Here is a 106,920-nt window from a genome sequence, read left to right on the forward strand (position 1 = left end):
ACCTTCTGCCAAGAGCTCACTGCCAGTATCTGAACGTCTACAGCATTGCCGTCGTCCTCGAGCACTGGCAACCCGAAAGGTGGAGTGCTTGCCGAGTCCAGATAGTGAATCCGCAGAACCGTCTTGCCGGCGTCATCCAGCAGGTCAATCATCCACGCCAGCACCTGGCCTTGCTTCCAGCCCAATGCCGTAGATGGCAACTCAGTGAGGTCGGGGTCATCGTCATAACTGCCACTGGCCAAGGTATACCCGGCAAAATGCGGCGCATGCATGCTCTGAATCGGCATCGCGCGAAAATGTTTTCTGCTGGACTCGATCCAGGCGCCCTTATCCGCCGGTTGGTCCGCATTTACCTTGGCCATCGTACTCTGGGCATCGACCACGCGTTCTGGCGTGATGACCGCCCGCAAGATGCGCCCAACCGTTACCGAACCATAGGCGATCGCGTTTGGCGCACGGTGCTGCATTATCCAGGGCACATCAAGCAGATGATCATAATGGCCATGACCGATCAGCAGCATGGTGACATCGTCGGCCGCCGGCATCTTGCGAGAAAGTTTCTCCTCGTCCGGCTTCATTGAAAGCGTGAAGGGTGAGGGATGGCTGAACAGCGGCGCTATCAGCAGGGCCTCGCCACGCCAGCGAATCAGATAGCCGCCTATTCCCAGGAACTGGAAGGTCGGCGTCGATGCGGTGTCCGATGGCTCGGCGACTGCGAATGCAACGCGAGGATCGAAGACCAGAAGCAGTAGCGTCAATATCCAGTAACGGACCATGCGCGTCCCCCAAGGCTGTCGCTCCAGGATGCTGCCCAACGTGAACGCCGAGTACTGAACAACTGTTATTTTCGGGGCAAACGCATCCACGGCCAACTCAGCGTCAGTTCGGCAACTTTCAACAGGTTTCCCTTTTTATACAGCGCTCAAACTTCTGACTCATACACTAGCACCGCCTAGGGAAACTGGCCGTACACGCAAAGATCCATTTGTAATTTAACGGCTGGTCCGACCAACGTGTGTGCGCTCACGATCGGACAGCGACTACCCTGAGTGGCAGGCATGCCACGCAGCCTGCGACACAAGGAGGCAAACTTCATGGGCGAGAAATGGGGCACCGTACTGTTCACCTTCGAGACCCCGTCGCTACGTGACGGCCTGTCGGCTGTCGAGCGCACAGGCGACTCGCTGTGGCTGGCGAATGACGAGACCACGAGCCTGGAGCGCTTGCAGATCGGCAAGGCAACGGACACGGGAACGATCACCTGCAACGAGCACCGAGTCTTCCCGTTACGGGAGTTTCTGAACCTACCCGTGAAGCAGGATGACGCCGAGATCGATATCGAAGGGCTGGCCTACGACGCCCAAGAGGGATATCTGTGGCTGACAGGCTCCCATAGCCTGAAACGAAAAAAGGCCGACGCCGACAAACCCGCACACAAGAACATCAAGCGCTTGGCTACGGTGGAGGCCGATGGCAATCGTTACCTGCTAGCCCGCATCCCTGTGGTGGTAGAGGACGACCGCCATGCACTGGCCAACAAGGTCGACAGCGACGGGCGAAGCGCGGCGCAGCTGCGCGGCGACGACACCGGCAACGAGCTGACTGCGGCAATCGCCGAAGACGAGCATCTGCGCGACTTCCTGCGCATCCCAGGCAAGGACAACGGATTCGACATCGAGGGGCTGGCGGTCAATGGCCCACGACTGTTGCTGGGGCTGCGCGGGCCCGTATTACGCGGCTGGGCCGTGGTGCTGGAGATTGAACCCGAACAGGACGACAACTCGCCCGGGACCCTGCGGCTCAAGCCGATCGGCCCGGATGGGCGACCCTACCGCAAACACTTCTTCGACCTCGAAGGCCTGGGCGTGCGGGACCTGTGCTGGCAGGGCGACGACCTGCTGGTCCTGGCCGGTCCGACCCAAGACCTCGATGGCCCGGTCACGGTGTTTCGCTGGCGTAGCGCCTTGGCCTCTGAAGAGGAAAGCGTGGTGTTCCCGGATCAGTTGGAGAAAGTACTCGAGGTGCCATTCGGAAAAGGCGACGACCACGCCGAGGGGCTGTGCCTGTACGAGCCGGGCGATGGAACGGGCGCAGTGCTGCTGGTGGTCTACGACGCCGCGGCCGAACAGCGTAAACAGGGTGCGACGGGGGTAGAAGGCGATCTGTTCGTCGTCAATTAGCGCGCCGGGTCTGGCCAGGCGCTCGGAGTCTGCCCCTCGAGCTGCTGGCTAGTGTGTACGCGAGATCGCCCATGGAGAACATCTAGGCCCGGTCAGGCGGCGCCCTTGGCCTGCTGTTCCAGGTGCACCTGCAATGACGGATCGATTCCCAGTGCGCTGGCCAGTTCGTCAAGGTAGGCCCGCTCCGCGTCCTGCTGGTCATCCACCAGCATCACACTGGCCAGGTACATTTCCGCAGCCATACCCGGGTCCTGGGCCGACTGCGCCACTTCGGCGGCATCGAGTGGCTTGCTGACTTCCTCATCCAGCCACTGCTGCAGTTGCGGGTCGCTGGTGTGACGTTTGATTTCGGCGTAGATCAACTGTTCTTCCTGCGGGTCGATGCGACCGTCAGCTTTGGCTGCCGCAATCAGCGCACGCAAGATCGCATGGCTGTGATCCTCGGCCTCGGGACCGGACAATTGATCCACGGTACGCACGGCCTGTTGCGGGGCTGCCGCCTGGCTGCGCTGCCAACTTTGATAGGCCTGGAATGCCATCATGCCCAACGACGCCAGAGCCGCGTAATTGACGCCACCCGCAGAGCGTCCCTGAGCAGAAGCGCCGGCGTTGCCACCACCGCCCCCCAGAAGGCCGCCCAGTAAACCACCAAGGCCACCACCGCCCCCTGCTCCACTACCGCCGCCAAGCAGCCCTCCCAACAAACCGCCCAAGCCATCCTGCGCTGACATGCCGCCGCGCCCTTGTTGCGCTTGCGAGCCCTGCCCGGCACGCAGTAGCTGTTCCAGTAGATCACTCGTATTCATGGCACCGCCCTCGGTCGGTAGTCGTCGCCCAGACAAGCAACGATAGCCCCCGCAAGGCGAACCGCCATTACCGTCTGGCCGACGGGTTACCCGAGGCTTACCGACAGCATGCATGCTTCTATGGCTTGGCAGCGCTCTGGAAACGGCACCTTTCGCCCCATTGCAGCCGTTCGGCTTGGTAAATTTTACGGGGCCACGATCCTTGAAAGTGACAGCAGATTGGGTCTGGTTTGCAGTGTACTGATGGCGAACAAGAATCACCGTTATCGTCTACAACTTGAGTAGATGAGACTTCGCTACCGACTCGGATTGTGCTCGGTTCCGCATTGGGTTGTCCCCCAACCCATGAACCCACCCATTCCGGCCAACTGACACAACCAGCAACATGGAGTTCACCATGACCAAACGCCTTGTCGTTTGCTGCGATGGGACCTGGAACAATCCACAACAAGAAGACAACGGGCTGCCCGCCCCTTCAAACGTCTTCAAGATTCACAACGCCATTGCCCTCCCCGATAACGACAAATACTACCACCCCGGTGTCGGCGGCGAGGGGGGTATCATCCGGCCTGTCGTTGGTGGGGCCGTTGGCGCCGGCATCTCCAGACATATTTGCAGCGCTTACCATTGGCTGGCGAACAACTATGTAGAGGGCGCCGATATTTACCTCTACGGTTTCAGTCGCGGCGCATTCACCGCTCGCAGCCTTGGCGCCTTTCTCGGTCGTGGCTTGTTGGACCTGGCTGGCGTCAAGCCAGCTGAAGCCTGGTTGCGCGTTCACAAGGCCTACGAGGAAGGTTATCGAGCCGAACGCTCGGTGAAACAGGTCAATAAAAACTGGAAAATGTTCCATGCCGGCGCTGCTACGCCAGTGCGCTTAATCGGGGTCTGGGATACCGTGGGAGCGCTAGGCGTGCCGGATGACTTCGAATTGCTCAATCTTTTCGATAACCCCGCTGCCTGGCGTTTTCACAATACTGACCTGGGCGATCATGTACAGACCGGCCGACACGCCATGGCGATCGATGAAATGCGCTCAAGCTTCTGTGTCACCCGCTGGACCAATCGCCATACCCATAAAGACGTGTCCGAACTATGGTTCCCGGGTGTGCACTCGGATGTCGGCGGCGGTTACGCCAGCAGTGGACTATCCGATGGTGCCTTGTTGTGGATGATCAGGGAAAGCGAATTGGCCGGCCTGCCCTTCCACTCCCACGTTCAAGCGGCCATTTCTCCCAACCCTTTGGGCGTTTTGCATAACTCATACAAAGGTGCTTTCGCCAAGCTCCGCTCAAGGCCCAGAAACCTGCCGGCGATGCACTCGACGTCCCAGGAGTTTCATGAAAGCGCACTGGCGCGACAAAAGAACTCGCCCCTCGAGTATCCTGCGTACTACCCGACAACCATCCTCGACAATGACGGCGACAGCACCTCGTTCAACGTCTATGCGAATCAGCACTGGAATCGCTCTGACCTCTATCTGGAAGCAGGGATCGAATACACTTTCAATGCAACCGGTGAATGGCAAGACAGCGAGGATGCCTGCGACTGGAAAGGCACTGAAGACACTAAATTGACCATGGGCGACATCATCCGTAGCGTCTCCGGGTTTATGGGCGCCGCGGAGCCTATCTACAGCAAAGTCACCGGAAACCAGGGTGCGGACTTTATATTCACCAAACGCATCGAAGACAAAAACTGGTTCACCTTGATCGGAGCAATCGCTAACGACAACGGTGGTGTTGCAGCTGTCAACAACGACGGAAGTCCCCTTCCGCACCAGTATGTCGAGTTGTATCAGCATCGAAAGAAACCGCTGGTGTTGAAGCATCCGGGCTATCTCTACTGCTTCCCCAACGATGTGTGGGGCTTGTATGGCAACAATTCCGGAAGCTTGCGCTTGACGGTTACTCGGGTGCGTAAGGCGCCTTAGCGTTTGTACGACAAGCCGCCGAGCGGCGATCAGGCAAGGCGAAAACAGCCCAGGAAGCGGAGTTTACGGGTTGTAAATGAGCATTCCGAGGCTGTTTTCAACGCAGCATCACCGAGTATCAAGGCTTTTCGTACAGAGCCTAAGCCATTGACCCCATGGCTCGAGAGTGATCGATCAAGGTTGGCTGTCTTCGCCCCATGAGAGCCCCTCGATGATCGTCGAAATACCCCCAGCAAGAACCTAAGTCACTCTATCGACGGATTGATTTCGCAGCACACCTCACGTACAGATCGCTGACCTTTCTTGTACAAGCCACGAACGCTTCCATCGAGGGATGCGCAGCGGACAGCAAAGTCAAGATTCAAAACCTTATCGATCATCGTTATTTCGTCGACTTCTTCACTTGCGTCCAACGTGTTTCCTCCCGCCCCACCACGAGAGACTCGATAGGCTACCAGTCCGCTACTCCTACTTTTCATCCGCACGGGGAATACTTCGGTGCCATTGTTAAGAACGAAACGAAAAGCGCGTGAAAAACGATCCTGATCATTGGCCATGAATGATGATTCCTTGAAGAGGGGGCTCTGCAAACGGTAGCTTATCTACGCCCTTTCGGGGGAAACAAACACCGACCGGGTCCACTTAGGGTCGATAGCCGCCGGTCGCGAGTAACTACTTTCGCCCCAGTGCGGACACTCGCTTCTCCCACGAGATCCGGCCCTACCCCTCCGTGCACATCAGCTCTATCATCAACACCCTACGACAAGACACCTGACTCAGCCTCAACCCGCGCTTGAATCCACTCAACAAACGCACGCACCTGCGCCCGACGCATATTCTCCCCACGACCAACCAAGTAATAAGCAAATCGCGAAGGCCAGGCCCGGTCCACCGCCACCACCAACCTGCCACTTCTCAGGTCCTCTTCGGCGAGCTGCGCCTGCACCAGGGCAATACCCTGCCCACTGACAGCCGCACGCACCAACAGCAGATCCTCGTCAAAGCTCGGTCCCCGGCGGCTACGGTGATCGGGCTCGACACCATGAGCCTGCAACCAAAGCGTCCAGTCGGCACGCTCTGCGTCCTGCAGGAGTGGGTAGTGCAGGCAGTCCTGCGGCGCCTCCAGGGCCGGCCCGCCAGCAAGCAGGCCGGGGCTGGCTACCGGCAGCAGCACAGGTGCCAGCAGCGGTATCGACTCCAGCCCCGGGTAATCACCCAGGCCATGACGCAGGGCAATATCGACAGGCTCCCGGTGCAAATCGACAAGCTCGGCCGTGGACTGCACCTGCACGTCGATCTCCGGGTGCAGCGCATTGAAGTCCACCAACCGCGGTACCAGCCAACTGGACGCGAATGACGGCTGGGTGGTGATCGTCAAGGTGTTGGCCCGCGTCAGGGCTTGAAGATCGAGCAGCGCGCTTTCAATCTGGCCAAACCCGCGTGACAGCCCCGGATAGAGACTGGCGCCCGCCTCCGTGAGCTGCACGCCATAACGGCTGCGGGTCAGCAAGATGACCCCGAGGCGATCTTCCAGCAGGCGAATCTGTTGACTGATAGCACCCGGGGTCACGCCCATGCGCTCGGCGGCGGCTTTCAGGCTGCCCAGGCGAGTGGTTTCGGAAAAGGCACGCAACGCGAGCAACGGCAAGACAGCACCCATGTAATACCAACCTTAGAAAAACTGATCCGAGCAAGTTGAATGATCGTTCGTAAACCACCTTGATGATAACTAGCATAGCGTTGTGCCAGAGAAATTCGAATCAGTTTTATTAAGGTGAACAACATGCCGGACCCTGCGTTTGAGCTTTACACCGACAGCTCCCCCAACGGTTTCAAGATCACCATTGCACTCGAGGAACTGGGGCTGCCTTATCGCCTGGTCCATGTGAACATCGACCTGGGCGAGCATCGCCACGAAGACTTCCTGGCACTCAACCCGGCAGGCCGCATCCCGGTGCTGGTAGACCGCAAAGCCGGCATCGTGCTGTTCGAATCAGCGGCGATTCTGTTGTACCTGGCGCAACACAGCGGCCAACTGCTCGAACAGGCCGCACAACCGCGTTGGGCGGCAATCACCTGGCTGATGTACCACAGCGCCAGCATGGGCCCCTTGCTGGGTCAGCGCGTGCACTTCGAGTGCTTCGAGCCCATTCCCAATCCTGCGGCGCAGAAACGCTACCGCGCCCTCACCGAAGATGCCTTCGCACTTCTCGATCAGCAGCTCGCCACCCGTCCATGGCTGGCCGGCGAATCCTATTCGATTGCGGATATCGCCAGCTTCGCCTGGCTGCACATCGCCGAGATCGTTGGCTTCGACTTCAGCTCCTACCGCCATCTGAATCGCTGGTACCGACAAATCGAGCAGCGTCCCGCCGTGCAATGCGGCATTCGTCTCCCGACGCCAGCCACCGGCCCCTGACTCCCCGACCCAGGAATGTCCATGACCCCTATCAGCACCCAAGGCGCGAGCGCCGATGCCTTTGCCTTGCATCCCGGTTACCGTCGTATGTTCGCCCACGATCAGTTGACCCTGGGCATCTTCCTGCCGCTTCGTTTCTATGACGGAGACATAGGCGTGCTGCACGGACAGGCGCAACTGGTCAGCGAGATCGACCGCCTGGGCTTTGCCGCCGCCAGGGTACGTGATGTGCCCTTGTACGACCCTGCCTTCGGTGATGCCGGCCAGGTATTCGATCCGTTCACCTACCTGGCCTATCTGGCGGCGCATACCCGCAGGATCACCCTGGCAACCGGCAGCGCGATTTTCACGCTGCGTCACCCCATCGACCTGGCGAAAGCCGCGACCAGTCTGGATTGCCTGTCTGGTGGACGCCTGGTGCTGGGCATCGCCTCGGGCGACCGACCGGTGGAGTTTCCGGCCTATGGCCTGGCCCATGAAGGCCGAGGGGAGCGCTTCGCGCAGAGCGTGGACTACTTCCGCCAACTGCTGGCCAACCATCCTGCACCGATTCATTCGCCACTGGGACAGCTCGATGGCGCCAAACTGCTGCCCAGCGCCGTCACTGGACGGATCCCGCTGCTGGTGACCGGTTCATCGCGCCAGTCCTTGCAGTGGCTTGGCGAACAGGCCGACGGCTGGATCACCTACCCCGACGCCACCCACAATATCCTTGGGCCTCGGCGCCTGGCCGAGAAAATCAGTGCCTGGCGGGCGCTCATTCCCGGTGGAGGCTTCCGCCCGCATGTCACCAATGAATGGATCGACCTGGATGAGGACCCGACCTTCCCGCGCACGCCGCAACAAGGCGGCTACGTGTTGCGCACCGGTCGAAATGGCCTGATCGATCTGCTGCATGAGTGGCGCGAAGCCGGGGTCAATCATGCGGCACTGGGCATGCAGATGGCGCGGCGCCCGCCGCTGGAAATCATCCAGGAACTGGCCGAAGAAGTGCTGCCGATGTTTCCTGCACTGGCAGGTCCAGAGCCTCATGCACAAGCCTGGTAGCCAAGGCCAGACCATCACGGCCTCACGCAGTGCCGCTCAGCCATATCACCGGTATGGCTGTTTTTCATAAGATGCATCAGAGGTCAGAAACAGGCACTCGATAATCACCCCGAAAAATAACGTTCTCATGTGATGAAAGCCCCCCACTGTCGTACCATCGGCCCATCGACAGAACGGAGGTTGATAGGGTGACGGGGCAGAGCAAACGGATCGTTGTCATTGGCGCAGGCATCATGGGCGCATCCCTGGCGTATCACCTGGCGCGTAAAGGCGCGAAGGTCACCGTGGTCGATGCTGAAGGCATAGCGTCGGGCGTGACCAGCCGCTCATTCGCCTGGATCAATACCTCATTCTCCGAATCCGACCCCATCGCACAACTGCGCGGTGCTGCGATCGAGGCGTACCGCCAACTCGAGACTGAGCTGCCGGGCTTGACGGTGCGATGGACTGGCGCCTTGTCCTACAGCGAGATGTCGAATGCAGTGCCGTCAACTGCAAGTAACCCGCCTTTGGCTAACAAGCTCTCTCGATCACAGATTCAAGACCTTGAGCCCAATCTCAAGCGCCCGCCTGAGTCTGCTTCCTATGCACCGGCAGAAGGCGCGCTGGACCCCGTGGCCGCTACGCATGCGTTGATCGCTGGTGCCCAGGCCCTTGGCGCTAGCATGCTCACTCGAACGCCAGTGCTCGGCCTTGCAATCCAGCATGCAAAGGTGACCGGCGTTGAAACAGCAATGGACATCATCGAAGCCGATATTGTCGTCGTGGCTGCCGGGACAGGTATCACGAAGCTCACGGACAAGCTGGAAGTGTCGCTTCCAATAGAGGCCTCGCCTGCCCTGCTCATCCGCTACAAGACACAACCCGACCTGGTGCGCACCCTCATCTCCAGCCCTGCAATGGAAGTGAGGCAAACTGCGCAAGGGACGCTGCTGGCAGCAGAAGATTACCTGGACGACACCCTGGAAAATCAGCCGGCCGCGATAGCGCTGCGCACGGCCAAAGCCATTCAAAACGAGCTCCATGGCGTCACTTCCATAGAGCCGGAATGGGCGGGTGTCGGGCTCAGGCCCATGCCTGCCGATGGTATTCCCATCATCGGTTATCTACCCAAGGTGGGCGGCGTCTATGTGTGTGCAGTGCACCCCGGCGTTACGTTGGCGGCGATAGTGGGGAGACTCGCCAGCGAGGAGATCATCGATGGCGAGGTTTGCAGTACCCTGGGGCCATGTCGGCCAGATCGCTTCTTCCCAAGATAGTGGCACCTGTTGTGATGCCGCTATCGACCCATAGACAGGCAGCTAACGGTCAGACACCGTCAGATTTCAGCGCCGAGAACTGCCTCAGCCAGTTGGCCATCGAAGTGGGTTTGGCTGCCTGGTGAGAGCAATGCAGCGTGTCTGGGCCTCAGTAGGGACTGGGTTTTGGCCAACTGGGGTAAGTGGATCTATCCGGACTGTGAAATCTCGCAAGTCCTTGTGATTGATGGCTATAAACCTGGCTCGCACATGGAGTTGCTTGAGTAATTCTCCGAGCCGCTGAGAGGTTGGTGTCGCGCCAGTTATGCTTGACTGCAACCGAACCCCATATTCGCTCACTGCCTTACCTGTTGGCTGACTGGCAGTTGTACACGAAACGTTGTCCCCACCCCGACCTGGCTCGAAACGGTTATCTCACCACCGTGTTTCTTTACAATACCGTAGGAGAGAGACAGACCTAGCCCGGTGCCTTGTCCTATGGGCTTCGTGGTGAAGAAAGGGTCGAAGATTTTCTGTACGTTCTCCGGTGCTATCCCCGCGCCTGTATCTGTAACTTCGATGTATATCCAGCAGCCGTGTTGGGCGGTACTCAATGTGATGGTGCCACGCTCCGGTCCAATAGCCTGGGCGGCGTTAACCACCAGGTTCAAGATCACCTGGTTGATCTGCGACGGCAGGCATTCGATCTCGGGCAACGGCTGGTACTGTTTTACCACGTCTGCCTTGTATTTAAGCTCACTGGCAACGATGTTTAACGTGGAATCGATGCCCTGCTGCACGTTGGCCCATTGCCACTGCTGAGTGCTGTCAGTCCGCGAGAAGTCTTTCAGGTCCTTGACGATCTGCGCCACGCGACCGATTCCGTCCTTGGACTCCTTAATCAGGATGGGAATGTCTTCCCTGAGGAATTCCAGCTCGGTGTGCTCGCGCAGCCTTTGCAAGGCCATGCTGGTTTCGCTGATGCCCAGTGCCTGCTCTGCCTCGCGATAAGCGTCGAGCATGGTCGCCAGTTGCAGGAAGTACCCTTCTAGAGTACCGAGATTGGAGGACACGAAACCGATCGGATTGTTAATCTCGTGTGCTACGCCAGCTGCCATCTGCCCCAATGAGGCGAGCTTCTCCGACTGCACCAGCTGGCTTTCAAGTTGCTTACGCTCGTCGATCTCCTGCTGTAAGGCGTCGCTGGCTAGCTTCAGTTCATGGGTGCGCAACTCAACCCGCTGTTCGAGCTGGTGCATTTGCAAGGAGGCGCGCTGGGTCATTTCCCATTTGGTCAGCAGGGTGTTGGCCATCTGCTGGACCTCGATGTTGTCGAACGGCTTTTTCAGGATCAGCAGTCGGTCGTGGGCCTGAAGCCGGTCGAGCAGTTCCTCCCAGGAATAGTCCGAGTAGGCGGTGCACACCACTACTTGCAACTGCGGGTCCACCTGCCATAGCTGCTCGATGGTCTTGGCACCGTCCCAACCATCGGGCATGCGCATATCGACGAAGGCCAGCGCGTAGGGTTTCTGGGCGCGAAGCGCCCGTTTCAACAGGTCGAGACCTTCCTCGCCGCCATACGCCGAGTCGAGTTCGACCACCGGCCGTTCCTGCTTGGGCTGGTCACCGAACAGTAACGCCTCCATCTCGTCCAGCTCGGCGGTCTGCGGCCGGATTGGGGTCAGGACTTTGCGAAAGTCCTCATGGATCGATGGCATGTCATCTATCAGCAGGACTCGGCGATTAGATAAGTTACTCATGCAGGCTCCGTCACTGCGGTTAGCGGGATCCGCAGCGTAAAGAGCGCCCCCAGACCAGGGCCGTCGCTGTGAGCTGTGAGCTGGCCATTCATCTCGATCGCGGCCAGGGCGCAACTGTGCAGGCCGAAGCCATGCCCATCCTTGCGGGTGGTGAAGCCGTGGGCAAAAATCTTCTGCAGGTTTTCCGGGGCAATGCCTTCGCCTTCGTCCAGAACGCTCATTTCCAGGAAGCCTCCCTCGATTATCCGCGTCCTTAGGGTCATGGTCCTGTGCTCGTTGCCTTGACCGGACATGGCGTACTTAGCGTTACTGATCAGGTTGATCAGGATCAGCAACATTCGATGCCGATCACCCATCACTTGGGGCAGTTCATCGAAGTCGCGCACCACGTTCACTTGGTGTCGACTCAGCGCCCCGGCATTCATGCGTAGCGCATCTTCTATCAGATCGTTGACCGACAGTGGCTCGGGCAAACTCTTGGCCCCAGCATAGGATTGTTGGGTGGCCACCACTTCCTTGATGTGGTCTACGCTCTTACTCATCCGCTCTAACTCGGCCACAATTTCGCGCTGCTCATGAGTGATTGCCTCGGTCAGTTGGTTGAGGTAACCGGGAAGCAGTCTGCCTTTGGGGTCTTGGGTAAGAAATTGGCCGAGTTCACCTGAATGCTCATTGAACATTTGCATTGCCTTGCCCAAGCCGTGGGTCTTGCTGCTGCGCAGGGTTTGGGCAATCAGATTGGAGGATGTGTTCACGCTGTTGAGCACGTTGCCTACGTTGTGCAGCACGTTGGTGGCGATCTCCGCCATGCCAGCGTGGCGCGCAGCGCTGAACAGTTCGCTTTGGGCATTCTTGAGCTCCCGGGTGCGATCCTCGACCCGTTGCTCTAGAACTTCATTGGAAGCCTGCAACGCGTTGTTGACCCGCCTCACCTCGGAGAAGCTGCGCACCAGCAGGGCAGCTAGCCCCACGACCGAGAGCATCAGTAGGCCGGACAACCACAACGTGTAGAGGTGATACCTACGATCGTTTTTCTCAACCTCCTGCTGGTCCCGATCCAGCAGGCTGGTAATGGTATCCAATCGTTCGGCGACTGGAATCGTCTCGATGTCCTCGAGCAGGCGATTGACGATAGGTTGCTCGCGCAGGATCAATGCCACATGGCTGCTCAATAGGTTGACCGGTGTCTGAAACTCGCTAGGCAGGTTCTGCACGTTGACAGCCAAATCGCCCAGCCCGACCTCGATCTCTGCCGCCTTGTCGGCAGACGTAACCTGTGCGAACTCCAGGGCACTGAGCAAGAGGTCATAAGTGTCGGTGGCGAATACATGGACCTCCTGCCGGCGCGGGTCGGGAACCTTGTTTAGCCGGGTTTGGATACCGTCCTCGGCAGCGGGGAGAAATGCAAGCGAGTTTCGCAGTAACGCGTTGTGCGACTTGAATTGCTCGACAAGCCGAGCTTTTTCCCCAAGCGCAGCGAGAAAGCCATCGTGGGCATCACGCCATTGTGCCGAGTCGTTGCGCCCTTGCTCGGTTTCTTGGCTGTCGAAGCGTGTCCAAAGTCGCTTCATCTCTTTGAGGGGCGTCACGAGTGGATCGTAGTCATGGGATATGGCCACCCGCGCCTTGAGCATTTCGTTTTCCCACACCGCATCCTGCTGCTTGAGCTGACGGATAAGATCCCGAGATTCGTTGTAGGTCTGGGTCTGCTCTGAACCGGAATTCAGGTAAAGGAACAGCAGCATTGACGATAGCGCCAGGACCAAGCCACTGAGTGAAAGCAGGCTTGCGCGTCGGGAAATTGCCCTCATGGCTGCCCCACATTGTCAGAGGTGAGGGTCTTGAGAAACATCACAATCAGTCTACGGTCTTCGTCGCTGGGTATCCGTCCAAGCTGGTACTGAAACATCACGTCAACCGCGCGCTCCAGAGTAGGAGCCGAGGCATCATGGAAATAGGGCGCGGTCATCGCCACGTTTCGTAGACTCGGAACCTTGAAGACGCCTCGATCCGCTTCGTCACCCGTCACGTTGAAACGTCCCTGGTCGGCTTGAGTCGGGCTTCCACGATCAGTCGTATAGTCACCGAATACGCCGAACTTCTGGAACATGTTGCCACCGATGTTCACACCTTGATGGCAAGCAATACAGCCATAGTCCTTGAAGCGCTGGTAGCCGTATTTTTCCTGCAGGGTCAGCGCCTCGGTGTCGCCCTGCAGATAACGATCAAAGCGGGCGCCGGGTGTTAAAAGAGTCCTTTCGTAGGTGGCCAGCGCGTCGAGGATGTTGTCCTTGGTCACGGTATCCTGGTAAGCATCGGCGAAGGCTTGGCGGTAACGGTTTTCGTCGGAGATACGCTGCACTATCACCTGCCAGTCCCCGCCCATCTCATGGGCACTGGTGATGACTGCATTGCCTTGCTCTTCTAGCGACTCAACTCGACCATCCCAGAACTGGCGGAAGTTGAGGCTGGCATTGAAGACCGTCGGAGTATTGAGTGACAGTTGCTGGCCACCTACTCCGATCGAAAAGGCATGGCCATCGGCCCCGTATTTATCGAGACGGTGGCAGCTGGCACAGGATAAAGAGCCGTCGAGTGACAACTGTGGCTCGTTGAACAATTGACGTCCCAGTTCGACGCGCGCAGGCATCAGTGTGGGAATCGGCGGCAGGGGTTTGAGCGGTTCGTCCAGAGGTTCGGCCCCTGTGGCCGAGCACAGAGCCAGCAGGCCCAGCAAGCACAGGCCACTCCACAAGCGCCCCCTGTGACGCACATGAAGATGTAGGCAGGTATCGAGCTCGAACATCCGTGAGAGTCCTTTTCCCATGGCTGACGAATACGAGGGAGTGCGTTGCCATCAGATTAGATGCCTTCGGCACTTTTTGCCTGTCGTCTGCCAATCGGTGTTCCGGTGCCCATGGCAAAAAAATGATCTAGCCTTTGCCCAAGCACGCTTCGCTCAGGAACCCACAACGTGCCGCCATCGACCGACGCGCGAGGCCCCACATGGAAGTGCAATCTACTCCGAACTCGTCCACTCGGCCGACTGTGTTGCTGGTTGATGACGAAGAGCCGATCCTCCACAGTCTGCGCCGATTATTACGGGGGCAACCCTATGACGTGGTGCTTGCGACCAGCGGTGAACAGGCGCTGGCGCTGATGGCAGAGCAGCCAGTAGATCTGGTGATGAGCGATGCACGTATGCCGGGCATGGACGGAGCAACGTTGCTAGCGCAGGTCCACCAATGCTATCCCGCAGTTGTGAGGATCATGCTTACTGGCTATGCAGACCCCGGTGCGATCATCAAAGCTGTCAATGATGGTCGTATTCACCGTTACATCAGCAAGCCATGGAACGACCACGAGATGCTACTGACCTTGCGCCAGGCCCTTGAGCATCAACATTCCGAGCGCGAGCGCCAGCGGCTGGAGGTACTCGCGCGAATGCAGAACGCTCAGTTAAAGCTGCTAAACATGAATCTGGAGAAGCGCGTGGCAGCCCGCACCGCCGAATTGCAGCAGACTGCCGACATGCTCGATCTGGCTTACGAAGAACTGAAACACAGCTACGTCACTGGAACCGAAGTATTCTCGATGCTGGCCAACCTGCGGCTGCCGCCGGCCAAGCAGACCAACCGTCAGATCATCGAGTTAGTTCGCTGTTATTGCAGGGCCTACGCCTTGGGCGAGGCGGCTAGTCGCGATCTAACTATGGCTGCGGCGTTGTACAACATCGGCAAGCTGAGCTGGCCGGACAGCATGATTGTTGCGCCTTCGGACCTGCTTATGCACAGCGACCGCGAGCGCTACCGCGACTATCCACGCCAAAGCGAATCGCTTCTGATGACCCTGGAGCCTATGAAGGATGCGGCGCGTCTGATCCTCCATCACCAGGAGCACTGGGACGGCAGTGGTTTCCCTGACCGCCTCAAAGGTGAAGCCATTCCGTTCGGCGCCCGCCTCCTTAAGCTGGCTGTGGACTTCGTCGAACTGCAGCGTGGACTGATCCTCGAAAGGCAGATGAACAGCGACGAGGCCTTGCTCTACCTGCGCAAGTACAGCGGCCGTCTTTATGAGCCGGCGCTGCTTGAGGATTTCGTCGACGTCTGCGCTACGTTCCTCAGTGATCTCACCCTGGCGGACCCTGAAGTCCGTGTTTGCGCCACCCGCGACCTGGTCTCCGGAATGGTGCTGGCGCGCAATTTGAACGCTGACAACGGCATGTTGCTGCTTAATGCTGGAAAGGTGTTGAGCGCCGCACTGGTGGAAAAGCTGATAGCGTTCGAATCCATGGAGGGGGGTAAATACTGCATTTTTGTCAGGGCCCCATTGGACGAAGATCCAACGCTTGGGGCGTCGGGCTCAGCGCTGTGCTGAAACAATAGCCTTGGCCCTCGGCGCCTGGCCGAGAAGATCAGTGCCTGGCGGGCGCTCATCCCCGGCCCAGGCTTGCGCCCGCCTGTCACCAATGAATGGATCGACCTGGATGAGGACCCGACCTTCCCACGCACACCGCAACAAGGTGGCTACGTGTTGTGTACAAGCCTGGTAGCCGAAGCCAGGCCTAGGAGACGTAACGGCTAAACCCTACTCAATCGACTGAGATACTAACCGGCTTCGTCTGGACAAACCTGCTTGCAAGGCGAACGCAATGACTACAGTCGCTGGCGCAGAAAAGCTGCTCAGCCCAGCACCGGCAAACATCAAGGCCAGCCCCGATGCGGTGGCGCCAAACCAGGCCGTCAAGCCGACAGCATTCCATGCGGGCTCCTCGTCGAGCGCAACCACATCAAGACGTCCCAAAAGAATCTGCGCTAATGCCACACCGACCCAAGCCACTACAAAGATGCCTTGGTAGGCCAACGCCTTGAGCAAGTATGCGAACACATCCGCGAGCATCAGGCCATACACGATCAGCCCAACCGCCAGCGCCCACATCAGGTACGAACCCCGCAGGCCGAAACGGCAAAAGAACGCCTGCATGTTCAAGGTCGCCAGGTAGTAATTGGCCGTGTTGATCCGGGTTTGCGTGGCCCAGACGAACAACAGCCCCCACAGCCCCATCAACTGCAGGATCGCCATGACCACCGACACCTCGTTCAGCGCGCCTTCGTTGGGAATGCTGCTGACCAGATAGATGCCCGCCGCGCCATTGAGCAGGAAAGTCACCATGTAGAACGGCATGCCGAAGTTCCAGCGACCGTGGTACTCGGCGTCTTCAGGTTTGCCGAAACGCGCGTAATCGAAGGTGAACAGCATCAGGATCCAGACACCCATGTAGGCCACGAAGCAGTCCCACCAGCCGAAGGCAGCGGGAGTCGCCGGGCCGAAGTCCAGCCATTGCGGCTGGTAGCCATAACGGCTGATAGACAACCCCACCGCCGCCAGCAGACCGCCAAGGTACACCGGCAGCAGCACACCGTTGAGCTTGTCCAGCCAGTGCTGCACGCTGCCCAGTACCATCGGCACGCTGTACAGCACCACCAGCAATGCGGCCAGCGGATACACCAACTGTGGGTACAGGTGATTGAGCGCCACGGCAATCACCGAGCCCTCGAAAACGGCGTAGTAGATCGCCGTGGAAAAGAAGATCAGCGTCGCCAGGCACGCACCGGTGCTGCCGAACAGCAGCCGCGAAAACAGCGCCACCGACAAGCCGCTGCGCATCGCGAAGCGACTGAGCACGCTGTTGACCAGGCCATAGCTGATCACCGACAACAGCATGCCGATCAACGCATTGCGCGCGCCGTAGGACAGCGCCAGGGAAGCGCCGACCACGATATAGAACATCGCACTGCACACCGCCCACCAGGCCATGGTCAGCGACAGTCGCCCCATGCGCGCATCGCCCGGAACGGGGTGATTGGCCGGGTCCTGTCCGGTTTGACTCGATTGCGATAAAGCAGCCATATGCGTGAACTCCAGAGCCAGTCAGAGGTTGAAGCGCGGGCAGCCGCCCCCGCACCGAGGGGCGGCGTTGGCTTGCCTTTTTGGCTTTGCCCGCGCAGTGCGGCGGGCAGATCAGGAAGGGAACAGCTTGCTCAGACAGCTGAGTTTTTTCTTGTAGGAACGTCGGGCTTGCAGCGCCTCTTCCAGCGTCACCGCGACGAAGCGGGCCTTCTGGTTGGGTTGCATCTGGCCGACCAGGTCGAGGTCGGCGCTGATCACCGTGCCGATCATCGCGTAGCCGCCACCGGACACTGCATCGCGGTGCAGGATGATGGGCTCGAGCCCTGCCGGCACCTGGATCGAGCCGATCGGGTAGCAGCTGTCGACGATGTTCGAAGGGTCGGAGCCTGCGCCGAATGGCTGCTCGCGAGGCTGGAAGCTCAGCGGGCTGCCACCCTTGAAGCGATAGCCGATGCGATCTGCCTCCGAGCCGACGGTCCAGGCTTCGGCGAAAAAGCTGTCCGCCGCCGCCAGGGTCAGGCGCTCGTAGTACAGCCCCGGCACCACCCGCAGGGTGATCTCCCCTCCCAGCGACTGACGCAACGCCATGGGCAGGCTCGCCCCGGCACGCCCCATGCCGCTGGCGTTACCTACCGGCAGTTCATCACCAATCACCAGCCTGCGCCCCTGATAACCACCCAGCGCCCCCAGCGCGTAGGTGGAACGACTGCCGAGCACCACCGGCACATCGATACCGCCGGCCACCGCCAGATAAGCCCGCGCCCCAGCCTTGGGAAAATCGAAACGCAGCACTTGGCCGGCCTTCACTTCGAAGGCGGTGTCCAAGTGCATGTCCACGCCATCGACCTTCGGCGTCATCTGCGCGCCACATACCGCCACCAGGGCGTCCTGCTGAAATTCCAGCTCCGGCCCCAGCAAGGTGCACTCCAGCGCTGCCGAATTGGCCGGATTGCCCACCAACTGGTTGGCCGCGCTCAGGGCGTACTGGTCCAGTGCCCCGGAAGGTGGGATACCCAGATGGTAGTAGCCTTCGCGGCCGAGGTCCTGCACCGAGGTGGCCAGACCGGGTTTGAGCACCTTGATCATGCCAGCACCTCCTGCAGCGACTTGGGATAGCCGATCGGGTCGGCGAGGAACGCATCGAGCGAGAACTCCACCGGCCGGATGCGCAGATCGAAGCGCCCGGCTTCGACCTCGGCCACGGCGTGGTCATAGGCATCGCGGTCCATCGGTTTGAACTGCACGATGTCGCCGGGACGGAAGAACACCATGTGTTCCTTCAGGTACGCCAGGTTCTGCTGCGGGTCGTAGATCGGTGCCGGGGTGACGCCAAACATCTGGTAGCCACCGGCGCCACGTACCGAGTAAATGCAACCGAAGCAGCCGCCATGGCCCAGGGTCAATTTCGGCGTGTCGGTACGCGGTCGCAGGTACTTGGGCACCTGCAACTGGCGTTCACGCTCGACCATCTGGAACATGAACGGCAGGCCCGCCACGAAGCCCACCATCGAAACGAACCACGGCGCGCCACTGTGGGCGGCGATGAACGCCTCGACGTCGGCCAAGCCGTTGATGCGCGCGGCGTACTCCAGGTCCGTGGCATTCGGGTCCTGGTGGCGGTCGCGAAAGCGCATCAGGGTTTCGTGGGTCCAGGGATCGTTGTAGAGCACCGGGATCTCGATGATCCGGGTGTGCAGGGTGTGCTCGGCCACGGCCTCGGTCTCGGCCCCCTTCACCGCTTCCAGCAGATCGGCCGGCGCGATGCGATCCGGGTCAAAGCGGATCTGGAACGAGGCGTTGGCCAAGCACACGTCGAGCACGCCATCGAGGGCCAGACGCTCCACCGCGCGGGTGACCGCCATGCCCTTGAAGAAGGCTTCAAGGGACATGCTGTCGCTGACTTCGGCAAACAGATGTTCGTCGGCGCCAAAGCTGTAGCGAATCGGACTGCTCATGCTGCACCTCCGCTGCGGCGCTCGGCCAGCCAGGTTTCCAAAGTGCCGGTATGGAAATCGGCGGTGTGCAACCAGGGTTGCTCCAGCAGTTCGCCGTGCAACGACAAGGTGCTGGCCATGCCGCTGAGCGTGGTCTGCTCGACCGCCAGTCGCGCGCGAGCCAGGGCTTCGGTGCGATCACGGCCATGAACAATCAGCTTGGCCAGCAGCGAGTCATAGTATGGCGGTACCCGGTAGCCTTCATACAGATGGCTGTCGACCCGCACGCCCTCGCCTTGTGGCCAGTTCAGCGCTTGCACAAGCCCTGGGCTTGGGAAGAAGTCCCGTGCCGGGTCTTCGGCGTTCAGGCGCATCTGCAGGGCTGCGCCGTTGATCTCGATATCGCTTTGCCTGAGCCCCAGTGGCTCGCCACCGGCAATGCGCAACATGGCTTGGACCAGATCGATACCGGTGATCAGCTCGCTGACCGGATGTTCCACCTGGATCCGTGTGTTCATCTCGATGAAGAAAAACTCGCCGGTGGCGTCGTCGTACAGGTATTCAAGGGTGCCGGCGCCCTTGTATCCCAGCGCCTCGGTCAGGCGCACGGCGCTCGCGGACAGGGCCTCGCGCTGCTGCGCATCGAGGACCGGCGACGGCGCTTCCTCGAAGATCTTCTGGCGACGGCGTTGCAGCGAACATTCGCGCTCGAACAGGTGCACCGCCTGCTTGCCGTCGCCCAGCACCTGCACTTCGATATGCCGGGCCTTGCCGATGAAGCGCTCCAGATACACCGCGCCATTGCCAAAGGCAGCCAGGGCTTCGCGCTGGGAACGGGGGAACTCTTCGCGCAACTGTTGCTGGTTTTCCGCCAGGCGAATGCCGCGTCCGCCGCCTCCGGCCGAGGCCTTGATCAGCAGCGGGAAACCGACGGATTTGGCGGCCTCGACCGCCGATTCCACATCGAACAGTTCATCGGCAGAACCGGGCACCACCGGCACGCCCGCCGCTTGCGCGGTCCGCCGGGCCTCGGCCTTGTCACCCATGCGGCGGATGGTCTCGGGGCATGGGCCGACGAAAATCGCCCCGGCCGCGAGTACCGCTTCGGCGAATTCGGCGTTTTCCGAAAGAAAACCGTAACCGGGGTGTACCGCATTGGCCCCGGTGGCCTTCAGGGCACCGAGCAAGGCCTCGACATTGAGGTAGCTCTTGTCAGCGCGGGCCGGGCCGAGGATGTGCACTTCGTCGGCCATGCGCGCGGCCTGGGAATCGACGTCTGCTTCGCTGCACGCCGCCACGGTTGGAATCCCGAGCGCCTTCGCGGCACGGATGATCCGCACGGCGATCTCGCCACGGTTGGCGACCAGCAGTTTACCAATGCCTTGGGTCATGGTCGTGCCCTCACGCGTCTTCGAGTGTCGCGATGACCTGACCCGGCTCCACCGGATCACCGTCTTCGACCAGAAACGCGTCCAGGCGCCCTGCCGTACCCGCGGTCAGTTCGGAAAACTGCTTCATGACCTCGATCAGGCCAATCACCGTGTCGGCACTGACGTTGGCACCGGCCTCGACGTAGTTCGGCGATTCCGGGGTGGCTTTGCGGTAGAAAGTCCCCGGCAACGGGGTGATGACTGTGTGCTGCGCCATGTCTGTTCCTCTTGGAATAGTTGTAGAAAGGCAGGCAAAAAATCTGTGTGTCGAGCAAACCCTGGCGTCTGTGCGCCAGGTGTCTTCGGTGGCGTTATCGCGGTGCGCGCACCTCGATCCCCGCGCCATCGAGCGCTTTGCGGGTGGCCTCGACCAGTGCCAGGGCACCGGGTGTATCGCTGTGCAAGCAGATAGAGTCGAATTCGATCGCCAGGTCTTCACCTTCCACCGTGCGCACCACGCCTTGCTGACAGGCACGCAGTACCCGCGCAGCTACCTGCGCGGGGTCGTAGGCACGCACATTGCGGGTGAAGACGATGGAGCCGCTGATGTCGTATTCGCGGTCGGCGTAGAACTCGCGGATCACCGGTTGGCCGAGCTCCGTGGCGATACGCCAGATCGTCGAGTCGGGCATGCAATACAGCAGCAATTCAGGCTCCAGGCGCTGCAGGTTTTCTATCAGCAAACGCGCCGCTTCTTCGTCCCGGGCCAGGTGCATGTACAGCGCACCGTGAGGTTTGATGTGTTGCAGGGCCACGCCTTGAACTCGGGCGAGCTCACGCAGGGCGCCCAGCTGATACAGCATGTCGTCCACCAGCTCCTGGGCCGATGCATGGATGTGGCGGCGGCCGAACCCGACCAGGTCGCGAAAGCCCGGATGGGCACCGACGGCCACGCCCAGGCGCTTGGCCTGCTCGACCGTACGACGCATGGTGCCGGGGTCGCCGGCATGGAAACCGGTGGCGATGTTGGCCGAGCTGATGAAGCCCATCAGTTCGTTGTCGACCCCGTCGCCGATCGTCCACGGACCGAAGCCTTCGCCCATGTCCGAATTGAAATCTACTGCCTGCATGACACGTGCTCCTGACGCTTGTGACTTCATGCAGAGCACGTTAAGTTCCAGCCACCCCCTTGGGAAGATCAATTATCCGAGGGGATATCTTCTGAAAAACAGATACCTCATCAAGCGGAGTGTTCATGTCTCTGACCCTGCGCCAGGTTCGCTACTTCGTCGCCACGGCCGAGATCGGGCAAATCTCCCAAGCTGCGATTCATCTGAATATTTCCCAGTCGGCCGTAACCACTGCGATCAAGGAACTGGAGGGCATGCTCGGCACGCTACTGTTCCAGCGCTCGGCCCAGGGCATGAGCCTGACCGATGCCGGACGGCACTTTCTCAATCGGGCCTACGTGATCTTGCGCAGTGTCGACGACGCCCTTAACAGCCCACTGCCGGACGTTCGCGCCACCGGCCTGTTGCGGGTGGCGGCCAGTTACACGGTGATCGGCTACTTCCTGCCGCATCACCTGCAACGCCTGGAACACTGGCACCCGGACGTGGCCATCGAAGTGCACGAACGGGAGCGCCAGGCCATCGAGCAAGGCCTGCTGGAAGGCGAATTCGACATGGCGGTGGTGCTGACCTCGAACCTGACCCACCCGGACATCGTCTCGAAAACCCTGTTCAATTCCGAGCGCCGGCTGTGGCTGCCCAGCCATCACCCGCTGTGCGAACGCTCGGCGGTGAGCCTTGCCGACGTCACACAGGAGCCCTTCATCCTGCTTACCGTCGACGAAGCCGAACAAAGCGCCATGCGCTACTGGGAACATGCCCACCAGCAGCCCAACGTGCGAATCCGCACCAGCTCTGTGGAAGCAGTGCGCAGCATGGTGGCCAACGGCAGCGGCGTGGCGATTCTCTCCGACCTGGTACACCGCCCCTGGTCGCTGGAGGGTAAACGCATCGAGACAGTGACCATCACCGACAAGGTCACCCCCATGAGCGTCGGCCTGGCCTGGCATCGCGAGCGGGAATTCAGCCCGGCGATGCACGCGTTCCACAATTACTTCCACGACGCCTTCCTGGCGCCGCAACAACTTTCCGCACGGCGCTGAAAGCTACGAAAGCCTATTCGAGTAATGGGCAGACGTGACGTTGCAAACGACCACTTCGGTGGCTGTGAAATGGCGATTAAGACAGGCTGAGGAATGCGTACATACTGGTGCCCTGTTGTGATGCCGCTATCGCCCCATAGCCGGGCAGCTAACGGTCAGACACCGTCAGTTTTCAGCGCCGAAACTGCCTCAAGCAGTTGGCCATCGAAGTACTCCGTACCATCGCGGGGCTCTGAATCCAACCGCCGCATGGCCTCGACCAACAGTTGAGGAACTGCGACTCGCTGGCTCAGAAAAGTAGCGACCATGAGATCTGAAAGCGCTTCAAAAGGCGTGTCCCAGGCATCTCGACAACGCTGTAGCAACGTTGTCGACGCCGCACCTTTCCAAGGACCGATGAGGCTGGATACTGTCGTCATTCAATCCATCGCTCCGATAGTAATTGCGCAATTTCTGGCCCCGAACGGTTGTGTGAGGACTGTTTTCTCAAAGAAATGAGCGTACTCGCTGCCATTCCTTCCAGCACTCTTCTGGGACGATGTCCTCGTAACCCCGCTCTTTTTCCAACGCGACGGCGACACTGAAGGGTATTGCTGTCGCGGTTGCATTATCGCGAATCTCAAGCACCTCATCCTCGTTGAGCTGGGAGCCTTTGCGATCCTCCGCCGCCTTGAGCAGGGATACAAGCGCCGGAACAAAAACGAGACACAGCGGATCGGTGGACAAAGGTTTGCCTCTTGCGAAGTTGATTGGGACTAGGGATGCAGCTTATAGACCCAGGCAAGCACACGCAAAGCCCAACCCCACCTTGGCTGCTTTGCCAGGCAGCCACGGCGATTCGCTATGGGTCGATAGGGCTCACTCGAGCATGGCCGCTTTCGGCCCATTGCTGCCGCTCGCGAGAACCACGAATATCTGCATTCGCGTGATGAGGTGACGCATGGCGACCATAGAAATATCAGAACTTGCCGACTGGAAACTGTTCGAGACCGTGGCTCAGAAGCTTGAGCACGGAATAGGCGGTTACTGGAATGAAAAAGCCGACGGACTTGATCAGCGCTACTGGAGCCTGACCGCTGGCGAACACACGCTTACCCTACACCTTGAGCACTACCTAGGCATTTCAGTATTTGTATCTGATGATTCCGACGAGATAGTTCAACGAGTGCGTGCATTGTTTGAGTAGGCACGGCGCGTAATGGGCAGCGGCTGACGACAGGCAGACGTCGGTCAATACGGTCACTACCATTCAAAACACGCCAGTGAGTATTCGGGAGAAGTAGATGAGCGGGGATTTCACCTATGTATGGTTACTGCCGCTGCTGGAAAAGCCATTAGGGGAAGGTACGCAAGAGTTGCCCCGTACGATAAAGGCCCTTGGCGAAAAATGCACACTTCCTGGCGACATAGCGTTGCAACCGCTGGTCGTTACAGCGCTGACGTCACATTCTGACTATTGGTCGGGATTAGCGCTCAAATGGTTGGAGGATGGTTTCCCCATGGATCCCGAGCTGACAACGCTCTTGATTCAGAGCTCCGAAGATCGAACGCTGTCTCAGTCTCGACGCCACAGGGCACGTAAGCTTGCCTGTCGACAACGGTCAGGAAGCTGAACCCATAGCAGCCTCCAAGGGCGAAGCACACCGAAATGTATCTGCACTCGCCCATACTGCGTTGAACGGGGCTCGGAATGCTCATGTACTCCAGTACACTCCGCTTCCTCCTCCGTTTTGCCTCGTCTGACCTTCGCGCAGACACATTTCATACAGACCCTAGCCCATATAAATCCTTGGTATGATCAGTTTCTCGAGCTACACATGGAGTGTGCAATGCTTCCCAACAAGGCTTGCCCGGTGGTGCTGTCGTCTTCGCTACCGATCAGGCTTCTCCTGTTTCGGCATCCCCTGGCGGGCACCCAACTGGTTAAAGGCACTATCGAGAACGCAGAGCTACCCAGCGAAGCTGCCTTGCGTGAGCTGACTGAGGAGTCCGGTATCACTGGCGCTACGGTTGAGACAGACCTGGGGTGCTGGGACGCTGAACATCGAGATCAGATATGGTCGTTTCACCTTTGTCGATCAGGTCGACACCTGCCTGAGCGCTGGGCTCATCAGACACTGGATGACCACGGCCACGTGTTCGAGTTTTTCTGGGCTCCGCTAGATGATCTTCCCTACACCGATTGCCACCCGGTGTTCCAGAGAGCGCTGGCGTTTTTATTTCAAAGACTCAAGGAGTGGTCGTTAACAGCGATGAGCGACTGACCGCTTCCGACTCATAGCAGAGCCTAAGGCCAAGGTGCTGGCAATTACCTCAATCACCCGGTGGTAGCGAGGCCTGCAGCGTCTTCAGGTCAGAGGTCGGGAGTACAAGGCTTTCCAAGGCCAGCATGCTGCCGTTGGAGAGTTGCCAGTTGTAGAAGTCTGAAAAGTCATTCCTGGCCAGCGCCCGGATAGTCTTCGCAACAAAACCGTGTGCTACAAGAAGAACACGCTTCGACGGATATCTCGACTCCAGATCTACCAATCCGCCTCTGACCCGCTTCACAACATCAGCTATCGACTCTCCTCCGGTGGGCCCTACCCCCCATTGGCGCGTAATGTTTCGCGACCAAAGCTGCGGATATCGTTCCCTTGCGTCCGCCTGGGTCAACCCCTCGAAAACCCCAACATCACGCTCTCGAAAGCAGTCCATTGTCTGGGCCGGGAGCTTGAGCTTCTCGTTAAGAATACTGGCGGTTTCCATTGCTCGTAGACGAGGAGATACGACAAGCGTGTCCAGCTCATGGGGCAAACTCGCCCTTAGTTCTTGAGCTTGCTCACGCCCCCGCTCCGTGAGCGATGGGTCGAGCGATCCCAGGTAACGATGTTCGGCATTCGCCCAGGTTTCACCATGCCGTACGATATACAGGTCCATGAAATCCATCTCATCAGTGTAGAAGCGGCGGATTGTATCAACCTTGAAGTAGCTGGCGCGGATGATCTCGAACGTCCGCTATGGGTCGAAAGCAGTGGGCCTCGAACAATCGAAAAGCCCTACGGGAGACCATCACTACAGCCTGATACCGCCCTCGAGCAGCGCCGCAAGGATAAACGGCCCCTTCTTCTCCAGATACTCAGCCATCCCACCGGTATTGGTGGCCTCAAGCTCAATCTTGAGGTCTTGATACCGCTGCCTGAGGGAGGCGTCGTTCCTGAGCAGATCCCTGAACTTCAGCATCTGGATGACTGAAAGGTGTCCACGCCTGCAGATGTGGATCTTATGGGTGCGCACCTCGCCAACATTGCGGCGGTAGAAATGGTGTCCTTCCGACAGATCACTGCCGCGGACATACCCCAGGCTAAGCAACACCTCGTCTCGCGCGGCCTCATTACGATGCTCTGAAACCTCGATCAGCACATCGATCTCGGGCTTGGCTGCAAGTTGCGGGACAGCCGTACTGCCTACATGGTGCATCGCCAGAAGCTCATCACCGAATGCCGAGACAAGCAGCGTTTTGTCCGCCTCGTACCGTTGCGGCCATTCAGGGGTGTAGGTCGTGATCTTGCTGGTCAGTGCCATGGGCCATCCTTGGACAGGTTAAACGTTCTGATGCGCCGTCACGGCAGGCGCCTGCCGCCAATCAAGCACAATCGAGTCTCTAGTGGCCTTGCGCAGCCTGATCAGGCTGCGCGCCCAGACTCGCCAGAAAAACCTCGGCATCCCGATTCGACCGCAAGTAGACCACGCGACACCCCGACGGCGCCGTCGCCACGAATCGCTTCATCGCCTCCCGAGACGAGGTTTTCGTTCGCCACATGAACCTGAAAAACTCCGGCAGGTTGGCCAGCAGTTCCGGGCAGTCGTCCGGCAGGTCGGGCCGAGAGCGACCGCGGTTCAGGGCCGTTCTGAGGAGCACGCGCCAGATTCGAAGCGGCGCCGAGCGATCGATCCATATCAGCATGTCAGCGCGGGCCAGCCGGTTGTTCCATGTGGTCGAGTGCCCGCCTTCGAAGATCCAGCGCTCACGGGCCTCGACCTCATGGCAAAGACGCGTCTTCTCGTCACGGCTGCGTTCGACCCACCCCGGCTGCCAGTGAATCGTGTCGATATGCACGACCGGCAGCCCAGTGCGCTCGCCAAGCTTGCGCGCCAGGGTGCTTTTCCCGGACCCTGGCTGACCAATGATCATCACCCGTTGCATTGAAGCTCCCTGCCTGCTGAATTTTGGGCGCGCGATTCTACGGCAATCGCCGACATGGTCAACTGCAAGCACACACTCGAAGCAGTTTGGGCGCAGGTCCCGTATCCTGTTCCCTGCCACTCTCACGGATGACATGATGGTTCTCAACGCCCTCACGCCGCTGCTGGACTACGTACTGATTCTCTCTCCTGTCCTTTGCTTGTTCGCCGCCTGGTTCTGGATCACGCCTAGCTCACTGATGGGCTTGCGTTTGGCAATTCTCTTGACCGCATTCATGTTCACACGGGACCTGATGACACCCTGCGGATTGTGGATGGTAGGCGGTAAACCAGCACTCCAGTTTCATGCCAATGTGTGGATTCTCGCGTTGCTGGGTTTGGCCTCAATACTGCTGATTACTTGCCTCGCGAGGCTGGCCCCAGCGCTCTGGCGACTGGTAACAGGGTTCAAAGGCAACCGCGCTTGTGGTCTTGCCATAGGAATGGCAGCAGGTTGTGTCATTGGTATACCGATAAGACTTTATCAAGGTATCGAATCGCCCCCTCTCCCCTGGATGCTGGGCTTTGTCTTTTTTGCTTTTGCTGGGAACGCGCTTGAGGAGGTACTGTTTCGAGGCATGCTGCAAGGACTGCTTGAGCGGGTGACATCAGCACAGCGAGCCGCACTGGGCAGTGCGATTGCGTTCAGCGCGTGTCACGCCTATCTGGCGTTTATCCTCACCCAAGTGGGATGGCCAATCATGCTGTTCACCCTGGTCGAGGGTCTGGTGTGCGCGCAGGTCCGATTGTGGTGGGGAACGGTTCCGGCCGTGGTCACCCATGGGACGGCGATAGCATTACTCGGTGCCCCGATGGGCTGAGCTCCAGCCACTCAAGGACGGCGCATCCACAATAGACCGTTTTCAACCACCGCCACCCCATCCGCTGCGGTTTTACCAGCCGCACAGTCCAGCGGCGTTTACCCGGGAATCACGAATCTCATCAGTGCCAACGAGCGGCTGACCCTACAGGCCCGGATACATCAAGCCCATCGCCACAGCGAGGATTGTCTTTTTCCATGCCGGCTACACGCCTCAGCGCATCTCTCCACCCGGCAGTAGGCCCGAATCGTCAAAGCGTGGATGATGTTTTTACGCCCGTATTGGCGGCTCAAACCCGCTCCTGCGGCGCTCGCATTTAGATCGAAGCCAGCAATTCGCTTCGTAGCTTATGGCAGACGTTTAAGCCCGCACTGATACCTGGCACCTGCAAGGCTTGCTTCAAACGCTTCGAGCCCTGCGTATATATGCTGCAGCCCAGTGATTTTCCCCAGCACTTCGCGTTTCTTGTCGGCAATGGCCTTGCCCGCCAACTCCCACGGCAAATCAGCACCCTGCTGCCTCAGCAGAATGGCCTGCAGTTCTTTCAGCTTGAAACCCAACTGCTGCGCACATTTGATGAACGTCAGCAACTCGACACTCTGCTGAGTGTAGACGCGGTACTGCCCCTGGCGCTCGGGCGGTGGCAGCAGGCCAATCGCTTCATAGTGGCGGATGGTCTTGACCGTGGTGCCCGACAGTTGGGCGGCTTTGCCGATATACATGAATGTCCTTTTCAAAAGGGTGCGGGGCATCATTGCATGGCGCCAGCGGTTCGGGAACCACATAGCCGCAGGTCAGCTGGCGAGGCCTCGTGCCAGTTCGAGCCAAGCTCCACGCCGCCGCGCGCTGGAGCCGAGCAGCGGCCCGAACATCAGGGTGCGCAGCGTTCTGATACCGCAGAACTGCAACGTGGTCTTGCGCACTTGGTGAAGGCCAGGCATGCGATACACCCAGCGGTAGTACCACGGCGGTGTATCCATCGTCACCAGCAGATGCGCTGTTCGACCCTTGAGCAGTTGCTCGGGGAAAGCTTTGCCTGCCCTATACTGAAACGCGAAACCGGGCAGGAACACGCGGTCGAAAAAGCCTTTCATCAATGCAGGGATACCGCCCCACCAAATGGGGTAGATAAAGGCTAGGTGCTCGGCCCAGGTGATGTCGGCCTGGGCCCTGAGCAGATCGGGTTCCAGTGGCTGCGCTTGCCGGTAGCCGCTGCGTAGTACCGGGTCAAAGCTCAAAGCATCAAGCCGTAATACCCTTACATCATGGCCGGCACTTCTGGCCGCCTCAACATAGCTCTCGGTCAGCGCTGCGCAGAAACTCTCGCTTGACGGGTGCCCCAGCACCACCAGTACTCGTTTGCTCATCATCACTTCATCCTGAACATGAAGCGTGCAGGGTAAAGCCTGACCATAACGGGAGAGTCAACTGCTCAGGCTGCTCTGGGGCCGTTACAGTGCGCGACGTCCAGCGGCCAAAGCTAGAGATCCTCACCCATCGATCATGAAAAAACGGTTGGCCCAGTTGCGAAAAGATTTTGACTTTTCAGCGCTAACGTCTCCTTGTAGAAGAGAGACAGCTCTTGGCCGGCTCCTGCCCTTGGTGAATGGCAGCTATGGGTCGAAACCGGTCATCCACGACCGGCAGCTATCGGCCAATATGCAGTCATCCGTATAGGACTGAGAATGGCCAAAGCCGGGCAGCGGAAAAGATGACGGCAAAGCAGTGGCGTTAGGACTCTGGGACAAGTGCACACATTTGTGGTATTCCGGCCGGGCTCTGTAAAGACGCTGTAGGCCCTAGCCTGCTTTGAAGTCCGAAGGCGCATGTCATTTTTGATTCACAGCGAGGGAGCGCAATTGATCGACAGTACGCAACAGCACGCCGTTTCAGAGTCGTCGCCTACTCTCACTCGGCGCCATCTACTCCAGGCCGGGATGACCGGGATTGCCGTCAGTGTGCTTTCACCGTGGTCGTCATGGGCGGCACCATCGGGCGTCTTGGTGAACGATGTGACGATGCTCAATCCGATTTGGGTCAATCGTTTGCTCGCACCTCGCACTACGGGCGAAATACAGCGGGCGCTCGCGATGTCGTCAGGCCCAGTCAGCATCGGTGGTGGCCGCTATAGTATGGGGGGGCAGATTGCTACCGAAAACAGCCTGCACCTCGACATGCGTCAGTTTAATCAGGTGATCCGATATTCGCCTGAGAGCAGAGTCATGCGCGTGCAAACAGGGATGCGTTGGCGTGACCTGCAGTCGGTCATAGACCCGGACGACCTCTCGATAAAAATCATGCAGAGTTATGCCAACTTCACCGTCGGCGGATCGCTGTCAGTCAATGCTCATGGACGCTATGTCGGCGCAGGTCCGGTCATCAACTCGGTGCGTTCTCTGCAGCTGGTGCTAGCGGACGGTTCGGTAGTAGAAGCGTCCCGCAGCGCAAATTCCGACCTGTTCTACGCTGCTATCGGTGGCTATGGTGCAATGGGGGTGATCACTGAGGTCGAGCTGGACCTTGCGTCCAACATCACAATGGAACGTCAGGTACGCCGCATGCCAGTTGCTGATTACCCGCGTTTTTTCAATGAGCAAGTCCGCGAGAACGAACAGGCTGTCCTGCATAATGCCGATTTGGCCCCCCCTTATTTCGACGTGGCTACTTCCGTCACTTGGCGTGCCTCGGACAAAGCGTTGACCGTCGAGGAAAGACTGGTGGCGCCGGGGCAGTCGTACAAGATCAACCAGACCGTCATGTGGAGTGTGACCAAGCTTCCCGGTGGCCCAATGATTCGCAAGGATGTGGTCGATCCACTGCGTTATCTCAATCAACCGGTCGTACGGCGCAACTACGAGGCCAGTGCGGATGTCGCTTCGCTTGGCCCCATTGCAACCCGAAACAGTACCTATGCGTTGCAAGAATATTTTGTGCCAGTGACACAGTTCAATGCGTTCGTAACGCAAATGGCCGCCATCCTTCAGGCGCACAGGGTTGACGCCGTCAATATCTCCATCCGACACGCTCCGGCCGCCCCCGACTCGTTGCTGTCCTGGGCACGCGAAGAAGTGTTTTCATTCGTGCTCTATTATTGGCAGCGCGTCGGGGTGGATGATCGCGAGGCCGTTGGCGTGTGGACACGCGAACTCATCAACGCTGCGCTGTTGTTTGGCGGTACCTACTATCTTCCCTACCAACTGCATGCAACGCAGGAGCAGTTCTCAAGCGCCTACCCAAACGCGCGCCGTCTGTTAGCACTTAAAGCACAAGTCGATCCAGGAGGGCGATTCCGGAACAAGCTCTGGGACAAGTACCAAACGGGATAACCCTTGGCGACTGATGGTTTCGACCTTATCCATTCAACTGTCTAGAGTAAATTCAGTCTCGGCGTCAAACCTTACCTTGTGGAGACGCTACCCCCATGGACTGGAGAAAAGACATGCCGGCTTGTCCCATACCGACTGACGAAACGTTGCGCCAGCGGACCCTCGATGAAATGAATGTACTGGATACACCGGCTGAGCATTACCTCGATACGCTGGTGCGGCTCACTCAAGAAGTGGCGCACGTGGATACTGTGCTGATCAGCCTGATTGATCACGATCGGCAATGGTTCAAGGCCAGGATTGGGCTAGACGTAAACGAGACTCCGCGCAATGTGTCCTTCTGCGGCTACGCCATTCTGGGTGACGACACCCTGCTGGTGGCAAACGCCGAGTGCGATTCGCGATTCGCCGACAATCCGCTGGTACTTGGCGCCCCCTACATCCGCTTCTACGCCGGTCACCCCTTGCGTGCCGGAAACGGCAAAGCGATCGGAACGCTATGTATGTTCGACCCTCGCCCACGCCTGCTAAGTGAGGCCCAGCAGGCCAACTTCAGAGACTTGGCCACGCTCGCAGAGGGTTATCTGCAACTACGCAGCTTGATACAGACCAACCACGACTTACGGCTTGAAATGGACCGTGAGCAACGCAAGGCTTTGCTTGATCCGCTAACACAGCTATGGAACCGCGGCGCGTTGGCCGCCTTCCAGGATCGTGAACGCCGTTTGGCAAAAGAGAAAGGTCTGCAGTTGGGTACTCTGTATGCGGACCTTGACCACTTCAAGTCTGTAAACGACAAGTACGGTCATGCTGACGGTGACCAGGTGCTTTGCGAGTGTGCCCGTCGTCTGCGAGCTGCCCTTCGTCCGGAGGATTTGCTGGTACGCCAGGGCGGTGAGGAATTCGTCGCATTGCTGCGGGTAAAGGATGGTGACGAGCTGGTGCGGATCGCGGAGCGCGTGCGCCTGCTCGTTGGCAGCAGACCGATGCAACTCTCCAGCGGTTCGCTGAGGGTGAGTCTCAGTGTGGGATGTACTTTAGTCGCCGATAGCGAGCAGATCGATGATGCACTACGGCGCGCCGACAGCGCACTGTACGCAGCCAAACAGGGAGGGCGCGACCAAGTTGTCTATGTACCGCTGATCTTGTGAGAATCCAAGCTGGGCGCAAGCATCCGCTCATCCGCGGACCACGCGGGAAGCTCGCCATACTCAGCGAGGCCCGCCTCGTGACGCAGAAGCTGACGCAAGGTGTACGTGGTTTCAGGAAGCGAAGCATCCAGGGCGAGTCGTCGGTCGCGCACCAGAGTCAGGGCGGTCGCGGCCAACACCGTCTTGGTAAAGCTCCACCATGGCACACAGGGTTCGGCCTGGAGCGATTGCGTTATGAATCGACCGTTGGAAAGTGTGGAAATCAGCATCGAATACTCAAGCAGTCATGACAGGCCAGTAAGCAAGCGCAGAGGCAACAACATACCCCATTCCGGCGATGCAAGCCGTCAGTCGGCCTCGGGACAATAACGGGATGGCGTATACCAGGGCACCGCAGCATCGATGTAAACGTGCTTTTGCTTGCGTGGCTGGAACGCTGTATCAAGTGTACCCAGCGCGATAGAGATCCAGTCGGCGAACTCACCTTCGGATCGTGACCAGAACAACGTCGAGCCACACGCCCCGCAGAACTCGCGTAGCACTGTCTGCGAAGAGGCGTAGGCCTTGATGCTGTCGGCCCCGCGAAGTATTCGAAGTGCGCTGCGTGGCACACTGGCGTATGACGCGAACGCAGCCCCGTGGCCTTTGCGGCACTGGCTGCAGTGACAATGACTCACGGCCTTGGGTGGCGTGAGCAGCTCGTAACTGATCGCTGCGCACAGGCAGCTTCCTTGATATGCCTCTGTCATATGTCCTTCTGTGCAGGTGGAAAATTGTGATGCCTTTCAGTCAGCGTCACTGGGGCTGCTTTGCAGCCCTTTCGCGGCACGAGGCCGCTCCTACAGGGATCGCGTACCCCCTGTAGGAGCGGCCTTGCCGAGGCGTCGGACCGGCCGGAAAGGGTCGCAAAGCGACCCCGGCAATCTTGAATTGAGCAGTCATATCCCAACAATCGCAAAACCTTGAGAGGGATGGCAAACGCTCTACCCCAAGCCACCCATCGATCCCACTGATGATTACTATCAAGCCGCCTGCCTGTCGAGCTGCAAAATCCACCCCCTATAATCGCCTCCCCGTTTTCCCCTCGCTGCAGCGCCTGTCCCAGGCGACAGTCCCCTATGGAAGCCCGCACCATGCCAAGCCCCAACCCGTCCCCCCACAGCCCACCCGAACACAGCCAGCAGAGCGTCCGTCAGCAGTGGCTGGCGATTCTATCGGTCGCCGTGGGTGCCTTCGCCCTGGTGACCAGCGAGTTCCTGCCGGTGGGCGTGCTCAACGATGTCGCCGCCGACCTCGGCATCAGCGCAGGCCAGGCCGGCCTGATGGTGACCCTGCCCGGCATCATGGCGGCCCTGGCCGCGCCCTTGCTGTCGGTGGGCATCGGTGCCCTCGACCGACGCTACCTGCTGATCGCCCTGACCCTGATCATGATCGTCGCCAACGCCGTGGTGGCCTACGCCACCGACTTCGGCCTGCTGCTGTTCGGCCGGGTACTGCTGGGCATCAGTATCGGTGGCTTCTGGGCGACCGCGATCGCCCTGAGCGGCCGCCTGGCGCCCAAGGGCGTGGGCGTGGCCCAGGCCACCTCGATCATCATGGTGGGCGTGACCTTGGCCACCGTGCTCGGCGTGCCCGTGGGTACCTGGCTGAGCGGGCTCATGGGCTGGCGCATGACCTTCCTGGTCACCGCGCTGGTCGGCGTGCCGGTGCTGCTGGCGCAGGTCCTGCTGCTGCCGCGGCTCAACCCGGAGAAGGCCATCCGCATCAGCGACTTGCCAGCGCTGTTCATCAACCCACAGGCACGGGTCGGCCTGATCGCGGTGTTGCTGATCGGCCTGGCGCACTTTGCCGCGTACACCTACGTCGCGCCGTTCTTCAAGCACAACGCCGGCTTCGACGGGCCGATGATCGGCTCGCTGTTGCTGCTCTACGGCGTGGCCGGGGTGCTGGGCAATGTCTTCGCCGGTTTCGCCGCCAACCAGAGCGTGCGCTACACCCTGATGCTGGTTGCCTTGATGATCGGCGTCGGCACCGCGCTGTTCCCCTACTTCGCCACCAACCTCACCGGCGCGGCGATGCTGATCGCGCTGTGGGGCTTCGCCTTCGGCGCCTTCCCGGCCTGCGCCAGCATCTGGATGTTCGTCGTGGCGCCCAAGGATGTGGAGCGCGGGATGCCGCTGTTCGTCGCCATGTTCCAGGTGATCATCGCCCTGGGTTCGTTCTTCGGTGGGCGAATCGTCGACCAGATGGGCAGCGCGGTGCTGTTCAGCCTGGCCACAGCGCTGGTGGGCTGCGGCTTTGTCACGGTGCTGGTGCTGGGGCGCAGCGTCAGCAATCGCCTGGCGACCCAACCGTCCTGACAGATTTTGTGGGAGCGGTGGCGGGCCGATTGTGCCCGCCACGCTTTATCAACTCTTTACGCCGACGAACAGCAAACCGACAGCAACTTGATACGCAACTCAATACCCTTTGCCAGGTCTTCGGAGTATCGAGAGTGCAACATGACGCTGTACGTGAATCCCCTGCTTCGCGCCATCCAGGCAAGTATTGCAACACTGTTCGTCACCACCCCCGTGCTGGCCGAGCCGCTGGCCTCCCCTTCGATCGCCAGCACCCTGCCCTCCAATCCCAACCCGTACGCGCTAGACGCCGGCCCCCTTGGCAAGGTGCACGTCAGCGGACAACTGACTGGCCTCGGGATCTGGCAGAACCACGTGGTGGACGCCCCCGGCAACGGCAACGAGACCTCACGCGCCGACTTGAGTAACGCCCAGGTCGAGCTGCAGACCACCGAGGGGCCGCTGCAGTTCTATCTGCAGGCCGGCGCCTACGCGTTGCCGTCACTGGGCAGTGCCTACATGAAATCAAGCAAGGCCGCCGACGAACTCTACGGCAACCTGCCGGTGGCCTACCTCAAGGCGCCCCTGGGCGAGCGCTTCTCGATCATGGCCGGGGCCTTGCCCACGCTGATCGGCGCGGAGTCGACCTTCACCTTCCAGAACATCAACATCCAGCGCGGCCTGCTGTGGAACCAGGAACCGGCGATCAGCCGCGGCCTGCAGCTCAACTATGCCCATGAGCAGGTCAGCGCCAGCGTCTCGGTCAACGATGGTTTCTATTCCGGCAAGTACAACTGGGTCAGCGGCTCGCTCGCCTACGTGCTGGATGCCGAAAATACCCTGACCGTCATCGGCGCGGGCAACTTCTCCAGCAACGACAAGTCCACGGTGGCCACGCCCACCGCGCAGAACAACAGCCAGGTCTACAACCTGATCTACACCCACAGCGACGGCGACTTCAGCCTCAGCCCCTACCTGCAATACACCCGCATCGAGCGCCAGCGCGACATCGGAATCGACGCCGCCGCCGAGAGCTATGGCGCCGCCGTGCTGGGCAAGTACAGCTTCGACGAGCACTGGGCCCTGGGCCTGCGCGCCGAGTACATCGACAGCCAGGGCGGCACCTGCACGCAGGACGACTGCGCGCCGACCAACCTGCTCTACGGGCCAGGGTCCGGCGCCTGGTCGCTGACCGCCACGCCCACCTACCGCAGCGGCGCGTTCTTCGCCCGCGGTGAGCTGGCCTACGTCAAGACGCTCGGTGGCGACGACGGCGCCGCGTTCGGTGGTCGCGGCGAGCAACAGGATCAGGTCCGTGCCCTGGTCGAGACCGGCGTGATGTTCTAAGTGGCGAGCCAGCCCGGCGCTCATGTGCGGGCTGGCCTTCAGGATGAAACCATGTCCCCTTCCGAGGTTGGTATGAACACCCCCGCCGAACAACTGGTGCAACGGCTCAGGCAACAGGGCATCTGCGAGGTCGAATGCGTGATCAGCGACTTTTCCGGCATCGTCCGCGGCAAGGTTGCCTCCCTCGACCGTTTCCTCGACGAAGGCGGCATGCGCCTGCCGGAGAGCGTGCTGCTGCAGACGGTGACCGGCGACTTCGTCGACGACGAGGTCTTCTACGCGCTGCTGGACGAGGCCGGCATCGACATGCACTGCCGACCCGCTGCCCATGCCGTCTACCGCCTACCGTGGCTGGCGGAACCGACCGCCATGGTCATCCACGACAGCTTCGACCGGCACGGCCAGCCCATCGGGCTGTCGCCGCGCAATGTGCTCAAGCGCGTGCTGGCCCTGTACAGCGACAGTGGCTGGCAACCGGTGGTGGCGCCGGAGCTGGAGTTCTACCTGACCAAGCGCAGCCATGACCCGGACCTGCCGCTGGAAGCCCCCGAGGGCCGTTCGGGTCGGGCGGAGAGCGGCCGGCAGAGTTTCTCCATCGAGGCCACCCATGAATTCGCCCGGCTGTTCGAGGACGTCTACCACTGGTGCGCCGTCCAGGGCCTGGACCTGGACACGCTGGTCCACGAAAGCGGTCCTGCGCAGATGGAAGTCAACTTCCACCATGGCGACCCGCTGCGCCTGGCCGACCAGTTGATCGTGTTCAAGCGCACCTTGCGCGAAGCAGCGCTGCAGCACGGCATCAGCGCGACCTTCATGGCCAAACCGATCGCCCATGAACCCGGCAGCTCGATGCACATCCACCAGAGCGTGCTGGACAGGGCCACCGGCGCCAACCTTTTCGCCAGCGCCCACGGCACTCCGAGCGATCGGTTGCTGCACTACATCGGCGGCTTGCAGAAGTACCTGCCCCAGGCACTGGCGCTGCTCGCCCCGAACGTGAATTCCTACCGCCGTTTCCTGCCCGACGCCTGTGCCCCGGTCAATGTCGAATGGGGCGAAGAAAACCGCACCGTGGGCCTGCGCGTGCCTACCGCGACAGCGGCCGCCCTGCGCGTGGAGAACCGCTTGCCCGGCGCCGATGCCAATCCCTACCTGGCCATGGCCGCCAGCCTGCTATGCGGCTATCTCGGCCTGCTCGAACAGGTGGCGCCCAGCGCACCCGTGCAGGGGCGCTCCTACGACCGTGGCGGCTTGCGCCTGCCGGCCACACTGGACGAGGCGCTGACGCGGCTTGAGGGTTGCGAGCTGCTCGGGGAGTACCTGGGCGAGCGCTTCGTGCGCGGGTATGTGGCGGTCAAGCGCACCGAGCTGCACAACTACCGGCAGGTGATCAGCGCCTGGGAGCGCGAGCACCTGCTGCTGAGGGTCTGATGCACCTACAGCTGCGCCAGCCAATAGGCCACGTCCACCTCGTCGATCTGCTCGGGGCGCAGGAACTGATCGGCATACTGACGATACACGCCGGTGCTGAGGAACAACCGCAGCAACTGCCCGTCGACATGGTTGTCCCGCGCCATTGACACCAGGATCTTCACCGACTCGGACAGGGTCTTCGGCGCCTTGTAGGGCCTGTCCGCCGCGGTCAGCGCCTCGAAGATGTCGGCGATCGCCATCACCCGCTCGGGGATGCCCAACGCATCCTTGCCGAGCCTGCGCGGATAGCCGCTGCCGTCCATCTTCTCGTGGTGGTTGCCGGCAATCGCCGGCACCCGCCGCAGCTGACGCGGAAACGGCAAGGCGCTGAGCATGATGATGGTCTGCACGATGTGCTCGTTGATCTTGAAACGCTCTTCGTCGTTGAGCGTGCCACGGCGGATCGACAGGTTGTACAGCTCGCCGTGGTTGCTGGCATGGGCCGGCAGGCGCATGTCGAAACCCCAGTGATTGCGCGGGTCGTCCTTGGCCACCGGTGGCTTGCGCGGTCCCCAGGGCACCTGGTGCTCGTCGCGGTCGGCAAGCAGCGGCTCCTCCACCGGCAAGGGCGCCGGTGGCGTGTCGGCGAAGCGCGCGGCCTCGTCGCGGGAGATGCCCAGACGGTTGTCGAAGTGCCGCAGCCAGCGGCGCTGGCCAATGCGGCGCAGGCGCTCGATGTCGGCCTCCTGCATGAACTCGCCGCCGATATTGGCGTGGGCGACGAAGGCAAATTCGTCCTGCAACTCGGCCCGGCACTGCTCCAGTGCCTGGCGCAACAACGGCTCGTCATCACCGTTGGCCACGCCTTGCCAGTAGGCGATCTCGGCGTCGCGCCAGAGCACCTCGAAGCGCATCCGTACCTCGTGGACACGGTTGTACAGGGTCTCGAGCTTGGTCGCCTTGTCCACCACGTATTCGGGGCTGGTGATCTTGCCGCAGTCGTGCAGCCAGGCGGCCACGCGAAACTCGTAGCGCTCGGCCTCGTTCATGCTGAAGCCGGCATAGGGGCCGCTGTCGGCCAGCACGGCCTGGTCCAGGAGCATCTGCGCCAGCTCCGGCACCCGTTCGCAATGGCCGCCGGTATAGGGGCTCTTGGCATCGATGGCATCGGCCAGCAGCTTGATCATGGCATCCAGCAGGCGCTGCTGGGCCTCGGCCAGCTGGCGGGTCTCGATGGCCACGGCGGCGGCGCCGGACAGCTCCTCGACGAAGCGCCGGAACGCCTGCCCGGCGTGTTCGTCTTCCAGTTGCAGCACCAGGATGCCGAGGAGCGACTGGCCGCGGTCGTTGAGCACCACCGCCAGGCTGCGCCCTTGCAGCGACAGGGCCTGGGTCACGGTGCTGGCCAGGTCCTGGTGGTCGCCTTCGCCGACCGCCAGCTCGGCCGGATAGTCCTGGGCCCGGCAGGCCGCGGCCAGGCGCAGGCGCGCGTTGTCGGCGTCATACAGGTACACCGCGCCGGCACTGGCGCTGGCGGCGGCCACCAAGTGGTTGAGCACGCCGTCGAGCATGCGCTCGAGCTGGGTCTCGCGGCTGAGCGTGAGGGTGATCGCCTGGAAGTTGCGAATGGTGCCGGACATGCGGCTAAGCACCCGGCTCAGTTCACGCACCTCCGACACCCGTGAGAGCACCCCCACCTCGCGGCTGAAATCGAAACCGGCCAGACCCTGCACCTGTTCCGTGAGTCGCCGCAGCGGAAGGCCGATGCGCCGGCCAAGCAAGCCGCCGAGCAACAGCAACACCGCCGCCAGCGCGGCGGCCCAGAGCAGTTGCTCAAACAACACCTGGCGCGCGCCGGCCAGCAGTTCATGGGCCGGCACGGCGATCAGCACCTGCAGGTCCTGCCCGGCCACGGTGGTCAACGGCACGCGCATGCCGTACCAGGTCTTCCCCTCGACCTGGTAGGGCTGTGGCCGGGTACCCTGGAGGGCATCGGCATGGATCCGCGCGAGGCTGGCAATGCCCAGTTCATCGATGCGCGACAGGCGCACCGCCTCGCCCTCGCGGACGATCACCCGCTGCAGGTCCGGGTAGGCCACCACGCTGCCCTGATCATCGACCACGGCGATCTCGGTGCCGGCCGTCATGCGCAGGTCACGGCTCTCGCTGGCCAGGTCGGTCACCGAGACGTCCATCCCGATCACCGCTGCGCCGTCGACGCTGCGCTGGGCCATGGTCAGGCCGATCTCGCGGGTGGTGAAGAACACATAAGGGCGGGTAAGCACGGTGGTGGATTGCGCAGAGGCTTCGACGAACCAGGGCCGCTGGCGCGGATCATAACGGTAGTCCGGTTTGGACTGTTGCAATAGCAGGGTCATCGCCCGGTCGTAGAAACGCCACTCACCGTGCAACGCGCCGTCTTCGCCCAGGCTGACGGTCTGCACCAGGAACGCCGTGCCTGCCGGTGCCGCGAAGCGCTGCAGCAACTGCGGGTCGCGCAGCCGGCGGACCAGCAGGAACTCGCCATTGGGGTAGCCAAGGTAGGCAGCGCTGAGCATGCGGTTGGCACGCAAGCTCTCGACCAGCTGTGGCAGCCGCTCCAGGTGCTGCGCCATGGCGCCCGCAGAGGCATCGAAGGCCAGCAGGCGGATACTGCTCTGCACCGGGTCGACCAGGCGCCGGGCACGCTCGTCGATGGTCCGGCCGACCTGCTGGGCGGCATCGCCGGCGGCGGCCACCAGCGTCTGGCGCACGCCCAGGTAGCCCTGCCAGGCCAAGGCCGCGCCGAGCGCCAGCATGCCGAGCATGATCGCCAGCGCCACCAGCCATTGCAGGGAGATACTCCGGCCACGGTTGTTCATGAACGCCTGCTCCGTGCAGACGCAAGCCCCGCCGCATGCCCCATCAACGCGCAGCCCATCCCAGGTACTCCCCGTGTGGCGATTTCCACAGTGTAATCAGCCATTACGATCGTGCCGGCCTGAGACAACTGCTGGCAGTGAAACAGTTGCATAGTGGCTTATTAATGGCAACTGCGCCGCGCATCATTTCAGGGGGCTTGGCGGCAAGCGGAGCACACAGCAGTTGCGTTATTGCACGGCCTCGAACGGCAACCCCACGTAGTTCTCGGCGATGTTGGCCAGCCCGGCCGGCGAACCGAGGTAATACTCGCGGTCGGCCTCCTGCATCTTGCGGTCCCAGTCGTCCTGGTGCTCGCCGAAATCATGCAGCAGCCGGGTCATGAACCAGCTGAAACGCTCGCCCTTCCACACCCGTCGCAAGGCCATCGGCGAGTACTCGGCCAGCAGGTCGGTGCGACCCTCGCGGTACACCTTGACCAGGATCCGGTACAGGTAGTTGACGTCCGACGCCGCCAGGTTCAGGCCCTTCGCGCCGGTGGGCGGGACAATATGGGCGGCGTCACCGACCAGGAACAGTCGGCCATGCTGCATGGGCTCGAGCACATGGCTGCGCAGCGGCGCGATGCTCTTCTCCAGCGCGGGTCCCGTGACCAACTGCGCGGCCACCTCAGCCGGCAGGCGCGCCTTGAGTTCATCCCAGAAGCGCGCGTCGGACCAGTCCTCCACCCGCTCCTGCAAGGGCACCTGCAGGTAATAGCGGCTGCGGGTCTGAGAGCGCTGGCTGCACAGGACGAAGCCGCGTTCATGGTGGGCATAGATCAGCTCGTGGTTGACCGGTGGGGTGTCGGCCAACAGCCCCAGCCAGCCGAACGGGTAGACCCGCTCGTACACCTTCAGCACGTCGGCCGGGATGCTCTGGCGTGCCACACCGTGGAAGCCGTCGCAGCCGGCGATGTAGTCGCAGTCGACCCGGTGCTGCCGACCGTCCTTGTCGAAGGTCAGGTAGGGCCGCTCGCTGTCGATGGCATGGGGCCGGACATTGTCCGCCGAATAGATGATCGGCGCCCCGCTGGCCTGGCGCGCCTGCATCAGGTCACGGGTAACCTCGGTCTGGCCGTACACCATCACTGTCTTGCCGCCGGTCAGCGCCTTCAGGTCGAGGCGCTGGCGACGGCCATTGACCAGCAGTTCGACACCTTCATGCACCAGCCCTTCACGGTCCATGCGCTCGGCCACCCCGGCTTCGCGCAGCAGGTCGACCGTGCCTTGCTCGAGCACGCCGGCGCGGATGCGCCCCAACACATAGTCCGGGGTCTGGCGTTCGACGATCAGCGTGTCGATGCCCGCACGGTGCAGCAGTTGGCCCAGCAGCAGGCCGGAGGGGCCGGCGCCGATGATTGCAACCTGAGTCTTCATTGTTGTTGTCTCGCGATGACGATGCCGGCCGGTACTGGCAGTGGCCGCACATCTGCTGTTAGGGTTTGCACCTGTATTTTTACTGGCGAACCTGGCGCGAAACGTGTGATATCCGTGACAAGAACTGCACTTTTAAAAAAATCGTTCGATTAACGGACAGCCTCTCATGCACACCCCTCTCCCCGGTATCCCGCTATTCCAACTGTACGGCGAACATCACGCCTGGCCGGACACCGACCTGCTGCACTGCGAGTCGATCCCGGCGCGCAGCCGCCTGCACCATTGGGAAATCAAGCCGCATCGGCATGCCGAACTGTTCCAGCTTCTTTATGTGCAACGGGGCGAGGCCCAGGTGGAGATCGAGGGCGAGCGCCGGGTGATTCGCGAGGCGGCGATCCAGGTGGTGCCGCCGCTCACCGTGCACGGTTTTCGCTTCAGCGCCGATATCCAGGGGCATGTGCTGACCTTCGGCACGGCCCTTGTCGTCGACCTGGAACAGCGCCTCGGCGCGCCCTTGAGCGTACTGACGGCCGCCCGCTGTTACCCGCTGGGCCAGGACCGCCTGCGCCTGCACGGGCTGATCGACACGCTGCAACAGGAGTACCAGGGCAACGCGCCGGCACGAGGGCCCATGCTGCAGGCGCTGGTCACCGCGCTGATGGTCTGGATCCACCGCCAGCAGCAGGCCTTGCCCGCGCGTAACCAGGACGAACGGGACCAGCAACTGCTGGGGCGTTACCTGCGCCTGATCGAAGCGCATTACCGCGAGCACCTTGCCGTGGACGCCTTCGCCAGCCGGCTGGGCATCACCAGCCTGCAGCTGAACCAACTGTGCCGTGCGCTGGCCGGGCAATCGGCGTTGCAGGTGATCCACCAGCGCCTGCTGCTCGAGGCGCGGCGCAACCTGGCGTATACCCGCATGAGCATCGGCCAGTTGTCCGACAGCCTGGGGTTCAGCGATCCGACCTACTTTGCGCGGTTTTTCAAGCGGCTCGACGGTCAGACGCCCAAGGAATACCGCAGGTCTCTCCATCCCTGAACTTGCGCAGTCCCTGTAGGAGCGGCCTTGTGCCGCGATAGGGCCGCAGAGCGGCCCCGGCGATTGATGCGTCAATGCTGAAACCCTGGGGCCGCTGCGCGGCCCTTTCGCGGCACAAGGCCGCTCCTATAGAGGGACAAATCCCTTGGCAGCCTGCTTGACGTAAACGTCAACCTGGCATTAGGTTACTCGCATTCCCTCCCCCGAGCCCAAGCATGAGCAGCCAGACCTACAGCATCTCCGACCTGTCCCGCGAGCTGGACATCACCACCCGTGCCATCCGTTTCTACGAGGAACAGGGCCTGCTCAGCCCCGAGCGCCGTGGCCTGGAGCGCATCTATTCGGCACGCGACAAGGTCACCCTCAAGCTGATCCTGCGGGGCAAGCGCATCGGTTTCTCGCTGGCCGAGTGCCGCGAACTGATCGAACTCTACGACCCCACCAGCGGCAACCAGAAGCAGCTCACCAGCATGCTGGCCAAGATCGCCGAGCGCCGCGCCCAGCTTGAACAGCAGATGCTCGACATCCAACAGATGCACCTGGAGCTGGACACCGCCCAGGAGCGCTGCGAGCAGGCCCTGGCCGCCACCCTGAATCCGTCGCACCCCCACCGTTGATCCGCCACAGGAAGCCCGCCATGTCATTGCCCAAGAATGTCCGCCTGGTCGAAGTCGGCCCGCGCGACGGCCTGCAGAACGAAGCCCAGCCCATCAGCGTCGCCGACAAGGTGCGATTGGTGGACGACCTCACCGACGCCGGGCTCGGCTACATCGAAGTGGGCAGTTTCGTCTCGCCCAAGTGGGTGCCGCAGATGGCCGGCTCCGCCGAGGTCTTCGCCGGCATCCGCCAGCGCGAAGGGGTCACCTACGCGGCCCTGGCGCCCAACCTGCGCGGTTTCGAGGATGCCCTGGCCGCCGGGGTGAAGGAAGTGGCGGTGTTCGCGGCGGCCTCGGAAGCCTTCTCGCAGCGCAACATCAACTGCTCGATCAGCGACAGCCTCAAGCGCTTCGAACCGATCATGGAGGCCGCCCGCAGCCAGGGTGTACGGGTGCGCGGTTATGTCTCCTGCGTCCTCGGCTGCCCCTACGAGGGGCGCATCAGCGCCGAGCAGGTCGCGCCGGTGGCCCGCGCCCTGCACGACATGGGCTGCTATGAGGTATCGCTGGGCGACACCATCGGCACCGGTACCGCCGGTGACACCCGCCGCCTGTTCGAGGTGGTCGCGGCCCAGGTACCCCGCGAGCAGCTGGCCGGACACTTCCACGACACCTATGGCCAGGCCCTGGCCAACGTCTATGCCAGCCTGCTGGAAGGCATCAGCGTGTTCGACAGCTCGGTGGCGGGCCTTGGCGGTTGCCCGTACGCCAAGGGAGCCACCGGCAACGTCGCCAGCGAGGACGTGGTGTACCTGATGCAGGGGCTGGGCATCGAGACCGGGATCGACCTGGACAAGCTGATCGCCGCTGGCCTGCGCATCAGCGAAGTGCTCGGACGCGCCACCGGTTCGCGGGTGGCGCGGGCACGTGGCGTGCGCTAAGTCATACGCGTGTCACACAGGTGTGGGCGGAGTGTTACCGCCTACACGCTTTGCAGAAAAAAATCGGGTAACAGGGAAACAATTCGACAGAATTTCACGTGCCAGGTTTCTCCTGAAAATCACCATATTATTGATTTTAAATGGTTTTCAAAAGTTGGCACGCCACCTGCTATATCTTTTGGCATAACAAGAACAAAAAACGCGATACCCAATAAAAACAACAGTAAACGGCTCTGACATAACAAGAACAACACGGCAGAGGCGTAGCAAGCAGATTTTTTTGGAGTCGACGTGCTTTCCAGGGGTTCCGACCCCGCAGCCTGACACAGAACAATAAAACTACCTCCAAGGTAGCGGCAGTCAAGGTTGGATCACGTTGGATGAACGCAGGTCAGCGCTCAAAAAAATACGTTTGCTCTTGGCCCCGGTTGGGGGCCCCGCAATGCAGAGACTACCGCCGACAAAAACAACAACAGGCCCGTCTCCAATAATAAGAAAAGAGCAAGCAACAACGCTTATGAGGGGAGCTTCGGCTCCCCTCAGTGCTTCCTGCCCTCCTCGTCCTCCCCGTCCTTCTTCTCCCGCGCCTCGCCCTCGACCTTGTCCACCAGCAGCGGCATGCTGGCCAGCACCAGCAGTGCCAGTACGGTGCTCACCAGTGCAGTGGCTTCGCGCCCCATGCCTGCGGCGGTGCCGATGGCGGCGGTCATCCACAGCCCGGCGGCGGTGGTCAGGCCCTTGACGTGACTGGTGTCCTGACCGTTGCCCTTGAGAATCGTGCCCGCCCCAAGAAAACCGATGCCGGCGACGATGCCCTGGATTACCCGGCTCAGCGCCTGCTCGTCGGCACCGGCCATGCTCGGCGCCAGCACGAACAACGCCGCCCCCATCGACACCAGCATGTGCGTGCGTACCCCGGCCGCCTTGCCCTTGCTCTCGCGCTCGAAGCCCAGCACCGCCCCCAGCAGTGCCGCCATCAGCAGGCGAATCAAGATACGGGCGACCTCGCGTTCGTCGGTGACATCGGCGAACTCGGTTTGCAAGGCCTCGAGCATGGCATGCCAGAATGCGTCCATCGGTTGCCTCCCGGTGTCTTCTACAGAGGACCGCGGCACACGCACCACGTGCCTTTCGCTGTGCCAAACGGAACTGCGCACACGGTAACAGAGGTGCGGTGGATAGCCGCAGGCATCTGCAACCAAGCGCTCAAGGCTACGAAATTCGAGGCCTGAGCAAATCAACCAAGCATCTGATATGGTTTTTATCTCAATACCTGGGCCTGTGCTGAAAACAGATCGAGGGCCATAGTGCCCTGGCCTGATCGAGGCCTGATGAGCGATGAACCATGAGCGATAGAATCCCCTTCCGAGTCATCGAGGTTGCCCCCGCCGCCAACAAGAGCAAAAGCCAGGCGGCCGATGGCATCCACACCCGCAGCTTCACCGGCTTCTACCGCAACCTGCGGATCGCCTTTGCCGGGTTGCTGTTCGTACTGTTCTTCGGCACCGCCTGGTTGCAGTGGGGCGACCGCCAGGCCGTGCTGTGGGACCTGGCCGAAAGCAAATTCCATATCTTCGGCGCGACCTTCTGGCCACAGGACTTCATTCTGCTGTCGGCGCTGCTGATCATCTGCGCCTTCGGCCTGTTCGCCATCACCGTGTTCGCCGGACGCGTCTGGTGCGGCTACAGCTGCCCGCAGAGCACCTGGACCTGGCTGTTCATGTGGTGCGAGAAGATCGCCGAGGGCGACCGCAACCAGCGCATCAAGCTGGCCGCCGCGCCCTGGGGCGTCGAGAAAATCGCCCGACGCGGCCTCAAGCATGGCCTGTGGCTGGCCATCGGCCTGCTCACCGGCCTGACCTTCGTCGGCTACTTCACTCCAATCCGCCCGCTGGCTGCCGAACTGTTCAGCTTCGAGCTGGATGGCGTGGCGCTGTTCTGGATCCTGTTCTTCACCGGCGCCACCTACCTCAACGCCGGCTGGCTGCGCGAGGCGGTGTGCATGCACATGTGCCCCTATGCGCGATTCCAGAGCGTGATGTTCGACAAGGACACCCTGGCGGTGGCCTACGACCCCAGCCGTGGCGAATCCCGCGGCCCGCGCAAGAAAGGCAGCGACCCGCGCAGCCAGGGTCTGGGCGACTGCATCGACTGCACCCTGTGCGTGCAGGTCTGCCCTACCGGCATCGATATCCGCGAGGGTCTGCAAATGGCCTGCATCGGTTGCGCCGCCTGCATCGACGCCTGCGACGGGGTGATGGACAAGATGGGCTACGCCCGCGGCCTGATCGGCTACAAGTCCGAGCACAACCTGCAAGGCGGCAAGACCCACTGGCTGCGCCCTCGCCTGCTGGGCTACGCCGCCGCGCTGACGGTGATGATCGGCGCCCTGGTGATCGCCCTGCAGATGCGCCCGATGGTGTCGATGGACGTGATCAAGGACCGTGGCCTATTCCGCGAAAACGCCCTGGGCCAGATCGAGAACATCTACCTGCTGAAGATCATCAACAAGACCCAGGAATCGCAGCACTATCGCCTGCGTCTGGTGGACGCCGACGGCTTCGAGCTGCACGGGCGCACCGAGTTCACCCTCGCCGCCGGCGAGATGAGCGAGCTGCCGGTGTCGGTGGCGATGCTCGCCGACCGCCCGAGCAGCAGTTCCCAGGAGCTGACGTTCGAGATCCAGGACAGCGACCAGCCGGGCATCCGCAGCACCGCGCACAGCCGTTTCGTCGCGCCGATGAATCGCTGATCCCCTACACTGACCACCACCTTGCCTGCCCAGACGATAATGAAACGCTACGAACGATTTGCCGACGACATTGCCGAACTGATCCGCTCCGGGGTGCTTGGCCCCGGCCAGCGGGTGCCTTCGGTACGCTACGCCAGCCAGACCCACGGGGTCAGCCCGTCCACGGTGTTCCAGGCCTACTACCTGCTGGAGCGGCGCGGCCTGATCCGCGCCCGGCCACGCTCGGGCTACTTCGTCAACGCCCATGCGCCGCGCCCGTTCAGCGAGCCGCAGCCCCAGGCGCCGGCCAGCGAATCCACCGATGTCGATGTCAGCGGCCTGGTGTTCTCGATCCTCGACTCGATCAAGGATCCGCACACCGTGCCGTTCGGTTCGGCCTTCCCCAGCCCGACCCTGTTCCCCCTGCAACGCCTGTCACGCTCGCTGGCCAGCGCCAGCCGGGCCATGGACCCACGCATGGTGGTCACCGACCTGTCGCCGGGCAACCCGCAGCTACGCCGGCAGATCGCCCTGCGCTACATGGTTGCCGGACTGATGCTGCCGATGGAAGAACTGCTGATCACCAACGGCGCCCTGGAGGCACTGAACCTGTGCCTGCAAGCCGTGACCCAGCCCGGCGACCTGGTGGCCATCGAGGCACCGGCCTTCTACGCCTGCCTGCAGGTGCTCGAACGGCTCAAGCTCAAGGCGGTGGAGATCCCGGTGCACCCGCGCGAGGGCATGGACCTCGGCGTGCTGGCCCAGACCCTGGAGAAACACCCGGTCAAGGCCGTGTGGTGCATGACCAACTTCCAGAACCCAGTGGGCGCCAGCATGCCGGAGGCCAAGAAGCAGGAACTGGTCGAACTGCTGCGCCGCCACCAGGTGCCGCTGATCGAGGACGACGTCTACGCCGAGCTGTACTACTCGCAGCAGGCACCGAAACCGGCCAAGGCCTTCGACACCGAAGGCCTGGTGATGCACTGCGGCTCGTTCGCCAAGAGCCTGGCCCCCGGCTACCGGATCGGCTGGGTGGCGGCCGGACGCTTCGCGCAGAAGATCGAGCGACTCAAGCTGATGACCTCGCTGTGCGCCTCGATGCCGGCCCAGGCGGCGATCGCCGACTACCTGCAGCACGGCGGCTATGATCGCCACCTGCGCAAACTGCGCTACGCCCTCGAGGGCCAGCAGGCCAACATGCTGGCCGCCATTGCCCGCCACTTCCCGGCACAGACCCGGGTCAGCCAACCCTCCGGGGGGTACTTCCTGTGGCTGGAGCTGCCCGAGCAGATGGACGCCCTGAAGCTGTTCCACATGGCGTTGGCCCAGGGCATCAGCATCGCGCCGGGACCGATCTTCTCGCCGACCCGGCGCTTCGGCAACTGCATCCGCCTGAACTACGGCAGCCCCTGGGGCGATGCCGCCGAGCAGGCCATGGAGACCCTGGGGCGGATCGTGCGGTCGTTCTAGCCGCCGACGGGCAGGCAGGCTACAGTTGGGCCACGCCCAACGCCGGACACCTGCATGCCCGAACGCGAAATCCAGGCATTGCGTCAACGCAATGCCGAACTCGAATCCCGCCTCGCTCAACACCGTGAAATCGACGACAGCGTCTATCGCTTTCTGTTCGACACCATGGACGAGGGTTTTTGCGTCATCGAGTTCTTCGATGGCCCCCACGGCCCGCTCAGTGACTACATCCATGTCGTTGCCAACGCTGCCTACGCTCGCCACGCAGGCATACCCAACGTAGTCGGGCAGAAACTGCGGGAAATGGTGCCCGACGAGGCCGATGGCTGGGTGGCCCGCTACGGCCAGGTATTGCGTACCGGCCAGCCACTGCAGTTCGAACAAGAGCTGGTTGCCACCGGCCGGGTGCTGTCGGTCACCACCTTCCGCATCGAGCCCGCAGAGCGCAATCAGGTCGCCGTGCTATTCCAGGACGTCACCGAACGACGCCGGGCCGAGACCGCGCTGCAACAACTCAACGACCACCTCGAGCAACGGGTCACCGCCGCCCTGGCCGAACGTAGCCTGTTCGCCGAACTGGTCGAACGCAGCGTCGCACGCGTGCAGGTGGTGGATACCTCGTTACGCTTTCTTGCGGTGAATGCCCGGGCGGTCAAGGACTTCGAGTTTCTGTTCGGGCGCACCGTCAAGGCCGGTGACAGACTGGTCGACTGCCTGGCCGGCTTCCCCGAAGAGCTCGAGCGCTCGGTGATGTTCTGGCGGCGGGCACTGGCCGGCGAGAGCTTCATCGAAAGCATCGAGTACGGCCGTGGCAATCGCCTGCGCCATTTCGAACTGCGCTTCAACCCACTACGCGACACCAACGACAGGATTGTCGGCGCCTATCTGTTCGTCTATGACATCAGTCGTCAGGTCAGTGAGCAGCAGCGCCTGCTCGAAGCCGAAGAGGCTTTGCGCCAGGCGCAGAAGATGGAGGCCGTGGGCCAGCTCACCGGCGGCATCGCCCATGACTTCAATAACCTGCTGGGCAGCATCCTGGGCGCCCAGGAGCTGGTGCGCCAACGCCTGCAGCAGGCGCGCCCAGAGGATGTCCCGGCCTTGCTCGACACGGCCAGCGATTCGGCGCGCCGCGCCGCGGCACTGGTGCATCGGCTGTTGGCGTTCTCCCGACGCCAGACCCTGCTGCCACAGGCCACCGCAGTGGGCGCACTGATCCTCGACATGGAGGAACTGATCCGCCGCAGCGTCGGCCCCTCCATCGCTGTCGACGTCACCTGCGCCCAGGGCCTCTGGTCGACCTTCATCGATCCACCGCAGCTGGAAAGCGCCTTGCTCAACCTGTGCATCAATGCCCGCGACGCCCTGCCCAGCGGTGGACGAATCGAGATCCGCTGCGAAAACCAGTCGCTTGACGACAGCAGCGCCGCCGCGCTCGACCTCGCGGCAGGTGATTACCTGCATCTGAGTGTCGAGGACGATGGCCGTGGCATGACGCAAGAAGTGATCGAACGGGCAATCGACCCGTTCTTCACCACCAAGCCACTGGGCCAGGGCACAGGACTGGGACTGTCGATGGCCTTCGGTTTCGTGCGCCAATCCGGCGGGCAGCTGCAAATCCGCTCGACATTGGGCGAAGGTACGCGAATCGAACTCTACCTGCCCCGGCACCTTGAAGCGCCGGTACCAGTGCGGACCGAGCCCGTGCTCGCGCGATTGACACACCCTGAACGTGCCCGGGTCCTGCTGGTGGAGGACCAGGCCGCACTGCGCCTGGTGATCGGCGAGGTACTCGACGAGCTCGGGCATGAGGTGCGAAGTGCCGAGAACGGCCCCGCCGCGCTGGCAATGCTCGAAGGCGGATTCGTACCAGACCTGCTGATCAGCGATATCGGTTTGCCCGGCGGCCTCAATGGCCGCCAGGTCGCGCAAGCAAGCCGCGCCCTGCATCCCGGCCTGCCGGTGCTGTTCATCACCGGTTACGACGAAAGCGCAGCCCTGAGCGATGGGCAACTGCCACCACGCACCACCGTCCTGCGCAAGCCCTTCGAGCTCAACACGATTGCCGACCTGGTGGCGCAGTTGCTCAGCGCCAGGTGATGGGCGTCAGCGCCCGCCGCTCAGGTCGATAAAGGTGCCAGTCGCATAGGACGCCTTGTCCGACAGCAACCACAGTATCGCCTCGGCCACCTCCTCGGGCTGGCCACCGCGCCCCATCGGCAAGCCCGGCTCGAGCTTGCTGACGCGGTCCGGATCGCCACTCAGGGCATGGAAACCGGTATGGATGTAGCCCGGCCGCACACCATTCACCCGCACGCCCTCGCCTGCCACCTCCCTGGCAAGACCCACCGTGAAGGTGTCCAGGGCACCCTTGGAGGCGGCATAGTCGACGTACTCGTTGGGCGAGCCTAGCCGTGCGGCCATCGACGACACGTTGACGATCGCCCCGCCCTGACCGCCATGGCGGCTGCTCATGCGCAGCAAGGCGTGCTTGGCACAGAGGATCGGGCCGACCACGTTGGTCTTCATCACCTTGAGCAGGCGAAACTCTGAGATGTCCTCGACCCGGCTCTGCTGACCGATGGTGCCGGCATTGTTGACCAACGCGGTGACCGGCCCGAGTTCCTGGTCGACGCACTGGAACAGTCGCACCACCTCGTCCTCGACGCTGGCATCGGCGCGCACGGCGATCGCCTCGGCGCCCAGCGCGCGGACCTGCGCCAGCATCGCCTCGGCGGCCTGGTCGTCAGCGTGGTAGTTGATGCAGATGCGGTAACCCTGTTGCGCCGCCAGCAATGCGGTGGCGGCGCCGATGCCCCGGCTGGCGCCGGTGATGACGATGACCTTGTCCATGAGTCTGCCAAGTAGCCAGGAAAAGACCTACAAGATTAGGGGAAATGCCATCATTTGAAAACCTGCGGCGCACGGACAGGGTCATCGGCTCAATGCCCCGCCGAAGCCGGCCCGGCCTTGGCGGTAAAGGGCGGCTTGGCCAGCCACACCAGCAGGATCAAGCCGGCGAACACCCAGGTGAGCAAGGTGAAGTAATCCACCGTCGACATCATGTACGCCTGGCTGTTGAGGATCTGTTCCAGCTTCGCATAACTCTGCGGGCTTGCCCCACCCAACTGCTCCAGGGTCTGCCGTGTGGCAGGATCGAAATTGCTGATGTGCTCGCTCAGATAGGCATGGTGCTGGTCGGCACGACGAATCCAGATCCAGGTGGTCAGCGATGCGGCGAAGCTGCCGCCCAGGGTCCGCAGGAAGGTGGCCAGCCCGGAACCGTCGGCGATCTGGTGCGGCGGCAGGTCCGACAGCAGGATGCCCAGGGTCGGCATGAAGAACAGCGCCACGCCGATCCCCATGAACAGCTGCACCAGGGCGATGTGCAGGAAGTCCACCTCGTTGGTGAAGCCGGCACGCATGTAGCAACTGGTGCCGATCGCCAGGAAGGCGATGCCGGCCAGCACACGCAGGTCGAAGCGATGGGCGTACTGGCCAATGAAGGGCGACATGAGCACCGGCAGCAGGCCGATCGGCGCCACTGCAAGGCCCGCCCAGGTAGCCGTGTAGCCCATCTGGGTCTGCAGCCATTGCGGCAGGATCAGGTTGATGCCGAAGAACCCCGCGTAGCCACCCACCAGCACCAGGGTGCCAATGCGGAAATTGCGGTGCACGAACAATCGCAGATTGACCACCGGGTGGCGGTCGGTCAGCTCCCAGATGACGAACACCGCCAGGAACACCACCGAGATCAAGGTGCCGATGACGATGAACGATGACTCGAACCAGTCCAGGTCGTTACCCTTGTCCAACACCACCTGCAACGCCCCGACGCCGATAATCAGGGTCAGCAGGCCGATGTAGTCCATCGGCTGGCGACTGGTGACTATCGGCCGCGCACGCATCTGCTGGCGCACCACGGCGGCGGCGAACAGGCCGATCGGCACGTTGATGAAAAAGATCCATGGCCAGCTGTAGCTGTCGGTGATCCAGCCGCCGAGGATCGGCCCGGCAATCGGCGCCACCACCGTGACCATCGCCAGCAGCGCCAGGGCCATCCCCCGTTTCGCCGGCGGGTACACGGCGATCAGCAGAGTCTGGGTCATCGGGTACAGCGGACCGGCCACCACGCCCTGGATCACGCGGAACAACACCAACTCGGGCATCGACTGGGCGACGCCGCACAGGAACGAGGCCAGCACGAACAGCAGCGTGGCCCAGATGAACAGCTTCACCTCGCCGAAGCGCCGGCTCAGCCAACCGGTCAACGGCAGGGCGATGGCGTTGCTCACCGCGAACGAGGTGATCACCCAGGTGCCCTGCTCCGAACTCACGCCGAGGTTGCCGGAAATGGTCGGCAACGCCACGTTGGCGATGGTGGTGTCGAGCACCTGCATGAAGGTCGCCAACGACAGGCCGATGGTGGTCAGCAGCAGGCTCGGCGGGGTGAACTGCGCGGGGGCCTGCTGGCTCATCGCTGGGCCGTCTTGCCGGTGGCGCTGTTCTCGTGGATCAGCCGGGCGATCAGGTCGTCGGCCTCGACCAGCTGACGGTCATACACCTGGGTGGTGTAGCTGGCCTGCTGCGGCGGCTGCTGGGCCAGGGCCGGCCCGCTCTGGTCGTGCAGATCGACCTCGGCGACGGTGGACAGGCCGATGCGCAGCGGGTGCGTCTTCAACTGCTCAGGGTCGAGGTGGATACGTACTGGCACGCGCTGGACGATCTTGATCCAGTTGCCGGTGGCGTTCTGCGCCGGCAAGAGGGCGAAGGCGCTGCCGGTGCCCGCGCCGAGGCTGTCGACGGTGCCGGTGTATCTGACTTCGCTGCCGTAGAGGTCGGCGGTGATCTCGACCGGCTGGCCGATGCGCATGTCGCGCAGTTGGGTTTCCTTGAAGTTGGCGTCGATCCACACCTCGTCCAGCGGGATCACCGCCATGGTTGTGGTGCCCGGCTGCAGGCGCTGACCCAGTTGCACGGTGCGCTTGGCGACATAGCCAGTGACCGGCGCCACCAGCGTGGTGCGGGCATGGTCAAGGTAGGCCTGGCGCAGGTCGGCGGCGGCGGCCATCACTTCCGGATGCGAGGACACCACGGTGTCGTCGACCAGCGCGGTGCTGGTGTTGAGTTGCTGGCGGGCACTGTTGACGGCGGCCTGGGCCACGGTCAGGTCATCGCGGGAGTGGGCGACTTCCTCGGCGGCGATGGCGCCGCTGTCGGCCAGCACCTTGCGTCGGTGGTAGTCCTGCTGGGCCTTCTGCAGCTCGGCCTGGCGGGTCTGCAATTGCGCCTTGAGCGAGTCGACGTTGCTGTACAGCCCGCGGACCTGGCGCACGGTGCGCGCCAGCTTGGCCTCGGCGGACTGCAGGGCGACTTCGCTGTCGGACGGGTCGAATTGCAGCAGCACCTGGCCGGCATGGACCAGGTCGCCGTCATCGGCGCCGATGCTGGTGACGGTGCCGGTCACCAGCGGGGTGATCTCCACGACGTTGCCATTGACGTAGGCATCGTCGGTGCTTTCATGCCAGCGACCGACCAGGCTGTACCAAGCCCAGGTGCCTGCGCCGGCGAGGATCAGGACAAGTAACAGGGCGAGCAACCAGACTTTGCGTTTGCCTGTGTTGTCAGGCGCGGCGGCCGGGGTGGAGGTGTCAGCGGGAGTGGCCATGACAATACCTTGGAAGATGCGTGACAGGGTTCAACGATCGCCGAAGCGGCGGATCGTCAGGGGGTCGCCGGCGTTGATCAGGACCTTGGCGAGCAGTTGCTCGAGGGTCTTGAGTTCCTCGGGCTGCAGTACGCCGACCAGTTCGTTCATCGCCGCCGCGCCGACCTGTGGCAGACGATCGGCCAGGCGCTGGCCATCGGCGGTCAGGGCCAGGCGCACCTGGCGGCGGTCGTCGGGGCAGCGATTGCGCAGGATCAGGCCCTTCTGCTCGAGGCGATCGAGCATGCGGGTCATCGAGCCGCTGTCCAGGCCCAGGTAGCGGCACAGTTCGGCCGGGGTGTCGACCTGGTACTGGGTGACGATGATAAGCACCTTGAACTGGGCGGCGGTGACGCCATCGGCCTCGAGGTGCCAGTCGAGGATGCGGTCCTTGAGCAGCGCGGCGCGGCCGAGCAGCATGCCGATGGCGCAGGTCTGGAAGTTTTCCGGGGTGAAATGGGACATCGGGGTCTGCTCGAGGAATTGTGTGAAAATATTACTGCTTAGGCAGTGAATGTCAAAGCTTTGATTAGGTGGCTAAATAAAAATCCTGGTCTTTGCCTCCAGGGCATCACGATCATTGCACCGATGCAAAGACCCGACTGCGTCGTTAAATATTATTGACCAAAGCCTCGCCAAACCCTTGTCACCAAAGGCCCCGACGACCCAGAGCCCCCGAAAACAGGCGCCTGGACACCCCGCCACTCGTTTGACATATCGAACGGCTCTGGCAAGCTATGAGTCAGGCCCCGACCGACATCGCCTGCAAGGCGAGCCGGCAGTGCTCGGGGCTCCAGGCAGCACTCAAGGCCCCGGCCGTGCGCCTGCACAACAACGACAGGCATGACCTGTCTCAAGGTGACATATGTCCAACAGCAACATTGGCAACAAGCAACCTTCCCTGCGCAAACCCATCGTCCTGATGACCATGGGCAGCCAAGAGCGCAAAGGCCATGACTATCAGGTCATGACCCACAAATACATCACCCCGCTGGTCGATTTCGCCGGTTGCGTCCCGGTCCTGGTGCCCACCTGCTGTGGCGTCGAAGACCTCGAGAGCTACCTGGACATGGCCGACGGCGTCTACCTGACCGGTGCCGGCAGCAACATCGACCCGACCCTCTACGGCCAGGAAAACCAAACCCCCGGCAAGGGCCAGGACAAGGACCGCGACCTGTTCGACATGCCGCTGGTCAAGGCCGCGATCAAGCGTGGCCTGCCGATCTTCGGCATCTGCCGCGGCATGCAGGAAATCAACGTGGCCCTGGGCGGTGACATCTACCAGAAGGTCTACGCCGAACCCGGCTTCAACGACCACCGGGAAAACCCGGAAGATCCGGTCGAGGTCCAGTACGCCCCGGTGCACAGCGTGAAGATCAAGCCAGGCAGCTGGCTGCGCGATACCCTGGGCACCGATGAGATCCGCGTCAACTCGCTGCACGGCCAGGGCCTGCGCAACCTGGGAGCCGGCATCGAGCCGATCGCCCATGCCGAAGACGGCCTGGTCGAGGCGATCCACGCCCCGAGCCTCTCGCCCTTCCTGTTCGCGGTGCAGTGGCACCCGGAGTGGCAGGCGGCGAAGAACCCCGACTCGATCAAGATGTTCCAGGCCTTCGGCGACGCCTGCCGCGCCCAGGTCCGCAAGTCCCAGGTCAAGCACCACCAGGCTGCCTGATCCACTGAAGCTTCGTTAGCTTTGATCGCGGGGCGGTGCAATACCGCCCCCGTTTCCCCGGTCACCCTCTGCTGGTCCCAGAACACTTCCCGTGGAAGCGGGCGGCGGGCTTGTGCCTGTCTCCGCGATCTTTTTTCTCCCCGCAAGTCATACGACAACACTCCTCCACCGAATTATCGGGTTTACGCTTCCCCCTGTAGGAGCGGCCTTGTGCCGCGAAAGGGTCACGCAGCGGCCCCAGGCTTCCAGCGTTGAACCACGAACGCCGGGGCCGCTTTGCGGCCCTTTCGCGGCACAAGGCCGCTCCTACAGGGGTTGGCGCTGTCATGGTGGGAAGGATTCAAAATTTCTACCGCAAGGGACTAGTCACGATCTTAGTTGTACGATAACTTACCTCTCACCTTGGTCCCCCCTCCTTCCAAGCGCCACAGGATGCCTACAACAATGACTCCACAAGAACTGCAATCCATCCTCTCCCACGGCCTGCTGTCGTTCCCCGTCACCGACTTCGACGCCCACGGTGACTTCAACCCGGCTGGCTACGTCAAGCGCCTGGAATGGCTCGCCCCCTACGGCGCCAGCGCCCTGTTCGCTGCTGGCGGCACCGGCGAGTTCTTCTCCCTGGCCGCCAGCGAGTACAGCCAGGTGATCAAGACCGCCGTCGACACCTGCGCCACGTCGGTACCGATCCTCGCCGGCGTCGGCGGCTCGACCCGCCAGGCTATCGAATACGCCAAAGAGGCCGAGCGCCTGGGCGCCAAGGGTCTGCTGCTGCTGCCCCACTACCTCACCGAAGCCAGCCAGGACGGCGTCGCCGCCCATGTCGAGGCGGTGTGCAAGGCGGTGAACATCGGCGTGGTGGTGTACAACCGCAACGTCTGCCGGCTGAACGCCGACCTGCTGGAACGCCTGGCCGAGCGCTGCCCGAACCTGATCGGCTACAAGGATGGCCTGGGCGACATCGAGCTGATGGTGTCGATTCGTCGCCGCCTGGGCGATCGCTTCAGCTACCTGGGTGGCCTGCCCACCGCCGAGGTGTATGCTGCGGCTTACAAGGCCCTGGGCGTGCCGGTGTACTCCTCGGCGGTGTTCAACTTCGTGCCGAAGACGGCGATGGACTTCTACCACGCCATCGCCCGCGACGATCACGCCACCGTGGCCAAGCTGATCGACGACTTCTTCCTGCCATACCTGGACATCCGCAACCGCAAAGCCGGCTATGCCGTGAGCATCGTCAAGGCCGGGGCAAAAATCGCCGGCTACGACGCCGGCCCCGTGCGCACGCCGCTGACCGACCTGACCGCGCAGGAGTACGAGATGCTCGCCGCGCTGATGGACAAGATGGGCCCGCAATAAGCGAGCTTCCTGCGGCCTGCCGATGCCGCCGCCGGAGCAAGGCCACCCTGCTCCGGCCCACAACCGATCCCCGTATAAAAATAACGAGTGGGAGTAACCAGCATGCAAGCGACGAAAAAGACGCATGTGCGCTACCTGATCCTGTTGATGCTGTTCCTGGTGACCACCATCAACTACGCCGACCGCGCCACCATCGCCATCGCCGGCTCCAGCCTGCAGCAGGACCTGGGCATCGACGCGGTCACCCTCGGCTACATCTTCTCCGCCTTCGGCTGGGCCTACGTGGCCGGGCAGATCCCCGGCGGCTGGCTGCTCGACCGCTTCGGCTCGAAGAACGTCTACGCCTTCAGCATCTTCACCTGGTCGCTGTTCACCCTGCTGCAGGGCTTCGTCGGCGGCCTGCCAGTGGCCTGGGCGGTCGTCACCCTGTTCACCCTGCGCTTTCTGGTCGGCTTCGCCGAAGCGCCGTCGTTCCCCGGCAACGCCCGGATCGTCGCGGCCTGGTTCCCGACGCAAGAGCGCGGCACCGCCTCGGCGATCTTCAACTCGGCGCAGTACTTCGCCACCGCGCTGTTCGCGCCAATCATGGGCTGGATCGTCTTCACCTTCGGCTGGGAACATGTGTTCGTGGTGATGGGCGCGCTGGGCATCGTGTTCTCGGCGGTGTGGCTCAAGACTATCTATAACCCGCGCCAGCACCCTCGCATCGGTGCCGCCGAGCTCGAGCACATCGAACAGAACGGCGGCCTGGTGGACATGGACCAGAAGCGCGGCAACGACGGCCCGAAATGGGGCTATATCAAGCAGCTGCTGACCAGCCGAATGCTGCTGGGCGTCTACCTGGGCCAGTACTGCATCAACGCCATCACCTACTTCTTCCTCACCTGGTTCCCGGTGTACCTGGTGCAGGAGCGCGGCATGACCATCCTCAAGGCAGGCTTCATCGCCTCGCTGCCGGCGGTATGCGGCTTCATCGGCGGCGTGCTCGGCGGCGTGTTGTCGGATTGGCTGCTGCGCCGCGGCAACTCGCTGACCTTCTCGCGCAAGCTGCCGATCGTCTGCGGCCTGCTGCTGTCGACCACCATGGTCTTCTGCAACTACGTCGAGGCCGAATGGATGGTGGTCGGCTTCATGACCTTGGCGTTCTTCGGCAAGGGCATCGGCGCGCTGGGCTGGGCGGTGGTCGCCGACACCTCGCCCAAGCAGATCGCCGGGCTGTCGGGCGGGCTGTTCAACACCTTCGGCAACATCGCCTCGATCACCACGCCGATCGTCATCGGCTACATCATCAGCGCCACCGGCTCGTTCAAGTGGGCCCTGGTGTATGTGGGCGCCAACGCCCTGGTGGCGGTGTTCAGCTACCTGGTGATCGTCGGTCCGATCAAGCGTATCGAGCTCAAGGACGACCCGAAGCAAGAGGCGGCACCCACCGCTGAACTCGCCACTTCGCGCCATTGAGTGAAACACGCCGGCGCCCAGCCCGGGCGCCGGCAGCCGTACAAGAAGCCTGAAAGAAACGACAAGAAGGGCCTGACCATGCAGTTGATCGAACATTCCGAGTCGCCCCGCTACGTGCGCCTGCACCCCGACGACAATGTCGTGGTGGTGGTCAACGACGGCGGCCTGGGCGAAGGCGCGCGCTTCGCCGACGGCCTGACCCTGGTCGAGGGCGTGCCGCAGAGCCACAAGGTCGCCACCGTGGATATCCGCCGGGGCGAGGCGGTGCGCCGCTACGGCCAGGTCATCGGCCATGCCCTGGAAGACCTGCGCCAGGGCAGTTGGGTCAAGGAAGATCAACTGGCGATGCCGGCCGCCCCCGAGCTCGACAGCCTGCCGCGCTGCGATGCCGTGCCCGCCGCCCAGGCGCCCCTAGAAGGCTTCACCTTCGAGGGTTATCGCAATGCCGACGGCACCGTCGGTACCCGCAACATCCTCGGCATCACCACCACCGTGCAGTGCGTGACCGGCGTGCTCGACCACGCGGTCAAACGCATCCGCAGCGAGCTGCTGCCCAAATACCCCAACGTGGATGATGTGGTCGCCCTCACCCACAGCTACGGCTGTGGCGTGGCGATCAACGCCCGCGATGCCTACATCCCGATCCGCACCGTGCGCAACCTGGCGCGCAACCCCAACCTGGGCGGCGAGGCGCTGGTCATCAGCCTGGGCTGCGAAAAACTCCAGGCCGGCCAGGTGATGCACGAGGACGACCCGTCCGTGGACCTCAGCGAGCCCTGGCTATACCGCTTGCAGGACGCCTCGCTGGGCTTTGTCGAGATGATCGAGCAGATCATGGCCCTGGCCGAAACCCGCCTGAAGAAGCTTGACCAGCGCCGCCGCGAAACCGTGCCGGCCAGCGAGCTGATCCTGGGCATGCAGTGCGGTGGCAGCGATGCCTTTTCCGGCATCACCGCCAACCCCGCCCTGGGCCATGCCGCCGACCTGTTGGTGCGCGCCGGGGCCACGGTGCTGTTCTCGGAAGTCACCGAGGTGCGCGACGCCATCTACATGCTCACCTCCCGCGCCGAAACGCCGGAAGTTGCCGAGGCGCTGGTGCGCGAGATGGACTGGTACGACCGCTACCTGCAACAGGGCGCGGCGGACCGCAGCGCCAACACCACGCCGGGCAACAAGAAAGGCGGCTTGTCCAACATCGTCGAGAAATCCCTCGGCTCGATCGTCAAGTCCGGCAGCGGCGCCATCCAGGGCGTGCTTGGCCCGGGCGAACGGGTCACACGCAAGGGCCTGATCTTCTGCGCCACCCCGGCCAGCGACTTCGTCTGCGGCACCCTGCAGCTGGCTGCCGGGATGAACCTGCACGTGTTCACCACCGGCCGCGGCACGCCCTACGGCCTGGCCATGGCGCCGGTGGTCAAGGTGTGCACCCGCAGCGAACTGGCCCAGCGCTGGCCGGACCTGATCGACATCGACGCCGGGCGCATCGCCAGTGGCCGGGCGAGCATCGAGGAGCTGGGCTGGGAACTGTTCCACTACTACCTCGATGTCGCCAGCGGTCGCAAGCGGACCTGGGCCGAGCAGCATGGCCTGCACAACGACATCACCTTGTTCAATCCGGCACCTATTACCTGATGAATATTGGGGCTGCTACGCAGCCCTTTCGCGGCACAAGGCCGCTCCTACTAGTAGATCGCATCCGCCTTGTAGGAGCGGCCTTGTGCCGCGAAAGGGGCGCAAAGCGCCCCCCAACGTCCCCCGACAGGAGTACCCCATGCCTGAGATCCTCGGCCACAACTTCATAGCCGGCGCACGCAGCGCCGCCGGCACCCAGCGCCTGCAAAGCCTGGACGCCAGCAGCGGCGAAGCCCTGCCCTACAGCTTCGCCCAAGCCACCGAAGCCGAAGTCGACCAGGCCGCCCAAGCCGCCGCCGCCGCCTTCGCCGAGTTCCGCCAACTGCCCCCGGCACGCCGCGCCGAATTCCTCGAGGCGATCGCCGCCGAACTGGATGAGCTGGACGACAGCTTCGTCGCCATCGTCTGCCGCGAAACCGCCCTGCCCGCCGCCCGTATCCAAGGTGAACGCGGCCGCACAAGCGGGCAGATGCGCCTGTTCGCCAAGGTACTGCGCCGTGGCGACTTCCTAGGGGCGCGCATCGACCTGGCACAGCCCGAGCGCCAACCGCTGCCACGGGTGGACATCCGCCAGATGCGTATCGGTGTCGGTCCGGTGGCGGTGTTCGGCGCCAGCAACTTCCCACTGGCCTTCTCCACCGCCGGGGGCGACACCGCCGCAGCCCTGGCCGCCGGCTGCCCGGTGGTGTTCAAGGCCCACAGCGGCCACATGGCCACCGCCGACCTGGTGGCCTGCGCCATCCTGCGTGCCGCCGAACGCACCGGCATGCCCAAGGGCGTGTTCAACATGGTGTTCGGTGGTGGTGTCGGTGAGTGGCTGGTCAAGCACCCGGCCATCCAGGCGGTCGGCTTCACCGGCTCGCTCAAGGGCGGCGACGCCCTGTGCCGCATGGCTGCCGAGCGTGCGCAACCGATCCCGGTATTCGCCGAGATGTCCAGCATCAACCCGGTGATCATCCTGCCGGCCGCGCTGGCCAAGCGTGGCGAGAACATCGCCCGCGAACTGGCCGGCTCCGTGTGCCTGGGCGCCGGGCAGTTCTGCACCAACCCGGGGATGCTGATCGGCCTGCAGTCGCCTGGTTTTAGCCAGTTGCTGAATGATCTGGGCCAGCACCTGGACCAGCAGGCCGGCCAGACCCTGCTCAACGCCGGCGGCCTGCGCAGCTATGTCGCCGGCCTGGAACACTTGCACGCCCATGCCGGCATCCAGCACCTGGCCGGTCAGGCGCAACAAGGCGACCAGGCCCGTGCCCAGCTGTTCAAAGCCGACGTCCGCCTGCTGCTGGAGCCCGACCCGCTGCTGCAGGAAGAAGTGTTCGGCCCGGCTACGGTGGCGGTCGAAGTCAGCGACAGCGAGCAACTGCGCGCCGCCCTGCTCGGTCTGCGCGGCCAGTTGACCGCCACGCTGATCGGCGAGCCGGAAGACCTCGAAGCCTTTGCCTGGCTGGTGCCGCTGCTGGAGGAAAAGGTCGGGCGGATCCTGGTCAATGGCTATCCGACCGGGGTCGAGGTGTGCGACGCCATGGTCCATGGCGGGCCTTACCCGGCGACTTCAGATGCCCGTGGCACTTCGGTCGGCACCTTGGCCATCGATCGCTTCCTGCGCCCGGTGTGCTACCAGAACTACCCGCAGGCGCTGCTGCCGGAGGCGTTGCGCGATGGCAACCCGCTGGGGCTGCGGCGGCTGGTGAATGGGCAGTGGAGTGAAGGGGTGATCTGAATAGCCCTGGGATGCAAGAGCCCTGCGCATGCAGGGCTTTTTTATAGTGCCCGCGAAGGGACCGGTACGGATTAGATGCCTTGCGCCTCGGCCTCTTCATGGGCCTGGCGCAGGCGCTCGCGGCTGTTGCTCAGATGCATGCGCATGGCCATCTTCGCGCCTTCACTGTCGCGCCGGGCGATGGCCTCGTAGATCGCCTCGTGCTCATGCATCAGCCGGCTCATGTAGTGCGCCTGGTCGTCATGGGCCAGGCGCGCCGAATTGAGCCGGGTGCGCGGGATGATGCTGGTGCCCAGGTGATTGATGATGTCGGCGAAGTAGTGATTGCCGCTGGCCTGGGCGATACGCAGGTGGAACTGGAAGTCCGCCGACACCGCATCCGAGGCATGGGCCGCGCCCTCGTTAAGCTCGTCCAGCGCGGCACGCATGCCGGCCAGTTCCTCGTCGCTGCGACGCTGGGCGGCCAGGCCCGCGGCTTCGATCTCCAGGGCGATGCGCAACTCCAGTACCGCCAGCACTTCGCGCAAGGTGACGATGGTCGCCGGGTCAATCCGAAAGCCGCCGGTGCTCGGCGCGTCCAGCACGAAGGTGCCGATGCCGTGGCGGGTCTCGACCTGGCCGGCGGCCTGCAGCCGCGAGATGGCCTCGCGCACCACGGTGCGGCTGACCCCCTCCTCGACCATGATCTGCGACTCGGTGGGCAGCTTGTCGCCGCGCTTGAGTTGGCCGCTGCGAATGCGCTCGGTCAGCACCGTGACCAGTTCCTGGGCCAGACTGCGCGGCTTGCGCCGGGTCCGTGCCTGTACCTGCTGCTCTGTCATGCCCTGTATGTCTGGTTGTGAAAGACAGGCGTGATGATAGCGCAAGCAGTTGTACGATCACATACGTCCAACGGGGTTTTCATATGCCCTGGCGTGCCGTCGACGGCGGCTGGCCCATGACTCGCCGGTACAGGCTGGAAAACGCGCTGGGGCTTTCATAACCCAGGTCCAGGGCGATGGCGGTCACCGCCTCGCCGGTCGCCAGCCGGGTCACCGCGGCCATCAGGCAGGCCTGCTGGCGCCACTGACCGAACGACAGCCCGGTCTGCTCGCGAAAGCGCCGGCTGAAGGTACGCAGGCTCCAGTTAAGCTGCCCTGCCCAGGTTTCGCCACGGGTGTGGATCGATGGCTGCGCCAGGAACGCCTGGCACAGGGCCGCCAGGCGCGGCTCGGCCGGCAGCGGCGCGAACAGCGGCAGACGCTCGGCCTGGCCCAGCTCATGTAGCACCAGACGCAGCAGCAGGCCATCGCGCCCCGTCTCGTCATGCAGGGCCGGCACCTCGGCGCTGGCCAGCAGCAGCTGGTGCAGCAGCGGCCCGACCCGCAGCGCCTCGCACACGCTGCCCGGCCTGGGCAGCGCGGTCGGCTCAATGTACAGGCTGCGGGTACTCACCCCGCGCATGCGTACCTGGTGCGGCTTACCGGGCGGAACCCACACCCCGCTGCCGGGCGGGATGACCCAGGCGCCATCATCGGTCAGCACCTCCATCAACCCGCTCATGCCATACAGGAACTGTGCCCGGCGATGGACATGCCTGGGCAGCAGGGTATCGGGCGGATAGTCGGTGGCGATGGCCAGCACCGCGCGCGGTACGGCATCGACCTGGGACAGGGGGACATTGCGCATGGAAGGAGGCTCTGGCCGAAACACGATGATTATTGGCCAGGTTACGCAAGCCAGCCAAGTGGCAGCCCCCTACCCTGACCACCCCACCCCACCCCAGACCCGAGACCCTCCCCATGCTCTATCCCCTGCTTGGCCTGTTCGGCCTGTGCGCCGGTGTCACCACCCTGCTGTTCGGCTTCGGCGGCGGCTTCTTCGCCGTGCCGCTGTTCTATGCCCTGCTGCTGGCCAGCCATGGCGCGGGGACGGCCGTGGCCCAGCACGCCATGCAGATCGCCGTGGCCACCTCGGCCACGGTGATGATCTTCAGCAGCGCGCTGGCCACCTGGCGCCATCACCGAGCGGGCAGCCTGCGCTGGGACCTGGTGCGACCACTGGCGCCGGCCATCGCCCTCGGCGCGCTGTTCGGGGCCTGGGCGGCGCTGTACCTGGCCAGCGCCTGGTTGCGCTGGCTGTTCATCGCCTACCTGGCGCTGAGCTTGCTGGACGCCTGGCTGCGTCCGGGCTTCGTGCGCGCTGGCGAACATCACCTGGCGCCACTGGGCAGGGCTGGCGCCAGCCTGGTCGGCGTGCCCATCGGCGCACTGGCGGCGCTGCTCGGGGTGGGCGGCAGCGTGATGACCGTGCCGTTGATGCGCCGTCGCGGCGCCAGCATGCGCACCGCCACGGCCATGGCCAACCCGCTGTCGCTGCCCATGGCCCTGGCGGCCACGCTGGTCTATGCGCTGCTGCCGGCCGGCCAGTTCGACCTTGGCCCGGGCGTGCTGGGTTTCATCGACCTGCGCGCGGCCCTGGTGATGACCGTCGGCGCCTGGCTCGGCATGCACCTGGCCGCGCCCCTGCTCGGGCGCATCCCCGACAGCGTGCATGCCCGGGCCTACCTGGCGCTGCTGGCCTGCGTGCTTCTGGTGATGCTGGCCAACGGCCACTGAGACTGGCGAATGGCCACGGCGACGCGGTAGGCTGCGCCCTGCACTCACCAAGGAAGGCACTGCATGAAGACGTTCGATCGCCTGCTGCTCGCCAGCGGCCTGCTCATCCCCCTCTGGCTGCTGCTGGGCGTCACCCTGACGGCCCTGGCCTACCCCGGCTACGACCACTTGCAGCAGGCCATGAGCCAGCTCGGCGCGGCCGGCGCCCCCACCCACGGGCTGTCGCCCTGGATCAACAATTTCCCACTGGCCCTGCTGTTCGCGCTGTTCGCCTGGGGCCTGGCGCGGCGCTGGCGGCGCTCGAAGCTGGCGCGGCTGAGCGCCCTGCTGGTGCTGTTGCATGGCCTGGGCAGTCTGGTGACCGGCGGGTTCGCCTGCGATCAGGGCTGCGCGCCGCTGCAGCCATCGTTCTCGCAGCAGATGCATAACCTCGGCGGCCTGCTGATGTTCCTCTCGCTGACCCTCGCCAGCGTGCTGTGGATCGGCCTGGGCACCCGCCTGGCCCGATCCCCGGGGCTGGCCTGGGGGTCGCTGCTGAGCGCGCTGCTGGCGGTGGTCACCGTGGTGTTGATGGCCAAGGCCGTGCACAGCGGTGAACTGTTCGGTCTGTACCAGCGCCTGAACTACGGCGTCGGCGTGCTGTGGATCGCGGCCCTGGCCCTGCAGTCGCTGCGCACGCGCCAGCACGACGGCCTGCAAATGGCCATCGCCTGACGGCAAACTGCTGGCCCCCAGGCGTCGGAAGCGAAGGCAAACTTTGTTTTCCTTCAGATGCTTAGGACAGCAACATGCGAATGATTCTAGCAACCGTGGCCGGCTGCCTGCTGGCCACCGCCGCCTTCGGCGCCCATGCCCGGGCACTGAGCCAGAACGATCGCCAGGTGTGCGGCTGGGGCGCGCAGATCGCCGCCGAGGCGCAGCAGGCCAAGCTTTCCGGCGTCACCCTGTACGCCACGCGCAAGAAGCTGCAGGCGCGCAAGTTCGCCAAGCCGTGGATGCGCATGACGGCCTTCGGCATCACCGAGCAGACCTACAACAGCCGGTCTCGGCTGAAGCCGGCGGCGATCAAGCAGACGTATTACGAGCAGTGCGTACAGCATGCGGTAGCAAAAAGATAAATCGTTATAAATCAATAATTTATTAAAATAATTGAATGTTAAATATCACTACGGTTTATCGTGATTGCCAGCCCTCCCGGGCTGTGCGATAGCGTTATCACCGGGAGCGAATGGCTCGGTAATCGGGCGGCAGGGTCTACGCTGAAGGGTTCACGACAACGAGATCCCTGCCCATGCCCTTGCGATTCTGCTCATTGGCCCTTGCCCTGGCCTGTGCCACCGCCCAGGCCGCCGACCCGACGCCTCAGGAACTGTTCAGCCAGGCCCAGGCCGAACAGCCCCATTACCTGGAAACCCTCAAGACCCTGGTTGCAGTGGATACTGGCACCGGTACCGAACCCGGCCTGAAACAGGTCGGCAGCGAACTGGTGAAACGCCTAGAGGCCCTCGGCGCCAAGGTCAGCACCCAACCGGCCACGCCCTCGGTGGGCGATAACATCGTCGGCACCCTCAAGGGCAGCGGCGACAAGGACTTCCTGCTGATGGTCCATTACGACACGGTGTTCGGCCCCGGCACCGTGGCCAAGCGCCCGTTCCGGATAGACGGGGAACGCGCCTACGGCCCCGGCGTGGCCGACGCCAAGGGCGGCGTGGCGATGATCCTGCATGCGCTGAAACTGCTGCAGGACCAGCAGTACAAGGGCTACCGCACCCTCACCGTGCTGTTCAACCCAGACGAGGAAATGGGCTCGGCCGGCTCGCGGCAACTGATCGCCGAGCTGGCGCGCAAGCATGATTTCGTCTTCTCCTACGAGCCGCCGGACAAGGACGCGGTCACCGTCGCCACCAACGGCATCAACCGCCTCAAGCTCGAGGTCAAGGGCCGCGCCTCCCACGCTGGCTCCGCCCCGGAAGCCGGGCGCAACGCGCTGGTGGAGCTGGCGCACCAGTTGCTGCAGTTGAACGACCTCGGCGACAAGGGCAAGGGCACCACCGTCAACTGGACCCTGGCCAAGGCCGGGGAAAAGGCCAACATCATTCCCGCCCAGGCCAGCGCCGAGGCCGACATGCGCTACTCCGACCTGAGCGAGACCGAGCGGGTACAGGAAGACGCCCTGCGGATCATCAAGAAACAGCTTGTAGCCGATACCCAGGTCGAGCTGGTCGTGGAACAAGGCCGCCCGCCGCTGGCCAGGAACGACGCCTCCACGGCGCTTGCGCAAACCGCGCGGCAGCTCTACAGCAAGATCGACCGGCAGTTGCAGCCGATCGCCATGCGCTTCGGCACCGACGCCGGCTACGCCTACGTGCCCGACAGCGACAAGCCGGCGGTGCTGGAAACGCTGGGGGTGGTCGGCGCCGGCCTGCATGGCGACGACGAGTACATGGAGATCGCCAGCGTGGCGCCACGCTTGTACCTGACGGTGGCGATGATTCGGCACCTGGCGCAGTAAGTCCTCATGACTATCCTTTACGACGAACGTGTCGATGGACCGTTGCCAGCCGTGGACAAGCCAGCACTGCTGGCCGCCCTGCACGAGGCCCTGCCCGATCTGCAGATCCTGCACCACCGCGAAGACCTCAGGCCCTACGAGTGCGACGGCCTCTCGGCCTACCGCACGCTGCCGCTGCTGGTGGTGTTGCCCGAGCGCATGGAACAGGTGCAAACACTGCTGCGGCTCTGCCACCAGCGCGGCGTACCAGTGGTGGCGCGCGGCGCCGGCACCGGCCTGTCCGGCGGCGCCCTGCCGTTGAACCAGGGCATCCTGCTGGTGATGGCGCGCTTCAAGCGCATCCTCGAAGTCAACCCGCAGGGTCGCTTCGCCCGGGTCCAGCCTGGCGTGCGCAACCTGGCGATCTCCCAGGCGGCGGCGCCCCATGGGCTGTACTACGCGCCCGATCCTTCCTCGCAGATCGCCTGTTCGATCGGCGGCAATGTCGCCGAGAATGCCGGTGGCGTGCATTGCCTGAAATACGGCCTGACCGTGCACAACCTGCTCAAGGTGGAGATCCTCACCATCGAAGGCGAACGCCTGGTACTGGGCAGCGACGCCCTGGACAGCCCCGGTTTCGACCTGCTGGCGTTGTTCACCGGCTCCGAAGGCATGCTCGGCATCGTCACCGAAGTCACCGTCAAGCTGCTGCCCAGGCCGCAGGTGGCGCGGGTGCTGCTGGCCAGCTTCGACAGCGTCGAGGACGCCGGCGGCGCGGTGGCCGAAATCATCGGCGCCGGCATCATCCCTGCCGGACTCGAGATGATGGACAACCTGGCGATCCGCGCCGCCGAGGATTTCATCCATGCCGGCTACCCGCTGGACGCGGCGGCGATCCTGCTGTGCGAGCTCGACGGCGTCGAGGCCGACGTGCAGGACGACTGCGCCCGGGTCGATGCCGTGCTGCGCAAGGCCGGCGCCCGCGAGGTGCGCCTGGCCTGCGACGAAGCCGAACGCGCGCGCTTCTGGGCCGGGCGCAAGAACGCCTTCCCGGCGGTGGGGCGCATTTCCCCGGACTACTACTGCATGGATGGCACCATCCCGCGCCGCGAGCTGCCGCGGGTGCTCAAGGGCATCAGCGCGCTTTCCCGGCAGTACGGCCTGCGGGTGGCCAACGTGTTCCATGCCGGCGACGGCAACCTGCACCCGCTGATCCTGTTCGACGCCAACCTGCCCGGCGAACTGGAGCGCGCCGAGGCCATCGGCGGCCAGATCCTCGAACTGTGCGTGGCCGTCGGCGGCAGCATCACCGGCGAGCACGGCGTGGGCCGGGAGAAGATCAACCAGATGTGCGCGCAGTTCAACAGCGACGAGATCACCCTGTTCCACGCGGTCAAGGCCGCCTTCGACCCACGGGGCCTGCTCAACCCGGGCAAGAACATCCCCACCCTGCAGCGCTGCGCCGAGTTCGGCGCGCTGCATGTGCACCACGGGCAACTGCCCTTCCCCGACCTGGAGCGTTTCTGATGGACAGGGACCTCGGCCAGGACCTGCTGGAGCAGGTCAACCAGGCGCTGAACCGGCGCATTCCGTTGCGCATCCAGGGCGGCAACAGCAAGGCCATGCTCGGTCGTCCGGTGGCCGGGCAGGTCATCGACACCCGCGGCCACCGGGGCATCGTCGGCTACGACCCCACCGAGCTGGTGCTCACCGCCCGCGCCGGCACGCCCCTGCGGGAGGTCGAGGCGACGCTGCACGAGGCTGGGCAGATGCTGGCCTGCGAGCCGCCGCACCTGGGGCCCGAGGCGACGGTGGGCGGCATGGTCGCGGCCGGGCTGTCGGGGCCAAGGCGACCCTGGGCCGGATCGGTGCGTGACTATGTCCTCGGCACCCGGCTGATCACCGGCCACGGCAAGCACCTGCGCTTTGGTGGCGAGGTGATGAAGAATGTCGCCGGTTACGACGTGTCGCGGCTGATGGCGGGCAGCTTCGGTTGCCTGGGACTGCTCACCGAAGTGTCGCTCAAGGTGCTGCCGCAACCGCGCCAATGCCTGGGCCTGCGCCTGGAGATGAGCACGCAGCAGGCACTCGCCGCACTGACCGAATGGGGCCGGCAAGCGCTGCCGATCAGCGCCGCCTGCCATGACGGCGAGGCGCTGCATCTGCGCCTGGAGGGCGGCGAAGGTTCGGTGCGATCGGCCCGTGAGCGCCTGGGTGGCGAAGCCTTCGACACGGGTTTCTGGCAAGACCTGCGCGAGCAGCGCCTGGCGTTCTTCGCCGCACCCGCAACGCTGTGGCGACTGTCCCTGCCCATTGCCTGCGGTGCACTCGAACTACCGGGGCAGCAGTTGATCGACTGGGGTGGCGCCCAGCGCTGGCTCAAGTCCGACGCCCCGGCGTCGGTCATCCGGGCATTGGCGGCCGAGGCCGGCGGTCATGCCACCGCCTACGCGCCCGGCGACGACAGCAGCGCCCCACTCGATCCGCTGACGCTGCGCTATCACCAGGCGCTGAAACACCAACTCGATCCCCAGGGTGTGTTCAACCCTGGTCGCCTGTACGCGCACTTGTGAGGCCACGGCATGCAAACCCACCTGAGCGAATCCGCCCGCCAGCTGCCCCGCGCCGACGAGGCCGAACGCATCCTGCGTTCCTGCGTGCACTGCGGGTTCTGCACCGCCACCTGCCCCACCTACCAACTACTCGGCGATGAACTGGACGGGCCTCGCGGGCGCATCTACCTGATCAAGCAGGTGCTCGAAGGCGAACCGGCGGGCACCAGCACCCAGACGCATCTGGACCGCTGCCTGAGCTGCCGCAACTGCGAGACCACTTGCCCGTCGGGGGTGGAGTACCACAACCTGCTCGACATCGGCCGCGCCGTGATCGACCGGCAAGTCCCCCGACCACCGGGGCAACGCCTGCTGCGCGCGGGCCTGCGTGCCGTGGTGCCGCGGCCGGGCGCATTCAAGGCCCTGGTACGCGCTGGGTTGGCCCTGCGCCCGCTGCTCCCGGCCAGCCTCAAGGACAAGCTGCCGGCGCAGGTTCTCGCCCCGGGCCAACGCCCGATGCCGCGCCACGCCCGCCGCGTGCTGCTGCTCGAAGGCTGCGTGCAGCAGGCCCTTTCACCCAACACCAACGCCGCCGCCACTCGCCTGCTCGACCGGCTCGGCATCAGCGTCGAACCGGCCTGCGCAGCCGGTTGCTGCGGCGCCGTGGACTATCATCTGGATGCCCAGGCACGGGGCCTCGAACGCGCCCGACGCAACATCGACGCCTGGTGGCCGGCCATCGAGGCCGGCGCCGAGGCCATCGTGCAAACCGCCAGCGGCTGCGGCGCCTTCGTCCGCGACTACGGCCAACTGCTGGAACAAGATCCACGTTACGCCGTCAAGGCCGCCACGGTCAGTGCCCTGGCCCGCGACCTGGTACAGGTGCTGCAGGCCGAGCCTCTGGAGCGGCTCGGCATATGCGCCGAGCAGCGCCTGGCATTCCACTGCCCCTGCACCCTGCAGCACGCCCTCAAGCTCAGCGGCGCGGTGGAAGGCCTGCTGCAGCGTCTGGGCTTCCATCTCACCCAGGTACCCGATGGTCACCTGTGCTGCGGCTCGGCCGGCACCTATTCGCTGACCCAGCCGACGCTGGCGCGCCAACTGCGCGACAACCGCCTCAACGCCCTGGAAAGCGGTAACCCGCAGGTCATCGCCAGCGCCAACATCGGCTGCCAGCTGCACCTCGGCGATGCCGGCCGCACGCCAGTGCGGCACTGGGTCGAAATCGTCGAGGCGGCGCTTGAACCCGGCGCTGTCGAGACGACTGGAATTGTGCCCCGCCCCTGACGCGGATCAAGACGATGTTTAACCTGGTGCCTGTAATTTCGGAACCCTCCTACCCAAAGCACGGACGTTTCTCGATTGTTGCCAGACCCTCGGCAAAACATCATCAGGACTGGAGACGTGACCGCCGCCCCGGCGCGGCCAACCCCATCCAGACGAGGCCATGCCATGCCCACAAACGCTCATCGCCCTACCCGCGAACTGCGCCACACCCTGCGTCAACTGCTGGCCCACGAGGTCAGCAACCCCGACGACAACCCGCACCTGTCCGGAGTGCGCTTCTTCTGCGCCACCGACGAGCACACCCGTCAACTGATCGAGCGTGTCGAGCTGCTCGCCAGTGAAGCCTTCTTCGACGCCAAGGGCCGCGCCATTCCCGCGCGCATGCGCGAAGCGGCAGTGGATGGCGTGTGCATCCAACAGAAACGCAAGGCCGGCGAGGACGAGACGGTGATCCGCATCGCACTGCCGGAAAAAGGCTACATCACCATCAGTACCGCCCGCCTGTGAACACTCCGCACGCCTTGGCAGTAATTTCCCAGACCTTTCGGCTGCGTGGGAGCCCACCAGGCGATCGCCAGCAGGAGCCCTTGCAGCTTTGTCGATAAACCCCGAAGCTTTTACACCCCTGCGCTTCGGACACCCTCCCCCCGATGGAACTGCACATCCGCCTCGAAGGCCGCAAAGGCCTGGCCGACCAGCTCTACCAGCAGCTGCGCGCCGGCATCGACAGCGGCCACCTGGCCGCCGGCACCCAGCTGCCACCCACGCGCCTGCTGGCCGAGCAACTGGGGGTTTCGCGCAAGACCGTGGCCGAAGCCTATTCGCGCCTGACCTACGACAACCTGCTCAGCGGCGTGGTCGGCCGCGGCACCTTCATCACCCCACGCCACACGCTGCGCCAGAGCGACAGCGACAGCATCCCGCTGGCCGCCGCCGAGACCCTCGAACGCTGGCGCCAGCGCGCCACGGTGCTGGGTCGCCGGGCGCTGGACGCGCCGTCGCGCTACGACTTCATCGGCGGCGCCTCGAGCAAGGCGCAGTTCCCCTACGACCACTGGCGAAGCTGCATGAACTACGCCCTGCGCCGCAGCCAGCGCCACCCCGACCGGCAGTTTTCCGCCCAGGGCCTGCCCGAGCTGCGCGAGGCCATCGCCCACCAGATCGCCTTCACCCGCGGTATCCAGTGCGAGGCCCGCGATGTGCTGGTGTGCAATGGCGCCCAGCAGGCCCTGGACCTGATCGCCCGGGTGCTGGTCGAGCCCGGCTGCAAGGTGGCCATGGAAGACCCGGGCTACCCACCGGCGCGCCAACTGTTCCTGGCCCTGGGCGCGCGCCTGCAGTCGGTGCCGGTGGACGACCAGGGACTGTGCGTCGAGCAGATCGAGGACGGCACCCGGCTGATCTATGTGACGCCCTCGCACCAGTTCCCGCTGGGCATGCCCATGGCCGAGCCGCGGCGCCAGGCGCTGCTGGCGCGGGCCGCCGAGCTCGGTGCGCTGATCATCGAGGACGACTACGACTGCGAGTTCCGCTACCAGGGGCCGGCCGCCGAAGCACTGCAGCGCCTGGATCGACATGGCCTGGTGGCTTATGTCGGGACCTTCTCCAAGACCCTGCTGCCGGAACTGCGCCTGGGCTACGCGGTGCTGCCGCCGGCCGTGCTGCAGGCCGCCTGCGTGGCCAAGCACCTGAGCGACTGGCACAGCCCGAGCCTGCAGCAATGGGCCCTGGCGCGGTTCATCAGCGAAGGCCACCTGAACAAGCACATCCGCCGTTGCCACGAGGTGTACAGCGCCCGCCGCGAGCGGATCCTGGCGCGCCTGGGCGGCGACCTGGCGCCATGGTTCGACGCGGTGCCGGCCAGCGCCGGCTTTCACCTGAGCGCGCTGGCCAAGCCCGGGGTGGATGTCGAACTGCTGATCAACCTGGCGCGCAAAGTCGAGGTCGGCCTCTACTCCCTGGCCCCGTTCTTCAGCGAGGCGCCGGTCAGGCCGGGGTTGCTGTTCGGCTTCGGGGCCATCGAGCTCCTGGATATCGACCCGGCGCTGGACCGGGTCGGCGACACCCTGCAGCGCCTCAGTTGAGCGCCGCCACAGTCGCTTGCCCCCCACGGGCGATGGCCCGGGCATAGCCCTTCGGGGCAAAGCGCACGGTCACCAGCAGCATCGCCAGCACCGTGCAGGTCAGCAGGGTCCAGGAGGCCTGGAAGTCGCCGCTGACATCACGCAACCAGCCAGTGATGTACGGCACGATACCGGTGACGATAAAACCCACGCCCTGGACGAAAGCCGCCAAGCTGCCGGCCTCGCCGGGCGTGCGCAGGTGCTCCAGGGTCAGCGTCAGGCTCAGGCTGAAGCACGCCCCCAGGCCCAGGCCGATCAGCGCCACCCACAGGCCCATGGCGCTGGCCGGCGCCAGCAGCAGACCAAGGAAGCCCGCGAGCTGGATCAGCAAGGCCAGCCACAGGCCCGGCCGCCGATCGACCAGACGCCGCAGCAGCAACGGCAGGCCCAGGGCACCGCAGACCTGGAAGATGGTCATCAAACCGACCAGCTCGCCGCCGCCCTGGGCCGTGCCGCCGTGCTCGAGGTGATAGGCCGGCAACCAGGCGACCATGCTCGTGTAGCCACCGTTGATCAGCCCGAAGTAGAGCGCCAGCAGCCAGGCCCGACGGTTGCCGAACCAGTGCCCGCCCCCACCACCGGCCAGGGCCGGTGTGTCCTGGCGCGGGCGCAGGACGGTCCACGCCACGATCGCCAGCAGCGCCGGCAGCGCCCACAGGCCAAGGCCGAACTGCCAATGGCCGAAGTACGCGGTGATCGACGGGCCCAACACTGCCGCCAGGCCACCACCGCTCATCAACGCCGCCGAATACAGCCCCATGGTCGACGCCAGGCAGCCGGGGAACCAGCGGTTGACCAACCCCGGCATCATGCCCTGCACCACGGCGACGCCCAGGCCGGCGACCACGGCGCTGGCGATCAGCGCCCAGGCACTGTCCAGTTGCAGGCGCCACAGGCACGCCAGGGCGATGGCCGCCAGCCCCGCCAGCATGCCGCCATGCTCGCTCAGCCAGCGCCGCAGCCAGGGTTGCAGAAGTGGCACCAGGCCCATGCACAGCACCGGCAACGCAGTCAGCAGCGCCGCCTGCTGGTAACCCAGGCCGGTGCTCTGGCGCATGGGTTCGAGCAGCGGGCCGATGCTGGTGAGGATCGGCCTCAGGTTCAACGCCAGCAGCACCACCAGCAACAGGTTCAACGCGCCCCTCATGCTTCGCCAGCCTGCTGCCACTCACGGTACAGGCCACTTTCACCCGCCGGTTTCAGCGGGCGCAGGGGCAGGCTCTGCTGCTGTGGCGGGCGGGCCATCTGCGCATACACCGCGGCGGTGGACAAACCATAGGGCTCGCCCTCGTCGTTGTCGTAGGCAAACCAGGCGCGCTCGATACCGCACAGGTGCATGGCGGCCAGGCACATCGGGCACGGATGGCCGCTGGCGTAGATCTCGGCGCCGTCCAGGCGCGTCCGGCCGAGCACCTGGGCGGCCTGGCGGATGGCCTGCATCTCGGCGTGGCTGGTGGGGTCCTGGGTGCTGTGGATCTCATTGACGGCGCGGGCGATTACCTGCCCCTGGTGGACCAGCACGGCGCCGAAGGGGCGGCCTCCGGCCTGGATATTGGCGCGGGCAAGCTCCAGGGCCTCGCGCATGAATCGATCTGCGGACATGAAACGGTTCTCAGGTGTTGACCCGCCCATTATCCCGCCTCGGCCGCCCTGGCAGAAATGAAGAGATTGGATGCCTGTCAGTGCGCATACGAATGGTGGATTGGCCTCCTGGCAAAGCGCGGGATTGGCTATTCGGCGCGGCCCGACCTGGCGCTAAGGTAGTGCCACTTTCCTCTTGTCGAACTGGAGTCTCACCATGCATGACCGTCTCGAATGGGCCAAACACTCGCCGGAAGCCTACAAGGCCATGATCGGCCTCGAGCAGGCACTGGTCGCCTCGGGCCTGGAGCATTCGCTGCTCGAGCTGATCCGCCTGCGCGCCTCGCAGATCAATGGCTGCGCCTACTGCGTCAACATGCACGCCAACGATGCGCGCAAGGCCGGTGAAACCGAGGCGCGCCTGCAGACCCTGAGCGTCTGGCGCGAGACCCGCTACTTCAGCGAGCGCGAGCGGGCCGCCCTGGCCTGGGTCGAAAGCCTGACCCGCCTGGCCGAGCGCGCCGCGCCGCAGGACGAGTACCAGGCACTGCTGGAACACTTCAGCGCCAAGGAGATCGCCAACCTGACCCTGGCCATCGCCACCATCAATGCCTGGAACCGCTTCGGCGTGGGCTTTGCGATGGTGCCAGCGTAACCCTGGCAGGGGCCGTTCACACCGACGTTGCGCGCCTGGCCCGGTAACTGCCCGGGCTCTGCCCGGTCCACTTCTTGAACGCGCGATGAAACGCACTGGGTTCCTGGAACCCGGTGTGTTCGGCGATCTCGGCAATGCTCAGGCGGCCTTCGCGCAACAGCTCGAAGGCCATCGCCCGGCGCACCTCGTCCTTGATCTGCTGGTACGAGCGCCCTTCCCGCTCCAGCTGGCGGCGAAAGCTGCTGGCGCTGAGCCGCTGCCGCTCGGCCATGGCGTTGAGCGTCGGCCACTGCCCGTAGTGGCGAGCACGCAGATGGCGATAGACCTCGGCCACCAGACCATTCTGGTTGCGAAAGCGAATCACCAGGCCCTGCGGCGCGCTGCGCAAAAAGCCCTTCAAGGCCGTCAGGTCCTGCACCACCGGCAGGCGCAGCCAGGCGCTGTCGAACTCCACCTCGGTGCGTCCGCTGCCCAGGCGCAGGTCCGGCCCCCAGAGCAACGCATCGTCCTCCTGCGCCGGCCGCGCCAGGGCCAGCTCGGTACGGTCGATGGCGATGCGCCGGCCGGCCAGCCAGCACAGCAAGCCGATCACCAGCACCAGATAGGTCTCCTCGGCATAGACCCGAGTCAGCGGATCGGCGATGTTCGATTGCACGCTGATCACCGTGCGCGCGCCGCGCACCGTGACACTGCCGTTCAGGTCGCGCAGGAACAGGGCGAAACTGCCCAGGCACTGGCGCAGCGCCTTGCCCAGGGTCGGCTCCTGGATCAACCCACGGCAGATCAGGGCGAAACTGCCCAGGGGCATGCCGTGGCTGTCGAGGCGGAAGAACTCGTCATGCAGCTCATCGATCAGTGCCAGCCACAGCTGGGCAAAGGCCTTGGCCGGCACCCGCGCCAGAGGCTGGTCCAGCACCTGCGGATCGATGCCCACCGCCCGCAGATGGGCATCGCGCGCCTGTGGCCGCTCACGCAGGGCGTGGACCATGGCATTGAGGAAATACACCGCGACCGTATCGCTATCGCGCATGGCAGAAGTCCGCTGTCTATGCTGAGTGGCAAAAAATGCCAGGTTGACTGAACAGATCCGGCATAGGCCGCCTGAAGGCCTTTGCCTAGACTCGATCCACCCCGGCAGGGTGCGGCCGCCATTCTCGCAGAGCCACCCCCGCCCCGCCACGCCTTCGCAATCGGAGCCCCCCATGAGCAGCACAGAAATCTTCGTCGTCAGCGCGGTACGTTCGGCCATCGGCAGCTTCGGCGGTTCGCTCAAGGACCTGCCCCTGGCCGACCTCGCCACCCAGGTGACCCGCGCCGCCATCGAGCGTTCAGGCGTCGCCGCCGAGCAGATCGGCCATGTGGTGATGGGCAACGTGATCCCCACCGAGCCGCGCGATGCCTACCTGGGCCGGGTCGCGGCGATGAACGCCGGCATCCCCAAGGAAACCCCGGCCTTCAGCGTCAACCGCCTGTGCGGCTCGGGCCTGCAGGCCATCGTCTCGGCCGCCCAAGGCCTGCTGCTGGGCGACAGCGACATCGCCCTGGCCGCCGGCGCCGAGTCCATGAGCCGCGGCCCCTACCTGCTGCCGCAGGCCCGCTGGGGCGCGCGCATGGGTGACCTGCAGGGCATCGACTACATGGTCGGCATCCTCCAGGACCCGTTCGAGCACTTCCACATGGGCATCACCGCCGAGAACGTCGCGGCGGCCCACGGCATCAGCCGCGAGATGCAGGACGAAGTCGCCCTGACCAGCCAGCGCCGCGCCGCCCGCGCCATCGCCGAAGGCCGCTTCGACAGCCAGATCGTGCCGATCGAGATCAAAACCCGCAAAGGCCCCGTGCAGTTCGCCGTGGACGAGAACGTGCGCGGCGACGCCAGCGCCGAGCAACTGGCCGCCATGAAGGCCGTGTTCAAGAAGGACGGTACCGTCACCGCCGGCAACGCCAGCAGCATCAACGACGGCGCCGCCGGCCTGGTTCTGGCCACCGGTGACGCCGTGCGCCGCCAGGGCCTCAAGCCGCTGGCGCGCATCGTCGCCTACGCCCACGCCGGCGTGGAACCGGCACTGATGGGCCTGGGCCCGATCCCGGCCACGCAGAAGGTGCTGGAGAAGGCCGGCCTGAAGGTCGCCGACCTGGACGTGATCGAGTCCAACGAAGCCTTCGCCTCCCAGGCCTGCGCCGTGGCCCGCGCCCTGGGCTTCGACCCGGAGAAGGTCAACCCCAACGGCTCGGGCATTTCCCTCGGCCACCCGGTCGGCGCCACCGGCGCGATCATCGCCACCAAGGCCATCCATGAACTGCACCGCGTCCAGGGCCGCTACGCCCTGGCCACCATGTGCATCGGCGGCGGCCAAGGCATCGCCGTCGTCTTCGAACGCGTCTGAAAGGAGTCAGCAACATGAACATCGAACATATCGCCGTGATCGGCGCCGGCACCATGGGCAACGGCATCGCCCAGGTGTGTGCGCTGGCCGGCTACCAGGTGCTGCTGGTGGACGTCTCCGACGCCGCGCTTGAACGCGGCGTGGCGACCCTGGGCAAGAACCTCGAGCGCCAGGTCGGCAAGGGCACCATCGACGCCGACAAGGCCAGCGCGGCCAAGGCGCGCATCCGCACCAGCACCGACTACGCCCAGCTGGCGGACGCGCAGCTGGTGATCGAGGCGGCCACCGAGAACCTCGCCCTCAAGCAGCGCATCCTGCAGCAGGTGGCCGCCAACGTCGGCGCAGAGTGCCTGATCGCCACCAACACCTCGTCGCTGTCGGTCACCCAGTTGGCGGCCAGCATCGAGCAACCGCAGCGCTTCATCGGCGTGCACTTCTTCAACCCGGTGCCGATGATGGCGCTGGTCGAGATCATCCGTGGCCTGCAAACCAGCGATGCGACCTACGCCCAGGCGCTGCTGGTCACCGAGAAGCTCGGCAAGACCCCGATCACCGCCGGCAACCGCCCGGGCTTCGTGGTCAACCGGATCCTGGTGCCGATGATCAACGAGGCGATCTTCGTGTTCCAGGAAGGCCTGGCCAGTGCCGAGGACATCGACACCGGCATGCGCCTGGGCTGCAACCAGCCGATCGGCCCGCTGGCCCTGGCCGACCTGGTGGGCCTGGACACCTTGCTGGCGATCATGGAGGCCTTCCACGAGGGCTTCAACGACAGCAAGTACCGCCCCGCCCCGCTGCTCAAGGAAATGGTTGCCGCCGGTTACCTGGGCCGCAAGAGCGGCCGTGGCTTCTTCACCTACTAGAGGAGCCGCGCCATGCCCCCGGTCAACGCGGCGCTGCGCTGCGCCAACTTCGAGGAGCGGCGCGACCGGGCCATGGCCCTGTTCGCCGAGAAAGGCTTCGGCCAGGTCAGCATGCGTGAGCTGGCGGCGCACGTGGGCTTGACCGCGGGCTCGCTGTATCACCATTTCCCCAGCAAGCAGGACCTCTTGTACGACCTGATCGAGGAACTGTACGAAGAGTTGCAGGCCACCCTGGAGCTGGGGCGCCGGGCGCGGGCCCAGGGTCGGCCGGTGCTGGCCTGCCTGATTGCCGCGCACTGGCAGTTGCATGGGGAGCGACCGTTGCAGTTTCGCCTGGCCGAGCGGGATTTCTGCTGCTTGACCGCAGAGCAGCAGGCGCGCCTGGCAGGTTTGCGGGAGCGCTATGAAACCGGGCTTTTGCGGTTGGTTGCGCCGCAGGCGCGGTTGGAGACGCAGGTCTCGGCGGCTAGCGGGCATGTGTTGGCGACCTTGTTGAACCAATTGCCGGGGATGTTGCGGGGGAAAGGGTTGGGTGAGGTTGAGGGGGTTGGGTTGATGGAGAGTTTGGTGGTGGGGGCTGTGGAGAGGGCTTTGGGGTAGGATTCTGGTTCCCTGGTTCCCTGGTTCCCTGGTTCCCTGGTTCCCTGGTTCCCTGGTGATTGTTTCAGTTTTTTATGCGCATTCGTAGGTGATGTCGACATCAAGTCACCTTTTCGCCTTTACGGCGACCTACTTTTCTCTAGGGAAAAGTAGGCAAAACCGTTCCGCTCCATTCATCCGGCCCCTGCGCTTCGCTACGGGGTTCCCTCGCTCCGTTCTTGCTCCCGTGGGTACCGCGCTGTACGCCCCATCCTGGGGCGCAGCGCTCGACGGCCATCCATGGCCGTCGCCCCACTCCGCAAGAACTCCGCTCGGCCTCCTGAAGTCGCAATTGGCGGCGCCTGGACTATTGCGCGCTTAGGAGCAAGAGCAGAGCAAGAGCAAGAGCAAGAGCAGAGGCAACAGCAAGATCGTTCAAGCCAGCCTTGTGTCCCTCTGTCATGCTGGTCTGCCCTGTTGATTCGTTGTGTTCACATGTCCAGCCCGCCGCTTGCCCGCCACGCCTTTCTTCATGGCGCCATCGCCATCCTGCCGCTGTCCCTGGCTGTCGCGCCCTGGGGGCTGCTCGCGGGGTCCATGGCCATCGAGGCCAACCTCAGTGCCTGGCAAGGCCAGGGCCTGTCGGCCATCGTCTTTGCCGGCGCCGCGCAGTTGGTCGCCATCGGCATGCTCAAAGGCGGCGCCAACCTGCTGTCGATCCTGCTCACCACCCTGCTGCTGACCTCGCAGCACCTGCTCTACGGGCTGTCCATGCGTCCGGTGATGTCCGGCTTGCCGACCCGCTGGCGCCTGGGCCTGGGCTTTCTGCTCACCGACGAGTTCTTCGCCCTGACCAGCCACCATGACCAGCAGCAGTTCAACCGCTGGTACGCCCTGGGGGTTGGCCTGACCTTCTACGTGGCCTGGAACCTGTTTACCCTGGCCGGCATCGTGCTCGGTCAGAACATCCCGCACCTGGACCAGCTGGGCCTGGACTTCTCCATCGTCGCCACCTTCGTCGCGCTGATCGCGCCGTTGGTGCGCAACCTGCCGACCGTGGTGTGCGTGGCGGTGTCGCTGTTCTGCTCTGTGTTGTTCAGCTACTGGCACTGGGAAACCGCCCTGGTGGTGGCGGGCCTGCTGGGCATGGCTGCAGGCTTTGTCTGCCAGAAATTCTCCGGAGGCCGCTCATGATCTGGCTGCTGATCGTCGCCATGGGCGCGGTGGTGTTCCTTAACCGCTACGCCTTCCTCGAACCGCGCCTGCCGCTGCGCCTGAGCTCCAATGCACGGCAATTTCTCGGTTTCGCCGTGCCCGGCATGCTCACCGCGATCTGCGGACCGATCATCTTCCTGCCCGGCCACCAGCTCGAGTTGAGCCCGCTCAACCCTTACCTGCTCGGCTCGCTGGTGGCCATCGCCCTGGTGCTGTTGACCCGCAGCGTGTTGCTAAGCATGCTGGCGAGCATGCTGATCTTCTTCCTCCTGCGCAGCTGGCTGGCATGACCACGCCCCTGCGCGAACAGGCCCACCTGTGGCAGGCGCCCGCCCTCGGCGACGTCGAGATGCTGCACGCCCGCTACATCCAGCAACGCTTCGCCCCGCATGTGCACGAAGGCTACGTGTTCACCGTGATCGAGTCCGGCGCCCAGCGTTTCTGGCACCGTGGCAGCGAGCACCTGGCGCCGGTGGGCAGCATGGTGCTGATCAATCCCGACGAGCTTCACACCGGCGCCACCGCCCACGAGGCTGGCTGGCGCTACCGTGGCTTCTACCCCGAGCACGAGCGGGTCACCGGCGTACTCGACGAGCTGGAACTGGGCCGCCACGGCCTGCCCCGGTTCAAGGACAGCGTGATCCAGGACCCGGCCCTGGCCGCCGCCTTCAGCCAGTTGCACCGGTTGTCCGAGTCCTGCGCCAGCGCCCTGGAGCAGCAGACCGCCTGGCGCCAGGCGGTGCTGGCGCTGGTGCAGCGGCATGGTCACTGCGCCGAGCCCGCCGCCCCCGGCAACGAGCCACTGGCCGTGGCACGTGCCCGCGAGCTGTTGGAGAGCCAACTGGCCGAGCCACCCTCGCTGGAAACCCTGGCGGCGGCAGTCAACCTTTCACCGTTCCATTTCGCCCGGGTGTTCCGCCAGGCCACCGGCCTGCCGCCTCATGCCTGGCTCAAGCAGCGCCGCCTGGCCCGCGCCCGGGAACTGCTGCGCAGCGGCCTGCCTGCGCTGGAAGTCGCCTTTGTCCTGGGCTTCGCTGACCAGAGCCACCTCAGCCGCCAGTTCAAGCAGGCCTATGGCGTCACCCCGGGCGCCTATCGCCAGGCCTGCCTGGGCCTGTAGCCGCGCCACGGTTCCAGGCGCCCGGCGTGGTGCCGGTCATGCCGCGAAAGAAGGCGATAAAGGCGCTGTCGGTGGCGAACCCCAGGTCGTCGGCGATGGCGCCCAGCGGCCGCTGCAACGCCAGCTGTTCCATTGCCCGCAGCAACCGCCACTGCTGGCGCCATTGCTGATAGGACATGCCGGTGTCGCGGCGCAGCAGGCGGCTGATGGTCTTCTCGCTTGCGCCGACCTGCCGTGCCAGCTCAACCAATGCCGGCGGCAGGCGCTCGAGCCGCTCGACCAGCCCAGCCAGGCGGCGATCGCCGGGCAGTGGCAGGAACATCGGCTGGCGCGGAGCCAAGCGCAATTCGCCCAGGCACAGCGCCAGCAGATGCGCCTGGTCACCTTGGTCCCAGGCCGTGTCGAACGGCGCCTGGGCGATACGTTCAAGCAGCTCGCGCAGCAACGGGTTGACGCTGATGATCGTCACTTCCTCCGGCAACCCCTCGCTGAGCGCCGCACTGAAGTACAGCGAGCGATAGTCCACCGTTTCGCGCATGCGCGCCCGGTGCGACAGCCCCGCAGGAATCCACGCCGCCTGGGTCGGCGGCAACAGGCACAGGCGCCCGGGCGTCTGGATGCGCACGCAGCCCTGGCGGGTAAACAGCACCTGGCCGCGGCCATGCCAGTGGTGCCCGGAGTCGTGGTCGCCCAGGGCCGAACAGATGCCCAGTACCGGCGCATCGAAAGCATCGGGGTCGAAGTGGGCGTCGGGGGCTAACCAGGCCATGGCTGTAATTGTCCGATTTCAACGATAGAGCAGCTAAATCGCGATAATAGCTCACGGCACAATGTCCCTACCATGAGCGCCCGTTTGTGCTGCAAGGCGTTTACTTCCATGCTCTCCCATTCCTGGCTGGCCCTGACCACCGCCCTGCTGATGTTTCCCCAGGTTGCCGAAACCCTCTACAGCCCTGCCCTGGTCTCCCTGGCCGAAGCCTTCGCCGTCAGCCCTGCCCAGGCTTCGCTGACCCTGTCGCTGTACTTCGTCGCCTTTGCCGTCGGCGTGCTGGTCTGGGGGCGTGCCTGCGACCTGTGGGGACGGCGCCCGGCCATGCTTGCCGGCCTGTTGCTCTACACCGGCGCGGCGCTGGCGGCATTGCTGGCGGTCGACTTCAGCCAACTGCTGATGGCGCGGATCGTGGCGGCCTTCGCCGCGGCGGTGGGCTCCGTGGTCACCCAGACTGTCCTGCGCGATCGCCACGCCGGCCCTGAACTGGCCCGGGTATTCTCGTTGATCGGCGTGTGCCTGGCGCTCAGCCCGGCGCTGGGGCTGATCAGCGGCGCCTGGCTGGACCGGCTGTTCGGCTATCACGGTGTACTCGCCGGCCAGTTGCTGATGGCCGCGCTGCTGCTCGCCTGGACTTGGCGCGGCCTGCCCGAGACACGCCCCGCCGCGCAGGAGACGCCCGCGCTCGGTCGGGTGCTTTGGCGTCTGCTGCGTGACCGTCGCGTGCTACTGGCCAGTGCCCTGGTGGCCGTGTTCAACATCAGCGTGTTCAGCTGGTACAGCCTGGCGCCGTTCGTCTTCGAGCGCCTCGCCGCCAGCCAGTGGATGGGTTACTCCGGCGCGGCGCTGGCGCTCGGCTCGCTGTTGGGCGCGCGCCTCAATGCACGGCTGCTGCAACGCGGGGTGGCCACGGCGCGTCTGCTGCGCCTGGCGTGCCTGCTCGACCTGCTGGCAGCGCTGGCATTGTTGGGGCTGGGCGACAGCCTGTGGACGGTGCTGGCCATGGCCCTGGTGATGTTCGCCTTCGCCATGGCGATTCCGCTGGTGCTGGGCTCGGCGCTGGTCGACTACGCCGACTGCCGTGGCACGGCGGGCGCATTGTTCGGCTTGTTCTACTACCTGCAGATCGGCGCGGGACTGCTGCTGGCGGGCATTTGCCAGGCCCTGGGAGCGACGCTGTTCGCCTGTGCCCTGGCGGCCTGGTTGCTGGCCATCGGCTACGAGCAGCCTGGCCGGGCGCTGCTACACTCAAGGGGCTGAATGGAGGATCGCGTCATGTCCGAACGAGAAATCACCACGCTCCTTTCGCTGATGAGCCAGCGTCAGGCCTGCCTGAGCAGCGCCTGCAAGGAGATCGCCGACTGGATCGACCGCCAGGGCGATGTGCCCGCCGCCGGCAAGATCCGCGCCAGCCTCAAGGCGCTGGAGGCCGAGGACGCCCAGGTGCGCAAGACCCTGACCTCGCTGAATATCGAGCGGCCGCTGCCACGTTTTCGTAGCTGACGGACTGCTGGGGCTGCTTTGCAGCCCGTTCCACGATCAGTGGTTCATGTGCATGTGGTCATGCCCGCCGCTCTCGGCGTTGAGCGCGCGCACCGGTGCCTGCACCTGCAGGGTTTCCTTGACGCCCTTGGCATCCTCGATGGTCAGCGTCAGCGGCACCTGCTCGCCTTCCTTCACTTGCTGGTTCAGGCCCATCAGCATCACGTGATAGCCATTCGGATCCAGCTTCACCGCCTTGCCCGCCGGCAACTCGAGTGCCTTCACCTCACGCATGCCCATTACATCGCCGTTCATGGTCATCTCGTGCACCTGCACGGTCTTGGCCACGGGCGAGGCGACGCTCACCAGCTTGCTGTCGCTGCTGGCGGTCAGGGTCATGAAGGCACCGGTCGACTGCTGGTGCGGCACGCTGGCGCGGACCCAGGCGTCACTCACGGCGGTCTGGGCGAACGCCGGCAGGGCCATGCCCAGCAGGGCCAGGGCGGCCAGGCCGCGTTTGATCGGTTGCATCGACATTCAGCAGATCTCCATCAGGGTGACCAGGTCTTCGGCGCATTCCTTGGCGTTCAGGGAATGGCCCAGGCTCAGGCGCAGGGTGCCACGTGTATCGTAGACGTAGCTGGTGGACGAGTGAGAGATGGTATAGGTGTCGCCGGCCGGGACCTTTTCGTAGAACACCTTGAACTCCCGGGCCACCTCGGCGATTTCCTCGGGGGTGCCGGTCAGGGCGACGATCGACGGGTCGAAGGCCTTGGCGTAGGCATCGAGCACCTCGGGGGAGTCACGCTCCGGGTCCAGGGTGATGAACACCGGCTGGAACAGCTCGCGGTCGCGGCCCCTGAGGATCTTCCTGATCTGGACGATCCGCGCCAGCGCGGTCGGGCAGACCGCCGGGCACTGGGTGAAGCCGAAGAAGATCATCGGCATCGAGCCGTAGAAGCTCGACAGGGTGCGCTCGTTGCCTTGAGTGTCCTTGAGCTTGAATTTGCGCCCGAGGATCTCGTTGCTCATGTTCTTGCCGTACTTGAAATCCAGGCCCCGGGCCGGGTTGCAGCCCGCCAGCAGGCCAAGCCCCAGTACGCCCATCCCGGCGACAACCGCGCGCCGGGTCAACAGATCATTCATGGAACCATCCTTTACAGGGAAGGTGCCGACCCCTGGGATGGGCCGGCCAGAAAACCGGGGCATTCTGTCACGCTCCCCCCGCACCATCCACCCGACATCCAGCCAATCGGGCTGCAGCCCTTTGTTTACGGGGCGCGACCGGTTGTCGCAGGGGTTGAATCCGTAACACTTTGTTGCTAGGGATCAGTGTTCCCCGGCCTGAACAATGCTCAGGCTCCTGGCAATCTGCGGGCAGCCATTGAGGTCCACTGCCTGTTGCCAGTACTCGCGACGCGCCGGCGAGTCCCTGCGGCCAGACTTGTATCCCAGCAACCGATAGAGCTCAGCCTTGTAGGCCGTGGCATCGCCCCACTGCAAACCGTTGTCTTTGCCGTTTGGCTTGAAACACTCGAACCAGACCGCTGGCTGCGGGTAGTAACCGGCGAACTGCGGGAAGTCGGCCAGCGCCTTCTGCAAGGCCGGCAGGTACGATGGCCCGTCCACGTAACCGATGCAGTCAGTGTTGACGCGCAGCGCCGCAGGCGCGAATCCCTGCTCCAGGCTGTCGGTCATCAGTTTGCAGGTCGTGGCCGGGTCAACCGACGGCTCATAGGCGAAGTAGTAGAGCGCCAGCCGATACTGGGCCACGGCATGGCCCTGGGCCGCAGCCTGCTGCAACTGCCGGAGCGCCGGATCGCGCTCGGCGCGAAGCTGCGTGGCTTCTGCCTCCAGTACCTGCGGGGGCGTGCCGGCCAAGCCGCGTTCCATCAGCGCCAGCAGACGCGGCTCGAGCGCATCCAGGGTCGCCACGGCCTTGCGATACGGTTCATCGCTGCCCGTCGGAGGCTGATAGCTGGCCAGGGCCTGGGCGCAAAAAACCATGGACAACGGAACTACAAACGCGGGCAAGGCTTTCATGCCGAGCATCCTTGTTCTGCAAAAGGGGAGAGAGAAGCCCAAAGTGCCGCGGGCGGTGCTGTGTTCCCGCAAGCCCGCTCCCACCTGCTTGAAAGCCGTGGGAGCGGGCTTGTCGGAACATCGCACCGCCCGCGATTGGAAAGCCGCCTTAGTAGTAGGCGTTTTCCTTCTGGCTGTGGTCGGTCACGTCACGCACGCCCTTGAGCTCCGGAATGCGCTCGAGCAGGGTACGCTCGATGCCTTCCTTCAGCGTCACGTCGGCCTGGCCGCAGCCCTGGCAGCCGCCGCCGAACTGCAGCACGGCGATGCCGTCGTCGACCACGTCCACCAGGCTCACGGCGCCGCCGTGGCTGGCCAGGCCGGGGTTGATCTCGGTCTGCAGGTAGTAGTTGATACGTTCGTTGATCGGGCTGTCTTCGTTGACCATCGGCACCTTGGCGTTTGGCGCCTTGATGGTCAGCTGGCCGCCCATGCGGTCGGTGGCGTAGTCGACCAGCGCGTCCTCGAGGAACGGCACGCTGACCGCGTCGAGGTAGGCGGTGAAGCTCTTCAGGCCCACCGGCTGGTCGTCGGGCTTCTCCTCGCCCGGCTTGCAGTAGGCGATGCAGGTCTCGGCGTAGGTGGTGCCCGGCTGGGTGATGAAGATACGGATGCCGATGCCAGGCGTGTTCTGCTTGGAAAGCAGATCGGCCAGGTAATCATGGGCGGCGTCGGTAATGGTTATAGCGCTCATGGAAGTTCCTCACAGACTTGCCGGCAGTGTACGCCAACCCGGCCTTCGAACAAAGTCCTAGCATTTGACTCGGGATAGCGCCAGCGCGGGCTCCTGACCGTCACGCCCGGCGAATCCGGCCTTGAGCCGCCCGTACAGGCCACGCTCCAGCCAGTGGTAGCTGAGCCACGACATTAGTCCGATTGACGGCACGCACAAGGCGAATACCAGGTACGGGTTCAGGCGCAGGCGCTCGCTGGCGAACAGGCCGCCGTACAGCACCAGTACATGCACCAGGTACACCGAATAGGAGCAATCGCCCAGCGCCTTGAGCACCCGGTTCCCCTTGAAGTAGCGCTCCAGGGCAATGAACGCCAGCACCATCAGGGCGCTGGGCAGGCCCCAGTGCAGCAGGCGCTGCGAAGCGTCCAGGTGATACAGCGCACACCCCGCCACGCCGAGTAACCCCAGCGGCAGCCACAGGCCCTGGCGAATCAGCCCGCGGCGGTACAGCACGCCCAGACCGATGCCCAGCAGGAACTCGTAGACGATGTCGTTGCTGTAGAAGTGGCTGAGCACGCCAAAGCGACCCAGTACCTCGCTGACCAGCAGCAGCGCCGCCGTCACCAGCAGCAGGTGATGACGCTGGCGCGCCAGGAAGGCCAAGCCGAACAGCAGGTAGAAGAACATCTCGAAGTTCAGCGTCCAACCGACATTGAGGGTCGGGTACAGGCCGTAGCCACCCGGATTCTCCGCCGGGATGAACAACAGCGACAGCAGCAGGTGCTGCCATTCGAACACCTGGTGCGGCATCCAGCGGCTGGCGATCAGCATCAGCACCGCCATCAGCAGGGTGTAGAACCAGTAGGCGGGCACGATGCGCAGGGCGCGGTTGAGCAGGAACTGTGCGGGGGCGATGTCCTTGTCACGGGTCGAGAGGTAGATCACCAGGCCGCTGATGACGAAGAAGATGTCCACCCCTACCGCGCCACGGTCGGCGAGCAGTTGGCCAATTGGGCCGGTGGCGTTGAAGTCGAAGAATATCTGCATGAAGTGGTGGCAGACCACCACCCAGGCGGCGAACGCCCGGAGAGCCTGAAGCGAATACAGCATGAAAAACCCTGCGTTGGCCGGTGCGTTGAGGCTTCGGCAATCAGGCCATGCCATCGCGGGGGTAGGAGCGGCCTTGTGCCGCGAAAGGGCCGCTGCGCGGCCCCGGCAATCAGTGCAGCGTTGTTGAAGGCCCCTGGGGCTGCTTTGCAGCCCTTTCGCGGCACAAGGCCGCTCCTACCCCGGCGATGGCTGCAGAGCCATTTCAACCGAAACCATCCAACAGTTACGACCGCAACAGGCCGGGAAAGTCCCGGCCAACCGATCAGAGGTTCTCGTAGCGGTTCATGTCCAGCACCCCCGCCTCCACCGGCTCGGTCTCCTTGATGTAGCTGTTCAGGTCATGGAAGTAGCGCCAGAACTCGGGATGGCTGCGACGCACGCCCCAGCGCATGACGATGCGCTCGAACCTCGCCGTGTCGTCCCGCGCCGCCTCCATGTCCTCGACGAACTCCGGGACATCGGCCACCGGGATGTTGAAGATGAAGTTGGGATAGCTGCTGAGCACGCCCGGGTACAGGGTCAGGGTGTCCAGCCCCGGCTGGTAGCGGTAGGCCTCGCCGAGCAGGAACGCCACGTTGCTGTGGGCGCGGTTGCGCAGCAGGCTGTAGACCTGGCGCTGGCCACCCTGCCCTTCGATGCGCAGCATGGTTGCCTCGGGCAACTGGCCGATCACCTTCAGCCCCGCAGCCGGACGCGACACCAGGCGGCTGAGCGACTGCTCGACGTCGCGGAACTCCTGGGACTGGCCGGGCCGTGAGCAATAGGCGCCCTGGCAGCGGTTGATCGGGTCGGGCGCCACGTTCAGGCTGCCGGTGCGCTGCAGCAGCTTCAGGCCGAAGTCACGCTTGGGGTCGTGCTTATCCAGCTTCAGTGCGCTCGGGGTGCTGGTGTCGATGTCCTCGTAGTCCATCCACATCTTCACCTTGCCGCTGTTCTGGTACCAGTCGCCGAGGATCTCGCCGCGCTTGCCGGCCGGCATCAGCCGCAGGAAATTGATTTCGGCGCCGTTGCGGATCAGGTCGAAGTACAGGCGGGTCTGCAGTTGGTGCGAGACGTTGCCGAACACATCGAAGTTCACCGCCAGCTGGTAGTAGGTGCGCTCGAACAGTGGGTAGTCGAACAGCCACATGGTCAGCGGCACGTCACCGATCAGGCCCTTGGTCACCGAGGCGCTGTCAAAGTGGCGGAAGATGCTCAGCAGCGCGTTGTCGTTGCCGGCCCACAGGGTCGACCAGCTTGGCGCCGGCTGCTCGGCATAGGCCTCGCGGCGCAGCGCCTCGTACTCGTTGCGCTTGTCACGGTAGGCGTGCCACAGGCTCAGCACGCTGCCGACGTCGTCGATCTGCCCGGGCATGGCCAGCAACGGCGTGGCCTCGCCCCGGTACTGGGCATCGGTGATGTACAGGTCGTGGGCCGGTTCCTGGAACAGCGCCCAGAAGTTGTCGCGGATCACGTCGGTGGCGATCTGCCCGCGGCATACCGGGCCGCGAATGAAGGTGCGGACGAAGTACTCGGCGTTGTCCAGCATGAACTGGTAGCGGGCCACCGCCGGGATCGCCTCGAAGGTCTCGAACGGGTTGGCGCGATGACGCGGGCCGTAGCCGGGCAGCGACGAGGCATGCCAGTCGCCGCTGTAGAACAGCTGCTTGACCCGCTTGAGCTTCTGCGGCCCCATCGGGTAGGTAATGTGGGTCTTGTGGACGATCACACCCTGTACCGGGATCAACCGGTAGTAGAAATCGGTGCCCGGCGGGTCGTTGGGCCGACGGGTGGCGATCAGGTCCACCGGCTGGCCGCTCGGCGTGCGCGAGCGCACCCACTGGAAGAAGTGTCCGGGCTCACCGCCGACGAAGTGGATGTGCGCCAGGAACAGGTGCTCGTACAGCCAGCGGCCCACCAGCGCCTCGGTCGAGCCCGGGCGGTTGAGCAGCTCTTCCCAGTCGGCGATCTGCTTCGCCTCTGCCGTGCTCGGCTGGATTGGCGTCTTTTCGACCGGAGCCCCCGCCGCCAGCCAGCGCTGCAGGGTCTGGTACTCCTGGTCGGTCAGGCCGGTGACCGCCAGCGGCATGCCCTCTTTGGGGTGGGCGCCGGCGTAGGCGTCGAACTCGTGGGGCAACGGGCACATGTTGTTGCGGTTGAGCCCCAGGACGATCTCCTCGGGCAGCTTGGCATTGGGCGTGAGCGGGGTCTTGTGGCCCAGCTCGAGCATGCGCGCCATCAGCGCCGCCTGGCTGCCCTGCTTGTCCAGCACCGAATAGAAGCCCTGCTTGCGCCAGCCGGCTTCGTCGCGGGCGTCGTAGAACAGCCGCGTGGTGGGCACCGCCTGGCTGCGTTCGCCCTGGTAGACCGGCACCTTGGACGCGCCGCGCTCGGCGCCCTCGGCGCTGCCCAGGTTGAGCTGGCAGGCGGCGTCGTTGCAGGCGTGGCAAGCCACGCACTTCTCGGTGAAGATCGGTTGGATATCCCGGGTGTATGAAATCGTCGGGCTCGATTGGGGGGCCTGCCCGAACGCCGCGCCACTGAGGAGCAGGGCGAAGGCGCTGGCAAGTATGCGATGCAACATGTGCCGAATGTCCTGGTTCTTGAAAGCCATCACGATGTGCCTGGCGGGTCCTGAGGTGTTGGGGCGCTGCGCCAACATGAGGGAAATTCATGCAAATGGGCGGTACGCCTAAAATCCGTGCAGCTTTGTTATTATTCGGCACCTTCTGATATTTGCCCGACCAGGTAGTTCCTATGTCCGACCGCAGCGCTCGTTACCAAGCACTCCAGAAAGCACTCAAAGAGCGCATCCTGATCCTCGACGGCGGCATGGGTACTATGATCCAGAGTTACCGCCTCGAGGAACACGACTATCGTGGCACGCGCTTCGCCGATTGGCCAAGCGATGTCAAAGGCAACAACGATCTGCTGCTGCTCAGCCGCCCGGATGTCATCGCCGCGATCGAGAAAGCCTACCTGGACGCCGGTGCCGATATCCTCGAGACCAACACCTTCAACGCCACGCAGATTTCCCAGGCCGACTACGGCATGGAGGCGCTGGTGTACGAGCTCAACGTCGAGGGCGCGCGCATCGCCCGCCAGGTGGCCGACGCCAAGACCCTCGAGACCCCGGACAAGCCGCGCTTCGTCGCCGGCGTGCTCGGCCCGACCAGCCGCACCTGCTCGATCTCCCCCGACGTCAACGACCCGGGTTACCGCAACGTCACCTTCGACGAACTGGTGGAAAACTACATCGAGGCCACCCGTGGCCTGATCGAGGGCGGCGCCGACCTGATCCTGATCGAGACCATCTTCGACACCCTCAACGCCAAGGCGGCGATCTTCGCCGTGCAGCAGGTGTTCGAGGAGGACGACGTCGAACTGCCGATCATGATCTCCGGCACCATCACCGACGCCTCCGGCCGTACCCTGTCGGGCCAGACCACCGAGGCGTTCTGGAACTCCGTGCGCCACGCCAAGCCGATCTCCGTCGGCCTGAACTGCGCCCTCGGCGCCAAGGACCTGCGCCCGTACCTGGAAGAGCTGGCGACCAAGGCCGACACCCATGTGTCCGCCCACCCCAACGCCGGCCTGCCCAACGCCTTCGGCGAGTACGACGAGACCCCGGCGGAAATGGCCGCGGTGGTCGAGGAGTTCGCCGCCAGCGGCTTTCTCAACATCATCGGCGGCTGCTGCGGCACCACCCCGCCGCACATCCAGGCCATCGCCGAGGCGGTCGCCAAGTACAAGCCGCGTGAGATCCCGGAGATCCCCAAGGCCTGCCGCCTGTCGGGCCTGGAGCCGTTCACCATCGATCGCCAGTCGCTGTTCGTCAACGTCGGCGAGCGCACCAACATTACCGGCTCCGCCAAGTTCGCCCGGCTGATCCGCGAGGAGAACTACACCGAGGCCCTGGAAGTCGCCCTGCAGCAGGTCGAGGCCGGCGCCCAGGTGATCGACATCAACATGGACGAAGGGATGCTCGACTCCCAGGCCGCCATGGTCCGCTTCCTCAACCTGATCGCCGGCGAGCCGGACATCTCACGGGTGCCGATCATGATCGACTCCTCCAAGTGGGAGGTGATCGAGGCGGGCCTGAAGTGCATCCAGGGCAAGGGCATCGTCAACTCGATCTCGATGAAGGAAGGCGTCGAGCAATTCAAGCATCACGCCCGCCTGTGCAAGCGCTACGGCGCCGCCGTTGTGGTGATGGCCTTCGACGAGGTCGGCCAGGCCGACACCGCCGCGCGCAAGCGCGAAATCTGCCAGCGCAGCTATGACATCCTGGTCAACGAGGTGGGCTTCCCGCCGGAAGACATCATCTTCGACCCGAACATCTTCGCCGTCGCCACCGGCATCGAAGAGCACAACAACTACGCCGTCGATTTCATCGAAGCCTGCGCCTACATCCGCGACCACCTGCCGTATGCCCTGAGCTCGGGCGGCGTGTCCAACGTGTCGTTCTCGTTCCGCGGCAACAACCCGGTGCGCGAGGCGATCCACTCGGTTTTCCTCTACCACGCGATCCAGAACGGCCTGACCATGGGTATCGTCAACGCCGGCCAGTTGGAGATCTACGACGAGATCCCCGCCGCCCTGCGCGAGAAGGTCGAGGATGTGGTGCTCAACCGCACCCCGCACGGCACCGACGCCCTGCTGGCGATTGCCGACGACTATAAGGGCGGCGGCGCCACCAAGGAAGTCGAGAACGAAGAATGGCGCTCGATGCCGGTGGACAAGCGCCTCGAGCATGCGCTGGTCAAGGGCATCACCGCCTATATCGTCGAAGACACCGAAGAGTGCCGCCAGCAGTCGGCACGCCCGATCGAAGTCATCGAAGGCCCGCTGATGAGCGGCATGAACGTGGTCGGCGACCTGTTCGGTGCCGGCAAGATGTTCCTGCCCCAGGTGGTCAAGTCGGCGCGGGTGATGAAACAGGCCGTGGCCCACCTCATTCCGTTCATCGAGGCCGAGAAAGGCGACAAGCCCGAGGCCAAGGGCAAGATCCTCATGGCCACGGTCAAGGGCGACGTGCACGACATCGGCAAGAACATCGTCGGCGTGGTGCTCGGTTGCAACGGCTACGACATCGTCGACATGGGCGTGATGGTCCCGGCCGAGAAGATCCTGCAGACCGCTCGTGAGCAGAAATGCGACATCATCGGCCTGTCCGGCCTGATCACCCCGTCGCTGGACGAGATGGTCCACGTCGCCCGAGAAATGCAGCGCCAGGACTTCCACCTGCCGCTGATGATCGGTGGCGCCACCACTTCCAAGGCCCACACGGCGGTGAAGATCGAGCCCAAGTACTCGAACGACGCCGTGGTCTATGTCACCGACGCCTCGCGCGCGGTGGGCGTGGCGACACAGTTGCTGTCCAAGGAACTCAAGAGCGGCTTCGTCGAGAAGACCCGCCAGGAATACGTCGAGGTACGTGAGCGCACCGCCAACCGCAGCGCCCGCACCGAGCGCCTGAGCTACGCCCAGGCCATCGCCGCCAAGCCGCAGTACGACTGGGCCGCCTACCAGGCCGCGGTGCCTTCCTTCACCGGCGTCAAGGTGCTGGAGGACATCGACCTGCGCACCTTGGCCGAGTACATCGACTGGACGCCGTTCTTCATCTCCTGGGACCTGGCCGGCAAGTTCCCACGCATCCTCACCGACGAAGTGGTCGGCGAGGCCGCCACGGCGCTGTACCAGGACGCCCGCGAGATGCTCGACAAGCTGATCGACGAAAAGCTGATAAGCGCCCGCGCGGTATTCGGCTTCTGGCCGGCCAACCAGGTCGAACATGACGACATCGAGGTATACGGCGACGACGGTGAGACCCTGGCCACCCTGCACCACCTGCGCCAGCAGACCATCAAGCCCGACGGCAAGCCGAACTGGTCGCTGGCCGACTTCGTCGCGCCGAAAGACAGCGGCGTGACCGACTATGTCGGCGGCTTCATCACCACCGCTGGCATCGGCGCCGAGGAAGTGGCCAAGGCCTACCAGGACAAGGGTGACGACTACAGTTCGATCATGGTCAAGGCCCTGGCCGACCGCCTGGCCGAGGCCTGCGCCGAGTGGCTGCACGAGCAGGTGCGCAAAGAGCACTGGGGTTATGCCAAGGACGAGCACCTGGACAACGAGGCGCTGATCAAGGAGCAGTACAGCGGCATCCGCCCTGCCCCAGGCTACCCGGCCTGCCCGGACCACACCGAGAAGGAAACCCTGTTCCGCCTGCTCGACGGCACCGCCATCGGCGAGACCGGCCCGAGCGGCGTGTTCCTCACCGAGCACTTCGCCATGTTCCCGGCGGCGGCGGTCAGCGGCTGGTACTTCGCCCACCCGCAGGCGCAGTACTTCGCCGTGGGCAAGGTGGACAAGGACCAGATCGAGCGGTACAGCGCGCGCAAGGGCCAGGATGTCAGCGTCAGCGAACGCTGGCTGGCGCCGAACCTGGGCTACGAAGGCTGAATCCAGCCCCGCGTTGCCCCCTGTGTAGGAGCGGCCTTGCGCCGCGAAAGGGCTGCAGAGCAGCCCCAGGATCTCAGTGTTGATGCAAAGATCGCTGGGGCCGCTCTGCGGCCCTTTCGCGGCGCAAGGCCGCTCCTACAGGGAGATGTGAATCAGCCTTTCCTTCCCGACACATGCACAAGGACCCCCGCATGTCCCGCAGAATCCTGGTGATCGGCGCCTACGGCAACTTCGGCCGGATCATCTGCCGCCACCTGCAGCAGATGCCCGCCGTGCAACTGGTGATCGCCGGCCGTAACGCCAACAGCCTTGCCCAACTGGCCACCCAACTGAGCGGCAGCGAAAGCTGGTGCGGCGACGCCATGGCTCCCGGCTTTGCCGACGCACTGCGCGCGCTGCGCATCGACTGGGTGATCCACACTGGCGGCCCCTTCCAGGGCCAGCCCTATAGCGTGGCCGAAGCCTGCATCGAGGTGGGCGCCAGCTATTGCGACCTCTCCGACTGCCGGGTGTTCGTCAACGGTATCGAGCGCCTGGACGCCCGCGCCCGCCAGGCCAATGTCGCGCTGCTCAGCGGCTGCAGCTCGGTGCCCAGCCTGTCGTCGGCGATCCTCGACGAACAGCGCCATCACTTCAGCCGCATAGAGCGTATCGAACACGGCATTTCCTCCTCGGCGAAGATGCCCGGCCTGTCCACCATCGAGGGCGTGCTGGCCTACGCCGGGCGGCCGATCCGCCAGTGGCGCGACGGACGCCCGCACGCCGTGGACGGCTGGCTCGGCCTGCAGCTGCGCCACCTGCCCGGCCTGGGCCGGCGCCTGTTGAACAACGTCGATGTGCCGGACATGGACATCTTCGCCGAGCGCTACGGCGCCCGGGACCTGGCGTTCAAGGCCGGCTCCGGGCTCATGGCCGGCGGCCTGGCCAATGCCGCGCTGGCGTTGCTGGTCAAGTGCGGCCTGGTGCGCGACCCGCTGCCCTGGGCGCGGCGCCTGCATCGCCTGGGCGGCCATTTCGAGCGCTTTGGCGATGGCATGAGTGCGATGTACCTGGATGTCCGCGGCCTGGACCTGCAGGGCCAGCCGCTGCGCTTGCAGGCTCAGGTCAGCGCCAGTGACGACAAGGGCCCGGAGATCCCCAGCTGCGCGGCGGTGGCGCTGATGGCCAGGGTGATCGAGGGCTACACCCCGGCCCCGGGCGCCCGCCCCTGCGTCGGCGAGATCAGTGTCGAGCAGTACCTGGCGGCCATCGGCGAGCCGGACAAGGTGCGCTACAGCGTCAGCTTCCAGCACGGGCGAGGCTGAGATGAGCTACCTGCTGCTCAAGTACCTGCATGTGATCGCCGCGGTGTTCCTGTTCGGTTTCGGCATGGGCTCGTACCTGTACCTGATCGCCGCTAACCGCAGCCGCGACCCACGGGTGATCGCCGCCGTGGCCAGGATGGTGGTGCGCTTCGATGCCTGGATCACCACGCCCGCCGGGGTCCTGCAGTTGCTGACCGGCTACGCCATGGTCAGCATGACCGGCATGCCGTGGTCCACGGACTGGCTGCAGGGCGCGCTGCTGATCTTCTTCATGGTGGGCGCCCTGTGGCTGCCGGTGCTGCTGTTGCAGACACGCATGCAGCGCCTCGCCGCCCAGGCCGTCAAGCATGGCACCGCGCTGGGTGAGGACTATCAGCGACTGTACAGTCCCTGGCTGTGGATGGGGGTGGCGGGGTTTGCCGGCATGTTCCTGATCGTGCTGGTGATGATCACCAAGCAGGCACCGTGGCAATTGCTCTGATCCAGGCAAGAAAAAAATTCTAACCACATAGCAAAAAAGAATAGAATTTTTTTCGAATATCGCCCTGGAACGGGAAAAAGGAAAAACATTCATATCGGCAATTGCCTAGGATGATGTCCATGGATGCCGACAGGCGGCGTCCACGCACGGACCCGCCCGCGATCATGCCCAGCACCCCGCTCTACTTCGATTACGCCGCCACCACTCCGGTCGATGACCGGGTCATTGCCGCCATGCTCACCTGCCTGGGCCGCGAGGCGAACTTCGGCAACCCCGCCTCCAGCGGCCACTTCCATGGCCAGGCCGCCCGCGAGGCCGTCGAGCAGGCCCGCCGCCAGGTGGCCGAGCAGGTCGGCGCCCAGCCGGACGATCTGGTCTGGACCTCCGGCGCCACCGAATCCAACAACCTGGCACTCAAGGGCATCGCCCAAGGCTTCGCGCAGCCGGGCCACCTGCTGACCAGCCAGCTTGAACACAAGGCCATTCTCGACACCGCCGCCGAACTGGAGCGCCAGGGCTGGACGGTGACCCGCCTGGCGCCCGACGCCCATGGCCTGATCCAGGCCGAGGCCGTGCAGGCCGCGCTGTGCCCGGACACGCGCCTGGTGTCGCTGATGGCGGTGAACAACGAACTGGGCACCGTGACCGACTTCGCCCGCATCGGCGAGCTGGTCCGCGACCATGGCGCCCTGCTGCATGTGGACGCGGCGCAGGCGGTGGGCAAGGTCCGCATCGACCTGGCGCACCAGGCCGTCGACCTGATGTCGTTCTCGGCGCACAAGGTCTACGGCCCCAAGGGCATCGGCGCCCTCTACGTCGGCCCCCGCGCCCGCCCGGCCATGCGTGCGCAGATGCACGGCGGCGGCCATGAGCGCGGCCTGCGCTCCGGCACCCTGGCCACCCACCAGATCGTCGGCATGGGCAGCGCCTTCGACCTGGCCGGCCAGCCCGGCGAGGCGGAGTACCAGCGCCTGGAGCAGCTCGCGCGGCGCCTGCGCGACGGCCTGCTGGCCCTGCCCGGGGTCACCCTCAACGGCTGCGCGGTACAGCGCATTCCCCACACCCTCAACCTGTGCATCGACGCCAAGGGCTTCAACAGCCTGGCCCTGGCCGGCGAGCTGGCGCTGTCCACCACCTCGGCCTGCAATTCTGCGAGCAACGCCGCGTCCCACGTGCTACTGGCCCTCGGCCTCGACGAGCGCCAGGCGCGCAACAGCGTGCGCCTGAGCCTCGGGCGCTACACCAGCGAAGCGGACGTGGACACGGCGCTGGCGGTATTCGGCCGGGTGGTCGGGGCGGCGGCGGTGGCGCTCTGGTAGGTCACGCCGCCGGCACCGACGTCAGAAATCCAGGGTTCCCGAGAACTTCACCAGCCTCGGGTCGCCCTGGGTCAGGTACCCGCCATTGGCCGAGGCCCAGTAGTTCTTGTCGGTCAGGTTTTCCACGTTGACCCGCAAGGTCACGGCCTTCTCCTGCACCTTGAAGCGGTAGCGCGCGCCGACGTCGAAGCGGTTCCAGGTCGGCAGGCTCAGGGTGTTGGCCGGGTTGGCGTACTGCCCGCCGGTGCGCAGCATGCGCGCATTGAGCGCCACCCCCTCCAGGCCCGGCACGTCCCAGTCGACACTGGCGTTGAGCTGGAAGGTTGGCACCCCGACGGCATGGTTGCCATCGGCCGTGCCGCCCTGGGTGTTCTTCAGCTCGGTGTCCATGCGCGTGCCACCGGCCATCAGCCGCAACCCCGGCAGCGGCTCGCCGAACACGCTGAGTTCGAGCCCCTTGTTGACCTGCTCGCCATCCTGGACGAACACGTTGCCCTCGACGAAGCCATCGGTGGGCCGCTCGATGCGGAACACCGCCAGGTTGGCGCCGAAGCGCTGGTAGTCGAGCTTCACCCCCGCCTCCACCTGCTTGGTCTTGGCCGGCGGGAACACCTCACCGACGTTGATCACCTGCCCGGATGCCGTGGCCCCCTGGGCCAGGCCCTCGATGCGATTGGCGTACAGCGAGACCGACGGGTTGAGCTTGTAGACGATGCCATACACCGGGGTGGTGACTGCTTCATCGTAGAAGGCATTGCGCCCCAGATCCGGGCCGGGGCCGTCGTAGGCATAGCCTTCGACCCGCAGTTGCTGGCGGCGCACGCCCACGGTGAGCAGCAGCGTGTCGTCGAACAGGCCCACGGTATCGGACACCGCGATGCTGCGGTTGCGGGTCTTGCCGGTCACGCCGGGGTCGTCCAGCTTGCCGCCGACGAAGGTCGGCGTGGTCGGCTTGGGCAGCGGGTCAGTGCGATAGATGTTGGTGGCCTGGGAGTTGTAGAAGACGAAGGCGTTCTCCTGCTGGGTCCAGATGCTCGCTGCGCCGATATTCAGCTGGTGGCTGACCAGTCCGGTCTGGAAGCGGCCGTTGATACCGCCCATGAAGGTGGTGTTGTCCTCGTTGTGGGGGATCTTAGAGCCGCCGATGGTGGCGGCACCGGTCGCCGCGTCGGTGAGGATCGGCGTGCCGTAGAAGCCGTTCTCGTGGGTGTGCTTGACGCCGCCGGCCAGGTAGCCGCTCCAGTTGTCGTTGAAGTCGTAGTCGCCGCGAACCATGCCGAAGGTGTCCTCGGTCTCGGTCCAGGCCCAGTCCTGGCCGTAATTGTGGTCGGCGTCCGGCGCACGGGGGATATCGGTCAGTCCCGCGCCCAGGCGCACCGAGTTGCGCATATGGTTGACCCGCTGCTTCTGGTAGCCGAAGTCACCGGACAGGCGCAAATTGTCGCCGCGGTAGTCGAGGCCGGCGACGAACAGCTTGCTGCGCTGGTCCTGGTCATCGACTGCGGTCTCGCCCTCGCGCTGCGAGAGGTTCAGGCGCGCGCCGAAGCGATTGTCCGCGCCGAAGCGCTGACCGATGTCCAGATGCTCGCCGATGCGCCCGTCGCTGCTGATGTCCTGGGTGTAACGGCGGGTCGGGGTGTCGCCGGCACGCTTGGGCTGCAGGTTGACGTTGCCGCCCAGGCCCGTGCCGGTGGGGCTGGCGCCATTGAGAAAGGCATTGGGTCCCTTGAACACCTCGACCCGCTCCACCGCATCGGTGGAGATCATCTGCCGTGGCAGCACGCCGTACAGGCCGTTGAACGCCACATCGTCGCCGTTGAGCGGCAGGCCACGGATGACGAAGACCTGGGACTGGTTGCCGAAGCCGAACGACTGGCGCACCGACGGGTCGTTGAGCAGCACGTCGCCGACATCCTCGGCCTGTTGCTCCTCGATCAGTTGCGCAGTGTAGCTGGTCATGGTGAACGGCACGTCCATCATGTCCTGGTTGCCCAGCACGCCCATCTGCCCGCCCCGGGCCACCTGGCCTCCGGCGTAGGGTTCGGGCAGCTCGCCGGCGGGGGCCTTGAGCGCCTCGGCGTTGATGGCGGTGGCATCCAGCTCGATGGCGCCATCGGCGGCATGGGCGCCGACGGCGACGGAACAGCAAAGCGCCAGCAGGGTCGATTGATACGGACAGGTACGTGCCATGGAGGGCTCCCGGACAATGGGTAGAGGCCTTCCTGGCGAGTGAGAAACCTAGAGTGACTGAGTAGTGTTTCTAGCTGATAGTGCGAATTATTACCAAACCATCGCACTTTTTCGCCGACCAGCGGTCTACCCCCTCTTTTGCCGACCGCAATCGATTGTCAAGGCTCGCTTTTTTCACACTGCACAGGGCCGGGCCAAAAGCCTTGCGCTTGTGTAGGATGGGCAGCGCAGATCCAGACGCTGCCAGTTACAGGGAGATCCACATGCGCGTCCCATCCGTTGCCTGCCTCATCGGCCTGACGCTGGGCCTGCTCGCCGCGACCAGCGCCCAGGCCTTCACCGGTGAAGAGGCGCAACTGATCGATACGATCAACGTCTACCGCAGCCAGGCCCAGCGCTGTGGTGGCGAAGCCTCGCTGGAGCTGCCGCCGCTCAACAGCGACACCCGCCTGGCGCTGTCGCCCGAAGGCACCCGCGACCTGCAGCAGGCCATGACCCGCGCCGCCTACCCGATGGTCAACGTCCAGGCCATCAGCCTGTCCGGCCCACGGGACGCCCAGGCGGCGATGAAGGCCATCGAGGAGAGCTTCTGCCAGGTGGTGCTCGATCCGCAGTTCGTCGACATTGGCGTCAGCCAGGAGGGCCGCGACTGGCGCATCGTCCTGGCCCGGCCGCTGCTCAGCGCCCGTCTGGGCGACTGGCAGGCCGAAGGGCAGAAGCTGCTGCAGGAGATCAACGCCGCGCGCAAGCTGCCCCGCCAGTGCGGCGGCCAGCCCTTCGCCGCCGCCCCGGCGCTGGCCTGGAGCACGACCCTGGCGGGCGTGGCCGCCAACCACACCCGGGCCATGGCCAACCAGAACTTCTTCGACCATATCGACCGCGATGGCCGCACCCCGGGCGACCGGGCGGAGCTGGCCGGCTACCTGTACCGGCAGATCGGCGAGAACATCGCCGCCGGCCGCGACACCGCGCGCAAGGTGGTCGATGGCTGGCTGGCAAGCCCGGGGCACTGCGCCACGCTGATGAACCCGGACTTCCGCGAGCTGGGGGCGGCGTATGCGGTGGATCCGAAGAGCGATGCCGGAATCTACTGGACGGGGTTGTTCGGTACGCCGCAGTAGGACTTGCCATGCGCCGTCCCTGTAGGAGCGGCCTTGCGTCGCGAAAGGGCCGCAAAGCGGCCCCGGCAATTTCAGCGTTTCACCGAGACAGGGGCTGCTGCGCAGCCCTTTCGCGGCACAAGGCCGCTCCTACAGGGGCGGCGCATGGCCCGAATTGCGCAACGCCAGCGCCGTGCAACCAAACCGCCGCCGCACCCACTTGCCCAGGTAGCTGGCATCCCCCATTCCCACCTCATCGGCGATCTGCGCCAGGCTGTGGCTGGAGTTGAGCAAGCGCCAGCGCACCTGCTGCAGGCGCAGTTCCTGCCACCAGGCCTTGGCGCTCATGCCATGGCAGGCCTGGAACTGGCGGTCGAGCTGGCGCCGGCTGATGCCCAGCTCCGCTGCCAGCGCCTCCACCGGCAGCTGCGCCGCCAGGTGGTGGCGCATCAGCGCCGTGGCCCGCTGCACCTGGCGCCCCTGTCCGACCCCGGCGTCCAGCGAACGCAAGGCGTGAAGGCTGTCCCGGCTCTCGTCCACCAGCATATCGGCCAGGCCCTTGAGCGCCCGGGCACGGCCACTGGCGCGGGCGATCAGCTCCACCGCCAGGTCGATGGCCGCCGTGCCGCCGGCACAGGTGATGCGCTCACCGTCGAAGCAGAACAGTTGCCCGGTCAGCAGGCGCACGCGGGGAAAGGCCAGGCGAAACTCCGCCTCATGGCGCCAGTGCACCACCACCTGGTGACCATCCAGCAGGCCACAGGCCGCCAACAGGAAGGCCGCGTTGTCGACACACACCAGCTTCACCCCGGCCTTGCTCGCCTGCTTGAGCAAGGCCTTGTAGCGCGGCGCCAAGGCCGCCGTGGCACTGGCGTTGCGCCCGCCGAACAGCACCAGGTGGTCGTAGTCATCCCAACGGATGTCCGCAGGGGTTGCCTCGACCTGGACAATCGCCGCGCTGCTGGAAACCACCGGCTCCCGGTCCAGCCCGAGCACGGTCCAGCGGCAATAGCGCTGGCGGCTGTAGTCCTCGTCGTCGGCGGAGAAGCGTAGCTTGTCGAGGAACGCGCCGAACGGCAGCAGGGCGAACTCCGGCAGCGGCAGGATCAGCAGGCGTAGGTCGGGTGTCATTGTGGAATGTCCAGATATAACCATTCAATGACCACATACTACCCTGCATTTCCACTGCCCTGCCCTACACTGGCGCCCTGCACACCCACAAGGCTCCCCCATGGCACTCGACACCTGGCTCATCTACCTGCTCGCCAGCATCGGCCTGTCGCTGACCCCAGGCCCCAACAGCCTGCTGGCCCTGACCCATGGCGCGCTGTACGGCGCCCGTCGCACGCTGTTCACCATCCTCGGCGGCGTGCTGGGTTTCAGCACCCTGATCGCCCTGACCATGTTCGGCCTGAGCGCTCTGCTGCAGGCCTCGGCCTCGGTGCTGACGGTGCTTAAATGGGTCGGCGGGGCGTACCTGGTCTGGCTGGGGATCCAGCTGTGGCGAACCCCGGCGCTGCACCTGGAGCAACCGCGCGGCGGCGTGGCACTGAGCAATGCCGGGCTGTTCCGCCAGGGCTGCCTATCGGCCATGGCCAACCCCAAGGTACTGCTGTTCTATGGCGCATTCCTGCCCCAGTTCATCGATCCGCAGCGCGGCCTGCTGGTGCAGTTCGTGGTGATGGCGGCGACCTTCGCCAGTGTCGAATGCCTGGTGGAGTACCTGCTGGCACGCCTGGCGTTTCGCATCCGCCCGTGGCTGGCCAAGGGCGGCCGCGGGTTCAACCGCTGCTGCGGGAGCCTGTTCGCGCTGATCGGCGTGGCCCTGCCGCTGGGACGATAGACGCTCCGGGATCAACGCCGGGAAACGCTCAGGAACACCGCCAGCGCGACCGTCGGCAGCCCCGCGCCCAGCAACGCCACGCCGCTCCAGCCGTACTGCGCATACACCCCGCTGGCCAGCGCCGAGCCCAGCGCGCCGCCGAGGAAGATGCTGGTCATGTACAAGGCATTCAGCCGACCACGGCTGGCCGGATCCAGCGCGTATACCTCACGCTGGCCGATGACCATGTTCATCTGCACGGCGAAATCCAACAGTACCCCGGTCAACCCCAGGCCGATCACGCTGGCGCCCGGCGCGCTCAAGCCAAGCAATAACGCCAGCGGCGCCAGGGCCATCGCCAGCAGCGAAGCGCGCCGCGCATGCCCGGCATCGGCCAGCCGACCGGCCAGCGGCGCCGCCACCGCGCCCACCGCCCCCACCAGGGCAAACAGCGCGATCTGACTCTGCGACAGGCCGTGCTCGCTGGCCAGCGCCAGTGGCACTGCCGTCCAGTACAGGCTGAACGCGGCGAACATCAGCGCCTGGTACAACGCCCGCTGGCGCAACGCCGGATGGCGGCGCAACAGCACCAACAACGAGGCCATCAGCCCGGCATAGCTGGCCTTGTGCTCCGGCACCCGGCGCGGCAAGGTCAGCGCCAGCAGCAGGATGATCGCCACCATCACCCCGGCGGCACCAACAAACACCGCGCGCCAGCCGAAGTGATCCGCCACCAGGCTCGCCAGCGGCCGCGCCAGCAGGATACCCAGCAACAACCCGCCCATGATGTTGCCGACCACCCGGCCACGCTCGCGCTCCGGCGCCAGGTGCGCCGCCAGCGGTATCAGCATCTGCACCGCCACCGAGCTGAAGCCGATCAGCAGCGCGTACAGCAGGAATATCTCGCCCTGCCCGTGGCCGCTGGTGCCGGCCAGCAACAGGCTGCCGGTGGCCAGCACCGCCGTGGCGATCATCAGCCGGCGGTTCTCCAGCAGGTCGGCCAGCGGCACCAGGAACAACAGGCCCAGGGCGTAGCCGATCTGGGTCAGGGACACGATCAGGCTGGCCCGCTCGGTGGACAGCCCCAGGTCCGGCGCGATCAGGCCGACGATGGGCTGGGCGTAGTAGATGTTGGCGACGATGGCGCCGCAGCAGAACGCCAGCAGCGTCACCAGGGCGCGGCTCAGGCCCGGGGCCGATGCCTGGGCGACGGCGAGGGAGGGATTCATTCGAGGGTACCTCGGCTTGCGAAAGGATGTGCGCGAAGGGTGACGGACAAGCGCCCCGGCGAGAATCCATCGCCCGCGCAACGGGCCTTTGCGTGGCGCGCAACGCCTCAGCCGACCAGCAGTTCCTCGCAGAAGGCGACGAACGCCATGACCCGGCGCGAGCCGCGGTGGTTGGGCAGGTACAGGGCGTTGATGCTGGCGCTGGCCGCCCCCGGACTCACCGTCCAATCGGCAAACAACCGTTGCAGGCGCCCGGCCTCGACATCCTCACGCACCAGCCAGTCGGCCAGCAGCGCCACGCCACTGCCGGCAATCGCGGCCTCGCGCAAAAGGTCGGCGTTGGCGCTGCGCAACGGGCCGTTGACGTCCAGTTCCAGACGCTGCTCGCCCCGGCTCAACCGCCAGGGCCGCGCCGACTGGCCGTAGCGAAAACGCAGGCAGGCGCACGCGGCCAGTTGCTGTGGCTCGCTCAGCGGCGGCTGCTGTCGCAGGTACGTCGGGCTGGCCACCAGCCAGCGCTCGAAACGCCCCAGCGGGCGACACACCAGGTCATCGCTGGGCGCCGGCTCGCCGAGGCGGATGCTCAGGTCGTAGCGGCCATCGAGCAGGTCGTCGAAGCGGTCGCTCAGGTCGATGTCCAGCTCCAGTGCCGGGTGGCGGGCGAGGAACGCGCCCAGGTGCGGGGCGATCACCCGGCGACCGAATTCCACCGGCAGGCACAGGCGCAACACGCCGACCGGCTCTTCGCCGCGGTCGGCGACGCTGGCGTCGGCCTCGGCCAGGGCCTCGAGGATCTCGCGGGCCCGCTGGTAGTAACTGGCGCCGGCTTCGGTCAGGCTGACCTGGCGGGTCGAGCGATTGAGCAGGCTGGCCCCAAGTTCCAGTTCCAGGGCGTCGACCTGGCGGGTCACCGAGGAGGTCGCCACCCCGAGCCTGCGCGCGGCGGCGGAAAAGCCGCCGGCCTCGGCGGTGGCCATGAACACCTTCAGAGCCAGCAGCTTGTCCATCGTCAATCTTCCATGGGGCAAAGGCCGAAACCTTCCTACAATCACCGGCTGGAATCAACCTCGCGAGACGCCCATGCCCGACAACCTGTTCACTGCCCTGCCCCCGCTCGCGCCCGACGCCGACGAGCAGTTTACCGACCTGCTGCGGCGCCCGGGCCTGCGCATCGAGCGTATCGTCTCCAGCGGCCAGGCCAGCCCGCCGGGGTTCTGGTACGACCAGGCCGAGGGCGAATGGGTGGTCGTGCTCAGCGGCAGCGCCGGGCTGCGCCTGGAGCACGAGCCACACACCCGCGTACTGCGCCCCGGCGACCATCTGGACATCCCGCCCGGTTGCCGCCACCGGGTGGAATGGACCGAGGCCGGCGTGGCCACGGTGTGGCTGGCGGTGTTCTATCAGGGCTGAGCCAGTGCCGCCGTGGCGGGCATCGCCTGCAACCGATAGAACCGCCACGGCAGCAGCACCGCAGCCACGGCCAGGCCGCAGGCGAAACCGACCCACACACCCACCGCGCCCAGCGAGGAGTGGAAGGCCAGCCAGTAGCTCAGCGGCAGCGCCAGCAACCAGTAGCTGACCATGGTCACCCCCACCGGCCAGCGGTAGTCCTGCAGGCCGCGCAAGGCGCCCAGTGCCGTGGACTGCAGGCCGTCAGCCACCTGCATGGCCGCGACCACCACGAACATCGGCACGGCGATGGCGATCACCTGCGGGTCGTCGCTCATGGCTTCGGCGATGGAGCGACCGAACAGCGCCAGCAGCACGGTGGCCACCAGCATCCAGGCGGTGACGCTGGCGAAGGTGGCGCTGCCGATGGCGCGGATGCGCGCCGTCTCGCCGCGGCCCTGGGCCTGGCTGATGCGGATGCTCACCGCCGCGGCCATGCCCAGCGGCAGCATGTACAGCAAAGCGCCGATCGACTGCACCACCTGGTTGGCCGCCAGGGCCGCATTGCCCAGCCAGCCGAGCATCCAGGCGGCGATCACCACCGCGCCGGCCTCGGCGAGATACCCCAGGCCCAGCGGCCAGCCCTCGCCCAGCAGCGTGCGCCAGCTCAACTGCGGTCCTTGTGGCGCCTGACGGTAACGCGCCAGCGAAGGCGCCAGGCGCCAATAGGCCAGTGCCAGCAGCACCGCCAGCGATTCGGCGATCACCCCGGCGACGCCCGCGCCCAGCAGGCCCAGCGCCGGCAGGCCGAAATGGCCGTGGATCAGCCCGTAGCTCAGCGGAATGTTGAACAGCACCGCGCTCATCACCAGCAGCACGCCCACCCAGGGCCGGCCGATGGCTTCCAGCACATCCTTGAACACCACCGCCAGGCAGTACGGGATCAGGAACACCGCCATCGCCTGCCAGTACGGCGTCAGCAGCGCCACGTCGGGCAGCGGCACGCCCAGCCATTGCACCAAGGGCAGACAGGCCAGCATCGCCAGGCAGCCGAGAATGCCCACCAACAGGCCATAACCCAGCCCGGCGCGCAGCGTGCGCGCCACGGTGCCGGGATCATCGGCGCCGTAGGCATGGCCGACGCGCACGCTCAGGGTAGCAAGCATGCCGTACAGCCCGGCATGGAAGATCAACCCGGCGCTGCTGGTCAGCGCGACACAGGCCAGCACCACGGTGCCCAGCGAGGCCAACAGCACGGTATCGGTCAGGCTGATCAGCTCGGCCGCCGACAGGCCCAGCACCAGCGGCAGCGCCAGGCGCAACAGGCCGGGCAGCTCGCCCAGCCAGGCAACATTCTTGGGTGAAACGAGGGCAGTCACGGTAGCCACCTCCAATTGACATACGCCGCGTATGCTAATGCCATTTATTGACATACGCAACGTATGCTAACTTGCAGCCACCGCTTTTTACCCGGAGCCCCCCATGCCCACCCCTCGCCGCAGCCGCGCCGCCATGAGCGCGGACACCACCGAACGGCTGATCGCCGTCGCCCGCCGCCAGTTCGCCGAAAAGGGCTTTGCCGCCGTGGTGATGGACGAGCTGTGCGCCGAAGCCGACCTCACCCGAGGGGCCCTGCACCACCATTTCGGCGGCAAGGCCGGGTTGTTCACCGCGGTGGTGGAGCACCTGCTCGAGGAGATCAACCAGGCGATCGACGCCCGCTACGCCACCCACGACGACCCGTGGGAGGGTTATATCGACACCTGCCTGTACTACTACGACCTGCTGCACGAGCCGGCCCTGCGGCGCATCCTGCTGCAGGACGCCCCCGGGGTGCTCGGCCCACGCCTGCGCGAGCTGGAGGAAGCCAGCTACATCGGGCCCATGGCCCAGGGGCTGGTGGAGTTGCAGCAGGCCGGCAGGCTGCGCGCCTTCGACGCCGTGGCCATGGCGCACCTGATCAACGGCGCGATGGGCGACAGTGGCATGTGGGTGATTGCCCAGGACGATCCGCAGGCGGCGGCGGAGCGGGTGAAGGGGGCGTTGCGCTGTTTGATGGAGGGGTTACAGGTCTGAGTTCATGCAG

General features: G+C 64.3%; 98 protein-coding genes and 2 pseudogenes (1 of these 100 running past the window's edge). 54 read left to right on the plus strand and 46 right to left on the minus strand.

The genetic code is table 11. The features are described from left to right. On the minus strand, positions 1–866 hold the 5' portion of the coding sequence (locus V0R62_RS03455; RefSeq protein WP_330102757.1) for an MBL fold metallo-hydrolase. It extends 277 nt beyond the left edge of the window; the window shows 866 of its 1,143 coding nt (coding positions 1–866); it begins with the start codon at positions 864–866; the stop codon falls past the left edge of the window. A gap of 228 nt (positions 867–1,094) precedes the next feature. Here V0R62_RS03455 and V0R62_RS03460 point away from each other — a divergent pair, with 228 nt between their 5' ends. Then, a complete protein-coding gene (locus tag V0R62_RS03460; RefSeq protein WP_330102758.1) occupies positions 1,095–2,180 on the plus strand; it encodes a DUF3616 domain-containing protein in 1,086 nt (361 codons plus the stop codon). A 92-nt stretch (positions 2,181–2,272) separates the two neighbouring features. Here V0R62_RS03460 and V0R62_RS03465 read toward each other — a convergent pair whose 3' ends face one another. Further along, a complete protein-coding gene (locus V0R62_RS03465) occupies positions 2,273–2,986 on the minus strand; it encodes a tellurite resistance TerB family protein (protein ID WP_330102759.1) in 714 nt (237 codons plus the stop codon). Between the two features lie 397 nt (positions 2,987–3,383). Between V0R62_RS03465 and V0R62_RS03470 the strand changes: the two genes are divergently transcribed. Further along, a complete protein-coding gene (locus V0R62_RS03470; RefSeq protein WP_330102760.1) occupies positions 3,384–4,919 on the plus strand; it encodes a DUF2235 domain-containing protein in 1,536 nt (511 codons plus the stop codon). Positions 4,920–5,164: 245 nt separating this feature from the next. Here V0R62_RS03470 and V0R62_RS03475 read toward each other — a convergent pair whose 3' ends face one another. Beyond that, on the minus strand, positions 5,165–5,476 hold the full coding sequence (locus tag V0R62_RS03475) for a hypothetical protein (RefSeq protein WP_330102761.1): 312 nt from the start codon (positions 5,474–5,476) through the stop codon (positions 5,165–5,167). Between the two features lie 200 nt (positions 5,477–5,676). Beyond that, the gene (locus V0R62_RS03480; RefSeq protein WP_330102762.1) at positions 5,677–6,579 is read right to left on the minus strand and encodes a LysR substrate-binding domain-containing protein; all 903 of its coding nucleotides are present in this window, start codon (positions 6,577–6,579) and stop codon (positions 5,677–5,679) included. A gap of 123 nt (positions 6,580–6,702) precedes the next feature. Between V0R62_RS03480 and V0R62_RS03485 the strand changes: the two genes are divergently transcribed. The 4 genes from V0R62_RS03485 to imm45 all read left to right on the plus strand — a co-directional run bounded on the left by V0R62_RS03485 (position 6,703) and on the right by imm45 (position 9,911). Further along, complete coding sequence (locus V0R62_RS03485; protein WP_330102763.1) at positions 6,703–7,338, plus strand: glutathione S-transferase family protein; 636 nt, start codon at positions 6,703–6,705, stop codon at positions 7,336–7,338. A gap of 21 nt (positions 7,339–7,359) precedes the next feature. Beyond that, positions 7,360–8,385: an LLM class oxidoreductase gene (locus tag V0R62_RS03490; protein ID WP_330102764.1), complete on the plus strand. Its 1,026-nt coding sequence runs from the start codon at positions 7,360–7,362 to the stop codon at positions 8,383–8,385. Between the two features lie 164 nt (positions 8,386–8,549). After that, positions 8,550–9,644 carry an NAD(P)/FAD-dependent oxidoreductase gene (locus tag V0R62_RS03495; protein ID WP_330102842.1) on the plus strand — a complete coding sequence of 365 codons (1,095 nt, stop codon included), beginning with the start codon at positions 8,550–8,552 and terminating at the stop codon, positions 9,642–9,644. Positions 9,645–9,758: 114 nt separating this feature from the next. Further along, positions 9,759–9,911, plus strand: a complete 153-nt coding sequence (gene imm45, locus V0R62_RS26725; RefSeq protein WP_408005626.1) for an Imm45 family immunity protein — start codon at positions 9,759–9,761, stop codon at positions 9,909–9,911. A 68-nt stretch (positions 9,912–9,979) separates the two neighbouring features. On the opposite strand, the gene V0R62_RS03500 is transcribed toward imm45, so the two are convergent. The 3 genes from V0R62_RS03500 to V0R62_RS03510 are packed head-to-tail and all read right to left on the minus strand — an operon-like array spanning position 9,980 to position 14,189. Further along, positions 9,980–11,383, minus strand: a complete 1,404-nt coding sequence (locus V0R62_RS03500) for an ATP-binding protein (protein WP_330102765.1) — start codon at positions 11,381–11,383, stop codon at positions 9,980–9,982. Beyond that, positions 11,380–13,194 (minus strand): DAHL domain-containing protein, encoded by a 1,815-nt coding sequence (locus tag V0R62_RS03505; RefSeq protein ID WP_330102766.1) that lies wholly within the window; start codon positions 13,192–13,194, stop codon positions 11,380–11,382. The genes V0R62_RS03500 and V0R62_RS03505 overlap by 4 nt, the downstream gene beginning before the upstream one ends. Further along, positions 13,191–14,189: a cytochrome-c peroxidase gene (locus tag V0R62_RS03510; RefSeq protein WP_330102767.1), complete on the minus strand. Its 999-nt coding sequence runs from the start codon at positions 14,187–14,189 to the stop codon at positions 13,191–13,193. The genes V0R62_RS03505 and V0R62_RS03510 overlap by 4 nt, the downstream gene beginning before the upstream one ends. 200 nt (positions 14,190–14,389) lie before the next feature. Between V0R62_RS03510 and V0R62_RS03515 the strand changes: the two genes are divergently transcribed. Further along, entirely contained in the window at positions 14,390–15,760 is a 1,371-nt protein-coding gene (locus V0R62_RS03515) for an HD domain-containing phosphohydrolase (protein WP_330102768.1), read from the plus strand. Between the two features lie 210 nt (positions 15,761–15,970). Here the strand turns inward: V0R62_RS03515 and V0R62_RS03520 are convergent, their stop codons facing one another. From V0R62_RS03520 to V0R62_RS03545, 6 genes are all read right to left on the minus strand, one after another. Next, the gene (locus V0R62_RS03520) at positions 15,971–17,221 is read right to left on the minus strand and encodes a purine-cytosine permease family protein (protein WP_330102769.1); all 1,251 of its coding nucleotides are present in this window, start codon (positions 17,219–17,221) and stop codon (positions 15,971–15,973) included. Positions 17,222–17,404: 183 nt separating this feature from the next. Then, positions 17,405–18,379 (minus strand): 5-oxoprolinase subunit C family protein, encoded by a 975-nt coding sequence (locus V0R62_RS03525; protein ID WP_330102770.1) that lies wholly within the window; start codon positions 18,377–18,379, stop codon positions 17,405–17,407. Beyond that, complete coding sequence (locus tag V0R62_RS03530) at positions 18,376–19,248, minus strand: 5-oxoprolinase subunit B family protein (RefSeq protein ID WP_330102771.1); 873 nt, start codon at positions 19,246–19,248, stop codon at positions 18,376–18,378. The genes V0R62_RS03525 and V0R62_RS03530 overlap by 4 nt, the downstream gene beginning before the upstream one ends. Next, positions 19,245–20,618, minus strand: coding sequence for an acetyl-CoA carboxylase biotin carboxylase subunit (locus V0R62_RS03535; protein ID WP_330102772.1), 1,374 nt, complete (start codon positions 20,616–20,618; stop codon positions 19,245–19,247). Before V0R62_RS03535 ends, V0R62_RS03530 begins: the two co-directional genes overlap by 4 nt. Before the next feature lie 10 nt (positions 20,619–20,628). Beyond that, on the minus strand, positions 20,629–20,874 hold the full coding sequence (locus tag V0R62_RS03540) for an acetyl-CoA carboxylase (protein WP_023629552.1): 246 nt from the start codon (positions 20,872–20,874) through the stop codon (positions 20,629–20,631). A gap of 94 nt (positions 20,875–20,968) precedes the next feature. Then, positions 20,969–21,727, minus strand: coding sequence for a 5-oxoprolinase subunit PxpA (locus V0R62_RS03545; RefSeq protein ID WP_330102773.1), 759 nt, complete (start codon positions 21,725–21,727; stop codon positions 20,969–20,971). A gap of 125 nt (positions 21,728–21,852) precedes the next feature. Here V0R62_RS03545 and V0R62_RS03550 point away from each other — a divergent pair, with 125 nt between their 5' ends. Then, a complete protein-coding gene (locus tag V0R62_RS03550; protein ID WP_203652519.1) occupies positions 21,853–22,770 on the plus strand; it encodes a LysR family transcriptional regulator in 918 nt (305 codons plus the stop codon). A gap of 155 nt (positions 22,771–22,925) precedes the next feature. Here the strand turns inward: V0R62_RS03550 and V0R62_RS26730 are convergent, their stop codons facing one another. Together V0R62_RS26730 and V0R62_RS03555 are read right to left on the minus strand one after the other, a co-directional pair. Then, the gene (locus tag V0R62_RS26730; RefSeq protein WP_408005624.1) at positions 22,926–23,189 is read right to left on the minus strand and encodes a contact-dependent growth inhibition system immunity protein; all 264 of its coding nucleotides are present in this window, start codon (positions 23,187–23,189) and stop codon (positions 22,926–22,928) included. Between the two features lie 67 nt (positions 23,190–23,256). Continuing rightward, positions 23,257–23,496 (minus strand): hypothetical protein, encoded by a 240-nt coding sequence (locus V0R62_RS03555; protein ID WP_330102774.1) that lies wholly within the window; start codon positions 23,494–23,496, stop codon positions 23,257–23,259. 214 nt (positions 23,497–23,710) lie between these two features. Here V0R62_RS03555 and V0R62_RS03560 point away from each other — a divergent pair, with 214 nt between their 5' ends. Both V0R62_RS03560 and V0R62_RS03565 read left to right on the plus strand, forming a co-directional pair. Beyond that, positions 23,711–23,956: a DUF3630 family protein gene (locus V0R62_RS03560; RefSeq protein ID WP_330102775.1), complete on the plus strand. Its 246-nt coding sequence runs from the start codon at positions 23,711–23,713 to the stop codon at positions 23,954–23,956. A 643-nt stretch (positions 23,957–24,599) separates the two neighbouring features. After that, positions 24,600–25,034 carry an NUDIX hydrolase gene (locus tag V0R62_RS03565; protein ID WP_330102776.1) on the plus strand — a complete coding sequence of 145 codons (435 nt, stop codon included), beginning with the start codon at positions 24,600–24,602 and terminating at the stop codon, positions 25,032–25,034. 49 nt (positions 25,035–25,083) lie between these two features. On the opposite strand, the gene V0R62_RS03570 is transcribed toward V0R62_RS03565, so the two are convergent. From V0R62_RS03570 to V0R62_RS03580, 3 genes are all read right to left on the minus strand, one after another. Beyond that, the gene (locus V0R62_RS03570; protein ID WP_330102777.1) at positions 25,084–25,686 is read right to left on the minus strand and encodes a histidine phosphatase family protein; all 603 of its coding nucleotides are present in this window, start codon (positions 25,684–25,686) and stop codon (positions 25,084–25,086) included. Between the two features lie 135 nt (positions 25,687–25,821). Continuing rightward, positions 25,822–26,331 carry a GrpB family protein gene (locus V0R62_RS03575; RefSeq protein WP_330102778.1) on the minus strand — a complete coding sequence of 170 codons (510 nt, stop codon included), beginning with the start codon at positions 26,329–26,331 and terminating at the stop codon, positions 25,822–25,824. A 79-nt stretch (positions 26,332–26,410) separates the two neighbouring features. After that, the gene (locus tag V0R62_RS03580) at positions 26,411–26,953 is read right to left on the minus strand and encodes an AAA family ATPase (RefSeq protein WP_330102779.1); all 543 of its coding nucleotides are present in this window, start codon (positions 26,951–26,953) and stop codon (positions 26,411–26,413) included. Positions 26,954–27,089: 136 nt separating this feature from the next. On the opposite strand from V0R62_RS03580, the gene V0R62_RS03585 reads away from it, so the two are divergent. Both V0R62_RS03585 and V0R62_RS03590 read left to right on the plus strand, forming a co-directional pair. After that, on the plus strand, positions 27,090–27,812 hold the full coding sequence (locus V0R62_RS03585) for a CPBP family intramembrane glutamic endopeptidase (RefSeq protein ID WP_330102843.1): 723 nt from the start codon (positions 27,090–27,092) through the stop codon (positions 27,810–27,812). A 150-nt stretch (positions 27,813–27,962) separates the two neighbouring features. Beyond that, positions 27,963–28,049, plus strand: a pseudogene (locus tag V0R62_RS03590) (integrase); the annotation flags it as partial. A gap of 110 nt (positions 28,050–28,159) precedes the next feature. On the opposite strand, the gene V0R62_RS03595 reads toward V0R62_RS03590, so the two are convergent. Continuing rightward, positions 28,160–28,534, minus strand: coding sequence for a MerR family transcriptional regulator (locus V0R62_RS03595; protein WP_330102780.1), 375 nt, complete (start codon positions 28,532–28,534; stop codon positions 28,160–28,162). A gap of 72 nt (positions 28,535–28,606) precedes the next feature. Continuing rightward, positions 28,607–29,182, minus strand: a complete 576-nt coding sequence (locus tag V0R62_RS03600) for an NAD(P)H-dependent oxidoreductase (protein ID WP_330102781.1) — start codon at positions 29,180–29,182, stop codon at positions 28,607–28,609. Positions 29,183–29,830: 648 nt separating this feature from the next. Between V0R62_RS03600 and V0R62_RS03605 the strand changes: the two genes are divergently transcribed. After that, positions 29,831–31,138, plus strand: coding sequence for an FAD-binding oxidoreductase (locus V0R62_RS03605; RefSeq protein ID WP_330102782.1), 1,308 nt, complete (start codon positions 29,831–29,833; stop codon positions 31,136–31,138). 113 nt (positions 31,139–31,251) lie between these two features. Then, positions 31,252–32,289, plus strand: a complete 1,038-nt coding sequence (locus tag V0R62_RS03610) for a GGDEF domain-containing protein (RefSeq protein WP_330102844.1) — start codon at positions 31,252–31,254, stop codon at positions 32,287–32,289. Between the two features lie 20 nt (positions 32,290–32,309). On the opposite strand, the pseudogene V0R62_RS03615 reads toward V0R62_RS03610, so the two are convergent. Both V0R62_RS03615 and V0R62_RS03620 read right to left on the minus strand, forming a co-directional pair. Beyond that, positions 32,310–32,558: pseudogene (locus tag V0R62_RS03615) on the minus strand (serine hydrolase); the annotation flags it as partial. 78 nt (positions 32,559–32,636) lie between these two features. After that, entirely contained in the window at positions 32,637–33,038 is a 402-nt protein-coding gene (locus V0R62_RS03620) for a GFA family protein (protein WP_330102784.1), read from the minus strand. A gap of 384 nt (positions 33,039–33,422) precedes the next feature. Between V0R62_RS03620 and V0R62_RS03625 the strand changes: the two genes are divergently transcribed. From V0R62_RS03625 to V0R62_RS03635, 3 genes are all read left to right on the plus strand, one after another. After that, positions 33,423–34,649, plus strand: coding sequence for an MFS transporter (locus V0R62_RS03625; RefSeq protein ID WP_330102785.1), 1,227 nt, complete (start codon positions 33,423–33,425; stop codon positions 34,647–34,649). Positions 34,650–34,790: 141 nt separating this feature from the next. After that, positions 34,791–35,975 (plus strand): outer membrane beta-barrel protein, encoded by a 1,185-nt coding sequence (locus tag V0R62_RS03630; RefSeq protein WP_330102786.1) that lies wholly within the window; start codon positions 34,791–34,793, stop codon positions 35,973–35,975. A 72-nt stretch (positions 35,976–36,047) separates the two neighbouring features. Beyond that, positions 36,048–37,406 (plus strand): glutamine synthetase family protein, encoded by a 1,359-nt coding sequence (locus tag V0R62_RS03635; RefSeq protein ID WP_330102845.1) that lies wholly within the window; start codon positions 36,048–36,050, stop codon positions 37,404–37,406. A 5-nt stretch (positions 37,407–37,411) separates the two neighbouring features. Here the strand turns inward: V0R62_RS03635 and V0R62_RS03640 are convergent, their stop codons facing one another. Together V0R62_RS03640 and pobA are read right to left on the minus strand one after the other, a co-directional pair. Next, complete coding sequence (locus V0R62_RS03640; RefSeq protein ID WP_330102787.1) at positions 37,412–40,249, minus strand: HD domain-containing phosphohydrolase; 2,838 nt, start codon at positions 40,247–40,249, stop codon at positions 37,412–37,414. A 228-nt stretch (positions 40,250–40,477) separates the two neighbouring features. Further along, positions 40,478–41,665 carry a 4-hydroxybenzoate 3-monooxygenase gene (gene pobA, locus V0R62_RS03645; protein WP_330102788.1) on the minus strand — a complete coding sequence of 396 codons (1,188 nt, stop codon included), beginning with the start codon at positions 41,663–41,665 and terminating at the stop codon, positions 40,478–40,480. 166 nt (positions 41,666–41,831) lie between these two features. On the opposite strand from pobA, the gene V0R62_RS03650 reads away from it, so the two are divergent. The 3 genes from V0R62_RS03650 (at position 41,832) to V0R62_RS03660 (ending at position 44,241) form a co-directional block, all read left to right on the plus strand. Further along, on the plus strand, positions 41,832–42,704 hold the full coding sequence (locus V0R62_RS03650) for a helix-turn-helix domain-containing protein (RefSeq protein WP_330102789.1): 873 nt from the start codon (positions 41,832–41,834) through the stop codon (positions 42,702–42,704). 215 nt (positions 42,705–42,919) lie between these two features. Then, positions 42,920–43,321 carry a MerR family transcriptional regulator gene (locus V0R62_RS03655; RefSeq protein ID WP_028692177.1) on the plus strand — a complete coding sequence of 134 codons (402 nt, stop codon included), beginning with the start codon at positions 42,920–42,922 and terminating at the stop codon, positions 43,319–43,321. Positions 43,322–43,341: 20 nt separating this feature from the next. Then, positions 43,342–44,241: a hydroxymethylglutaryl-CoA lyase gene (locus V0R62_RS03660; protein ID WP_330102790.1), complete on the plus strand. Its 900-nt coding sequence runs from the start codon at positions 43,342–43,344 to the stop codon at positions 44,239–44,241. A 539-nt stretch (positions 44,242–44,780) separates the two neighbouring features. Here the strand turns inward: V0R62_RS03660 and V0R62_RS03665 are convergent. Further along, positions 44,781–45,317, minus strand: coding sequence for an MgtC/SapB family protein (locus tag V0R62_RS03665; protein ID WP_330102791.1), 537 nt, complete (start codon positions 45,315–45,317; stop codon positions 44,781–44,783). 269 nt (positions 45,318–45,586) lie between these two features. Here V0R62_RS03665 and ccoG point away from each other — a divergent pair, with 269 nt between their 5' ends. Genes ccoG through V0R62_RS03680 form a run of 3 tightly spaced genes read left to right on the plus strand, consistent with a single transcriptional unit; the run spans position 45,587 to position 50,539 of the window. Continuing rightward, complete coding sequence (ccoG, locus tag V0R62_RS03670) at positions 45,587–46,993, plus strand: cytochrome c oxidase accessory protein CcoG (protein ID WP_330102792.1); 1,407 nt, start codon at positions 45,587–45,589, stop codon at positions 46,991–46,993. Between the two features lie 39 nt (positions 46,994–47,032). Continuing rightward, the gene (gene mapR, locus V0R62_RS03675; protein WP_186714559.1) at positions 47,033–48,442 is read left to right on the plus strand and encodes a GntR family transcriptional regulator MpaR; all 1,410 of its coding nucleotides are present in this window, start codon (positions 47,033–47,035) and stop codon (positions 48,440–48,442) included. Positions 48,443–48,496: 54 nt separating this feature from the next. Beyond that, positions 48,497–50,539 (plus strand): ATP-binding protein, encoded by a 2,043-nt coding sequence (locus tag V0R62_RS03680; RefSeq protein ID WP_330102793.1) that lies wholly within the window; start codon positions 48,497–48,499, stop codon positions 50,537–50,539. 6 nt (positions 50,540–50,545) lie between these two features. On the opposite strand, the gene V0R62_RS03685 is transcribed toward V0R62_RS03680, so the two are convergent. The 4 genes from V0R62_RS03685 to V0R62_RS03700 all read right to left on the minus strand — a co-directional run bounded on the left by V0R62_RS03685 (position 50,546) and on the right by V0R62_RS03700 (position 54,611). Beyond that, a complete protein-coding gene (locus tag V0R62_RS03685) occupies positions 50,546–51,292 on the minus strand; it encodes an SDR family oxidoreductase (RefSeq protein ID WP_330102794.1) in 747 nt (248 codons plus the stop codon). A gap of 89 nt (positions 51,293–51,381) precedes the next feature. Continuing rightward, complete coding sequence (locus V0R62_RS03690) at positions 51,382–52,917, minus strand: DHA2 family efflux MFS transporter permease subunit (protein ID WP_330102795.1); 1,536 nt, start codon at positions 52,915–52,917, stop codon at positions 51,382–51,384. Continuing rightward, positions 52,914–54,107, minus strand: a complete 1,194-nt coding sequence (locus V0R62_RS03695; RefSeq protein WP_330102796.1) for an HlyD family secretion protein — start codon at positions 54,105–54,107, stop codon at positions 52,914–52,916. Before V0R62_RS03695 ends, V0R62_RS03690 begins: the two co-directional genes overlap by 4 nt. 30 nt (positions 54,108–54,137) lie before the next feature. Continuing rightward, entirely contained in the window at positions 54,138–54,611 is a 474-nt protein-coding gene (locus V0R62_RS03700; RefSeq protein WP_050705312.1) for a MarR family winged helix-turn-helix transcriptional regulator, read from the minus strand. A gap of 400 nt (positions 54,612–55,011) precedes the next feature. Between V0R62_RS03700 and V0R62_RS03705 the strand changes: the two genes are divergently transcribed. The 5 genes from V0R62_RS03705 to V0R62_RS03725 all read left to right on the plus strand — a co-directional run bounded on the left by V0R62_RS03705 (position 55,012) and on the right by V0R62_RS03725 (position 61,987). Further along, a complete protein-coding gene (locus V0R62_RS03705) occupies positions 55,012–55,821 on the plus strand; it encodes a gamma-glutamyl-gamma-aminobutyrate hydrolase family protein (RefSeq protein WP_330102797.1) in 810 nt (269 codons plus the stop codon). Between the two features lie 444 nt (positions 55,822–56,265). Next, on the plus strand, positions 56,266–57,177 hold the full coding sequence (gene kdgD, locus V0R62_RS03710) for a 5-dehydro-4-deoxyglucarate dehydratase (RefSeq protein WP_234561039.1): 912 nt from the start codon (positions 56,266–56,268) through the stop codon (positions 57,175–57,177). Positions 57,178–57,279: 102 nt separating this feature from the next. Next, on the plus strand, positions 57,280–58,635 hold the full coding sequence (locus V0R62_RS03715) for an MFS transporter (protein ID WP_330102798.1): 1,356 nt from the start codon (positions 57,280–57,282) through the stop codon (positions 58,633–58,635). A gap of 78 nt (positions 58,636–58,713) precedes the next feature. Then, the gene (garD, locus tag V0R62_RS03720; RefSeq protein ID WP_330102799.1) at positions 58,714–60,267 is read left to right on the plus strand and encodes a galactarate dehydratase; all 1,554 of its coding nucleotides are present in this window, start codon (positions 58,714–58,716) and stop codon (positions 60,265–60,267) included. Between the two features lie 139 nt (positions 60,268–60,406). Next, positions 60,407–61,987 carry an aldehyde dehydrogenase (NADP(+)) gene (locus tag V0R62_RS03725; RefSeq protein WP_330102800.1) on the plus strand — a complete coding sequence of 527 codons (1,581 nt, stop codon included), beginning with the start codon at positions 60,407–60,409 and terminating at the stop codon, positions 61,985–61,987. A gap of 71 nt (positions 61,988–62,058) precedes the next feature. On the opposite strand, the gene V0R62_RS03730 is transcribed toward V0R62_RS03725, so the two are convergent. Together V0R62_RS03730 and V0R62_RS03735 are read right to left on the minus strand one after the other, a co-directional pair. Then, positions 62,059–62,808, minus strand: coding sequence for a FadR/GntR family transcriptional regulator (locus V0R62_RS03730; RefSeq protein ID WP_050705306.1), 750 nt, complete (start codon positions 62,806–62,808; stop codon positions 62,059–62,061). A 79-nt stretch (positions 62,809–62,887) separates the two neighbouring features. Beyond that, positions 62,888–63,655 carry an AraC family transcriptional regulator gene (locus tag V0R62_RS03735; protein ID WP_330102801.1) on the minus strand — a complete coding sequence of 256 codons (768 nt, stop codon included), beginning with the start codon at positions 63,653–63,655 and terminating at the stop codon, positions 62,888–62,890. Between the two features lie 113 nt (positions 63,656–63,768). On the opposite strand from V0R62_RS03735, the gene V0R62_RS03740 reads away from it, so the two are divergent. From V0R62_RS03740 to pdxR, 9 genes are all read left to right on the plus strand, one after another. After that, positions 63,769–64,584, plus strand: coding sequence for a sulfite exporter TauE/SafE family protein (locus tag V0R62_RS03740; RefSeq protein WP_330102802.1), 816 nt, complete (start codon positions 63,769–63,771; stop codon positions 64,582–64,584). Between the two features lie 63 nt (positions 64,585–64,647). Further along, complete coding sequence (locus V0R62_RS03745) at positions 64,648–65,298, plus strand: DUF998 domain-containing protein (protein ID WP_330102803.1); 651 nt, start codon at positions 64,648–64,650, stop codon at positions 65,296–65,298. Between the two features lie 74 nt (positions 65,299–65,372). Further along, positions 65,373–65,702: a hypothetical protein gene (locus V0R62_RS03750; protein ID WP_330102804.1), complete on the plus strand. Its 330-nt coding sequence runs from the start codon at positions 65,373–65,375 to the stop codon at positions 65,700–65,702. A 173-nt stretch (positions 65,703–65,875) separates the two neighbouring features. Beyond that, positions 65,876–67,096 carry a M20/M25/M40 family metallo-hydrolase gene (locus V0R62_RS03755; protein WP_330102805.1) on the plus strand — a complete coding sequence of 407 codons (1,221 nt, stop codon included), beginning with the start codon at positions 65,876–65,878 and terminating at the stop codon, positions 67,094–67,096. A gap of 6 nt (positions 67,097–67,102) precedes the next feature. After that, a complete protein-coding gene (gene glcD, locus V0R62_RS03760) occupies positions 67,103–68,602 on the plus strand; it encodes a glycolate oxidase subunit GlcD (RefSeq protein WP_330102806.1) in 1,500 nt (499 codons plus the stop codon). Beyond that, complete coding sequence (gene glcE / locus V0R62_RS03765; protein ID WP_330102807.1) at positions 68,602–69,648, plus strand: glycolate oxidase subunit GlcE; 1,047 nt, start codon at positions 68,602–68,604, stop codon at positions 69,646–69,648. Before glcD ends, glcE begins: the two co-directional genes overlap by 1 nt. Positions 69,649–69,657: 9 nt before the next feature. Then, on the plus strand, positions 69,658–70,914 hold the full coding sequence (gene glcF / locus V0R62_RS03770; protein WP_330102808.1) for a glycolate oxidase subunit GlcF: 1,257 nt from the start codon (positions 69,658–69,660) through the stop codon (positions 70,912–70,914). Between the two features lie 165 nt (positions 70,915–71,079). After that, on the plus strand, positions 71,080–71,421 hold the full coding sequence (locus V0R62_RS03775; protein WP_330102809.1) for a hypothetical protein: 342 nt from the start codon (positions 71,080–71,082) through the stop codon (positions 71,419–71,421). Positions 71,422–71,564: 143 nt separating this feature from the next. Further along, positions 71,565–72,998: a MocR-like pyridoxine biosynthesis transcription factor PdxR gene (gene pdxR / locus V0R62_RS03780; RefSeq protein WP_330102810.1), complete on the plus strand. Its 1,434-nt coding sequence runs from the start codon at positions 71,565–71,567 to the stop codon at positions 72,996–72,998. Here the strand turns inward: pdxR and V0R62_RS03785 are convergent. Together V0R62_RS03785 and V0R62_RS03790 are read right to left on the minus strand one after the other, a co-directional pair. Beyond that, positions 72,991–74,184 (minus strand): cyanate transporter, encoded by a 1,194-nt coding sequence (locus tag V0R62_RS03785; protein ID WP_330102811.1) that lies wholly within the window; start codon positions 74,182–74,184, stop codon positions 72,991–72,993. The genes pdxR and V0R62_RS03785 overlap by 8 nt on opposite strands. Continuing rightward, positions 74,181–74,639 (minus strand): nucleoside deaminase, encoded by a 459-nt coding sequence (locus V0R62_RS03790; protein ID WP_330102812.1) that lies wholly within the window; start codon positions 74,637–74,639, stop codon positions 74,181–74,183. Before V0R62_RS03790 ends, V0R62_RS03785 begins: the two co-directional genes overlap by 4 nt. A gap of 196 nt (positions 74,640–74,835) precedes the next feature. Between V0R62_RS03790 and V0R62_RS03795 the strand changes: the two genes are divergently transcribed. Beyond that, the gene (locus V0R62_RS03795) at positions 74,836–75,273 is read left to right on the plus strand and encodes a carboxymuconolactone decarboxylase family protein (RefSeq protein ID WP_330102813.1); all 438 of its coding nucleotides are present in this window, start codon (positions 74,836–74,838) and stop codon (positions 75,271–75,273) included. Positions 75,274–75,289: 16 nt separating this feature from the next. On the opposite strand, the gene V0R62_RS03800 is transcribed toward V0R62_RS03795, so the two are convergent. Then, a complete protein-coding gene (locus V0R62_RS03800) occupies positions 75,290–76,303 on the minus strand; it encodes an AraC family transcriptional regulator (RefSeq protein WP_330102814.1) in 1,014 nt (337 codons plus the stop codon). 172 nt (positions 76,304–76,475) lie between these two features. Between V0R62_RS03800 and V0R62_RS03805 the strand changes: the two genes are divergently transcribed. The 6 genes from V0R62_RS03805 (at position 76,476) to V0R62_RS03830 (ending at position 81,437) form a co-directional block, all read left to right on the plus strand. Then, a complete protein-coding gene (locus tag V0R62_RS03805) occupies positions 76,476–77,660 on the plus strand; it encodes an acetyl-CoA C-acyltransferase family protein (RefSeq protein ID WP_330102815.1) in 1,185 nt (394 codons plus the stop codon). A gap of 14 nt (positions 77,661–77,674) precedes the next feature. Next, a complete protein-coding gene (locus V0R62_RS03810; protein WP_028690700.1) occupies positions 77,675–78,523 on the plus strand; it encodes a 3-hydroxybutyryl-CoA dehydrogenase in 849 nt (282 codons plus the stop codon). Positions 78,524–78,535: 12 nt separating this feature from the next. Then, a complete protein-coding gene (locus V0R62_RS03815; RefSeq protein WP_330102816.1) occupies positions 78,536–79,123 on the plus strand; it encodes a TetR/AcrR family transcriptional regulator in 588 nt (195 codons plus the stop codon). Between the two features lie 474 nt (positions 79,124–79,597). Next, positions 79,598–80,296, plus strand: a complete 699-nt coding sequence (locus V0R62_RS03820) for an AzlC family ABC transporter permease (RefSeq protein ID WP_330102817.1) — start codon at positions 79,598–79,600, stop codon at positions 80,294–80,296. Next, the gene (locus V0R62_RS03825; protein ID WP_062574311.1) at positions 80,293–80,607 is read left to right on the plus strand and encodes an AzlD domain-containing protein; all 315 of its coding nucleotides are present in this window, start codon (positions 80,293–80,295) and stop codon (positions 80,605–80,607) included. Before V0R62_RS03820 ends, V0R62_RS03825 begins: the two co-directional genes overlap by 4 nt. Beyond that, the gene (locus V0R62_RS03830; RefSeq protein ID WP_330102818.1) at positions 80,604–81,437 is read left to right on the plus strand and encodes an AraC family transcriptional regulator; all 834 of its coding nucleotides are present in this window, start codon (positions 80,604–80,606) and stop codon (positions 81,435–81,437) included. The genes V0R62_RS03825 and V0R62_RS03830 overlap by 4 nt, the downstream gene beginning before the upstream one ends. Here V0R62_RS03830 and V0R62_RS03835 read toward each other — a convergent pair. Next, complete coding sequence (locus tag V0R62_RS03835; protein WP_330102819.1) at positions 81,397–82,206, minus strand: AraC family transcriptional regulator; 810 nt, start codon at positions 82,204–82,206, stop codon at positions 81,397–81,399. The two genes, V0R62_RS03830 and V0R62_RS03835, sit on opposite strands and share 41 nt — an antisense overlap. Positions 82,207–82,314: 108 nt before the next feature. Here V0R62_RS03835 and V0R62_RS03840 point away from each other — a divergent pair, with 108 nt between their 5' ends. Both V0R62_RS03840 and V0R62_RS03845 read left to right on the plus strand, forming a co-directional pair. Then, on the plus strand, positions 82,315–83,466 hold the full coding sequence (locus tag V0R62_RS03840) for an MFS transporter (protein WP_330102820.1): 1,152 nt from the start codon (positions 82,315–82,317) through the stop codon (positions 83,464–83,466). A 15-nt stretch (positions 83,467–83,481) separates the two neighbouring features. After that, positions 83,482–83,709, plus strand: a complete 228-nt coding sequence (locus V0R62_RS03845) for a hypothetical protein (RefSeq protein WP_023630605.1) — start codon at positions 83,482–83,484, stop codon at positions 83,707–83,709. A 36-nt stretch (positions 83,710–83,745) separates the two neighbouring features. Here the strand turns inward: V0R62_RS03845 and V0R62_RS03850 are convergent, their stop codons facing one another. The 6 genes from V0R62_RS03850 to V0R62_RS03875 form a co-directional block, all read right to left on the minus strand. Beyond that, positions 83,746–84,225, minus strand: coding sequence for a copper chaperone PCu(A)C (locus V0R62_RS03850; RefSeq protein ID WP_330102821.1), 480 nt, complete (start codon positions 84,223–84,225; stop codon positions 83,746–83,748). Then, entirely contained in the window at positions 84,226–84,834 is a 609-nt protein-coding gene (locus V0R62_RS03855; RefSeq protein ID WP_330102822.1) for an SCO family protein, read from the minus strand. It lies immediately after the preceding gene. Between the two features lie 183 nt (positions 84,835–85,017). Then, on the minus strand, positions 85,018–85,731 hold the full coding sequence (locus V0R62_RS03860; protein ID WP_330102823.1) for an SEL1-like repeat protein: 714 nt from the start codon (positions 85,729–85,731) through the stop codon (positions 85,018–85,020). 148 nt (positions 85,732–85,879) lie between these two features. Beyond that, positions 85,880–86,464, minus strand: coding sequence for a Fe-S biogenesis protein NfuA (gene nfuA, locus V0R62_RS03865; protein ID WP_023630602.1), 585 nt, complete (start codon positions 86,462–86,464; stop codon positions 85,880–85,882). A gap of 57 nt (positions 86,465–86,521) precedes the next feature. Next, positions 86,522–87,556 (minus strand): acyltransferase family protein, encoded by a 1,035-nt coding sequence (locus V0R62_RS03870; RefSeq protein WP_330102824.1) that lies wholly within the window; start codon positions 87,554–87,556, stop codon positions 86,522–86,524. 262 nt (positions 87,557–87,818) lie between these two features. Further along, on the minus strand, positions 87,819–90,119 hold the full coding sequence (locus V0R62_RS03875; RefSeq protein ID WP_330102825.1) for a fatty acid cis/trans isomerase: 2,301 nt from the start codon (positions 90,117–90,119) through the stop codon (positions 87,819–87,821). A gap of 173 nt (positions 90,120–90,292) precedes the next feature. On the opposite strand from V0R62_RS03875, the gene metH reads away from it, so the two are divergent. The 4 genes from metH (at position 90,293) to V0R62_RS03895 (ending at position 97,104) form a co-directional block, all read left to right on the plus strand. Then, a complete protein-coding gene (gene metH / locus V0R62_RS03880; protein WP_330102826.1) occupies positions 90,293–94,000 on the plus strand; it encodes a methionine synthase in 3,708 nt (1,235 codons plus the stop codon). Between the two features lie 191 nt (positions 94,001–94,191). Next, positions 94,192–95,304, plus strand: a complete 1,113-nt coding sequence (locus V0R62_RS03885; RefSeq protein WP_330102827.1) for a saccharopine dehydrogenase family protein — start codon at positions 94,192–94,194, stop codon at positions 95,302–95,304. A gap of 1 nt (position 95,305) precedes the next feature. Continuing rightward, positions 95,306–95,785, plus strand: a complete 480-nt coding sequence (locus V0R62_RS03890; protein ID WP_330102828.1) for a DUF2269 family protein — start codon at positions 95,306–95,308, stop codon at positions 95,783–95,785. Between the two features lie 164 nt (positions 95,786–95,949). Continuing rightward, positions 95,950–97,104, plus strand: coding sequence for a cysteine desulfurase family protein (locus tag V0R62_RS03895; protein WP_330102829.1), 1,155 nt, complete (start codon positions 95,950–95,952; stop codon positions 97,102–97,104). A gap of 21 nt (positions 97,105–97,125) precedes the next feature. On the opposite strand, the gene V0R62_RS03900 is transcribed toward V0R62_RS03895, so the two are convergent. Beyond that, positions 97,126–99,294 carry a TonB-dependent receptor gene (locus tag V0R62_RS03900; protein WP_330102830.1) on the minus strand — a complete coding sequence of 723 codons (2,169 nt, stop codon included), beginning with the start codon at positions 99,292–99,294 and terminating at the stop codon, positions 97,126–97,128. Between the two features lie 263 nt (positions 99,295–99,557). Here V0R62_RS03900 and V0R62_RS03905 point away from each other — a divergent pair, with 263 nt between their 5' ends. Next, entirely contained in the window at positions 99,558–100,415 is an 858-nt protein-coding gene (locus tag V0R62_RS03905; protein ID WP_330102831.1) for a CAP domain-containing protein, read from the plus strand. 129 nt (positions 100,416–100,544) lie between these two features. Here V0R62_RS03905 and V0R62_RS03910 read toward each other — a convergent pair whose 3' ends face one another. Further along, positions 100,545–101,525, minus strand: coding sequence for a GlxA family transcriptional regulator (locus V0R62_RS03910; RefSeq protein ID WP_330102832.1), 981 nt, complete (start codon positions 101,523–101,525; stop codon positions 100,545–100,547). A 100-nt stretch (positions 101,526–101,625) separates the two neighbouring features. Between V0R62_RS03910 and V0R62_RS03915 the strand changes: the two genes are divergently transcribed. Then, on the plus strand, positions 101,626–102,237 hold the full coding sequence (locus tag V0R62_RS03915; protein ID WP_260271611.1) for a LysE family translocator: 612 nt from the start codon (positions 101,626–101,628) through the stop codon (positions 102,235–102,237). 11 nt (positions 102,238–102,248) lie between these two features. Here the strand turns inward: V0R62_RS03915 and V0R62_RS03920 are convergent, their stop codons facing one another. Together V0R62_RS03920 and V0R62_RS03925 are read right to left on the minus strand one after the other, a co-directional pair. Further along, a complete protein-coding gene (locus tag V0R62_RS03920) occupies positions 102,249–103,445 on the minus strand; it encodes an MFS transporter (protein WP_330102833.1) in 1,197 nt (398 codons plus the stop codon). A 107-nt stretch (positions 103,446–103,552) separates the two neighbouring features. Next, a complete protein-coding gene (locus V0R62_RS03925) occupies positions 103,553–104,452 on the minus strand; it encodes a LysR family transcriptional regulator (RefSeq protein WP_330102834.1) in 900 nt (299 codons plus the stop codon). A 73-nt stretch (positions 104,453–104,525) separates the two neighbouring features. Between V0R62_RS03925 and V0R62_RS03930 the strand changes: the two genes are divergently transcribed. Then, on the plus strand, positions 104,526–104,855 hold the full coding sequence (locus V0R62_RS03930; protein ID WP_330102835.1) for a cupin domain-containing protein: 330 nt from the start codon (positions 104,526–104,528) through the stop codon (positions 104,853–104,855). Here V0R62_RS03930 and V0R62_RS03935 read toward each other — a convergent pair. Next, complete coding sequence (locus V0R62_RS03935; RefSeq protein ID WP_330102836.1) at positions 104,846–106,213, minus strand: MATE family efflux transporter; 1,368 nt, start codon at positions 106,211–106,213, stop codon at positions 104,846–104,848. The genes V0R62_RS03930 and V0R62_RS03935 overlap by 10 nt on opposite strands. A 103-nt stretch (positions 106,214–106,316) precedes the next feature. Here V0R62_RS03935 and V0R62_RS03940 point away from each other — a divergent pair, with 103 nt between their 5' ends. Continuing rightward, on the plus strand, positions 106,317–106,910 hold the full coding sequence (locus tag V0R62_RS03940; RefSeq protein ID WP_198745134.1) for a TetR/AcrR family transcriptional regulator: 594 nt from the start codon (positions 106,317–106,319) through the stop codon (positions 106,908–106,910). Positions 106,911–106,920 lie beyond the last annotated feature (10 nt).

This window comes from Pseudomonas carassii (genome assembly GCF_036324045.1).
GTDB classification, from domain to species: domain Bacteria; phylum Pseudomonadota; class Gammaproteobacteria; order Pseudomonadales; family Pseudomonadaceae; genus Aquipseudomonas; species Aquipseudomonas peradeniyensis.

Coding starts and splice junctions, on each gene's coding strand:
- V0R62_RS03735 (WP_330102801.1), bottom strand. CDS start 63,655: ATGCGCAATGTCCCCCTGTCCCAGGTCGATGCCGTACCGCGCGCGGTG.
- V0R62_RS03520 (WP_330102769.1), bottom strand. CDS start 17,221: ATGGGGCGACTGTCGCTGACCATGGCCTGGTGGGCGGTGTGCAGTGCG.
- glcF (WP_330102808.1), top strand. CDS start 69,658: ATGCAAACCCACCTGAGCGAATCCGCCCGCCAGCTGCCCCGCGCCGAC.
- V0R62_RS03905 (WP_330102831.1), top strand. CDS start 99,558: ATGCGCGTCCCATCCGTTGCCTGCCTCATCGGCCTGACGCTGGGCCTG.
- V0R62_RS03805 (WP_330102815.1), top strand. CDS start 76,476: ATGAGCAGCACAGAAATCTTCGTCGTCAGCGCGGTACGTTCGGCCATC.
- V0R62_RS03845 (WP_023630605.1), top strand. CDS start 83,482: ATGTCCGAACGAGAAATCACCACGCTCCTTTCGCTGATGAGCCAGCGT.
- V0R62_RS03575 (WP_330102778.1), bottom strand. CDS start 26,331: ATGGCACTGACCAGCAAGATCACGACCTACACCCCTGAATGGCCGCAA.
- V0R62_RS03920 (WP_330102833.1), bottom strand. CDS start 103,445: ATGAATCCCTCCCTCGCCGTCGCCCAGGCATCGGCCCCGGGCCTGAGC.
- V0R62_RS03850 (WP_330102821.1), bottom strand. CDS start 84,225: ATGTCGATGCAACCGATCAAACGCGGCCTGGCCGCCCTGGCCCTGCTG.
- V0R62_RS03655 (WP_028692177.1), top strand. CDS start 42,920: ATGAGCAGCCAGACCTACAGCATCTCCGACCTGTCCCGCGAGCTGGAC.
- V0R62_RS03485 (WP_330102763.1), top strand. CDS start 6,703: ATGCCGGACCCTGCGTTTGAGCTTTACACCGACAGCTCCCCCAACGGT.
- V0R62_RS03460 (WP_330102758.1), top strand. CDS start 1,095: ATGGGCGAGAAATGGGGCACCGTACTGTTCACCTTCGAGACCCCGTCG.
- V0R62_RS03565 (WP_330102776.1), top strand. CDS start 24,600: ATGCTTCCCAACAAGGCTTGCCCGGTGGTGCTGTCGTCTTCGCTACCG.
- V0R62_RS03825 (WP_062574311.1), top strand. CDS start 80,293: ATGATCTGGCTGCTGATCGTCGCCATGGGCGCGGTGGTGTTCCTTAAC.
- V0R62_RS03580 (WP_330102779.1), bottom strand. CDS start 26,953: ATGCAACGGGTGATGATCATTGGTCAGCCAGGGTCCGGGAAAAGCACC.
- V0R62_RS03855 (WP_330102822.1), bottom strand. CDS start 84,834: ATGAATGATCTGTTGACCCGGCGCGCGGTTGTCGCCGGGATGGGCGTA.
- V0R62_RS03680 (WP_330102793.1), top strand. CDS start 48,497: ATGCCCGAACGCGAAATCCAGGCATTGCGTCAACGCAATGCCGAACTC.
- V0R62_RS03705 (WP_330102797.1), top strand. CDS start 55,012: ATGTCCAACAGCAACATTGGCAACAAGCAACCTTCCCTGCGCAAACCC.
- V0R62_RS03860 (WP_330102823.1), bottom strand. CDS start 85,731: ATGAAAGCCTTGCCCGCGTTTGTAGTTCCGTTGTCCATGGTTTTTTGC.
- V0R62_RS03790 (WP_330102812.1), bottom strand. CDS start 74,639: ATGTCCGCAGATCGATTCATGCGCGAGGCCCTGGAGCTTGCCCGCGCC.
- V0R62_RS03665 (WP_330102791.1), bottom strand. CDS start 45,317: ATGGACGCATTCTGGCATGCCATGCTCGAGGCCTTGCAAACCGAGTTC.
- nfuA (WP_023630602.1), bottom strand. CDS start 86,464: ATGAGCGCTATAACCATTACCGACGCCGCCCATGATTACCTGGCCGAT.
- garD (WP_330102799.1), top strand. CDS start 58,714: ATGCAGTTGATCGAACATTCCGAGTCGCCCCGCTACGTGCGCCTGCAC.
- V0R62_RS03725 (WP_330102800.1), top strand. CDS start 60,407: ATGCCTGAGATCCTCGGCCACAACTTCATAGCCGGCGCACGCAGCGCC.
- V0R62_RS03835 (WP_330102819.1), bottom strand. CDS start 82,206: ATGGCCTGGTTAGCCCCCGACGCCCACTTCGACCCCGATGCTTTCGAT.
- V0R62_RS03810 (WP_028690700.1), top strand. CDS start 77,675: ATGAACATCGAACATATCGCCGTGATCGGCGCCGGCACCATGGGCAAC.
- V0R62_RS03510 (WP_330102767.1), bottom strand. CDS start 14,189: ATGTTCGAGCTCGATACCTGCCTACATCTTCATGTGCGTCACAGGGGG.
- V0R62_RS03685 (WP_330102794.1), bottom strand. CDS start 51,292: ATGGACAAGGTCATCGTCATCACCGGCGCCAGCCGGGGCATCGGCGCC.
- V0R62_RS03540 (WP_023629552.1), bottom strand. CDS start 20,874: ATGGCGCAGCACACAGTCATCACCCCGTTGCCGGGGACTTTCTACCGC.
- V0R62_RS03795 (WP_330102813.1), top strand. CDS start 74,836: ATGCATGACCGTCTCGAATGGGCCAAACACTCGCCGGAAGCCTACAAG.
- V0R62_RS03785 (WP_330102811.1), bottom strand. CDS start 74,184: ATGAGGGGCGCGTTGAACCTGTTGCTGGTGGTGCTGCTGGCGTTGAAC.
- V0R62_RS03900 (WP_330102830.1), bottom strand. CDS start 99,294: ATGGCACGTACCTGTCCGTATCAATCGACCCTGCTGGCGCTTTGCTGT.
- V0R62_RS03750 (WP_330102804.1), top strand. CDS start 65,373: ATGCGAATGATTCTAGCAACCGTGGCCGGCTGCCTGCTGGCCACCGCC.
- V0R62_RS03940 (WP_198745134.1), top strand. CDS start 106,317: ATGCCCACCCCTCGCCGCAGCCGCGCCGCCATGAGCGCGGACACCACC.
- V0R62_RS03630 (WP_330102786.1), top strand. CDS start 34,791: ATGACGCTGTACGTGAATCCCCTGCTTCGCGCCATCCAGGCAAGTATT.
- V0R62_RS03890 (WP_330102828.1), top strand. CDS start 95,306: ATGAGCTACCTGCTGCTCAAGTACCTGCATGTGATCGCCGCGGTGTTC.
- V0R62_RS03605 (WP_330102782.1), top strand. CDS start 29,831: ATGCTCAATCCGATTTGGGTCAATCGTTTGCTCGCACCTCGCACTACG.
- V0R62_RS03700 (WP_050705312.1), bottom strand. CDS start 54,611: ATGTCCCATTTCACCCCGGAAAACTTCCAGACCTGCGCCATCGGCATG.
- V0R62_RS03625 (WP_330102785.1), top strand. CDS start 33,423: ATGCCAAGCCCCAACCCGTCCCCCCACAGCCCACCCGAACACAGCCAG.
- V0R62_RS03490 (WP_330102764.1), top strand. CDS start 7,360: ATGACCCCTATCAGCACCCAAGGCGCGAGCGCCGATGCCTTTGCCTTG.
- V0R62_RS03610 (WP_330102844.1), top strand. CDS start 31,252: ATGCCGGCTTGTCCCATACCGACTGACGAAACGTTGCGCCAGCGGACC.
- V0R62_RS03925 (WP_330102834.1), bottom strand. CDS start 104,452: ATGGACAAGCTGCTGGCTCTGAAGGTGTTCATGGCCACCGCCGAGGCC.
- V0R62_RS03895 (WP_330102829.1), top strand. CDS start 95,950: ATGCCCAGCACCCCGCTCTACTTCGATTACGCCGCCACCACTCCGGTC.
- V0R62_RS03525 (WP_330102770.1), bottom strand. CDS start 18,379: ATGATCAAGGTGCTCAAACCCGGTCTGGCCACCTCGGTGCAGGACCTC.
- V0R62_RS03740 (WP_330102802.1), top strand. CDS start 63,769: ATGCTCTATCCCCTGCTTGGCCTGTTCGGCCTGTGCGCCGGTGTCACC.
- ccoG (WP_330102792.1), top strand. CDS start 45,587: ATGAGCGATAGAATCCCCTTCCGAGTCATCGAGGTTGCCCCCGCCGCC.
- V0R62_RS03800 (WP_330102814.1), bottom strand. CDS start 76,303: ATGCGCGATAGCGATACGGTCGCGGTGTATTTCCTCAATGCCATGGTC.
- V0R62_RS03620 (WP_330102784.1), bottom strand. CDS start 33,038: ATGACAGAGGCATATCAAGGAAGCTGCCTGTGCGCAGCGATCAGTTAC.
- V0R62_RS03475 (WP_330102761.1), bottom strand. CDS start 5,476: ATGGCCAATGATCAGGATCGTTTTTCACGCGCTTTTCGTTTCGTTCTT.
- glcE (WP_330102807.1), top strand. CDS start 68,602: ATGGACAGGGACCTCGGCCAGGACCTGCTGGAGCAGGTCAACCAGGCG.
- V0R62_RS03775 (WP_330102809.1), top strand. CDS start 71,080: ATGCCCACAAACGCTCATCGCCCTACCCGCGAACTGCGCCACACCCTG.
- V0R62_RS03730 (WP_050705306.1), bottom strand. CDS start 62,808: ATGACAGAGCAGCAGGTACAGGCACGGACCCGGCGCAAGCCGCGCAGT.
- pdxR (WP_330102810.1), top strand. CDS start 71,565: ATGGAACTGCACATCCGCCTCGAAGGCCGCAAAGGCCTGGCCGACCAG.
- V0R62_RS03930 (WP_330102835.1), top strand. CDS start 104,526: ATGCCCGACAACCTGTTCACTGCCCTGCCCCCGCTCGCGCCCGACGCC.
- mapR (WP_186714559.1), top strand. CDS start 47,033: ATGAAACGCTACGAACGATTTGCCGACGACATTGCCGAACTGATCCGC.
- V0R62_RS03500 (WP_330102765.1), bottom strand. CDS start 11,383: ATGAGTAACTTATCTAATCGCCGAGTCCTGCTGATAGATGACATGCCA.
- V0R62_RS03830 (WP_330102818.1), top strand. CDS start 80,604: ATGACCACGCCCCTGCGCGAACAGGCCCACCTGTGGCAGGCGCCCGCC.
- V0R62_RS03815 (WP_330102816.1), top strand. CDS start 78,536: ATGCCCCCGGTCAACGCGGCGCTGCGCTGCGCCAACTTCGAGGAGCGG.
- V0R62_RS03560 (WP_330102775.1), top strand. CDS start 23,711: ATGGCGACCATAGAAATATCAGAACTTGCCGACTGGAAACTGTTCGAG.
- V0R62_RS03635 (WP_330102845.1), top strand. CDS start 36,048: ATGAACACCCCCGCCGAACAACTGGTGCAACGGCTCAGGCAACAGGGC.
- V0R62_RS03640 (WP_330102787.1), bottom strand. CDS start 40,249: ATGAACAACCGTGGCCGGAGTATCTCCCTGCAATGGCTGGTGGCGCTG.
- metH (WP_330102826.1), top strand. CDS start 90,293: ATGTCCGACCGCAGCGCTCGTTACCAAGCACTCCAGAAAGCACTCAAA.
- V0R62_RS03910 (WP_330102832.1), bottom strand. CDS start 101,525: ATGACACCCGACCTACGCCTGCTGATCCTGCCGCTGCCGGAGTTCGCC.
- V0R62_RS03715 (WP_330102798.1), top strand. CDS start 57,280: ATGCAAGCGACGAAAAAGACGCATGTGCGCTACCTGATCCTGTTGATG.
- V0R62_RS03535 (WP_330102772.1), bottom strand. CDS start 20,618: ATGACCCAAGGCATTGGTAAACTGCTGGTCGCCAACCGTGGCGAGATC.
- V0R62_RS03875 (WP_330102825.1), bottom strand. CDS start 90,119: ATGTTGCATCGCATACTTGCCAGCGCCTTCGCCCTGCTCCTCAGTGGC.
- kdgD (WP_234561039.1), top strand. CDS start 56,266: ATGACTCCACAAGAACTGCAATCCATCCTCTCCCACGGCCTGCTGTCG.
- V0R62_RS03505 (WP_330102766.1), bottom strand. CDS start 13,194: ATGAGGGCAATTTCCCGACGCGCAAGCCTGCTTTCACTCAGTGGCTTG.
- V0R62_RS03530 (WP_330102771.1), bottom strand. CDS start 19,248: ATGAGCAGTCCGATTCGCTACAGCTTTGGCGCCGACGAACATCTGTTT.
- V0R62_RS03840 (WP_330102820.1), top strand. CDS start 82,315: ATGCTCTCCCATTCCTGGCTGGCCCTGACCACCGCCCTGCTGATGTTT.
- V0R62_RS03570 (WP_330102777.1), bottom strand. CDS start 25,686: ATGGACCTGTATATCGTACGGCATGGTGAAACCTGGGCGAATGCCGAA.
- V0R62_RS03745 (WP_330102803.1), top strand. CDS start 64,648: ATGAAGACGTTCGATCGCCTGCTGCTCGCCAGCGGCCTGCTCATCCCC.
- glcD (WP_330102806.1), top strand. CDS start 67,103: ATGACTATCCTTTACGACGAACGTGTCGATGGACCGTTGCCAGCCGTG.
- V0R62_RS03585 (WP_330102843.1), top strand. CDS start 27,090: ATGGTTCTCAACGCCCTCACGCCGCTGCTGGACTACGTACTGATTCTC.
- V0R62_RS03545 (WP_330102773.1), bottom strand. CDS start 21,727: ATGCAGGCAGTAGATTTCAATTCGGACATGGGCGAAGGCTTCGGTCCG.
- V0R62_RS03755 (WP_330102805.1), top strand. CDS start 65,876: ATGCCCTTGCGATTCTGCTCATTGGCCCTTGCCCTGGCCTGTGCCACC.
- V0R62_RS03470 (WP_330102760.1), top strand. CDS start 3,384: ATGACCAAACGCCTTGTCGTTTGCTGCGATGGGACCTGGAACAATCCA.
- V0R62_RS03690 (WP_330102795.1), bottom strand. CDS start 52,917: ATGAGCCAGCAGGCCCCCGCGCAGTTCACCCCGCCGAGCCTGCTGCTG.
- pobA (WP_330102788.1), bottom strand. CDS start 41,665: ATGAAGACTCAGGTTGCAATCATCGGCGCCGGCCCCTCCGGCCTGCTG.
- V0R62_RS26730 (WP_408005624.1), bottom strand. CDS start 23,189: ATGACGACAGTATCCAGCCTCATCGGTCCTTGGAAAGGTGCGGCGTCG.
- V0R62_RS03870 (WP_330102824.1), bottom strand. CDS start 87,556: ATGCTGTATTCGCTTCAGGCTCTCCGGGCGTTCGCCGCCTGGGTGGTG.
- V0R62_RS03660 (WP_330102790.1), top strand. CDS start 43,342: ATGTCATTGCCCAAGAATGTCCGCCTGGTCGAAGTCGGCCCGCGCGAC.
- V0R62_RS03550 (WP_203652519.1), top strand. CDS start 21,853: ATGTCTCTGACCCTGCGCCAGGTTCGCTACTTCGTCGCCACGGCCGAG.
- V0R62_RS03595 (WP_330102780.1), bottom strand. CDS start 28,534: ATGTATATCGGCAAAGCCGCCCAACTGTCGGGCACCACGGTCAAGACC.
- V0R62_RS03465 (WP_330102759.1), bottom strand. CDS start 2,986: ATGAATACGAGTGATCTACTGGAACAGCTACTGCGTGCCGGGCAGGGC.
- V0R62_RS03885 (WP_330102827.1), top strand. CDS start 94,192: ATGTCCCGCAGAATCCTGGTGATCGGCGCCTACGGCAACTTCGGCCGG.
- V0R62_RS03650 (WP_330102789.1), top strand. CDS start 41,832: ATGCACACCCCTCTCCCCGGTATCCCGCTATTCCAACTGTACGGCGAA.
- V0R62_RS03515 (WP_330102768.1), top strand. CDS start 14,390: ATGGAAGTGCAATCTACTCCGAACTCGTCCACTCGGCCGACTGTGTTG.
- V0R62_RS03695 (WP_330102796.1), bottom strand. CDS start 54,107: ATGGCCACTCCCGCTGACACCTCCACCCCGGCCGCCGCGCCTGACAAC.
- V0R62_RS03820 (WP_330102817.1), top strand. CDS start 79,598: ATGTCCAGCCCGCCGCTTGCCCGCCACGCCTTTCTTCATGGCGCCATC.
- V0R62_RS03480 (WP_330102762.1), bottom strand. CDS start 6,579: ATGGGTGCTGTCTTGCCGTTGCTCGCGTTGCGTGCCTTTTCCGAAACC.
- V0R62_RS03600 (WP_330102781.1), bottom strand. CDS start 29,182: ATGATGAGCAAACGAGTACTGGTGGTGCTGGGGCACCCGTCAAGCGAG.
- V0R62_RS03915 (WP_260271611.1), top strand. CDS start 101,626: ATGGCACTCGACACCTGGCTCATCTACCTGCTCGCCAGCATCGGCCTG.